Here is a 115343-nt window from a genome sequence, read left to right on the forward strand (position 1 = left end):
TGGAAGCCCTTTGGGGATCTTACCGTTTTTGGAGTTTCCCTGTTCGAAATTTCAGTAGGGGTGTTGCCCTATCCCATTACTTTTTTGATTACCGACTTGATATCCGAAATTTTTGGGCGAAAAAAGGCAAACCAGATCGTGACCGCCGGTATTTTCGCTTCATTTTTCTCCATGGGACTGGTGCTTTTGGCCGATGTGGCCCCTGCCATAGAATCGTCCCCATTGGATGATGCGATTTTTAGTCGGGTATTCGCGCTCTCGCCCATAGCGGTTTTGGCCTCAATGCTGGCGTATTTGGCGGCGCAGTACATTGATATTGCCATTTACCATTTCTGGAAAAAACTGACACGAGGAAAATACCTGTGGCTTCGGAACAATTTTTCCACTTTTCTGTCCCAATTTGTGGATACGTTCACGGTGGTAGGCTTGCTCTGCATATTTAAGGTCTTGCCATGGGACCTGTTTTTCGGCCTTGTGGTAAGCGGCTTCCTTTTTAAGATATTTATAGCATTGATCGACACCCCTTTCCTTTATTTCTTCGTATATATCATGCGGAAACGATTTAACCTCGCCATAGGTGAGGAAATCGACCTAGATGCATAATAATCGCGGTGGTTTTTGAGTTCTATCGGTAGCATCAATAATCGGTAGAAAAACGTCCATAATTCCCATGGATTTTCAATAAGTTGTTGAAAGAAATTGCTTTTTTAAATTAACATATGAAGAAGATATTAAAAATAGTGGGCATTATCCTTGTACTGATTATTGCCCTGTTGGTTTCCATACCTTTTTTTCTGGAAGCTAAAATTGGGGACATCATTAGGAACAATGTAAATAGTTCCGTTAACGCGACCTTGGATTTTTCCGATGCCAAATTGAGTCTCATCCGTAGTTTTCCCAATGCCGAGGTTAGCTTAAAGGACGTGAGCTTGGTGAACAAGGCTCCTTTTGAGGGCGACACTTTGTTTGCCTCCAAGGAAGTCTCATTGTCCATGGGCGTTATGCAATTGCTGAAATCCAGCGGGGAGCCCATATCCATTTCAAGGTTACAGGTGGACAAGGCGCTTTTACATATAAAGTTGGACGAAGCCGAAAATGCCAATTACGATATTGCCTTGGAGTCCGAAACAACGGGTGCCGAAACTGCATCGGATACTGAAGGTTTTTCCTTCAACATGGAATCCTACGAAATAAACGATTCCAAAATTTTGTATGATGATTTTTCCACGGGCATTCATTTGGAAATCGATGCAATGAACCATAAGGGAACCGGGGACCTTTCCCTGGCAACCTCGGAACTGGATACCCACACGGATGCCCTTGTTTCCTTTGAAATGGACAGCACCAATTATTTGAACAGTAACAAGGTGCGACTGGATGCCCTGATCGGAATCGATTTGAACGAAAACAAATATTCCTTTTTAAGGAACGAGGCACTGGTCAATCAACTTCCCTTGGTTTTCGAAGGTTTTGTGAAATTGAACGAGGACAACCAGGAAGTAGATATTAGTTTTAAGACACCGTCGTCCGATTTTAAAAATTTCTTGGCGGTCATTCCTGAAACGTATTCCAAGAATATTGAAAATGTGACGACCACGGGCGACTTTGTGGTGGAGGGCCGCTTTAACGGAATCGTGGACGAGGAGCATATTCCACAATTCAATATCAAGATCAATTCGAACAATGCTTCGTTCAAATACCCGGATTTGCCCAAAACGGTAAAAAATATATTCATCGATGTGGCGATAAACAATACTAGTGGCATTGTAGAGGAAACCTATGTAGATATCAACAGGGCATCTTTTATGATCGATGAAGATCAATTCAATATGACCTCAAAAATTTCCGAATTGATGGGAAATACCAAGGTCAATGCCCACCTGGACGGAAAAATGAACCTAGCCAATTTGGAGAAGGCATACCCCGTGCCTGCTGGACTCAGTTTAAAGGGACTTCTGAATGCCGATATCACCACGGCCTTTGACATGGAAACCATTGAAAGGAAGCAATATGAGAATACGAAAACGGAAGGGCAAATGACCCTGACCGATTTTGAATATAAATCTGAGGAAATCCCCAATCCGGTTGTGCTGAACGCCACATCGGTCGCATTCAACCCAAAGTCGGTTACGTTGCGCGAAATGAAGGGTTCCACGGGGCAAACGGATTTCCGGATTACAGGTACCATCAACAATTTTCTGGGCTATCTGTTCAATAATGAAAATGTGGAGGGCAACTTTGATCTGGTTTCAAACACCTTTGCCCTGAACGATTTTATGGTGGAGGATTCTGGGGAAACATCGGGAGAAACGGCCTCCCAAACTATGCCATCGGAAGAAAGAATCAAAATACCTTCCTTTTTGGATGCCAACTTTAATGCAAGGGCCAATACCGTTATCTATGATAATATTACACTCCGAGACGTTTCCGGAAACCTGAGGATAAAGGACGAAAAAGCGACCTTGAGCAATATGACATCCTCTTTGTTCGATGGTAAGGTCGCCTTTAACGGGGAGGTTTCCACAAAACAGGAAACCCCCACTTTTGCCATGCAGCTGGCTTTGGACCAATTGGAATTGCAAGAAAGCTTCCAGGCATTGGAATTGTTTCAGGCCTTGGCACCAGTGGCAAGAATTCTCAAGGGGAAATTCAGTTCCGATATTTCCCTTTCAGGTAATTTGACCGATGATTTTACGCCGGACCTACTTTCGTTGACCGGTAATATCCTCGCCGATGTAATCACAAGGGAAATCAGTACGGATAAGGCGCCGGTGCTATCCGCGTTGGATACCAAGTTGGATTTCATCGATTTGGAAAAACTGAGCTTGAAGGAATTGAAGACAAAACTGTCCTTTGAAAATGGGCTGGTCGCGGTAAAACCTTTCAGTATTCGATATCAGGACATAGAAATTAACGTGGACGGAAACCACACTTTTGACCAAAAAATGAATTACAAGGCCACTTTACAGGTTCCATCCAAATATTTGGGCAAGGACATAAATAACCTGATTGCGAGGATAGATGATCGTTCCCTGGATAGCCTAACCATTCCTGTTACGGCCAATATCGGTGGGGTTTACAATAGCCCGGAAATTACAACCGACTTGACATCGGGCATAAAAACATTGACCAACCAATTAATCGAGATAGAAAAGCAAAAATTGGTCAATAAAGGAAAGGATAAGGCCAAGGATTTGATAGGGGATATCTTATCCGGCTCAACCAAAAAGGATACCACCGGTCAGGATACCAAAACAGGAGCCAAGGAAGTATTGAGCGGTATCTTGGGTGGTTCCAAAAAAACGGATTCCACAAAAGTAAAAACGGATACGCTTTCTACACCACCTAAAAAGGAGGAAGCCGTGAAGGAGGCCGCCAAGGATGTGTTAAAAGGTCTTTTTGGAAAGAAAAAGACGGAAACGGAGGCTAAAAAGGATTCCGTTAACTAATGGTAAGGCCAATATAGTAGCCCTCACTTCCCCGGATATTGAACACGGTATTGTCCTCAAAAATGAGATACTGACCTTTAATTCCTTTAAGGATTCCTTGATATGTTGGGGTTTTGTCCAGGCTTAGGCTCTTGACCTTCTCCGGAAATCGTAATACGGGGAATTCCAAATTGGTTTCCGTATTGTTTTCAATGAAATAGGGCAGGGCCTCTGGTGGAATATAGGACCTAAGGGTATTGCGCCACGCTACCAAATCCTGATCTTCGATATCATTGGTGAGCATTTTGCGCCAGTTGGTTTTATCGGATACATGGTCTTTGAGTGCAACCTCCGTAATACCTGCCAAATACCTGTTGGGCACTTCCACGATTTCAATCGCTTCATGCGCCCCTTGATCGATCCATCGTGTGGGAATCTGGGTCTTTCTCGTAACTCCCACTTTTATATTGCTGGAATTCGCCAAATAAACAATGTGGGGCTGCAATTGCACTTTTTTCTCGTATTCCAGATCGCGGTCCTCTTGATTCAAATGCGCGGTGCTTAGTTCGGGTCGCATTATCCAATCGCCCGCAGCGGGAATGTCAAAAAAGCAGGATCTACAAAAGCCTTGGCGATAAATGGGTCGGTCATTACCGCAGTTGAGACATTGGTGTTTAATGAGGTTAATTTGCAATTGGCAGTCCAGTACTTGGTTCATATTCAGAAAGTCCGATTCAAATACCAAATAATACTGGATGGGACTTGCCATTTCCGTCTGCATTTTTTTTAGGACACCTTCGTATTGCATTGTTAACTCTATTAAAACTTCAATTTGAAAATGATGGGGATATACCCTAATTTTAGATGTTAAAGATACCCAAAAATGTCCATTCCACTTTTCAATTCCATCGCCTCTTGGTTACTTAAAAAGCGCTATCACCAGATAGAACTTTTCCTAAAGTATCCAGAGGAGGTACAGGAAGAGGTATTGTTGAACCTGTTGGAATTTGCAGAGGACACTGAAATTGGACGGCATTATGATTTTGGGTCCATAAACAATTATGAGAAATATAAGGAGCGACTTCCAGTGGTATCCTACGAGGAAGTGGAACCCATCATAGAGAGGACCAGAAAAGGGGAACAGAACTTGTTCTGGCCCACTACCGTAAAGCTGTTTGCAAAGAGCAGCGGAACCACCAATGCCAAAAGCAAATTTATACCAGTAAGTTCAGAGGCCTTGGAGGACTGTCATTATAAATCTGGAAAGGACTTGTTATGCCTGTATCTAAACAATAACGAGGATTCACAATTGTTTACAGGCAAGAGTCTACGTTTGGGGGGCAGTAAGGAGTTGTATGAGGACAATGGTTCTTTTTTTGGAGATTTGTCCGCCATCTTGATCGACAATATGCCTCTTTGGGCGGAATTTAGTAGTACCCCAAGCAATAAGGTTTCCTTGATGAGCGAGTGGGAGACCAAGCTTGGCGCCATTATTAAGGAAAGCGTTCAGGAAAATGTGACCAGTTTGGCCGGCGTTCCTTCCTGGATGTTGGTTTTGTTGAACAATGTTTTACAGGAAACGGGCAAGGAACACCTATTTCAGGTTTGGGAGAACCTTGAGGTCTATTTTCATGGGGGTGTAAGTTTTAGCCCGTATAGGGAACAGTATAAGAGTCTCTTGCCGCGAAAGAATTTTCGGTATTATGAGATATACAATGCATCGGAAGGGTTCTTTGCCATTCAGGACCGGAATAATGCTGAAGATCTTTTGTTGATGTTGGATTACGGGATTTTCTACGAGTTCATCCCTATGGATATCTATGGAACTGAACAGCAGGAATGCATTCCATTATGGGAAGTGGAAATTGGTAAGAACTACGCCATCGTGATTACTACCAATTCGGGTTTATGGCGTTATAAGATCGGGGATACTGTCCGTTTTACATCCAAGAGCCCCTATAGGATTCGGATAACAGGAAGGACCAAGCATCACATCAATGTTTTTGGCGAGGAATTGATAATTGAAAATGCCGAAGAAGCCCTAAAAATGGTATGTCTAAAAACCAGGACTGAAATAAAGGACTATACCGCAGGACCTATTTTCATGAACGGAAAGAAGAAGGGATCGCACGAATGGATAATCGAGTTTAGAAAGGCACCGGAAGATTTAAATTATTTTACGGAATTACTGGATAACGCTTTAAAGTCCCTGAACTCAGATTACGAGGCGAAGCGCTATAACAACATTACCCTTGAGATACCCAAGGTCCATGTGGCTCGGGAAAACCTGTTTTATGATTGGTTAAAAATCAATGATAAATTGGGAGGACAGCATAAAATTCCAAGGCTAAGTAATAGGAGGGACTATATTGAACAGTTACTACGAATGAGCAGTAGTTAGAAGAAAAATCCAAGTTTCTTATATGACCGGAATTTTTAATTTTTTAATGATTGCTGGTGCCATACAGGGATTCATATTTAACGTAGTGACTTTTATGTCTCGCAGGAAAATTGAAAAACCTGTACTGTTTCTGAACTTATTCGTTCTTTTTCTATCACTCAATAATGTACAGTCATGGTTTCTTGAAAAGTACTTTTTTATCTCAGAATCTGAATGGATACATTATACATTACCATGGTATGTTTTAATCGTTCCCATGTTTTATGCTTTTTTGGTAAACTACCTAAAAATTGAAGATAAGGTCAAATCTTATATAAGATTATCCATATTGCTTTTTTGTATACAGTTATTTGTTCGATTGTTGGTCATTTTTATGGCAAGTAACTCTGTCTGGTCCATACCTACTCTTGTTTTATATAATAACCTGGAGGATTCCGTAACGCTTTTGTACTCTTTATTTCTATTTGTTAAATCGGCTCATATTGTTTTTGGTAACAACCATGATATTTCACCTATTATTGATTTTGATGACCTAAATTGGTTAAAAGGATTCTTTTATCTGGGAATTGGTGTTTTTTTACTATGGTCATTGGCTATTTTATTCAATACTACCGAGCTCGTTCAAAAGCCCTATAGTTATTATCCCTTGAGGCTGGCATCTTCAATTTTGATTTACTGGGTAGGTTATCAAGCCTTTTTTAGGTATATGGTTCTAAAAGACAGGATTGTACTTAGAAAAGAAGTGCGTAAGAAGAGTAGTGGCGTAGGTCCAGATTTTGCAGAAACTAATAAGGGGGCATTGACATTTGCGGAAATTGAACATTATATTTTGAATGAACAGGAATATCTCGATCCTTATCTAAGTTTGGAAAGGCTATCTGGTAAAGTTGGGAAGAGTGTGAGTACTGTTTCCAAAATAATGAACACGTATACGGATAGTAATTTCACAGATTATATTAATAGGTATCGGGTAGAAGAGGCGAAGAAACAATTGTCAAATCCCAAATTTTTCAACTACACTATTGCCTCAATTGGATTGGAGTGCGGGTTTAATTCCAAATCAACCTTTTATGTGGCCTTTAAAAAGTTCACAGGTTTGACGCCTACTGAATATCGGTCAAAGATTGGGTCCTAGATTAGTTTGTCCTGTTTTTTCGCAAATGGGGGATTTCGGACATCCGAAATATCAGGTTTTCTAGTTTTGCTGAAACGTTAAATGTTAACTATGAAAACTTGGGTCACCATTTTTTTTGTTTTTGCTTTTACATTGGCTTTAGGGCAGAGCAATTTGGTTTATTTGGAACTGGGAGGAAACGCAGGTGTGGTATCCCTTAATTATGAGCGTAGTTTTCAAAGAGCAAATAATTTAGGTATTAGGGTAGGACTGGGGATTTCTTTTTTTGAATTTGAGGAGGAGATAAGTTCAAATTCTATGTCCGAATGTATAGGATGTGGTGTATTCAGCGGTTTGCCAAAAACTTCTCTTAGCATTCCTTTTTCCATTCAGTATCCTATCAACTTAGGAAATAACAATTATTTGGAAGCTGGTGTTGGCAGTACAGGGCAAATATCGAATAAGTCCATCCTTGTTCAGTATGGCTCCTTGTTTTTTAAAAGGCATTTTGGGGAAAATAGAAAGTGGATATGGAAAGTTGGACTAACTCCAATTCTAGGGGTAGTGGGTAATAATTTGGATAAAGATTCCGAATCCACCATTTGGTTTGGAGCTTCTTTAGGAAAAAGATTCTAAAGTTGAGAGGAAAACAACTAACAATTTTTAGGACCATCTTAATGTTAATTACTTCAATAACAATTCATTAAGATACTGAGAAGGCAATTTCAAGTTACTATTAGGTAGTACTAAGAATTGATGGTTAAGAATGGATTTGAAAATGCGTATGTCGAATAATTCGTCCATTAAACAAATAAATTGGAGAATCAATCGTTAATTAAGCAATTTGAGGTCAATGTTCCCAAAATTAATTTACAAAACTACTATTATGGCTGAAAAACTAGTTATTGTCTCGGATATGTGGGGCACCAAAAAGGGCCTTTGGATCACTTCATATTTAGGATATCTACAACAATATTTTGATATCACTTTTTATGATAGCCAACAACTTGCGAATATTGATTTGCCAGTACAGACCGAGCAGAACATCCATGATGCTTTTGTAAATGGAGGTATCGATACCGCGGTAGCCCATCTTCTGAAAAAGGAAACTTCACCTTGCTATTACCTAGCGTTCAGCACAGGAGGTACCATTGTTTGGAATGCCGCAAAAAAAGGTCTACCGGTAAAGTCGCTTTATGCGATTTCCCCAACAAGAATAAGGTTACAGGACGAAAAGCCTTTGGTTTCCCTAAATCTCATATATGGGGAAAGGGATACCAATAGGCCCGATGATATTTGGGCCAACAAGTTAGATGTGGACATGGATATCGTTCCAAATTACGGACACACACTTTATACCGATGAAAAAATAATTAGGAAAGTCTGTTTATCCTTGTTGAACGAAGTCACTTCGATAAACATCCCGGAAAAGATTGAAAAGAAAAAGGCGGTTTAAGAAACCGCCTTTAATTTTTTAACTGTTTCGTAGGACAGTTTTTGTTCTGCATAAGGCTTAGTAACCTTGAACTCCCTTTCGTCCGTACTGGGCATTTCAAACATGGCGTCCGTAAAGATAGCTTCGCAGAGAGATCTCAAACCTCTAGCGCCCAGTTTGTATTCAATCGCTTTGTCCACTATATAATCCAGGGCCTGCTCCGTTATGGTAAACGAGATGTTGTCCATAGCGAACAGTTTTTCATACTGCTTTATAATGGCATTTTTGGGTTCCGTTAATATGGCCCTCAATGTTTTTTTGTCCAGCGGATTCATATGCGTAAGCACGGGAAGCCTACCAATGATTTCCGGAATCAATCCAAATTCCTTAAGATCCTTTGGGATGATATATTGGAGGATATTGGATTCGTCCAGATTCTCCTCTGCCTTGGAAGCACTGTAACCAACCGCTTGTAGGTTCAAGCGTTTTGTGATGGCCCTTTCAATGCCATCAAAAGCACCTCCGGCGACGAACAAGATATTTTCCGTATTTACCTCGATAAATTTTTGGTCCGGATGTTTCCTTCCACCTTTGGGTGGAACGTTTACGGTAGTACCTTCCAACAATTTCAGCAGTCCTTGTTGAACACCCTCTCCAGATACGTCCCTCGTAATGGAAGGGTTGTCGCTTTTACGGGCAATTTTGTCAATTTCATCGATAAAAACGATGCCACGTTCTGCCTTTTCCAGATTGTAGTCCGCGGCCTGTAACAAGCGGGTCAGGATACTTTCTACATCTTCCCCAACATACCCTGCTTCGGTCAATACCGTAGCATCCACAATGGCCAGGGGAACATTGAGCATTTTTGCAATGGTTTTTGCCATAAGGGTTTTTCCGGTTCCCGTTTGGCCTACCATGATAATATTACTTTTCTGTATCTCTACATCGTCCTCCTTGGAAGCTGGTTGCAATAGTCTTTTGTAGTGATTGTAAACAGCGACCGACATGACCTTTTTTGTGCGTTCCTGACCGATAATGAAGGTGTCCAAAAAGTCCTTTATTTCCTGAGGCTTTTTGAGCGTAAGTTCAGATGATAGGTCGTTGGTTTTGGTTTGTCTTGTTTCCTCTGCAACGATTCCATGGGCCTGCTCGATACATCTATCACAAATATGGGCATCCAGGCCGGCTATCAATAAATTGGTTTCCGGCTTTTTCCTTCCACAAAACGAGCATTCTAAGTTTTCCTTTGCCATATAAAAGATAATCTGACCAAAAACTTAACGAATATTATTGGTTTTTGGTTCACTAAAAAAATAAAATTCTAGCTTGTTGGACGAAATTATTCTTTGTCCCTTACTAAAATCTCGTCAATCATACCATATTCAAGGGCAACATCGGCTTTCATCCAATAATCCCGATCACTGTCCTCATGGATTTTTTCTATGGGCTGACCTGAGTGTTTGGAAATTATTTGGTAGAGTTCCTCCTTCAATTTAAGGATTTCACGAGCGGTAATTTCAATGTCGCTTGCCTGCCCTTGTGCGCCACCCATGGGTTGGTGGATCATAACCCTTGAATGGGACAAACCACTGCGTTTTCCCTTTTGGCCCGCACACAATAATACGGCTCCCATGGAGGCCGCCATCCCTGTACAAATGGTGGCTACGTCCGGCTTTATGAATTGCATGGTGTCATAGATGCCAAGACCGGCATAGACACTGCCGCCGGGCGAATTGATATATATCTGTATGTCCTTGGAGGCGTCCGCACTTTCCAAAAACAATAGTTGTGCTTGAACTATGTTGGCCACTTGGTCATTGATACCTGTTCCCAAAAAGATGATTCTATCCATCATCAAACGGGAGAAAACATCCATGGCAATGGCATTGAGCTGTCTTTCCTCGATTATGTTGGGGGTCATGTTTACAGGGTACATGCTGCTCATTATCTTGTCATAATACATACTGCTGATACCCTGATCCTTTATGGCGTAATTCTTGAACTCTTTTCCGTAATCCATAAACTCTTAATCGATTATTAGTAGTAAAAAAAGGTGCCGAAAAATAATTTTCCGGCACCGTAAAGATACTCAATTTATTGTTCGGATATTACCCGTAAACCTCTTTCACAAAGTTTTCATAGGTAACTTCTTTTGTCTTTAGGTTTCCTTTCTCCTTGTACAAGTTCAATAATTTTTGGCTCATAAGCTGTTCTGACAAACGCTTTACTTCATCCTGATTGCCCAAAACCCTTACTGCAATGGCATCCAATTCTTCCTCCTTTGGGTTCATTTGTCCAAATTGCGCCATTTGAGATTTGATGAATCCCTTCGCAAACTCCTTCAATTCATCAAATTGGACCTGAAGGTTGTTGTCCTTGATTATTTTACCCTCGATCAATTGGTAACGTAATCCCTTTTCGGATTTCTCATATTCCTCGCTGGCCTCCTCAGGGGTCAATTCCTTATCCCCCGTCATTTGTATCCATTTCGTCAAAAACCCTGTAGGAAGCTCAAACTTGGTATTTTCTATAAAGTACTCAGTTACGTCGTTGAGTAACTTTTGATCCGCTTGCTGTTCAAATTGCTTTTCGGAATCCTCGGCGATACGCTCTCTTAGTTCCTTTTCGGACTTCACGTTGTCTTTTCCGAAAAGTTTATCAAAAAGCTCTTGGTTTAATTCCGCGGGCTGCCGTTCGTTTATTTCTGTAATGGTGAAGGAAACCTCTGTGTCAAAATTATCGGCCTTATCCCTACCGATGCCCAAAGCACTGGATAGAAAATAATCCTCTTTAAAGAGTCCCTTGGTCTTCAAGGAAACGGTATCACCAACTTTCTTCCCAACCAAGCTTTCGATGGCTTTTTTGCTTTTGAGCTTGTCCATTTCCAGAAGTGACTGGTTGTCTATGCCCTCGGCCTCGTTTTCGAACTTTCCTGAAACCTCGTCATTTTTACCAACTTCCTCTTTGCTCACAAGTTTTCCGTACTGTTTCTGGATACGCTCCACCTGTTCGGAAATCATTTTCTTATCGGCCACGATTTTATAATGGGTTATGGCCTTTTTCGTTTTTAAAGGAACTTCAAAATCCGGGGCCAAACCCAATTCAAACTCAAAATCCAATTCTTCCTGGTCCCAATCAAAATCGTCTTTTTGTTTTGGTAAAGGATTTCCAAGAACATCCAATTTTTCCTCCGTAAGGTATTTGTTCAAATTGTCTTGAAGCAATTTGTTCACCTCGTCTACCAATACGGCTTTTCCATATTGCTTCTTGATAAGGCCCATAGGTACCTGGCCCTTTCTAAAACCCGGAATATTGGCCTGTTTTTTATAATTTTTTAGGATAGTGTCCACCTTGTCTTGATAGTCCTCCTTGGTGATAGCGACTTTAACTACGGCGTTCAGGTCGTCTATCTGTTCTTTTGTAATGTTCATTCCTTCAGTATCTTCTTAATTACTTAAATAAAACGGGAGGCAAAATTAGGCTATTTTCTTCTGTTGACCAAGTTTTTAAAGTCTTGAATCTCAAATAATAACTACTCTTTGTCTTCTTTTAACAGGGAAAACAAAATGGATTGTAAAAAAGAAAGCAGGAGACTGAACAAAAGGGCCCACCAGATACCGTCCACATTGAATCCTGCTATTAAATTATCGGCCAAAAGAATTATCAGGGCGTTTATAATAAGTAGGAACAACCCGAAAGTAACTATGGTAACGGGTAGGGTAAGGATGACCAAAATGGGTTTGACCAAAAAGTTCAAAAGGCTCAGAACTATGGCAACGATTATGGCAGTACCATACGAATCTACCGATACATGGGGCAGGAAATTGGCCAATAGGATTACCGCCAAGGCACTTAACAAAATACGCAATACAAGTTTCATATCAATCGGGTTTAGGTTGTTATTAAAGATAAAAAAATAATGCGATAGGATCAGATATCCAAGCGACGGTTGGATTGCCCTTATTTTAGAAAGTTATATGATTTTTCAAAGAATTGATCCGGGTTTTCTGCATGTAGCCAATGTCCCGCATTGTCGATTACCGCAATTTGCGCTTTGGGAAAATGCCTTTTGATTTGTTCTGTATCGGCATTGGAGACGTATTCAGATTTGCTTCCTTTTAGGAAAAGTGCAGGTCCGTTATAACTTTCAGAACTGGAAATGTTCTCCCCGATCTCTTCCATCCGCTCGCTAAGTACGGCCAGGTTCATTCTAAACCCAAAGGTATTGTCCGCCGTTCTGTATAGGTTTTTCAGCAAAAACTGCCGCACACTAAAACTCTTCAGGTATTTTTTAAGTTGGTCGTCCGCATCGCTTCTTGTAGTTATGTTTTTTAAATCCAAATGGTTCAATGCATTGATAATATCCTGATGATGGGGCGGGTAAAACCTGGGCGCAATATCCGCAACCAATAATTTTTCCGTTTTCTTCGGATAGGTACAAGCGAATTGCATCACCGTTTTACCACCCATGGAATGTCCTATCAGGGCGGACTTTTCAATGTTTTTATCGTCTAGGTAGTGCAATAGGTCCTCGGCCAAGAGGTCATAGTTGAACTCTTGCGACCAAAAACTTCTACCATGGTTTCTCTGGTCTATCAAGTGGACCTCAAAACCATTTTCGGCATAGAGATTCCCAAGGGTCTTCCAATTATCGGACATGCCCAAAAACCCGTGCAGGATACAAAGTGGTTTGCCGGAACCTAGGATGTTGGAATGTAAAATTGGATTCATTTCAATTTGTTTATGTACATGTTCACCACGTTTTCCAATCCCAGGTAAATGGATTCGCAGATCAAGGCATGGCCAATGGAAACTTCCAACAAACTGGGAATGTTCTGTCCAAAATATTGAATGTTGTCCAAGCTGAGGTCATGGCCCGCATTGATGCCAAGTTCCAGTTCGTTGGCCTTTTTTGCGGCTTCCACAAACGGTAAGATGGCTCGCTCCCTATCCGTTGCATAGCCCGTTGCATAGCTTTCCGTATAAAGTTCTATTCGATCCGTGCCAGTTTCCTTCGCGCCTGCCACCAGGTTTGGGTCCGGGTCCACAAAGATGGAGGTTCGTATACCCGCATTTTTGAACTCCGCAATCACTTCTTTCAAAAAGGACCTATGTTTTAGAGTGTCCCAACCGGCATTGGAAGTTATGGCATCCTCCGCATCGGGTACTAAGGTTACCTGATCCGGTTTTATCGCTAGCACAAGATCTATGAATTTCGGGTTCGGGTTTCCTTCTATGTTAAACTCGGTAGTAACGATATCCTTCAAGTCCCTTGCATCCTGGTAACGAATATGGCGCTCGTCCGGTCTGGGATGGATGGTGATTCCATGGGCGCCGAATCGTTCAATATCCGCAGCAACTTTCAGCAAATTGGGCACATTTCCACCGCGGGCGTTTCGCAAGGTGGCAATTTTGTTCACATTGACACTTAGTTTCGTCATATTGTCGATAATATACTATAAGGAGCCCAAAAATACGAATAAGGCACGCCTTTTGATATTATTAATTGTTATTTTGCGTTATAATTTCGGCTATGCATATTCAACAACATATAATTTCCAACTTACCGGTTTTCGATGTCCAGACTACGTGTGGTGAACTTATGGAGTTCTTTAAGCAAAACACGTTTTCCCATATAGCGGTCATGGAAGAGGACCGATTTTTAGGTGTGTTTTCCGAAAATGACATGGATGTTGTTTCGGACGATTCCAAGATTGATGAATACCGCTATGATCTGGAAACGTTTTTTGTAAGGAACGAAACGAGCTGGTTGGATGTGCTGGAAGTATTTGCCCGAAACGAGGCGAATCTGGTCCCTATTTTGGACGAGGTGGAAAAAGTGGTGGGCTATTATGACCTTACCGATATCGTCACTGAATTTATAGACACGCCCTTCTTTACGGATCCGGGTAATATATTGGTGGTCGCCACCGGCATCAAGGACTACTCCTTCAGTGAGATTTCCCAGATAGTTGAGAGTAACAATGCCCGACTCATTGGCGGTTTTATTACGGATATGCAAAATGACGTGGTACAGGTAACCATCAAAATAAGCACTGCCAACTTTGACAAGGTCCTACAAACGTTTAGACGCTATAACTACCAAATAATCTTTGGCAATAGCGACGATCAATTTTTGGAAGATTTGAAAAACAGGTCGGACTATTTGGACAAGTACCTAAACGTCTAGTATGAAGGTTGCGGTTTATGGTCAAATATACCAGGACAATGCCATTGAATATTTGGAGGAGCTTTTGGACGAAATTGCAAAGGACGCTTCTTCAGAGGTCTACATAGAAGAAGAATTCTACCATTTATACAAATCGAAAAATGCGGAAGCATCCTTTTCCACCTTCACGGCCTTAAAAGGTCTGGACACTTCATTTGATATGTTCGTAAGTTTTGGCGGCGATGGTACCATCCTTCGCGCCACGACCTTTGTCAAGGATCTTGGAATTCCCATTGTTGGTGTCAATACGGGTCGGTTAGGGTTTTTGTCCACCTTTAAGAAGGAAGATGTACGAAAAGTGGTTCGGGAATTTTTAAAGGGCGACTACACGATCGTGGAAAGAAGCCTGGTTCAGATACATGCCGATGCTTTGGATGTTGAGTTTGGGGAATTGAATTTTGCATTGAACGAAATAACGGTAAGCAGAAAGGATACCACCTCCATGATTACCGTGGAGACCTTTCTGAACAATGAATATTTAACCTCCTATTGGGCGGACGGACTCATTATTTCCACCCCCACGGGTTCTACGGGTTACTCGCTGAGCTGTGGAGGTCCTGTCATGGTGCCAACCGCCAAATCCTTGGTCTTAACGCCCATTGCTCCCCATAACCTCAATGCAAGGCCTTTGGTGATTTCGGATGATACGGAAATTAGGTTGCGGGTTTCAGGTCGTGAGGAAAACCACTTGGTTTCCTTGGATTCCCGTATAGCCTCCCTTGAAAATGGCAACGAAATTACAATCACCAAGGCCCCTTTTACAATCCGAATGATAGAATACAATTCTGAAAGCTTCCTGAAGACCCTTCGGAACAAATTATTATGGGGCGAGGACCGGAGAAATTGAACTTTCCCTTGAACAATATTTACCGTTAAAATCTGTTTACCTTGTGAGAACGCCCTTTGGGCCAAAACTTCGATTATGTTAACTAAATACCCCTGTAAACGATTCTTTATATGATACGTAGCATGGTACTGTTTACTTTTTTAATGGCATCAATGGGTCTTAATGCCCAGATGTACGAAGTGGGTGTTTTTGCCGGAGGGGCCAATATGATCGGGGATGTTGGAAGGACCAATTATATTCTTCCGTCAGATTTGGCATTTGGGGGCGTGTTTAAATGGAATATTAGCAAAAGATATGCCTGGAGAGGCAGTCTTACTTATGGGAAATTCACTGCGGACGATACAAAGTCCAGCGATACTTCAAGGCAACAGAGGGGCTATGTGGTAGATAATGCCATTTTAGAAGGTTCCGCGGGGCTGGAATTTAATTTTGTGGATTATAATTTGCACAAGTTGGGGCCGGCTTTTACCCCTTACCTATATACGGGAGTGACCTATTTTAGGTACGATTACAGCTATTTCAACGGTGGGGTTTTACAGGATTTATCACAGTCCGATGGCTCTTTTGCAATACCAATGACCGTAGGTTTTAAGTATCGTATCAACCAGTTTCTTATTTTTGGTGCGGAAATTGGTGCCAGATATACTTTTACCGATAATCTGGACGCCAGTAATCCAGAAGGTTCCAATTTTGAGGAGTTCGCTTTTGGAAATATTTTCAGCGATGATTGGTACGTTTTCTCTGGGGTGACCTTGACCTACACCTTTGGAAGAAAACCCTGCCAGGATTGCTTTCAATAAATGACAATGGAAAGTAAAATAGACGATATTGATTCACATAATTTACCACGTCACATGGCCATCATCATGGATGGTAATGGTAGATGGGCCAAAGAGCGGGGAAAATTAAGAGTTTTTGGTCATGAAAACGGGGTAAAGACCGTTCGGTCTACGGTAGAAAATTGCGTAAAGCTTGGGATAGAGTTTCTTACTTTGTATACGTTTTCAACTGAAAATTGGAACAGGCCCAAAATTGAAGTGGATACGTTAATGCGCCTATTAGTTTCTTCCTTGCGTAAGGAGTTGACAACTTTTTCGGAAAACAATATTCGTTTGAATACCATCGGGAATATTTCGGCCTTGCCCGATAAGGCCCGTTTGGAACTTTTGGAGGTCATTAAAAAGACCGAGCACCACACTGGTATGACGCTGACATTGGCACTGAGTTATGGTTCCAGGGAAGAGCTACAATCCGCCATAAAATCGATAGCATCCAAAGTTAAAAATAATATAATTTCACCCGAAAATATTGACGAAACCATTATTAATGACCATCTTTACACGCAAAATTTGCCAGACGTAGACTTGCTAATCCGAACGAGTGGAGAACATCGGATCAGCAATTTTTTATTATGGCAGATCGCATACGCCGAATTATATTTTATTGATGTATTTTGGCCCGATTTTAATGAGCATCATTTGGTAGAGGCCATAAAAAATTACCAGAACAGAGAACGAAGATTTGGAAAAACTAGCGAACAACTCATTTAGAGATATGACCAGGTTCATATCCGTGAACCACTTACTGACCACCCTACTCCTTTTTATCTTAACAAACGTCTTCTCACAGGACCTCTCCTATGAAAATGGGCAAACATATATTTTAGGCGGTTTGGAGGTGACCGGATTAGAAAGTTACAACGAACAGACCGTAAAGACCTACACGGGGCTTCGGGTGGGTCAGCCAATTACGGTTCCAGGGGAGCAAATCAGTGAAGTTATCAATAAACTCTGGGGATTGGAGCTTTTTACATCCATAGATTTTTTCATAACCAATATTGAGGACAACAATATCTTCCTTGAACTTCAGATTATCGAGCGTCCCACTTTGACGGATGTGACCTTTAATGGCGTCAAACCTCGTAAAGTTGACGAACTCAGAAACGATACGGACCTAAAAAAAGGGAAAAAGATTACAGAGAGTTTGATTTCCAACACAAAAAACTATCTCACCAATAAATATAAAAAGCAGGGTTATCTTAATACCAGGGTCAACATCATTACCGCCGTAGATACGTCCGAAACGAATGCCCGAAAAATGGTGGTGAATGTCAACAAGGGCGATAAGGTAAAAATTAAGGAAATTGTTTTTGAAGGCAACGAGGAGCTCTCCGATAAAAAATTGAGAAAGGCCTTAAAAAGCACAAAACGTAAGCGATTTGGGAGGTTTTGGAAAAAATCGAAGTATATCAAAGATGATTATGAGGAAGATTTGGATTTGTTGGTGGATAAATATGCCGAAAATGGATTCCGTGATGCCAGGGTAATTTCCGATACGCTTGAAAAAGTAGATGAGAACAACATTCTTTTAAAAATCAAGGTAGAGGAAGGAAACAAGTATTATTTTGGGGATATCGACTTCGTAGGCAATACCGTATACACCGATCGTCAATTACATCAGGTGTTGGGAATCAAGAAAGGCGCAACCTACAATGGAGTGTTGTTACGGGAACGTATTGCGGACAATAGTAAACCGGAACCGTACGATGTAACTAGTTTGTACCAAAATAATGGATACTTGTTTTCCACGATAAATCCGGTAGAGGTTTCGGCAGCGAACGACACTATCAATTTTGAAATTAGGATTATTGAAGGAAAGGAGACCTTTCTGGACCATGTGACCGTATCAGGAAACGATAAGACGAATGATCATGTAATCTACAGGGAATTACGTACACGCCCAGGACAAAAATATAATAAGTCGGACATCATTAGAAGTATCCGTGAATTGGGCCAACTGGGCTTTTTTGATGCGGAACAGATCAAACCCGATGTCCTGAATGCTAACCCAAATGAAGGTACCGTAGATTTGGCGTGGAGCTTGGTGGAGTCCGGTTCCAGTCAAATTGAATTGCAAGGAGGCTATGGTGGAGGAGGTTTTATAGGAACCTTGGGATTGTCTTTCAATAATTTTTCGATTCAGAACTTGTTCAAAGGAGAGGCGTATAAGCCTGTTCCCATGGGCGACGGGCAAACGTTTGCCCTGCGATTACAGGCCAGCCGGACCTTTAGGGTGTATAGCTTGAACTTCGCAGAACCTTGGATGGGAGGAAAGAAGCCGGTTCGATTTAATTTGAACGTTTCAAGAACACAACAGTTTGCCGCCTCTTTTACAAATAGGGGAATCGATGTAAACAAAGATCAGCAATTCTCGATTACAGGTGTAAGTCTTGGTTTGGCCAAAAGGGTGCAATGGCCAGATGATTTCTTTACCATTTCACATTCCTTGGGATACCAGTTGTACGACTTTAGAAACTACAATATTGGTCTATTCAATTTTGGGAACGGGAAAGCCAATTCCATTGCCTATACCATAGGAATCAATCGAAACGCTATGGAAGGTGGCCGTATATTTCCAAGAGGGGGGTCCAATTTTGAGATTACAGCGAAATTCACACCACCCTATTCTCTTTTTAGTAACAAGGATTTTGGAGCTTTGAAACAACGGAGCACAGAACTTACTGAGAAACGATTTACGACCCAAGAAGGACTTACTGCTGCTGAGGCAACAGAATTGGAAGAAATAGATCAAGAGCGTTTCAGGTTATTGGAGTATTATAAAATCAAATTCAAAGGAGATTGGTATACTACCCTGTTGGGTAGTGCGGACAAATCCTTGGTGTTGCGTACCAATGCGGAATTCGGGTTTTTGGGAAATTACAACAGCGATACGGGAGATGTTCCTTTTGAACGTTTTTTCGTTGGTGGTGACGGTCTCAACAACTTCACATTGGATGGACGGGACATTGTTCAGCTTAGGGGGTACGAAAATCAATCCTTGACTCCGATTGATCCTGTCACAAGGCAACAGGAGGGTGGATTGATCTATAATAAGTTCTCCATGGAGTTACGATATCCGCTTACCTTAAAACCTTCGGCATCCATTTACGGACTTACCTTTTTGGAAGCAGGTAATTCCTTCAACAATTTTCAGCAGTTTAATCCGTTTCAATTAAAACGATCGGCCGGTGTGGGGCTTCGCATCTTTATGCCAGCGTTTGGTTTATTGGGGATTGATTTTGGCTATGGGTTCGATGAGGACTTAAGGCCGCAATCCATAGGCAATGGTCCAAGCGGATGGCAAACGCACTTCATAATTGGTCAGCAGTTCTAGATTTAAATTGGAATTATAGAATCGGTCTTTATGCTAATCCTTTCATTTTAAAAGTTTTAGTAATTTTGGCACGATATTTTCTATTAGATTAAACGATATCAATAATGAAGTCAAAAACAAAAGTTCTTTTATTTCTTGTGACCGTTCTTATGGGTTTGGTTTCCATGGCCCAAAGAGGTGTTCGAATCGCCTATGTGGACATGGAATACATACTTGAAAATGTGGAGGAATACCGTGATGCCAGTGCCCAGTTGGATACCAAAGTCCAAAAATGGAAAGTGGAAATCGAGCAAAAGCAAAGTGTGGTGGAACAAATGAAGAAGGATTTAATGGCCGAAAAGGTATTGCTGACTCCTGAACTCATTGAGGAACGCGAGGAAGAAATCCAGATCTTGGAGAAAGAGATGATCGAATACCAACAGGACCGCTTTGGTCCGCAAGGGGACTTGGTGCTCCAAAAACGCCGGTTGATACAGCCAATCCAAGATCAGGTCTTTAATGAGGTTCAAAAATTGGGTGCCAATAAAAAATATGATTTTATTTTTGATAAATCTGCGGATGTTGTAATGTTGTACTCCGAAAAAAGGCACGATATTAGCGATTTGGTTCTCAGGGGTATTGCAAGGACCAGAAAGATAAGCAAGCCGAAGGAAGGTACGGACAGTAGGAGTAGGTTGGAGGCTTTTGAAGGAGAGGATGAAATAGAGGCGGAAGAGGTGGTTTCGGAAGCTTTACAGGAACGAATAGACAGAGCTGCAGAGGCTCAGGCAGCCCGGGAGAAAACCGCTGCTGAAAAACGTGAGGAGCAGCTTAAATTGCGCGAGGAACGAAAGAAGGCCTATGAGGAACGACGAAAAAAATTGTTAGAGGAAAGAGAGGCCAAGAAAAAGGAAAAAGAAGCGGAAAGAAATAACGATAACTCGGGAAACGATCCCAATAATAACTAGAAATCAGAAACCATTAATTAATACTCAAATAAGAATTAAATTTTAACTCATGAAATGAGCCATAACAAGTCTTGATACGTACCGAGATGGTTATTGGCGAATTACATCTAACTTATGAAACACAATAAAAACAAACAGATGAAACAAGTAAAGAAAATTGCGGTTGCCTTAATGTTGTTCGTGGCGGCGACCAGTTTTGTAAATGCGCAGAGTAAAGTAGCTCATATAGATGTTACCCAGTTGCTTTCTGCCATGCCGGAGATGAAAGCTGCCGAGGCGGAACTAAAGAAGTTGCAGGAAACCTATGGTGCGGATATCCAGGCCTCTATGACCGAATTACGAAATAAGTACACCCAATATCAGAACGAAGCAGCTTCCAAATCAAAAGAGGAAAATGAAAAGAGGGCAGTGGAGCTTCAAGGCATGGAAAAAACGGTAGGTGAGTTCCAACAAAATGCACAACAGGAAATCCAAAAGAAACAGGCCGAATTGTTCGCCCCTATCTCTGAAAAGGCTAAAGCAGCCATAGAAAGGGTTGCCGCGGCCCAGGGTATTGATTATGTTATCGATGCACAGCCAGGTGGTGGATTGATCGTAGCTAGTGGTAAAGACCTATTGGCAGACGTGAAAAAGGAATTGGGGATTTAAGACCACCCCATAATAATTTAAAAAGCCATTCTTTACAGAATGGCTTTTTTAGTTGGTCAGCTTGGATTTTATATTCTTCCACCGCAAACGGCGAATGAATTCTCCTTCTTCCGGACTAACCAAAAATGTTTCGCCCCGACTGCTTGCCCGAAAATATCCTTGTAAATTGTCAAAAAGGACTTTTGGTCTTTTTGATTTGACTGCCATTTTAAGGGAGGCGATGAGTGTAATCAAGAGCCCGTAACGCATGATATACATTGCCTGTCCTTGTAACAACCTAGCTTTTCTGTTATAGGATGTTCCGGTGGGCCTGAGGTGTTTTACCTGAAGGCTCTCATCCGTAATTACTTGGAATCCGTGATATTGCGCCAATAATTCGTCCACCGTGTCCCAGCCCATAGCATTTTTTAGGCCGCCAATGGCCTCAAAACAGTTTTTGGAGTAGGACTTGAATGCACCTCTAACATGATTTTTGTCCATCGGGTGGTTCAAATGCCAATTTCCTTGACGGTCCTGTTCGTAGGCGAAACCGCCGGCAATACCTGCTTTTGGGAATTCGGTGAATATCTTGGAAATAGTTTGGAAATAGTGCTTCGGAAGAACGATATCGGCATCAAGTTTTACAATAAAATCAAAATTAGCATCCAACACTTCCATTCCTTTGTTGAAGGCATTGATAACCTTGCTGCCTGGCATATGGCTTTTGTCCGATGTGGTATTCAGCAATTCGATATAAGGTACACTTTGCGCGAAGGCCTCCACAATTTCCGGGGTACTATCGTTGGAATGGTCGTTGACGACCACAACTTTTTTAGGAGGAAGGGTCTGTAATATCACGGATTCCAAGGTCAAGGAAATACATGCTTCCTCATTGTGGGCCGGTATGATTATGTAATACTCCAAGTAAAGGTTTTAACGGCTTTTTTTCCTAGTGGCGTAAACAATATAGTAACGCGGTGTAAACATTCGTAAAATAGGTCTTACACCTAGTTTTTTAACGGGATGGGTCCATTTTTTGGAATCCTGGATTTCCCAGCCCGCTTTCTCCAAAAGCCAATCGAACTGCCAATCCTCAAATTCGTGATAATGCCGGTCCCATGGGTCGGTTTTACTTCGATAGGCCGGTGAGAACCAGAGTCGGAGTGGAATACTTGCCACCAATGTATCGGCCTTTATTTTTGAAAGCGCGTTCAAAGGGGCCAAAAGGTGTTCAAAAATTTCAAAAGCCGTCACTACCGATGCATCGGAATTGATTATCGACGAAAAATCCAGATCGAGATCTTCACCTTTCGTGTTTTCCACGGTATATCCTTCCCGTTGCATTATTTCCGAAAAAGGATTTTCCACGCCTAGGTCCAAAATGGCCTCATTGGGATCAATGTGCTTTTTCAGAAACTCCAAGGTGTATTGAAACCTTTTATTCGGAAAGGTGTTTTCGTACATATTAAATTTTATATACCAAGGCGTTTATGTTCATTCCGGCACCCACGCTTGCAAAGATAACAACATCGCCTTTTGTCAAGTTATGATTTGAAATTTTTCCTTTTAAGAGAAGATCTAACAGCGTTGGAATGGTTGCCACGGAACTGTTTCCCAATTTTGCAATTGTCATGGGCATACAGTTTTTGGGAACCTCCATGCTATATAGCGCATAAAACCTTGAAATTATCGCCTCGTCCATCTTTTCGTTGGCTTGGTGAATTAGGATTTTTTTTACTCCCTTGATGTCTATTCCACTTTTCTCCAAACAGTCTGCCATTGCTTTGGGAACATGAGTTACGGCAAATTCGTAAATCTTCCTCCCCAACATTTTAATGTACCTCGTTTCTTGTTCCGTCGTACGGTAGCTTTTTCCATAAAACAGGTAATAGGCTTCCTTATTGGTATACGATGCACTATTATGTGATAGGATGCCATTATCTTCATTTGTGGCCTCAATTATAGCGGCTCCGGCACCATCGGCATAGATCATGGAATCCCTGTCATACGGATCAACTATTCTGGAAAGGGTTTCCGCCCCTATGACCAAGCACCTTTTTGCGATTCCACTTTTTATAAATGCGTGTCCCTGAATAACACCCTCTAACCATCCAGGACAACCAAAGAGCATATCATAGGCCACACATTTAGGGTTCTTTATCTGTAATAGATGTTTTACGCGCGATGCCAGGCTGGGCAATGTATCCCCTTGAGAGGTTCCATAAGCAACATCGCCAAAATTATGGGCAAAAATGATGTAATCTAGCTCCTCTCGATTTACGTTTGCATCCAATAATGCATTTTCTGCAGCGAAATGGCCAATGTCTGAGGTGTTCAAACCATTAGTAACATACCTTCTTTCATTTATTCCCGTGATGTCCCTAAATTTTTCAATAATGACATCATTAGTTGCTTGGAAAGGACTTCCGTCACTGTTAAAAAATTCTTGCTGTGAGAATGATTCATTTTTTATTTGGATTTCAGGTATATAACTCCCTGTACCGATAATACTAACGCCCATACACCTTGTTGAATTAATTTTTACAAAAGGTACTTTAAAGCGTAAAGCTTATTATGCATGCATAATAAGCTTTACGATGTTCAGAGTATAATAATCGCTACATCCAGAGGGACAATAGTTTCCTTATACCCTAAAATAGTTCAATATTTACTGGTATTAAGGGGTGCTATTAGGCTTCCGCATATGCCTCTATAGGGGCACAGGTACATATTAAATTACGATCTCCATAGGCATCGTCCACCCTCCGCACCGATGGCCAGAACTTATTGTCGCCCACATAGGGCAAAGGAAATGCCGCTTGTTGTCGTGTGTACGGGAAGGCCCAAGTATCGCTCGTCACCATTTGCAGGGTATGTGGGGCGTTTTTCAAAACATTGTTCGGATTGTCCGCTTGGGCTGCATCGATTTCGGTGCGTATGGAAATCATAGCATCACAAAAACGGTCCAATTCCTCCAAACTCTCACTTTCCGTGGGTTCTATCATCAGGGTGCCGGCCACCGGAAACGAAACAGTAGGAGCGTGGAAACCATAGTCCATGAGTCTTTTCGCAATATCCGTCACCTCAATGCCATGCTGTTTAAAAGGCCTACAATCGATAATCATCTCATGGGCCGCCCTACCTTTTTCGCCGGTATAAAGGACCTCATATTTACCGCTCAACCGATGCTTGATATAGTTGGCATTGAGAATGGCGATTTTGGTGGAATTCGTAAGTCCTTCCTGTCCCAACATTTTGATATATCCGTAGGAAATAAGGCATACGAGAGAACTTCCCCATGGCGCTGCGGATATTGCCGAAATCGCTTTTTCACCGCCAGTTTTTATCACAGGGTTACCCGGCAGAAAAGGAACCAATTGTGGGGCGACACAGATGGGGCCTACTCCCGGACCACCGCCCCCGTGGGGTATGGCGAAAGTTTTGTGCAAATTGAGATGGCAAACATCCGCACCTATGGTAGCGGGATTTGTCAATCCCACCTGTGCGTTCATATTGGCACCGTCCATGTATACCTGGCCACCGTGGTCGTGGATCAGTTTCGTAATTTTTCGTATGGAGGATTCGAACACCCCATGCGTGGAAGGATAGGTAACCATTAAGGCCGAAAGATGATCAGCATGCATTTTTACCTTTTCTTCTAAATCGGCTACGTCGATATTCCCTTTATCGTCCGTTTTGGTCACTACCACCTTCATTCCCGCCATAACGGCCGAAGCGGGATTGGTGCCATGGGCCGAAGCAGGAATCAGGCAAATATTTCGATGTCCTTCACCATTGGCCTCGTGATAGGCCCTAATGACCATTAAACCTGCATATTCACCTTGCGCACCTGAATTCGGTTGTAGAGAAGTACCGGCAAAACCGGTAATAGTTGTTAAATCTTTTGCCAATTCCTTCAATACGATTTGATATCCTTCAGCTTGCTCCACAGGCGCAAAAGGATGGATATTTGCCCAATTGGCATTGCTCAATGGCAACATTTCAGAAGCGGCGTTCAACTTCATGGTGCAGCTGCCCAAGGAAATCATACTGTGGTTCAAGGAAAGGTCCTTACGTTCCAACTTTTTGATATAGCGCATGAGTTCCGTTTCCGAATGGTAACTGTTGAACACCTTATTCTCAAGAAAGGATGTAGTCCTTTGAATATTTTGGTGAATGGCCGATTTTTCCAGTAGCTGCGAAACTTCCTTAGTTTCTTTTTCTATGGCTTCGGAGAAGATACCAATGATTTGGTTCAGGTCATTGATGGAGGTGGCCTCGTTTACGGCGATTACCACCGTATCGGCATTCGGATATAAAAAGTTTACCTCTTCCCGCTCCGCGATGCCACGTATTTCGTTTGCATTCGCCTTTAATTGGATGGTGTCAAAATAGGCACTGTTACTTTGATAATACCCAAGTTTTTCCAAGGCATCCGTTAACGTAACCGCCGTGGTGTGTACTTTTTGAGCGATGTATTTCAAGCCTTTTGGACCGTGATAAACGGCATACATGCCCGCCATTACCGCCAAAAGCACTTGGGCGGTACAGATGTTTGACGTTGCCTTGTCCCTTTTAATATGCTGTTCCCTGGTCTGTAAGGCCATTCTCAAGGCGGGCCTATCGTCCCTGTCTTTGGTCACACCAATGATCCTTCCGGGAATGTTTCTTTTATATTCCTCCTTGGTCGCAAAAAAGGCGGCATGCGGACCACCATAACCCAGAGGAATCCCGAATCTTTGGGAGGTACCTACAATCACGTCCACCCCAAATTCACCGGGAGGGGTCAGAAGGACCAAACTAAGGATGTCCGCGGCAACCGCTATTTTGATATCCTTTTCCTTGGCTTTTAAAACGAATGCCTTATAATCATGTACCTGACCATATTTCCCAGGATACTGTAGCAAAGCACCGTAGAAGGAATCCTCAAACCCAAATTCCTCATGATTACCAAAGACCAATTCTATGCCCAGTGGATTGGCCCTGGTTTCCAATAAAGCCATTGTCTGGGGCAATACTTCCTCCGAAACAAAGAATTTTACAACCTCGTTCTTTTTCTGTTCCCTGGTCCTGACCTCAAAAAGCATGGTCATGGCCTCCGCGGCAGCGGTACTTTCATCCAGAAGGGAGGCATTTGCCAGTTCCATTCCGGTGAGATCGGAAATAACCGTTTGAAAATTCAAAAGGGCTTCCAACCGGCCTTGGGCAATTTCCGCTTGGTAGGGCGTATAGGCCGTATACCAACCCGGATTTTCCAAAATATTTCGTTTGATTACTGACGGAGTCAAGCTCTCGTGGTATCCCAAACCAATGTAGGAGCGAAATACCTTGTTCTTTTTGGAAAGTTCCTCCAAATGGGCCAAGAATTTATGTTCGCTCATTGGGGCTGCAAGATCCAATGGATTTTTTAGTCTGATATCATCGGGTATAGTTTCATATATCAGCTGATCTATACTCTCAACAGCGATCGTTTTAAGCATATGGTCCAAGTCTTCCTCTCGTATTCCAATATGGCGGGATGCAAACACGTCAGTCTTCATGATTTGAATAAATTAGTCGTGCAAAATTAGGCATTAATTACGTCAAAAAATACCCGTAGAATAGCTTCTTGGGGAAAGTTTTTAACCATAAACCAGGGTTATAAACAGTTTGGGTACATTTGTTTCATGGGGATGTTTAAGCGCCTGTTCAATTTCTATATAAATGCAAGTATCCATGTAGCTTTTGGGGTGTTTGCATTGACCCATGTTACAATAAAAACTTTCGGTTTTATAGGGGACGATCATTTGGCCTGGTTTCTATTTTTTGGCACCATCGTGTGTTACAACTTTATAAAATACGGGGTTGAGGCCAAAAAATATATCATAGTGGCAAATCCCTATCAAAAAAACATTCAGATCGTAAGTTTTTTGGCCGCACTAATTGGGAGTTACCACGCCTATTTTCTAAAGAGGGATATTTGGTTGGGCATACTTGTTCTGGTGCTATTAACCGGACTTTATGCCATCCCCGTATTGCCAAATGCAAGAAACCTCCGAAATTTAGGGGGTCTAAAATTATTTTTGGTAGCCTTGGTCTGGGCCGGGGCAACCGTTGTCCTTCCAACCTTAGGTTCGTTGCACACTGTTACTTGGGATATTTGGGTGGAAACTGCCCAGCGGTTTTTTTTCGTTTTGGCCTTGTTAATTCCCTTTGAAATCAGGGATCTTAGGTATGATGATCCAGCACTAAGGACACTTCCGCAGCGGTTTGGTGTTTGGCGGACAAAAATGATCGGGGTGCTTTTTGTGTTGTTGTTCTACGTGTTTACCTTTTTCAAGGACGATGTGTTGGAGGTGGAAATCATCGTCAAGACCTTACTTTTCTTTGGTCTTATTGTCTTGATGTTTTCGTTCGGTAAAAATCAGGGTAGGTATTTTGCTTCTTTTTGGGTAGAGGCAATCCCTATAGCGTGGTACTTTCTTTGGGTGCTTTGCCTTTGTTGGTGCTAGCCCTGTCTTCTGATAGTTTCCTTCATTTTTTCCTTTTCAGTCTCGGAAAGGGAACGAAGATTTGCCTTGCTGCAAAGGGAAGTCAGTTTGGTGTTCTGCTTTGCGTAAGCGGCACAGACCTTGCAATAGATAAGATGGAATTTTAATTTAAGCCTTTCCAAAAAGGTAGCCTCATTGTATTGAGCCTTTGTACAAATATCCGCCGCTTTTTCACACGAAATCATGCGTTGAACCATTTTTGATTTAAACATTGCATTAAGGCCGTTCTGGCTCTATGAATCATTACCCACAGGTTAGACGGGTTTATTCCCAATTCATTACAGATTTCTTCCGTAGAAATTCCTTGGATAGTCTTCATCGTAAATACCTGTAATTGTTTATGTGGCAACCTGTCTATACAAAGCTGAAGAGCAAGGCCCAGTTCCTCGTTTTCAATGGAGTCGCTTCCCAAGTTACCGTTTGGGTCCGCTACTTTTTCTTCCAGCCAATCCCCTTCGGTCTCATCAGGGTAACCCAAACTCATGCGCACTTCGGCCTTACCCTTTTTGGAATTGGATTTGCGGTAGTAGTCTATGACCTTCCGTTTTAGGATGGCTATTAACCATGTTCTTTCGGCGGCATCGCCCTTGTAGTTTTTTGCCGATTTCAATCCGGCCAAAAAAGTTTCGGAGACCAAATCCTTGGCGACTTCTACATCGCTCACTTTACCAATGGCATAGTTGAATAGGTAATCGGCATACTGGTCTACCCAGGAATTCGGATTTAGTTGGTTCTCTGCCATCGTTGATTCTTGTCGTAAAAATAAAGGAATTTTCCTTTTTGGTTTCACATTTTAGGTATGTCCTATTCAATATTTTCATTTAAAATGGAATTTAATGTATTTTCGAAGTACATAAATTAAGGTGTGTTACCAGTTGAAAAAATATAAAAATACCGTCATGAAGTATCCAGTAATTCTGTTGCTTTCCTTTCTTCTAAACCTATCCTGTGCCCAAACACAGACGCCTTCCTCAAAACCTATTAACAGTATAACTGCGGATGAAATGAAAAACGTGGTCCTGTTGGATGTACGCACTCCCGAGGAGTATGCCCAGGGCCATCTTGACAACTCCTTAAACATAAACTGGTTCGATGCCGATTTTGCCCAGCAAGTGGAAGGAATCGACAAGGACGAGACCATTTATGTGTATTGTAAAGTGGGGGGTAGGAGTGCCAAGGCACAAGAGAAATTAAAATCCTTGGGATACAAAAATGTAGTGAATCTTGAGGGTGGCTATGATGCTTGGTCCTTTAAACACCCCAGATAGGATTGGATTTTATACTTCCCGCCCAATTTGTTTCCATCAATTTATAGTTACTTGGAAACCGATAATTCATCAAATTATTTTGATAAATATATCAAATTTGCCAAATAATTTTGTATCTCATCCTCTGCCATTCCAGCTGGAAAATCTTTATCGTAGGCAAATTGAATAATTGACTTTTCATCTTCCAGAAAGTCGTTTTCCAAGGCGATACTGGAGCAAAGGAAACTTTTTTCCGTATCACATTTATCGGAATGTCCAAATCCTAGCACATGGCCCAATTCATGTTTGAAAAGGACTCCTGCGGGGTTGGAGATCCACAACCTGGCATTGCTCAAAACCCCAACATTGTTGGAGGTCATTGCATACCCTGAATAGGTGCCTCCATCAATGATGGCGAACATATCCGGCCAAAGGGCTTCCACTTCGGAGGTTTGTCCAAAAAAAAGGTGAGCATTGGACTCGTCCATGGTATCTACCAAGGAAACGCTAAAGTCACTATTCTCAAAGATTTCATTGTATTCTGCCAATGCGGCATCCACATTGTTCCGGAATTCATTGCTCAGTGTTCCGTCAAGATACAGATTGATGGGTTCGTTCCATCGGCTCGATACTTCCAGAGGAGCACCGTGGGTTGGGGCTTTCCATAGGGTGAGGTACTGAAAATAAGTGATAAATTCCTGTTCCTCCGTGGTCAATAATGCATATTCGTCAATATTGTTTATGGTGAGATCAAAGGACTGCTCCACGATGGAATTTCCATCAAAGACGGATATCGTAAATGGAAGACTCTGAAATTCTTCAAAATCCAACACCGTTCCATTTGATAGTGTTATCTCGCCCGTAGTTTCGTTGATTTCTAGGCCATTTTGGGATTCCATGGTGAAAGTTAGTGTATCCCCATCCGCGTCCGAAGCAGATACGGTCCCAATGGAAGTCCCGGCAGGGGCATGTTCGTCTATTCTGTAGGATTTTAATGTAATGGTAGGCGAACTGTTTCCGTTTTCTTCTGTATTTCCGGAAGAATCCTTGCTACAGGAAGCCAATAAAAATAAAGAAATAAAAAAACTAAGCTTTTTCATCTGTGACAGACGGTTTGTGGTTTAGGTCCACAAAGTAGTATCATCTTTCTGCACATAAAATTTTATGTGGTCAACCGTTTTGAAAATGTTGTGTGGAGTGACTTTTTAAAAATGTTACGAATTTCTCTTCCAAAAAATGGCTATAGTAATCCGGCCCTTTCCAAGAGCGCCTCCACTTTGGGTTCCGCACCTCTAAAACGTTTGTAAAGTACCATCGGGTTTTCCGTGCCACCTTTTGACAGCACATGTTCCTTGAACCTAGAGGCCACTTCCTTATTGAATATCCCTTGTTCCTTAAAGTAGGCGAAGGCATCGGCGTCCAGGACTTCGGCCCATTTATAACTATAATACCCGGAAGAGTATCCTCCTTGAAAAATATGTGAGAACGAGGTGCTCATGCAAGTTTCGGGGGTGTCAGGATATAATTTAGTGCCCTCAAAAGCTTCGTCCTCATGTTTTTTTATATTAATAATTTGGGAAGGGTCTATGCCGTGCCATGACATATCCAACAGTCCAAAACTTAATTGTCTAAGTGTTTGCATACCTTCCTGAAACGTGGCAGATTCCTTTATTTTGGTGATGAGTTCCATGGGGATTATCTCCCCGGTTTCATAATGCTTGGCAAATAGCTCGAGGGCTTCCTGCTCATAACACCAATTTTCCATCACCTGACTAGGCAGTTCCACAAAATCCCAATACACGGACGTTCCTGAAAGGCTTGGGTATTTGGTGTCCGCCAACATGCCGTGCAGCCCGTGTCCAAATTCATGGAACAGCGTCGTCACCTCATTGAATGTAAGCAGGGAGGGCTTGCTTTTGGTCGAAGGGGTAAAATTGCACACATTGCTTATATGTGGACGCACGTTTTCACCATTTCTTTTCCATTGGGATTTAAAGGATGTCATCCATGCACCTCCGCGTTTTCCGGGTCTTGGATGGAAGTCGGCATAAAAGAGCGATATAAAATTACCGTCCCCGTCATACACCCTGTATGTTTTTACGTCCTCATGATATTTGTCGATGTCCGTTACCTCTTCAAAATTAAGGTCGAACAGTTTTTCGGCCACCTTGAAAACCCCATCGATAACATTTTCCAGTTTGAAATAGGGTTTTAGTTTTTCATCGTCCAAATCGAACAACTTTTGTTTCAGCTTTTCGGAATAATAACTGCCATCCCATTTTTCAAGTACCTCAATGCCATCCAGATTTTTGGCAAAATCCGCCAATTGCTTGAACTCCCTTTCTGCGGCGGGTTTGGCCTTTTCTAGGATTTCGTTTAGAAAATCATATACTTTTTGGGGACTTTCCGCCATACGTTCCTCGAGCACAAAATGTGCATGGGTTTTATAGCCCAACAATTGAGCCCTTTCAAAACGCAGATTGGCAATTTTGAGCACGTTTTCCTGATTGTCCAACGCGTCATTATGAAACCCTTTGCTGCCAAAGGCTATGGAAAGTTCCTTTCGCAATTCCCTATTTTTGGCATATTTCATAAATGGGATGTAACTGGGATAATCCAGGGTGACCATCCAGCCGTTATCCTTTCCCTTGGCCATTGCCAATTGTGCGGCAGCTTCCTTTTCACCTTCGGGCAGCCCATCCAAGTCTTCCTCGTCCGTAAGATATAGTTGGTATTTGTTGGTTTCGGCAAGGACATTCTCACCAAATTTTAGCGTAAGCTTGGAAAGCTCGGCATCTATCTGTCGCAATCGCTTTTTCTTATCTTCTGGTAGATTGGCCCCGTTGCGGCTGAAATTTTTATATTTTTTTTCCAACAAGGTTTTTTGTTCCACATCCAGACCTAATATGTCCTTTTTTCCGTAGACCTCTTTAATTCTTTTGAACAAGGCTTCGTTGAGGGTAATGTCATTGCTGAACTCCGAAAGCAAGGGCGAAACCTCTTGGGCGATTTTTTGGATATCATCGTTCGTCTCAGCGGAATTGAGATTGAAAAAAACACTGGAAATCCGGTCCAATTGTTGACCCGCAAATTCCAAGGCCTCAATGGTGTTTTCAAACGTTGGCTCCTCTGTGTTGCCCGTAATCGCATCTATTTCGGCCTTTGCATCCTTAATTGCCTGTAAAAAGGCGGGTTTAAAATGTTCGGTCTTTATTTTGGAAAAAGGTGCGGTGTCAAATGGTTGGAGTAGGGGATTGTTTTTTTCTGTTTGGGATTGCGACATGATGGTAAGCTATTTTTTCTTGAGTTAAGAGTTAAGAGTTTGAATAAGTTATTTTATCATTTATCATTGTTCACTGTCCACTATCCACTGTTCACTTTTCATTGTTCACTTTTCACTTTTCATTGCGAACCGACTTAGCCCCCTCAATCACTTTTTGTTTCAAACCTTCTTTGTAAAAGATGATTTTGTCCAGAACACACTTATCCGAACTGCCTATAATTTGGGCGGCGAGTATTCCTGCATTTTTGGCCCCGTTCAGTGCTACGGTGGCCACAGGAACGCCTCCTGGCATCTGTAGAATGGACAAAACGGAATCCCACCCATCTATGGAGTTACTGCTTTTAACAGGCACTCCAATAACAGGTAACGGCGACATGGATGCTACCATACCCGGTAAATGTGCAGCCCCTCCGGCGCCAGCGATAATTACAGAATATCCGTTTTTATGGGCGTTTTTACTAAAGTCGAACAGTTTTTCAGGAGTTCTGTGGGCCGATACAATATCCACATCCACCTCTATGTCAAAACCTTTTAAAATGTCTATGGCATCCTGCATTACGGGTAGGTCGCTGGTGCTGCCCATTACTACGGCTACTTTACTCATAACTTATTTACTTATTACTTTGATTTTTTCCTTTACCTCCTGTGCTACATGTCTTGCTCGGGTCATATTTTCATCGACAATGGTCACATGGCCCATTTTTCTGAAAGGTCTTGTTTGTTTTTTTCCGTAAATGTGCGGTGTCACCCCTTCTAGCTTTAAAATTTCCTCCATGTTTTCGTATACCACATCGCCAGTATACCCTTCTGCACCCACTAGATTGACCATGATTCCAGCCACTTTACTTTCCGTAGCACCCAAGGGTAGGTCCAAGATACAGCGAATGTGCTGTTCAAACTGGTTGGTATAACTAGCTTCAATACTGTAATGCCCACTATTATGGGGCCTTGGGGCCACTTCGTTCACCAATATTTGATCGTCTTGGGTCTGGAACATCTCAACGGCCAATAGACCCGTCAAGCCAATTTTTTCAGCTACCTTTAAGGCAAGTTCCCTAGCCTTGGCGGCTACTTTATCGTCAATCCTGGCGGGACAGATAACATACTCCACTTGGTTCGCTTCCGGATGAAATTCCATTTCCACAACAGGGTATGTCTTTATGTCCCCGCTGTTATTCCGCGCCACGATGACCGCCAGTTCGTTCTTAAACGGAATCATGGTTTCTGCGATGCATTCGCCTTTGGGTAGGCCTTCCAAATCAGATAGTGTCCTGACCACTTTTACCCCTTGGCCGTCATAGCCAAATTGTGCTGCCTTCCATACAAAAGGCAGTTTCAATCCACCGTTTTGGACACTGTCCTCAATTTCGCTCAAATAGGCAAAGCGCTGAAATTCAGCCGTTGGGATTTCATGGTCCACATAAAAAAGTTTTTGCTTGGCTTTGTTTTGAATGATACGCAGGGCCCTTGGTTGTGGAAACACCTTTAGCCCCTCTTTTTCCAATCGCTCCAAAGCGTCCAGATTTACATTTTCAATTTCTATGGTAAGTACATCCAGACCTTGGCCAAAATCATAGACCGTGTCGTAATCAAGTAGATCGCCTTGTACAAATTGGTTGCAGGAAATATTGCAGGGAGCTTCGGGGGAAGCGTCCAATACCTTGGTCCAAACATCCCACTTGCGGGTTTCGTAGAGCATCATTTTGCCCAATTGGCCTCCGCCAAGAATACCTAGTTTAAAATCGGAAGAAAAATAGTTCATATCGAAGGCAAAAATACGGTTAAATCTTAGAATCCTGATTCCCATTATTCAAAAACACGGGGCAAAACCCTATATTTGCCAACCTTGATAATTTTTTAAAATTGATACGCTTACACGACAAATTTTTCAAACCTTTCCTCAGCGAATTACAGATCCAAGGAGCTGTAAGGCGTATGGCGGAGGAAATTGCCGTGGACTATAAGGATGGAAACCCTATCTTTGTTGGGGTGCTCAACGGAGCCTTTATGTTCGTTTCCGATTTTCTAAAGGCGTATCCGCATCCTTGCGAAGTGTCTTTTGTAAAACTAAGTTCCTACCAAGGGCTTACCTCAACCGGGATCGTGGAAACCCTGTTAGACGTTCCCGATAATATTGAAGGCCGCAGTATTATCATTTTGGAGGATATCATCGATACCGGACGCACTTTACAAAAACTGGTGCATTTGTTCAGCAACACCAAGGTGAAGGAATTTAAGATCGCCAGCCTTTTTTATAAAGCGGAAGTCTACAAAGGCGAATATGCCATAGATTATGTGGGGCTTGAAATCCCTGATAAATTCATAGTGGGCTATGGACTGGATTACAAGGAATTAGGAAGGAACCTTAAGGAAGTATACCAATTAAACCAAAAACATATGATCAATCTTGTACTCTTCGGCAAACCGGGAGCGGGCAAGGGCACACAAGCTCAATATTTAAAGGAAAAGTATAATTTAAAGCATATTTCTACGGGAGACGTTTTCCGGTTCAACATCAAAAACGGAACGGAATTGGGAACCTTGGCCAAATCCTACATTGATAAAGGCGATTTGGTACCCGATGAAGTGACCATAAAGATGTTGGAGGAAGAAGTGGATAAGAATCCCGATGCGGACGGGTTCATTTTCGATGGATTTCCACGTACTACCGCCCAAGCGGAAGCCTTGGATAACTTTTTGGAATCCAAGGATATGAAGATAGACGCCACCATTGCCCTGGAGGCCAACGATGACATTCTTATTGAACGGTTGTTGGAAAGAGGCAAGGTCAGTGGTAGATCAGATGATCAGGATGTAAGCAAAATCAAAAATCGGTTTAAGGAATACAATTCAAAAACGGCACCCTTAAAAGAGTATTACGAGGACCAGCATAAATTTCACAGTGTGAACGGTATCGGTTCTATAGATGAGATTACCCAACGCCTAACAGCGGTAATCGATTCCTTAAAAGCATAGTCACACATTGTTATAATTGCCGAAGTTTAATCGGCTTAAAATCGAATAGAACCCATGGCAGAGGAGGTGATAAGGCCCAAGGATGCCTTAAAGAGCTGTTTTATTATTGGATGCGGTTCCATGCTGGCGGTCGTTCTCATAGCTTTAGCCTATTTAATATACCTCCATTACTTTTATGACCCGTTGTCATAAACCCATTGCCCGTCGTTCATGCTTAATTGCGTAGCTTTGTAGGCGATTAAAACACCATATTCAACATGACCGATGGTAATTTCGTAGACTATGTAAAAGTGCATTTGGCTTCCGGAAACGGTGGCAAGGGATCTATGCACCTACACCGTGAGAAATATGTGGCAAAAGGAGGCCCGGATGGGGGAGACGGTGGTCGCGGCGGTCATGTAATCGTAAGGGGCAATCAAAATCTTTGGACTTTGGTCAATTTCAAGTTCAAGAAGCATTTCAAGGCAGGCCATGGCGAGCACGGGGGCAAGAGCAGAAGTACAGGGGCGGATGGTGCCGATGTTTTTCTGGACGTGCCCTTGGGAACCGTTGTCAAAAACCCGGATACGGACGAGGTGCTTTTTGAGATTACCGAACATGGTGAGGAAAAAATTGTCCTGGAAGGCGGTATGGGCGGCCTTGGAAACTGGCATTTTAAGACATCCACCAACCAAACCCCTAGGTATGCCCAGCCGGGGATTCCCGGGCAGGAGGGGTATTTTCTATTGGAATTAAAGATTTTGGCAGATGTAGGTTTGGTAGGCTTTCCAAATGCAGGAAAGTCCACACTACTTTCCGTAATAACTTCGGCAAAACCCAAAATCGCCGATTATGAGTTCACCACACTGAAGCCCAATTTGGGAATCGTGGAGTACCGTGACTTTCAGAGTTTCGTCATGGCCGATATTCCGGGAATCATAGAAGGTGCCGCGGAGGGAAAAGGTCTGGGACATTATTTCTTGCGACATATAGAACGCAATGCCACTTTGCTGTTTTTGATTCCTGCCGATAGCAAGGACATCAGTCAGGAGTATGCGATTATATTGGATGAATTACGACGGTACAATCCGGAATTGTTGCACAAGGAGCGTTTGATCGTTATTTCCAAATGTGATATGTTGGATGCCGAATTGATGGACGAAATGAAACAGGAGCTGGATGTGGATTTCAAGGGAATTCCCTACATGTTCATCTCGTCAGTAGCGCAAATAGGCATTACGGAACTAAAGGATAAACTTTGGCAAATGCTGAATGATTAATATTTATTATTGATGAAGCGGTATTTAAAAAATATTGTTGAGTTAAATGATAATCCCAAGAGCAGATTCTTTGCCTACTTTATCCAGATTTTAATTTTAGTATCCATTATTTCTTTTTCTTTTGAGACGGTACCTGATTTGGAACCACAAACCCTTATTCTACTCCGTGGCATTGAGGTTTTTTGTGTCACTGTCTTTACCCTGGAGTATTTGTTACGCATATACGTTGCCGATAAAAAGACCCAATTTATATTTAGTTTTTACGGTGTCATTGACTTTTTAGCAATTCTCCCTTTTTACCTTGCATTGGGTATCGATTTGCGATCCTTGAGGGCCTTGCGGTTCCTTCGCTTGTTCAGGATGCTCAAATTGATGCGCTACAATAGGGCGATTAAACACTTTACAAGGGCCATAGTCATGGCCAAGGAAGAGATTTTGCTATTTCTTTTTGTCACCCTTATTCTGATTTACTTTTCCGCAGTAGGAATCTACTATTTTGAGAACAAGGCTCAACCAGAGCATTTTTCATCGGTCTTTGATAGTCTTTGGTGGGCAATAATTACATTAACTACGGTTGGCTACGGCGATGTATATCCAATAACTGTGGGCGGTAGGATCTTTACTTTTTTTATTTTGATGATTGGTTTGGGTATTGTAGCAATTCCAACAGGAATAATTTCATCGGCGCTCACAAAAAGTGTGGACAGGAAAGAGGAGGACTGAATTTTTATTATCTTAAAGTAAAATATTCAGGATGAAATATATAACAACACTGCTGCTTGCCTTACTGTTGGTTTCCTGTGGAACGATAAAGGTACACTACGATTATGAGCGGGAAACCGATTTTTCAGGATACAACACCTATAATTATTTTGCAGATATGCAGACCGGAATTCCGGAACTGGACGAAAAACGTTTTTTCAAGGCCATGGATATTACCCTTCAGGCAAAGGGCCTAAAGTTTTCCGAAGAACCCGATATCCTTATCGATGTAAAAAGTATCATCTATGAAGCCCGATCAAGAAATACGGTGGGCGTTGGACTTGGTGGCGGTAATGCAGGTCTTGGTGGAGGTGTCTCCCTTGGGATTCCTGTTGGAGGTCCCAATCTTACCCGGGAGATTGAAATTAGCTTTATCGATGCTCGAAAGAATACCATGGTATGGCAAGCCATAGGTACGCAACCTTATAAGGAAGGTGCCCCACCGGCCGTAAAAGAGGAAAAGATGCAGGAATTGATTTCAAAGATATTTGACGAGTATCCCCCCAAAACAAAAAAATAAAGGCTTTCAAAAGACTTTTTTAAATACCCCGCATTTCTTCGCCAAGCCCTAGTTTATGGGGTTTTTGAGGTATGGTAGCGTCATTTGTAAGGGTTTAAAGTATTGTATTTCAGTTTATTACATTTTGGTAAGATAAAACTTCCGTTCGGTGACGACTTTCTACCGTTCGTCATAAACCTTTTAGTTTCTCCCCCAAGGACCTGTAGTTTTACATCGTAGTATTAATCAATTAAAAAACAACATCATGAAAACTATCGACAAAACAAAAGCAACAGTATTGGTAATTGGGGTTCTTACCGTAATGGTATCCCTGATAGGAGCCTTGAAAGATTTAAACCTTATGAATTACTTTTTCCCATTGTATGCGGGATTGACCTTGGTGGGCGTATCCCTCTTGAACAAGGAAAACACAGTGGAAATTCCAAATAAGGAAGCCAACGTGTAAGGAAGGAAAGATATTCATGAACCGAATCCATTAATCGAAAAAACAAATAGCATGATTGCAATTGTAAAATTTATTATGGTATTGGTAATTCAAATCTTATTTTAGTTTCAGCCAAATAGGCTGAAACTATTTTTGTTCCCCCTATAGTTACCTTTTAATACCCTTATGGCTTCCTTTATTAAAAAACACAGATGGGCGATTTCATTTTGGTTGGTCCAGCTCCTTTCCTGGGGAGGTTTGGTCTTTATTGCCTATGCCTTTACCCCGGATACTGATGGTTACAAAGCCACCAACCTTTTCAAATACGGTCTTTTGTCCACCTTTTTGATAGGTGTCTTTTCCACAAGTTTATTGCGATATTATCTAAAAAGCATCATCAATTTTGATGCCTTTGGAACAGGACAGATTATAAAAATACTGATTGGGATATCAGTGGTGTCGCTAATTTATTTTGGACTTTCCTACGGTACGGGCTACTATATGGGTAAATATGGGGAAGAGGATGTTAAGGTGCCGGAAATGTACAAGGATTTTGGAATCGGTTTGTTGATGATCAATTCCTTCATTACCATTTTCGGTTGGACTATTTTTTACTTATCGGTAAAAATTGCGGCAAAATTGAATGCAAACAGGGTGGAGCGTGCCGAGCTCAATGCGACCTTGAGACAGGCACAGTTGAATACCTTAAAAGGACAAATAAACCCGCATTTTATGTTCAACAGCCTGAACAATATTCGCGGACTTATGTTGGAGGATGTAGAAAAATCGAGGGATATGCTCACCAAGCTTTCGGAGATGCTCCGGTACTCCCTTACCAAAAACAATGTCAATGCCATAAATTTAGCGGAAGAGCTGGAAATGGTGGAGAACTATATTGCACTTTCCAAAATCCAGTTCGAGGATCGTTTGGAATTCATAAAGGAAGTCCAGGAAAAGACTTTGGAGCAAAAGATACCTCCAATGATCATTCAATTGTTGGTGGAGAACGCGGCAAAACATGGGATTTCCAACCTTAAGTCCGGAGGTACCATAAAACTGCTAACCAGTATGGAGAATGGGAATTTGATGATCAAAGTTGCGAATACAGGAACATTACAAATAGCCGAGGGTTCCACGCAGCTAGGTCTTCAGAACATCAAGCAACGAATACGTCTCCTATATGGGGATCAGGCCAATTTCTCCATTGAGGAAATACATGGCGAAGTTGTTGCGACCATAAAAATACCCTTCTCATGAGCCAAATTAAAGCAGTCATCGTAGAGGATTCAAGGCTTGCCCGAAACGAGTTGAAAGAACTCATTAAGGGCTATCCACAAATTGAGGTTATCGGCGAGGCCGAAAATGTAGATGATGGTTTCGCCCTCATCAATGATGAGCATCCCGATCTCCTTTTTTTGGATATCAATATGCCGGAAAAGGACGGATTTGAACTGTTGGAGATGCTGGATGAGGTTCCAATTACCATCTTCACGACCGCTTTTGATGAATATGCCATAAAATCCTTCGAATACAACGCATTGGACTATTTGTTAAAACCTATCAATGAAAAACGTTTTGCACAGGCCATAGAAAAGGTGGAGGAAAAACTCAGTAAAAATAGGGAAGCCACCACAAAGGAAAATACGGAACGATTGACGGGTAACAATCAAATTTTCATCAAGGACGGGGAAAAATGCTGGCTTATAAAGGTGGGTGATATTTCCCATTTTGAAATCGTGGGCAATTATACCCGGGTGTTTTTTCAGGATGAAAAACCAATGTTGTACAAATCCTTGAACCAAGTAGAAGATAAGCTCCCGGAAAAATATTTTTTTAGGGCCAATCGGCAGCAGATTATCAATACCAATTTTATCACCAATGTGGTGCCTTGGTTCAATGGAAAACTAAAACTGACCATGGCCAATGGTGAGGAAATTGAAGTTTCACGAAGACAATCCTACCTTTTCAAGGACAAAATGAGCCTTTAATTTCTACGGACCTTTACGACGTACGTGGCTATTTTGTCACCATTAAATACAATATGGGTGTCATATAACCCGGTCCGATTAAAGGTATAATCCATTTGAATTTTTCCAGGTTCCAAAAAGGTGATCTTTGGCTGAACTTCTACATCCTTTCCGCCATTATTGAGGGCAAGCCTAAATTGTTTCACATCCAAACCCTCAGGTATTTTGAATTCAAAAGAAGTGTTTACATCCCGTAAAACCTCCAAATACATTTTTTTGGGTAGGTTTGGTGCAATGCCGAATTTAAAAGCCTCTTTATAAATCACCGGTGCTTCCATAAAATCACTTAGGGTTGGTAACTCTTCCAATAGGGACAATTCCGGTTCCAACGGGTAGTGGTTCTTAGCAAACAATTCAGGATTCGGTAGGAAGTAGACATCATCATAATCGGGTTCGAAATGAGGTCCTTCGGCATCGAGCATGATTCTTCCTGCAGCCCATGTGGCATCGCACAAATACCATTGACCGTTCAGCTGTACCGTATTCCATGAATGATTGGGCGGGTCGTTTTCACTCAAAAGCAAGGTGGGTGTCCGCCCATAACCGTTTACGATTTCGCTCTCAAATCCTACCAAGTTGGCCATTTCCTTGATGAGGTAGGCATATCCCGTACAGGCGGTTCTTTTTTCGGTAACCAATTTCTCAAATACTTTGGGGGTAAAGCTTTGGTTCCATTCCAAAAAACCTGCTCTGTCCTTTTGTATTTTCTTCCTTTTTTTCCGGGTTTTCAGATAGGATTGGTAATCGTTCTCAATGTTGGTGCAGACCCATGTAAAAATAGCCCTGAATTTTTCTTCGTCTGTGGTTAGGTCTTTCGTTAGTTGATGGGTCAAAACCGGTAGGTTCTTCAGGCTATGTCCTTTATATGAAAAAGCGATGCTATCGGCCTTGGAAAAATCGGCTTCATCTAAATTGACAAATTGTCCAAAACCGATAGCATGGTAAAAAAGCAGCAATAGGAATACCAATCGCATTACTTAAAGAGTGCGATGAATTTTTGGAAAATGTTTCTCTTGGATTTGTAAGCGCCACCTACCACTACATCGCCCATGAGCTCGATATCAGTGGCATCGAAAACGATGGTAATATCGATGGTATCGTTTTGACCGGGTACTACTTTATACTCTTTGGTGTCGTACCCAATATAGCTAAAGACCAAGACGTCGTTGGCTTCCAGTTTTTGCGGAAACTCGAATTTCCCATCATAGTCGGTAGTCGTGCCTATGGAAGTTCCTTTGAGTATGACATTAACGCCCGGCAAGGGCAAATCGGTCTCATCCAAAACGGTTCCACGTACGGTGTAGTTTTCGGCCACAACCCTTGTGTTGCCTACTTTTTGGGAAATTACCATTTCCATTTTTGGAGAGGCTTCGACGACTTCCTGGGATTGTACAGGAGCGGTCGTGCACAGCGCCAAAAGCGAAAAACTGGCAATGCCAAAACTTTTTGGAAAGATATTCATGTTCATGATGCCAACGGATTCAAATTCATAGTTCTTGAGTTGGGAGGTCCTGAAGCGGCCACAGGTTCTGCCATTGTACTTATTAAAATGCTGTACGATTTCCAAATCCGATAGTCCGGTAAAATCGATAACTTCTTTTTGACAGCTGTTGCAAAAACCTCCCTGCTCGGTCTTTTTAAAAGTAGCAAAATTTTCTGAACAAGGTTGTTTGACGGAGATTTGTAATGACTTTTTCATGTTAAATACGTTTAAAGGTTTGTCCCTAAACTATATTCATTACAAAACATGTAAAACCACCCTTTAGGCAAATACGCCTTTGGATGAGGGAAATGTCAAAATTATTCTACATTAACCCGAATTCCTTCACTATGACTGGTAAATTCCGGGGCGTACATGCTCTGGATAGAGGTGATTCCATTACTGAAATTCCCCGAATTGTTGACCCTAAGGTCGTATTCAAAAACATATACGCCTTTGGGCATGAAGTCAAAGAAAAAGTTCGTACTGGCATCTTTGGTGCTTTCGTAATACCCAAGTCCGTCCTGCCATTTGTATCGGGAGAGCACATTGATCGGCTCAAAACCGGCGGCCCGCATATCCTTTAGGTGGATGAACTCCATATCCCGGTCCGATTTCAGCTCGATCCGCACCCGAACCAGATCTCCCACATTCAGTTGGGTACTTTCCTTGATTTCGGTCAGGAGTTCCCCATGGTTCGTATTCCTTTTCAGGAAGAGCTTTTTCTTTACTTCCAAGGCCTTGCCGGCCTCTTTTCCCGCTGGGGTGATGTGGTCTAAATCCTCAAAATACTGCCAGTAAAGCGCGCCCCAAGCAATTCCTTCCCCTTTCTTCTGAATACGGACCGTTGCCATTTCAGGACTTATTTCCTGGGAATTCCAGGAGGTTTTAAAATACCCGGTACCGGATTCTATCTTGACGTTCTCTAGTTTTTTTGGGTCAATTTCTATGGAGCCTACTTTTACATCAACGGCATCGGTGACGGACAGCCAATCGCTCCCTTGTAATAAAAGTGCATAGACCGCATTGCTTGTGGCCTTTGTCGTCTCCCATTGATTGGTCTGTTTATTTTTCAATAGCCAGACTTTTAGCTCGTCAATGGTCTTGGTGTCGTTCCCAATTTCCGAAAAGGCTTCAATTAATAGGGAATGCGTTTCAATGGGTGCCTGATGCCAATACCAAGAAGGCGTGTTTTCTTTCCAGTACATACCCAATTCCTTGGATTGTACACTGTTTTCCTCCAAGGCACGCAGGATTTTCTGGGCCGATGCTTCATCTCCGGCCCGATATAATATCAAAGCTATAAGTCCTTTTGAGTACAAATTTCTATCGGTCCAATAGCTCCGCGCCTGGCCCAAATAGTATTCCATAATGTCCTGCACTTTTTTCGAGGTTTTTACATCCTTAAAAAAGCTGCGCATGTACAGGAAATGGAGTTGGTTGGGACTCAAATGGTCCTTGGAAAGATCTTTGGAATACCTTTTCATACGCTCGTATTCGGATACAAATTCGGCATCCAAATAGGAAATAGCGGATTCCAGCATTGAACTTGCCTCTGAACTTGCACTTCCACTTGAATTTGAGTTTGCACTTGAACTTGTATTTGAATTTGAGTTTGTACTTGAACTTGTATTTGAGTTTGAGCTTGAACCGGTAAGTTTCTCCAAATGCCCAAAACCGATGGCAATGTGTTGGGTTATGAACCTATTTTCACGGCCCCCATTGAACCAGGGCCATCCACCCGAAGGCAATTGGGCCTCTTGCAATTTTCGTAAGGCCATTTCCTGTTCGTTCCTCATTTTGTTCAGGTTGAACAAAAGTCCGAAACGTTTCTTCTGCTCGGTTTCCGACTGCGCATCCCGCAACCACGGTGTTTCCTGGATCAAAAGGGACTTGAGTTCCTGATTTTTCTCCAAGTTGCTCAAAAGCGCATCTGAGTTGGCCCATTGGTCGAACACCTGTTTAATCCGTGGATTGGAATTCGCGATATGGCTCGCCAAGGTATTCGCATAGTATTTGGAAAAAGTCTGTTCATTGCATTCATACGGATATTCCATAAGGTAGGGCAGGGCCTGTACGGCATACCAAGCTGGGTTGGAAGTAATTTCCAAGGTCAATTTCTGATGGTCGAGCGTTTTCGAGGAAACGTTCTTCAGCTTATCCAAAACAAAGGTCTTGTCCTCATTGCTGCGCACCCACATGGGCAGGGTTTCCGTAACCAACATTCGGTTAGTAAGCACAGGCAAGGCACCTTGCTCACCGTCACTATAAGTATCCGACTTTGCAACGATTTTGTATTGAACCCCTTGAACGCCTTTGGGTATGGTCAATGTCCAGGAAATTTGCGTGTTTCCCTTGGCCACAACACGAAAGGGCTTTTGTTTTTCAATGTTTTCAAGTTCCGCATCTATGGATTTTCCCGTGAGGATATCGGTGAGTTCCAATTGTCCCATCCCTTCCAAGGGATTCTCAGAAAGGTTCGCGATTTTAGTACTTAGGGTAATCGTATCGCCCTCCCGCAAGAATCTTGGAGGATTGGGGAGTACCATCAAGTCCTTTTGGGTGACGGTGGATAGGGTTTTGGTCACCGATTTTAAATCCTTTGTATAGGCCAATAATTGGAGGTTCCAGCGGGTCAAGGCCTCGGGCGTGGTAAAATTGAAGGAAACATTCCCCTCGTCATCCGTGGTCAACTGCGGAAAGAAAAAGGCCGTTTCCTGGAGGTTTTCGCGGATTATGACATCCTCAAAGTCCAGCTCTCCGTCGTTTTCCTCACTAGGTTTTGAGTTTTCCCCGTTACTACTTGTCATAACGACACTTTCCTCGAGTGCTTCCCTCTCAAAACTCACATCGGCATCCATAGCATCGCTCATGGACATCGGGGCTTCCATTTTACTTTTCCGCATCACTCCAGAAGCATAACCTAGGAATCTCCTATTGTCCCAAAAATTTAACCCAAACCACTCCAATTTGTCGAATTGTATATCCGGAAATTCCTTATAAAACCTGGTTGGATTGAAATAATCCCTAAAATTTTCGGTACCAAAGCTCAGATAGGCATTTACGTACGAACGCGAATAATATGTTGGTCTGTAAAAGGGATTGAAATACCAATTATGGGACACGAACTGATCCAAGGAAGCGTCGTACATACTGGCCAACAATTCCGCGGAAACCTTTTCGCCTTTGGGGCCTTTTATTTTGAAACTCCAGGTTTCATCGGTTCCTGGGGCGATTTTATCCCGAAACGTACCAGTCTCTATTTGTAAATCGGTATTAGGATAAGGTACAGGTATCAGAACGGTTCCCGAATGGAAGGAATTGTAGGCCGTAAAACTGTAGCCCACGGCAAAACCTCCCAAATCCTCCTCCCTTACCGGAACGCTGATGGATTCACACTCTTTTTTCACGGTTAGGATATCGGTCTTGATGCGCTCACCGTCCTTTTCCACCCAATAGGTAATGTTCAAATCCTTTGCATTGCTAAAAAAGGTGATTTCTGCCGCGTCGCCGGTTTGATAGCTCTGATTATCGGTTTCTACGTGGAATAGTTGATTGTCAGGTAGGGTTTTTTCCTTGGGATCTATCAGTTTTGTAGTCGTTTTGGCGGTGACTTCCTGACCAAAGACATCGGTACTTTCCACTTCAATGAGGTAACTTCCGGTTTCCCATTTTTTAAGGTTCGGTAGTTCGATGGATTCACTTTTTCCGGTATCAAATTCGGTTTCAAAGACCAAGGTGCCTTTCTCCCAAGATTCGACCGAATGTTCCTGCCCATAGGCTTCATGTGGAAAAAGTTTCTTAAAATCAGATTTACTCCAATATTGATAATCCGGCGCTTCCCATGGCCTGGGCCTGAGCACATGTTCGGGGGCCTGTAATTTGTACATTTTCAGCAATCCCTTGGCGGATACTTTTTGTCCGTTGAGGTTTTGAATAGTGACTGTGATCGTATTTTCTTTGTTTGCCTTGTTCAGGGGCTCGTTCAAAAGAATATTGGCCGTCATGGCATGGTAGCCCACGTTGACCGTGGTGGTTGCCGTTCTCGTTTCGCCGTTGATATCGGTTACATCGGCAGTGATTACATAGGAAAATACGGGAAGATTTTCTTTGGATGCCTTGAGGTCCGGTAGGGCCTTAAAATCAATACTGAAATTTCCTGCGTTATCCGTTTGTAGCTCCCCATGGGCTATTTCCTGACTTTCTCCCCAATAACTAGGGCCACGTCGCCACGAAAACCAAATGGGGTAATTGACGCTTCGCGTTACCCGATAACTGACCTTGGCATCGGTGATGTTGCTACCCGCAAAGGATTTGGCATTGCCCTTTACGGTGACGGAGTCGTTTACTTTGAATACCTCGGTGACGGGTTCAAAACCGACCTCAAATTTGGGTCTTTTGTATTCTTCGACCGAAAAGTAACTGTATTCCCGTACCAGGCCTGTAGGTCCGATAACGGATAAATAATACTGTCCGGTAAGTCCCGTATTTGGTATGGTGAAATTGCCTTGAAAGGAGCCGAATTCATTCGTCTGCACTTCCAATTCAGTTGCCTTTTCGCCATTGGCGTCGTATAGTTCAACCGTTACCTTTTGATTGGTTACCAGAGTAGATTTATTTTCGTTTTGCTTGATCAGTACCCCTTTGAAATAGAGCGGTTGGCCCGGTCTATAGATGCTTCGGTCCGTGAACAAAAAGCTTTTAAGAACCACATCCGGCCCGTTGTTTTTCCTATTTTTTTCACGGATGTAGGTGTTTCCGAAATTCGCCCGGTCGTCCTTGTAACCCACTTTTATTTGCTCAACGGACAGACTTTTTCCTCCCAACGGGATACGTACAAATCCATTTTTATCGGTAGTAAAATTTTTGCTGTTGGACAAAATCAGGTTGCCGCGGTGGTATAGGGTCACTTTGGCCCCGGGTTTGGCGGCACCGTTGTTTCGGTCCACCACCTGAAAAAGATGTTGGTTTTCACTCGTTGTTTGTAGCAGTGCCAAATTGGTAACCTGAACCTCGCTGTAGGCAAAACTGTCAAGGTCATTCTCTTTAGAAAGGGCTAAAATCAAATACTGGCCATTTGGAAGTTCCGGCATGGGAATTTCGATGCTGTGAAGTTGATAATCGCCCTCATCTATCAAGTTGACGGACCATTCCTTGGATGGTTTTAGTTTTTGAATGAATTCCAGTTTTTCGGATTCAGGATACAGGTTGTTCAGGTCTTCCCACTGTTTGTTCGAAATTGGGTAGGCTCGCAAATCCAAGGACGCTCTATTTTTGTAATTGACCAAAAGCTTGGCGGGCTTCGCAATGGGAATGTATTTCTCAGTTTGCAGCTGCAGGGATGGTGCCAGGATCTGTGATTTGAGATATTCACATAGTTGGGCGCCTCTTGTATCTGGATATCGGCTTATGACCTGATCACAAAGTTCAATGGCCTCTTTTAACTTCCATCGGTGTTGGGGTTCATCCGGCGTAAACCTATCGCCTTGGTTTTTGTACAGTTTGGCCAATTCGTAGGTGTATAGTCCCGATGTCTCATGGTGCCTAATATTTTCGGCACTTTCTAATAGTACTTTCTCCAGAACATCATCCTTATCGGAGAAAACTGCATTGGCATGTATAAAATTTAACCGTTCGATATCCACCAAGGTCAGGGCTTCCAACGTGGCGTCCGAAAAGTGAAAGGAAACCAGTTCCTGATACAGTTGAAGGGCCTTTGACTGCAAGGAAGTGGCATCCTGAGTGGGGATATTCAGTTGTGTGAAAGAATAGGCATCACACAGGTAATCCGGAGCATCGATTTCAAATGTCTCGGTAGGTCTGGTTATGCTGTTTTCATCGGATTTGTAAAAATTCAGCGCGTCATAGGCCAGGAGGTCGTACAATGTCGGTCTATACATTTCAGAACCTTCCTCGGTCTCGATCAATTCCTTAAATTCTTGGAGGTCGGTTTTTTGGAGTGCTTTTGAATCCGACAAAGCCTTTTGAAAACGGACATCGATTTCCTTGAACAGGGTGTTTAGGTCCCACGTCCTAAAATCGACCGAATCGACCTTGGTTTCGGTGGCCGTTCTATTGTAGAATTGATAGCGATTTTGCTGAAAATACTGCCAGTAGAGATTGGCGAGATAGCTTTCCAAGATGTTTTTTTTGGGAAAGGACGCCTTTTTAATTTCGGTTTTAAACTTGTTTATAACGGAAAGTTGGGCATCTTCTTCCAGAATCAATAGGTACTTGGAAGTGAACAACAGGGCCTTTATTCGTTGGACTTCGTTTTTCTCACCATCGGCTTTTTGATAGATTTTTTGGACCAGATCATAGGCACTACGGGTAAGTTGGTCTTTTTCAAGTTTCAGTACCTGGTTCCAGAGTTCATTATAGGACATATTGGCTTCTTGACCGTTCATTAGTTGTGAGAACAGAAGTATACTTAGGATTATAGAAATCTTTTTCATGCGTTTAGGATTGGATCAAAGACTTGATTTTAAAATATTTCCTTTTGTATAGGTATATAACTTGCCAAAACAAATCCCTCGATGAGGGTTTCATCATGCTAAATTTACACAACAAAAGTGTGCCAAACCGATTGAGCTATCAATGATAAATGAGTAAACAGGCCTTTTGGGTTAGTCAGTGATCGATGTGTCCTCTTTAATCGATACTACTATAATGTTTTTAGGAGTCCGCCATCGATGGGGATGTTCGTTCCGGTAATGAATGCGGCTTTGTCCGACGCTAGAAATGCAGCCAAATAGCCGTATTCCTTTGGGTCGCCAATGCGCTGTAGGGGAACTTTTTGTTCCATTTCGCTGCGCACATGACTTTCTGGAACGCCCATTTGTTCCGCTTTTTTGGCGTTGAGCTGGGCGATACGGTCCGTATCAAAATACCCCGTAAGTACATTGTTAACGGTAATTTGGTACTTGCCCACATCTGTGGCCAGGGACTTGGCCCAAGTGACTACGGCTGCGCGAATAGAGTTGGACAATGCCAAATAGGAAAGTGGTTCCTTCACTGAAACGGACGCCACATTGATGATCCGTCCCCAATTTTTTTCCATCATCCCTTTCAGGGCCAATTCCGTGGTGAGAACGACGGTTTTAAAGAGCAGGTCAAAGGCTTCCTGGTAATCCGGCACCTTCTTTTCCAAGGCACCACCCGCAGGAGGTCCTTGGGTATTGTTTACGAGGATATCCACGGAATAAGTACTATAATAATTTGTGATGATTTTTTGGAACGATTGAAAATCGGAGAAATCCACTGTCAGATATTGATGTACCTGACCATGGTCGGTTGGTAATTGTGATACGATATTTTTTAATTTTTCCTCGCTTCGGGACATCAGGGTCACACTGGCGCCGCTTTCCGCCAACTGCATGGCGATGGCCTTCCCTATTCCGCCGCTACTACCGCCAACCAGGGCTTTTTTTCCTATGAGAGATATGTTCATTCTTAGTTAATAGTTATGAGTTAAAAGTCTATAGTTATAAGGAAAATCAATTTGAACATCACGTCCTACATTCTATATCAGTAAATTATATCATTTTTGAACATGATATTTGAATTTGAACTTGAATTTAGTTCTCCCTTTGGGAGCAAGGGGGCCTATCGATATTCCTCCCTTACCGGACAAAATACATCCATGAGCTTGCAGTGTGTCAATGCCTTTCCGCTGTGTTTTTTATGTGGTGCTATAATTACGATGTCACCCGGTTTGTAAACCTTGGTTGTGCCATCCAAGGTAAACTCAAAAGTGCCTTCCAGCACGTGCATGACCTGTTCGTGCCTATGCGAGTGTTCCGGGACTTCGGCGTTTTTATCGACCGTCCAATAGGCGATACTCATGGTTTCCGCGTGCACCAATTTCCCGTGATATCCGGGCATGATTTCTTTTGACGCGATGGTTTCCAGGTTCAAGTCCATTTTTTTGATTTTAGTCCTAAGGTAAAAAGAATATCACAGGCCTTAAAATGGTTTGCGCTGCTAACGTCAATCTGTATCTTTACCCCATAATTTAGAATCATGCGAATACATTTTATTGCCATAGGTGGCAGTGCCATGCACAACCTGGCCTTGGCCTTGGCACACAAAGGTTACCAAATTACCGGAAGCGACGACGTTATTTTTGAACCGTCAAAATCCAGATTGGAAGCCAAGGATTTATTACCGGAACAGTTTGGATGGTTTCCTGAAAAAATCCAAAAGGAATTGGACGCTGTGGTACTTGGAATGCATGCCAAGGCCGACAATCCGGAATTGTTAAGGGCCCAGGAGCTTGGACTGACCATTTATTCCTATCCCGAATTTCTATACGAACAATCCAAAAACAAAACCCGGGTTGTAATAGGCGGTAGCCACGGCAAAACGACTATTACTTCTATGATCTTGCATGTGATCAAGTACCATCAGATACCCGTGGACTATATGGTGGGAGCGCAATTGGAAGGTTTTGACAGAATGGTACATTTGACTGAGGAGAACGATTTCATTGTTTTGGAAGGGGACGAATATTTATCCTCGCCCATAGATAGGAGGCCTAAGTTTCATTTATATCGACCGAATATTGCCCTGTTGAGCGGAATCGCATGGGACCACATCAATGTATTTCCAACGTTTGAAAATTATGTGGAGCAGTTTCGGATTTTTGTAGATAGCATCGTTGAAGGTGGCAGTATCACCTTCAATGAGGAGGACCCGGTAGTTAAGAAAGTTGTGGAAGCTTCTGAAAACCAAATCAGAAAACTCCCGTATAGCACACCCGATTATGAGGTGGTGAATGGGGAAACTTTGTTGTCAACGCCTGAAGGACCTATGCCTATTTCGGTATTTGGCAAGCACAACCTGAGCAATTTGGCGGGAGCCAAATGGATCTGTCAGAACATGGGCGTGGACGAGGCTGATTTTTATGAAGCGATAGCTACTTTTAAAGGTGCTTCCAAGCGGTTGGAGAAAATAGCAGAGGGCAAGAATTGTATTGCTTTTAAGGATTTCGCCCACGCGCCCAGTAAGGTCATGGCCACCACCACGGCCGTGAAGGAACAATATTCAGATAGAAGGTTGGTGGCCTGTTTGGAACTGCATACATATAGTAGTTTCAATCCAGATTTTTTGAAGGAATACAAGGGGGCTTTGAATCTGGCGGACGAGGCCGTTATTTTCTTTTTGCCGGAATCCGTGGCCATTAAAAAGTTGAAGGAAGTAACCCCGGAACAGATTATGGAGGCTTTTGCTCGCAAGGACCTGAAAGTGTTTACGGATGCGGAATCTTTTCATGCGTTCATCCAACATATGGATTATTCCAATACGACACTTTTATTGATGAGTTCAGGTAATTACGGCGGATTGGATTTGGGCGAACTGACCCGATCCATTGAAAATGTTTAGGTGCGCATTTCTTTCCGGGAAGAATCATGTTCAATAATAAAGAGCATCTTTATACATCCGTGATTACGATATTGCCAACCTGAAAAAATTAGTTCAGTATATTTGGAATATGGAAGCTAAGCCCGTTTCTTTTTCAATCAAAAATTGGTCCGACGACGATAAACCTAGGGAGAAACTACTCCATAAAGGACGTTCCGCCCTTTCCGATGCGGAACTAATCGCCATCTTGATAGGGTCCGGAAACAGAGAGGAAAGCGCCGTGGAACTTTCCAAACGGATATTGGCTTCCGTGGATAACAACCTGAACGAATTGGGAAAGCTCTCCATCCAGCAATTGATGAAATTCAAGGGTATTGGTGAGGCCAAGGCCATTAGCATTTCAGCAGCTTTGGAAGTGGGCAGGCGGAGACGAGGGGAGGGTTTCCTAAAAATCGAGAAAATAGGCAGTAGTCAGGATGCCTTTGAAGTCCTGCAGCCCATCATGGGTGAACTGCAGCACGAGGAATTCTGGATTTTGTATTTGAACAATTCCAACAAGATATTGCACAAGGCCCAGTTGAGCAAGGGCGGGATTACAGGAACTTTGGTAGACGTTCGTTTGCTTATGAGACAGTCGTTAGAATTAGGGGCCGTGGCCCTGATTTTGGCGCACAACCATCCTTCGGGAACCTTAAAACCGAGTCAGGCCGATACCGAAATTACCCAAAAAATCAAAAATGCATCGGAGTCTTTGGACATTCGTGTTCTGGACCACCTGATCATCACACAAAAGGAATATTTTAGTTTTGCCGATAATCAATTGTTGTAAATGTTATTGATCTATACCCATAAAATCACACCTCGCCTAACGTACACCATGAAGCAGGTATTTACCAGGATTTTGGGTATAGAAATAGGTTTTACTACCAAGGTGGAGGATTTCATAAAACATAAGAATGAAAAGATAACCTATACCAAACAGCCATTACAGAACGAGTTCTTCGTGCGCAGTCACGACCTTTTGTTCGAACAAGGTATTAACGATGTGGATATCAATGTAATGAGTTGGGACAATGTTCCCTGTTTTTTCTTTGCGGGGGAACGCAGTAGTCTGCCTTTCGACATTTTCGCGGCTTCATTTTACCTGATCAGTCGGTATGAGGAGTATTTACCTCACTTTAAGGATGCCCACGGGCGTTTTCCGTCCAAGGGAAGTCTGGCCTATGAACATAAGTTCTTGGAACGCCCGGTGGTGGATATTTGGGCGATGAAACTCTTCGTGATACTAAAGGAACGGTTTCCAGTTTTGGTCCAGGGGCCTAGAAAATATAAATTCTTGTCCTTGATAGACGTAACCACTTCCCATTGCTATGCGAATAGGGGAGTTATACGGGGGGCTGCCGGATTTTTACTGGATCTGGGAACGTTCAGGATAAAAAGGCTGATAGAAAGAATTGCGGTGGGACTGAACATTAAAAAAGATCCGTATGACAATTTCGCCACCTTAATAGAGTGGCACAAAAAGTTGAAAATCAATAGTATTTTCTTTTTTCAGTTTGCCAACTACTCCAAATACGATAAAAACGTATCCACAAATAGCATCAATTTTAGGTCGTTGATTAAGTATATTGGTGATTATTCCACTGTGGCCTTGGCGGCTTCCTATAGTTCTTTCAACGATGTGGAACTTTTGAAAAACGAAAAACATAATTTGGAGGACGTCGTCAACAGACCGGTAAACTATTCCAGAATGCGCTACAATCGGGTGGACGTTCCGGAAACCTATAGAAATTTGATTGCCGCGGAATTCACGGATGATTTTACCATGGGCTATAGCTATCAAATAGGGTTTAGGGCGGGCACCTGTACGCCCTTTCAGTTTTATGATATTCCTTTGGAAGTACAGCAACCCATAAAGGTCTTTCCTTTTGTACTTCATGATTATGCCCTGAGGGAAATCCATAAGAAAAAGGAATTGGAACGCAGAATGGACGCTATTTACAATGAAATAAAATTGGTAAAGGGTACTTTTATATCCGTATTCTCGAACGAATTGTTGGGTTCTGACCATACCTTCGATTGGAAGGATGTGTACCATCAGTTAATTACAAAGTACCATGTTTAAAAATCTCGTCACGGACGTATTTTTTGATTTGGACCATACCCTTTGGGATTTTGAGCGGAACTCGTCCCTAACCTTTGAAAGAATATTGGCAGAACACGGTATCCAAATCCCACTTGAGGATTTTTTAAGGGTGTACGTACCCACAAATTTGGCTTTCTGGAAATTGTATCGGGAGAAGAAAATAACCAAGGAAGCTCTTAGATATCAACGCTTAAAAACGGTTTTCGACCAACTAAGACACCCCGTTTCAGATGAGGTAATACATAGTTTGTCCAGCGAGTACATCAATCATTTATCGTCCTACACCCATTTGTTTCCGGATACCGTTGCCGTGCTCAACTATCTAAGGCCTAGGTATCGGCTACATATCATTACCAACGGGTTTCAGGAAATTCAGGAAAAAAAGTTGAAGAATTCCGGTATACACCATTTTTTTGAACACATCGTGGATTCCGAAATGGCGGGGGTGAAGAAACCCAACCCCATCATTTTTGAACTTGCCTTGGATAGAGCAAAAGTCCATCCGCAGAAATCCTTGATGATCGGGGATAGTTTGGAAGCGGATATCCTTGGAGCCAAATCTGTTGGTCTGCATACCTTACATTTCAATGCCCATGGAGATCCCTTTCATGACCATGCCCCCATTATCACGCAGCTTCGGGAAATAAAAACCTATTTATAGAGTTATATCTCTTAAATGGGATAGGACGTTCCTATCCGGTAATTGTTTCCAAAGGATGAATGTGTTACGAAAAATAGGTCTTCTGTTCGTTGGGCTTGTATTGTTGGTTTCCTGTTCCGATAAACAGGACTTTGGTCAATATGACGACCTGACCATAACCCCCACTTTCGAAACCAGTATTTTCTACGTAAAGACCCAGGAATCGATAATAAATAGGGTTACGGGCATCAGTTTCTTTACCCAGGATTTCAATTTTGACGCCTTTGAAGAGGATATTTTTGCCGAAAGGGTGTTGGAAGGTTCCATAACCTATGAATTGGAAAATACTACAAGTAAGGAAATTGAGATAACCATAGAGTTTTTGAACGAGAATGGGGATGTTCTGGACACCGAGTTCTTCCAAATGGATGCCGCACCAACGGCCCTGTTGACCCGGGTTGTGGCGTATGGCGGTGCGGACAAAAGTCTTGATATTCTTAGGAATACCTCCCAGATACGGCTGAGCGCCAGAAACCTTGGGGACAATACCAGTACCTCCAGTTTGCCGGATCCGGCCATCGAACTTCGTTCCAGTGCAAAATTTACGGTCAGGGTAAAATGAAGCGAATCCTTTCCATAAGCATTCTAGCGGTCTTGTCATGCAATTTTCTACGGGCCCAGAACAAGCAGATTCTTTACGATTTTAATGAAATTCCCCAATCCTTGATGGTGAATCCAGGTGTGGAGAGCGATTTTAAATGGTATACGGGCATTCCAATGATTTCAGGGATTTCTGGCTATGTGGGTTCCAATGGGGTTTCCGTTAATGATATTTTTGCCGAGGACGGACTGGACATCAACGATAAGATTAGGGATAGAATGGTATTCGGCATGGGGCGCAGGGATGAATTTAGTGGCAATGTCCAAGTTGAAATACTCAACATTGGGTTTAGAAGTGGCAATCCCAATCTTTTTTATTCCGGTGGGGCCTATTTGGAGTTTGATAATATTACCTATTGGCCAAGGGATTATGCCCAGTTGATATTTGACGGTAATGCCGATCAGCTGAACAGAAGGTTTGACTTGGGGGATTTGAAAACGCGGGGTTCCTTGGTGGCGGTCTATCATTTGGGGGTGAACAAGAAGGTGGACAAAAACCTGACAATTGGCGCGAGGGGGAAACTATATTCGGGTATCGTGGATTATAATTCCACCAGAAACAGTGGCTATTTGGTCAACACGGAAGGGCAGAATAACATTCTCAATACTACCTTAAATGCCGATCTGCAATTAAGAACATCCGGTTTCGGGCAATTGGATGAAGCATCGGACAATGAAACAACCGGGAATACAATAATGAAACGGGCCCTTTTTGGAGGAGATTTGGGTCTGGGTGTAGATTTGGGATTTTCATATCGGCTTAATGAACAAACGGTATTTACTGCCAGTGTATTGGATCTGGGGTTTATTTATCATAGTGGGGATACCCAAAATTATTCGCTGAATGGAATTGCCAGTTCAGAGGGAATCCAGATAAATGTATTGCGTGAACTATCGAATTTGAATCGGGATTATTGGCAGGACCTCGTAGATGAAATCGAGGAACTGGTACCTTTTGAAGAGAATAATTCGGCCTATTTGACCTTTAGGCCTACCAAAGTAAATGCTTCATTACGGTATGATTTTGGACTGCCCAAAGGGTCAGCTGAAGACTGCGATTGTACCATTGATCCTTCCGGAGGGAATTCACCTAGAATCGCATATAGGAATTCCGTTGGGGGCCACCTTTTTTTGATCAACAGACCAAGGGGTCCACAAGCGGCGATTACAGGTTTTTACATACGGAGGCTAGGCAATATCTTGGCGGTGAAGGCAACCTATACGGCCGATAAGTTCAGCTATACGAATCTTGGTTTTGGACTCAATCTTCAGGCGGGGCCCATAAACCTCTATGCCTTGGCAGATAACCTGTTATCCTATGGGAACATCGCGGCAAGTAATTATGCATCTTTTCAGTTAGGTTTAAATATTATATCTTGGGGCCGAAAGTAAGTGGACGGATTTTTGGCATGCTTTTTTCATTTACTTTGTATGAACAAAAACACCCTTGACTTTGAGAACCTTGTTAATAGTACTTACCGTTTCATTTAGTAATTTCTTGTCCGCACAGACAGACTTGAACAATTACAAATATTTTGTAGTTCCCAAACGATTTGAGGCGTTCAGGAAAACCAACCAATATCAAACCAGTACTTTGATTAAATACCTGCTTTCTGAAAAGGGATTTAATGCAGTTTATGATGATGCGCTTCCTCCGGACCTCGCATCCGATAGATGTTTGGGGGTTTGGGTTGATCTATCGGATGATTCTTCCATGTTCACGACAAAAACCACTTTGGTACTAAAGGACTGCAATGGTGCCGATGTTTTTGAAACACAACAAGGGAAAAGCAAGATTAAGGAATACAAATCGGCCTATAATGAGGCCATTGGAGAGGCCATGCAGAGTTTGGATGGTGTTGATTACGAGTACACGGCTATGGAGGCTCCCAAAGAGACACTAACGTTAAGTTTTAAGAACGATGTTAGAAGCCTAAAATATAAGGAAATAGCTGAAAGAATGGAACCAAAGGGTATCAATACCGATAAGGTACAGCGAAAAGCTCCCAAAAACCAGAATCCAATGGTGGTACAGGAAGCTACTACAGAGAACCAGTCCTATAAAAGTTTGGAGCCCGTACCGTCCAATATCGGTTCAAAAAATGAATCACAAGTTGCGGAAAACGGGGAAATTTGGTACGCCCAAGAAATCGCCAATGGCTATCAATTGGTGGACAGTACCCCAAAGGTTCGAATGAAATTGTTCAAGAGTTCCAATGAAAATATGTTCATGGCCCAATCCGGTGAAAAAAGTGGCATGGTCTACCAAAAGGAGGGCCAATGGATTTTTGAATATTATGAGGGCGAAAACCTGGTTCAAGAACCTTTGAACATCAAATTCTAAAAGTCATACTTGTCCTTCCAACGTTTTTTTAGAAAGTCGCTCAGGGCATTTTCCCGTTGATTTTTTCCCGGTTGGTAAAACGATGTTCCAGATAGTTCATCTGGCAGGAACTCTTCGTTTACAAAATTGTTCTCGTAATCATGGGCATACTTATAATCGGCGCCATAACCTAGGTCTTTCATCAATTTTGTGGGTGCATTTCTCAAATGTAAGGGTACGGAAAGGTTTCCTGTTTGTCGTACCGTTTGTTGCGCTTTGCCAATAGCCATGTAACTGGCGTTGCTTTTTGGCGAGGTTGCCAAGTAGACCGCACATTGGCTTAGAATAATTCGGGCTTCGGGATAACCAATGGTGGTTACGGCCTGGAAAGTTGTATTTGCCATGATCAATGCGGTGGGGTTGGCAAGACCGATGTCTTCCGAAGCGGAAATCAACATCCTTCTGGCAATGAATTTTACGTCCTCACCACCTTCAATCATGCGGGCCAGCCAATAGACCGCGCCGTTTGGGTCGCTGCCTCGTATCGATTTAATGAAGGCCGATACAATGTCATAATGCTGCTCCCCGGTCTTATCGTATAAAACGGTATTTTTTTGGGCCTTGGAAAGGACTAGGTCGTCCGTAATTATAATTTCTTCAGAGGGTTCCGAGTTGATGACCAGCTCAAAGACGTTCAACAGTTTTCGGCCGTCCCCACCGGATAGTCGCAGTAGGGCCTCGGTTTCCTTCAGGGTGATTTTTTTCTTTTTAAGAATCGTGTCGTTTTTCATCGCCCTCTCTAAAAGCAGTTCCAGGTCTTTTTTTCCGAAGGGGTTCAGAATGTAGACCTGACATCTAGATAATAGGGCCGGAATGACTTCAAAACTTGGATTTTCGGTCGTGGCACCAATCAACGTTACCCAACCTTTCTCAACGGCCGCTAACAGGGAATCCTGTTGCGATTTGCTAAACCGATGGATTTCGTCTATGAACAAGATCGGGTTTTTGGCTGTGAACAGGCCTCCGACTTGTTTAGCCTTATCAATAACTTCTCGAATGTCCTTGACTCCACTATTAATGGCACTCAACACATAGAACGGTCTCTCACTTTCTTTGGCAATGATGTTGGCCAATGTCGTTTTTCCCGTACCCGGCGGACCCCATAAAATAAGGGATGGAATAACACCTTTTTTTATTTGATGGGTCAAGGAACCGTTTTCACCAACTAGATGGTTCTGGCTGATATATTCTTCCAGGTTCTTTGGGCGTACCCGTTCCGCTAATGGCTCGTTCATGATGTAAAAATAGGCTAAAGTTGAGGAAGTTCCTTAGTCGAGATACGATTGGGTAGACCTAACAGGTTTTTAAAACCTGTCAGGTCTGGCAAAGAAAATCATCAAGACCTTTAATAAATTTAAATGACATTTTTACCGATTCCCAATTTTGGCCGATTAATTGTTAAATTGTTTCCATGTCCGATTCAGAACATTTTAAATTTTCCAACTCCGTGCTGTTCGCCCCACTTATAGGGGTGTTAACTGTTTGGTCCGTATATTGGATAGAATTGTTGAACGGGACCAATTTTAACGAATTCGGCATTTATCCTAGAAGTTTGGCCGGATTAAAAGGAATCGTGCTCAGTCCTTTCATACATGGTTCTTTGGAACATTTGTACAATAATACCATTCCATTGGCAATATTTTTGGCCGCACTTTTCTATTTCTACAAAAGTATAGCCTTGCGGGTCGTTCTTTTGGGTATTGTTTTATCAGGGGTTATTACGTGGGGCATTGGTAGACCTTCCTTTCATATAGGTGCAAGCGGACTTATTTATGTCTTGGCCAGTTTTATATTTTTCAAGGGAATTATAACCAAACATTTTCGGCTGGTAGCACTATCCTTGATAGTCGTTTTTATCTATGGAAGCTTGTTGTGGTATATTTTTCCGGTCAAGGAAGGAATTTCTTGGGAGGGTCATTTGGGAGGCTTTTTGACGGGATTGATATTCGCACTTGTTTTCGACGCTAAAGTCCCAAAACCAAAAAAGTATGATTGGGAACGGGAGGATTATAATGAAGCAGATGACCCCTTTTTAAAACATTTTGATGCCGATGGTAATTTTATAGAAACTCCTCATTTTTCAAATCAAGAATCGGAATCGGAAGATGGTCTCCAAATACGATATATCTATAAATCTTCCGAAAAAACAGACGATACTGAGAAAACTTAGTTTCTAGTTCTTTGCCTTAATGCCTCGTATAGGAAGACACCACAGGCAACGGAAACGTTCAGCGATCCTATTTCCCCCAATAAGGGTAGTTTGGCGCAATAATCAGAAGCTTTTAGAATCGAGGGGGAGATACCTTGGTCCTCCGCCCCCATGACGATGGCTATGGGTACCTTAAAGGAAATATCGTAAAGGGAATCATTCGATTTTTCCGTAGCGGAAACAATTTGTATACCTGAAGCTTGTAAGAAGAAAATAGCATCCTTGATATGGTCTACTTTGGCAATTGGCACTTTAAAAGCCGCACCTGCCGATGTTTTAATGGTGTCCGCTGTAACCGGTGCGGCACCTTTTTTTTGAATGATGATTCCGTCTACTCCGGTACATTCCGCCGTTCTTATAATCGCACCAAAATTCCGTACGTCAGAGAGTTGGTCCAAAAGTAAGAATAGGGCAGGGGTGTCTTTGTTATTGGCTCTTTCGACCAATTCCTCCAATGAATAGAATCTAACGGGAGAAATATTGGCAACGGCCCCCTGATGGTTATTTTTTGTGAGTCTGTTTAGCTTTTCAGCGGGAACATACACAATATTGATTTCATTCCTTCTCAAAAGGCTTTCTAGTTCTTTTTTTAAATCCCCTTTAAGCCCTTTTTGAAGAAATACCTTATCAATTTCCTCTTTTGAGTTTACAGCTTCAATAATGGCCCTTATGCCATAGATTTGGGTGGTTTTTTCCATGGGCTAAAGATAGGTATTATACCGTGATGCTTTTTGCCTTTTTTAACAACTATTATTTAGTGTAATACAATATTTTCAGGAATCACAACAAATTAAACAAATCGAAAAGGAAGGTGTTTCGTTGGAACAGTTCATCTTTTGAATGTGTTATTGTGGTACTCCTAGGGAAATCAGCATAGGGAATACATGACTCATCATATTATATTTATTCTATGATTTCAGTCTGTCATTCACCCTATCCGGGGTTTTGATATAGGTTTTGCCTTTCAATTCTTCCATTTTTTTGAGTTGTTCATTTCCAAACTGAGATTTGTCTCCCTTAAACTCGATTTTCCAAATTCTTCCTTCCTTGGATTCCGAAATATAGAGTGCCCCATCTTTGTCCTGTGCAAGACCCATTGGTCTATATTTTGCATCTGGCATTGTAGCAATTGTGTCCGTTTTGGCAAAACCATCGGCAAAGACTTCCCAACTACCTGTAGGTCTTCCATTTTCAAAAGGAATAAAAGCAATAATATATCCTGCTTGTGGATAGGGTGTTCTATTTGTGGATCCATGAAAGGCAACAAATGCGCCGTTCTGATATCGTTCTGGAAATTGATTCCCTGTATAGAAAAGGAGGTCATTTGGAGCCCAGTGCGCAGGTAGCCCCATCAAAGGTTTTGTGTATTCTTTTGCCTCCAATTTTCCGTCACCACCATATTCAGGGGCGACCAACTTCTTACCTTGAAAATGGTCATAGTAACTATAGGGCCAACCATAATTATCCCCTTTTTTAATTTTCATGAACTCCTCTGCAGGAAGTACCGCTTGGTCCCATTCTGTATAGTCCTCAGGGGCGTGGTTGTGAAGGTAGTCCCGTCCGTGCTGGACCGCATATAGTGCATTGTCCTCGTTATTCCAAGAAAATGCAACGATGCTACGTATTCCCGTGGCATAAAGTTCGCCATCCGTTTGAATTTGGTTGGGTTTGTTTTTGTCAAAACGCCAAATACTTCCTAGATATTCTAACATTGGGCAGGGCATATGGCCTTTTATCTTACCTTGGGAATTAGCGTCCTCACAAGCATTGGTAGGGGCTGAAAAAGTCACATACATAAAACCATCATTGTCAAAAGCCAATGATTTGGCATTGTGCCATCTTAGGGGGAAACGATCGGTAAGAATGACCTCTGGATTTGACTCGGGTATTAATTTATCGGGAGATAGTTTTTGTCTGTAAATTACCTGTTCAGAGCTAAAATATAAATAACCTTGGTGTATACGCATTTCCGTGGCAAACTTGCCGTCATTTGGATAACCGCCAAAACTTTGCACAATATCCGCCCTGCCATCGCCCGTCGTGTCCCTAAGTGCAATATTTCCCAGGGTGCCTTCTGTCTCCCTTAATTTCACATAAATATCTCCGTTATCGTTTACTGCCAAATGTCTGGAGGGGCCTATACTGTCTACTACAGTTATTGCTGAAAATGAACCGGGTAATAGCAAACCTCCGTTTTTCTCCTTTTCTTCTGGATTTGTTTTTTTCCAGAAAATAACTTGTTTGGTTGGTTCCTTTTTTTGAATTGGTTTTTTCTGCTCTTTGCAACCAGTTAGGATTAAAACAGTTGCTATGAAGATTAACGGGATTCTCATTTGCATTTGCGGGAAGTTGAATTTATCCAAAGGCCATGTAATATTTTCATTTTGATGCTCAATCAAAACTATGCTATAATGACCTTTAAAAATACATAGTCTTTGGCTAAATCAATAGCTTAAATTATGGACTCTGCTTTAGACTGTGAAATTCCGGTGAGAAAATGGGAGTTTAAATCTAAATGCGGAATTTTTATTGCTTCATAGCTCGGCTCTGGAGGGGAAAAAGATAAAGTATAGATTCACTACTGCAATTTTTTAGTGAATATGAAAAGGTTTAAACTAATTCAATATTAGAGTTGTTTAAAGTCCCAACCAATAATGTGGTGTAAATCCCAAATTACTATATGAATATTTATATTACTCGTTGGAATCTTAAATTGTTTCACTACAATGTATTGAGAAAACCAAAGACATTTAATAAATCTGCTTCTTCCTTTATTTTGATTTTGTTTTCCTTTAAGTACTTTTTTAAGGCTTCTTTATCGCTTCCTTCCAAATGTTTTAATAATTTACTGTTTGAAAGCGCAATTTCATCAATTCGGTTTACTCCATCCTTTTGAAAATAGTATTCCGTAAATTGAGAGAATCTTGCGGGGACTGCTTTTACAAAGGAGTTGGGGGCAGGCTTGCCCTCTGTAAATTTAACACGTATCCTTCTATAAAGATCATAGGTATTACCATCATTTAAGAGCAGCAAATAGCCATTCAATGTTTGGTTTTTTGAGGTGACAAATGTTTTGAAAGATAGTTTTTTCCCATCGACTAAAAGAGAGATGTTTTTGTCTCTTGATAGGCCTTTAACAGCTTCCTCTTCTAAAAGCGTGTTCTTAATTTCTATTTCTTCGTTCAAGGCATTGTATCGATAGAACATTCTTCCCATGTTTTCTTCATTATACCAAATATCCGTTTGTTTGAAGGTGTTGGATACGTAGGGAGAGCCTTGAAATTCGTCATAATTTTTGGTTCGTTTGGCATCCCTACTGGCCATATCTCCTAATAAGGTATTTATAACTGCCGCACTTCCATCCATAGACCCTCCTGAGGAAGCATTGCTTAGTGCTTGACCAGAGTATTGAGCTGTTAAAAAGGAGGTTGAAAGTGCAAGTGTGGCTAAAAGAAATAATTTTTTCATGTTTATTTTAATTTTACTCTTATCTAAAGGTACTAAACTTTTTTTTGAAGGTTTTGGGTTTGAAGTTTAAATATTTTTATTTTAACAATGTATCAGATTTTGTGTTTAGTTTGATTAAAGTTTCAATTTTAACCCCTGTTTTTCATGGTATCTACATATTGTATTAAATTTGAATAATAAAAAAAAGCGGTTCCAATATTGGAACCGCTTTTTTTATCTATGTACGATTTGGAATTACAACTCCAAATCCAAACAATAATCGATAAGTCCTGTAGATGTTGCAGGTTCCGGACCTAAATCCAGAATAGTATTGCCATTTGCGGAGATTACTTGGAAGGTGACCTCTTCGTCAAAAGACCCTCCATTGTAAACAATTTGGATAGCCTGTGCGCCCGCTGGCACCTCAAAGGTCAATTCCTCTGTGGTTTCATCAGGATATGGTCCTCCGTTATCCAAGCTGTTTGTCAATGTGATTGGATCGTTGTCGTCGATAGTAATACTCAAATTACCGCCGTTCCAACCATCTCCATAGGAGTCGACGGTGATTACGGTCCAAGTACCTGCAGTAGGCACGATTGGGGCACAGATTACATTGGCCGTAAATCTAAACGGTGAGCTAAAAAAGCCACCGGTAAGCGTACCAGTATTCTGTCCGGAGGAAAACCTTCTCCCATCCTCGGCAACTAGTTCGAACCGCACCCTGTACTGATCTCCCGGTTCTACTGCATCCAAGGATACGCCTGCCGCACCCAAAATTTCAGTGACACCTGTACTGTAAGTAAATCCTTGAAGACCAAATTCGGTATCGTCAAAAGTACTTATGTTGGTAATAAGCCCTGATGCATCACCTGGTGTATCGCCGGTATTGTCGATGAATTCTCCGAAAACATCAACGCTAACAATTGTGGCGGATTCATCGGACTGTATTTCAAAGTTCCCTGTGAACGTACTGGCGGTGGAACCTTCTGCTACATCCGGGAAGGACGAGGACAGTGTTCGTAGCACAGCTCCCCTTGTAGTATCCGCGAGGACATCCGTGATGACACTCTCGTCTTCGGTACAACCCTGAAAAACAAGGGCCAAGGCTGCCAAAACTGTATAACTTATATTTTTGATTCTCATTGTCATAATGTTTTAAAATTAATTGGCTTGTGGAAACGCTGGACTGGCAGGATTGGTATCCCAAAATACCTGATTGGTCAAGTCCGCACGTTGTTGCAAGTTAGGATTGGTGATTACCTCGTCCTGTGGGTAGAAGAAAGATCTTGGGAAGGGTCCCGGATCTGGTTCCCAACTTGGGGACAAGGTGGTAGGATATCCAGTTTTCCTGTAGTAGTTCCAGGCCTCCTGTGCACCTCCCCATTGGGCGATCCAATACTGTTCCGCAAAGATATCTTCCTGCGCGTCTCCTGAAGCCGCCAAGAATGCTGCTACGGTATCATCAATGTAATCGGAAACTTCAGTTTCCGTAGGCTCAAAAGATTTGTCGGCATTTCCGTCAACTGCGCCGAATGATTGAACCTTCGCAATGGATTTTTCCATGGCGCTTCGTAAAAATTCAGCCTTTGCAGCAGGAGTTGTTGCCATGGCACCTCTCCAAAAATCTACGTATGAAGCAAGAACGATTGGCCTGATACCGGCCCCGCCACCACCTTGGCCAAGGCCAATGGGTTCGAAACTGTTATCATCAAAACGTCCCGCAGCTGGATATACCCCGTAAGCAGTCTTAAAGAAGCCATCTGGGGGAGTTCCTTCATCGTTACCATGAGTTCTTCCCCAGTAACCATTAGGTACACTACAGAAAGTAAATCCGCCATCAACAAAGTGCTGAGGAACTGAGAATAGACTACAGCTAAGAAACTGTTCGTCCGGATCGGCGTCCGCTCCTGGAGTGGCTTCTACCTGACGGTAAAAATAGTACCGAATCCGCGGATCGTCCTTAACCAACATTGTTTCCATCAACCAGTTGCTCAAATAACCTCCAGCACCAGTTGGGCTATAGTCATTGGCGTATTCTGGATGTCTTGTGTCTGGCTGTAATACCCTTGTGCCGTATTGGAACTGGAAGTCATCTTCTACGTCTGATATGAAGTTATCATCAGCAATAACCGCATTGAAGGCAGCAGTATTTCCCGTCAAGAAATAAGTTCTTAAACGAATGGAGTTGATCAATTTGATCCATTTGCTGCTATCGCCTCCATAATAGAAATCATCCGCTCCCTGTGTTGGAGGGTTTGTGGCGAATAATGCCTCTGCCTCGTCCAAAAGGGATAATGCGCCATCATAAACCACTGGACCGTCATCCAACACTGGCGCAGGGAATTCATCAGGATTTCCGGCTTGAGTAAACGCAGCTTGTCCAATGAAGTCCGTAAGTAACAATAAGGAGTACGCTTTAATTGTTTGTCCAACTGCCACATGAAAATCGTAGTTGATGTCACTTGCTGCATTGATTTGTTGTAATGCATCTACGTTCGTGAAAAGACCTACATCAACTGCTGATCCCGCCAAGTTGAACTCACTACTGTAGGTACGCGCCCATACGCTGTTCATAACACCACCTTGGAAGTTGTTGAAGTAGATACGCCCTGTCATATATTCTATTCTGGTGAGCTGGGCGCTTAAATCACTGAATCGTTCCATATTTGATACTGCAGCTAATTGAATCGAGTTCAATATCAGATTAGGGTCCGCCTGACTGATCGCCAGGTCGTTTGGACTGACTCTAAGGTCCAAATCCGTGGTTTCACAGGCATTGAATACAAGCCCTGTAAAAGCAACTGTTAAAACTGTTTTTAATATTTTTTTCATTTTAGCAAATTTTATAATTAAAAGGATGCAGTCACTGTCAATCCATACCTGCGGCTACTTGGCCCGTTCAAGAAATCGAAGCCCCTTGCATTTCCGATACCTGCACCAGCTACGTTGGGGTCAAAATTGGCACCATCTGGCATGTTATAGGCATCGTACCAAAGGTTGAACCCTTGTACGGTAAAGCCCAGCTTGCTGAACGGTGTCCTATCTAGGTACTTGCTAGGTAGGTTATATGTTAGGGAAACCTCTTGCAATCTAATTACAGAAGCATCGTATACTTGTAATTCGGTAGGACCGAACAAGACGTTGCTAAAGAAATACTGCGAGTTGTTGATCTGCAAATCATTGGGTTGTCCCGTGGCCTGTCTGATGCCCGGTAAGATATAGGTATTCTCCCTATTTACGGTTTCCTTTATCAATCCCCGGCCTTGCAATAAGGCTACGGTATTGGCAACCATGTCACCTCCTGCGGTATGGCTTATCTGGAAGCCCAACCTCCAGTTTTTATAACTTAGAGTATTTATAAAGTTCATCACGTAATCCGGTACCGCATCCCCGATAATTGGCACGTTTCCATCAGCATCTACCTGAGTGGTAATATAGTTACCGGCCTCATCTATAAGTAAGTTTCCACTGGCATCACGAGCAACGGCATTACCTACGATACTTCCAAGAGACTCTCCCTTAATTGCGGCGTTACCCCCAATATCCAAATCCGTGGAACCGGCATAGATGATGATATCCTGCTCTTGTTCCTCAACTGTCTCTTTGTTAGAGAAGAAATTCACGTTGGATTTCCAGCTAAAACCATCAGGGTTTCTAAAGATATCCACACCCAAATCCGCTTCGTATCCGATGTTGCTGATCTGGCCTATGTTACTTTGTGTAAAGGTGAAGCCAGTTGAGGGAGAAAGTGGCTCACGCACAATTAGGTCATCCGTAGTCCTGTTATAATAGGTGAAGTCCAAGGATACCCTGTTTTGGAATAAACGTGTTTCTAAACCAAGCTCGAATTCCTTCAACAACTCGGGCTTTAAATTTGGATTTGCCTTAAAGTTCGCGATTTGGTTGGTCGTTACACCACCATCCTCACCGTACACCAAGGTATTCTGTTCTGCAATACTCAAGGTAGGGTATCCAGTTGGGAAATTAGCGGAAGTACCGTAACCAGCCCGTAACTTCATGTAGTTGATTCCTTTTTCAGAACGTAGGCCTGTAAAAGCTGCCGTTGGGATAAAGGATAAACTCGCCCCTGGATAGGTTAAACTTCTATTTTCGGTAATCAAGTTACTTACCCAGTCCGTTCTACTACTTACGTTTAGGAACAGGAAGTTGTCATAATCAAAGCTCACATCCCCAAAGACACCTACGATATTTCTTTTTTGGCTTCTTTGGATCGGTTGCTGGTTCAAGTAGTTATAGTGGCGCTTGATACCGTACACGATCTGTCCTATACTGGAAACACCCTGTCTGTCAAAGAAATCGGAACGAGCGTTGGCACCTACGTTGAACGTCATGCCTATTTTTTCACTTAAGTCGTAATTACCGCTTAATGAGGCAAAGTGGTCCCAGATGGTGTTGTTGTTGTCATAGGTATCCAAGAATCCAAAAATATCACTCTGCTGGTCCACACCACCTTTATTTGAGGCGTTTTCGTTGCGTTCGTTATAGAAATCTAGACCGGTACGCCATGTAGCGGCCAAATTGTCATTGATGTCATAAGTCAATGAAGCATTCCAAAATACCCTGTTGGTCAATTGGCGGTTGGTCACGTTCTTGGCCAACCATCTCGGGTTCACAATATCGTTCCCGTTACGGTAGTAGACACTTCCACCGGTAATTGGGTTTTCGAAAGGTAAGCCCATCAAATCAACACTGATCGGGGTGAACATTACGTGTCCATAAACAGATACGCCACTTACACCACCGTTACCCAAACTAGCGGCAATCGGAGGAGATTTGTAATCAGTGCGCGCATAGTTCATGGTGGCCGCAATCGTAAATTTATTGGATAGTTTTGACCTACCACCAACCGAGAAGTTCATCCTATTTGTAGAGTTCCCAGGAGTAAAGCCAATATCGTTCAAATATCCAAGGTTTGCGTTGTAGGTGGTATTCCCATCCTCTGAGGCCCCCTGGAAGTTTACCGAGGTATTGGTGGCATATCCGGGTTTGAAGAAATTCTTGACAGATTCGTATGGCTGCCAAGCATATCTTGCCCCCTGTAACTCTGGGAATGCGGCCCTAGTAGCGGCTACGGCAGTCGTGGAATAGGGATGTTCCAAGGTTCCGTTCTCGTCTATCAAGGCCTGTCTCCCCCATCCGGAAACACCGTCTTCATCAAAACTGGGTCCCCAGTTACTGAAGAACCAACCAAATTGCTGGTCAAATCCATTTCCATATTGGAACTGATAATCCGGTAAGGACGCGAACTCGTTAACAAAATAAGACTGGTTGACAGTAATTTCATTTTTTTTAGATCCTCCAGTACCCGCACCAGCTTTCGTGGTAATCAATATAACCCCGTTCTTACCAAGTGTACCGTATAAAGTGGTAGCGGCAAGACCTTTCAACACTTCTACATTGGCAATGTTGTTTGGGTCTATGTCCAAAAACCTTGAAGAACCCGTGTTTCCACTAAGGAACGCTGGATTAGATGGGTCATTGGCATCGGCACTGGTTCCTACGTTGGTGTCATTACTAAAGGGGACACCGTCCACGATAAAAAGTGCTTGGTTACTCCCGCTAAATGAACTTAGACCACGAATGGTTACGTTCGTAGCGGAGCCAGACATACCACCTGCAGCGGTGATATTGACCCCGGCAGCTTTACCCGCCAAGATACGGGCAACGTCACCTTCGGTCCTGTTTTCAATGGATTCCGCCCCAACAGAGGTCACGGCATAACCCAAAGCTTTTTTCTCCCTTTTGATCCCTTGACCTGTCACTACAACCTCTTCTAGGGCTTGGGCATCCTCCTGCATCTGTACATTAAGGGTGTTAGATGCGCCAACGGTCTGCTTTATCTCGCGCATACCTATGTAGGTAAAGGCAAGGGTTTGTCCAGCACTCGCAGTGATACTGTAATTTCCATCAAAATCAGTTTGGGTACCCGTAGTTGTGCCTTCAACCACAATGTTTACACCAGGGAGAGGTAAGCCATCCTGGTCTGTAACCGTACCGGAAACTGTTTTTTCTTGTGCATAGGATATATGCACAATCAACGCTAATAATAGCGTCAACAATCCATTTAGTTTTGTTCTCATTTTTTAATTATTTGAATTAGCTAGCAGCAAAAATCACAAAATGGCGTTAATAATCCAAGTGAATTTTAATAAAACTTTAAGAAGTAGAAGGATTCTTAGGAGTTATAGATTAAACACTATTGGGATTTTATATAATGTAATATAACAGCTCGAATTATGAGAATTCCATAATTCTTTTGAACTCACCGTGTGATAAATAGTCGAAATAATTTTAGGATTTTTAGTAATCTTCTAATTGTTTTGTTTTTCTTCTTAAGTGTTGGGCTCGGCAAGGAGGTCATGATTTTTAAGGGGTTTAAAAAAGTTTCCAAAATTATTGGCTTGTGGTTTGTTTTAAAGTTAAATATCACTACATTTGCCGACCCTTAAATAAAGGGTAGTTTTTTATACATATTTATATAGTATGCCAACAATTTCACAATTAGTACGAACAGGAAGGGCCACAATTACCAAGAAGAGTAAATCGGCTGCTTTGGATTCGTGTCCTCAAAGAAGGGGGGTATGTACTCGAGTATATACTACAACTCCTAAAAAGCCAAACTCGGCAATGCGTAAAGTTGCAAGGGTGAGGTTGACAAACGGGAAAGAGGTGAACGCCTACATTCCTGGTGAGGGTCACAATTTGCAAGAGCACTCGATAGTATTGGTAAGAGGCGGAAGAGTTAAGGATTTGCCAGGGGTTAGATATCATATCGTTCGTGGAGCATTGGACACAGCAGGTGTGGCCGGTAGAACACAACGTAGATCTAAATATGGTGCTAAACGTCCTAAAAAGTAAATAACACTTTTTAATAAGAAGTAATGAGAAAAAGACAGGCAAAGAAAAGACCACTTTTACCAGATCCAAGGTTTAACGACCAGTTGGTGACCAGATTTGTCAACATGATGATGTGGGACGGTAAGAAATCTGTGGCGTTCAGTGTTTTTTACGATGCTATCGATATCGTTGAGGCCAAGAAAACAGATGACGAAAAATCAGCTTTAGAGCTGTGGAAGGATGCTTTGAGCAATGTGATGCCCCATGTGGAGGTAAGAAGTAGAAGGGTAGGAGGTGCAACTTTTCAAATACCGATGCAAATTCGTCCAGACAGAAAGATTTCAACAGCTATGAAGTGGTTGATAAGCTATGCGCGAAAACGAAACGAGAAAGGGATGTCCCAGAAACTGGCCGCCGAAATTTTAGCAGCTGCGAAGGAAGAAGGTGCAGCTGTTAAGAAAAGGGTGGATACCCATAAAATGGCGGAAGCGAATAAAGCATTTTCCCACTTTAGATTTTAATCAGAGAAATGGCAAGAGATTTAAAATTAACGAGAAACATAGGAATTGCTGCGCATATAGATGCGGGTAAAACAACAACTACGGAACGTATCCTTTTTTATACAGGCGTTAGCCATAAGATTGGTGAAGTTCATGACGGTGCCGCTACGATGGACTGGATGGAGCAGGAGCAGGAGCGTGGTATAACTATTACTTCTGCTGCTACTACGTGTGAATGGGTTTTTCCTCGAGTTAATGGAGAGCCAACTGAGGACTCAAATAGTTATCATTTTAATATAATAGATACTCCGGGCCACGTGGATTTCACTGTGGAGGTTAACAGGTCTTTGCGTGTATTGGATGGTTTGGTTTTCTTGTTTAGTGCAGTTGATGGTGTTGAGCCCCAATCTGAAACTAACTGGAGGCTAGCTGATAATTACAAGGTTCCTAGAATTGGATTTGTGAATAAAATGGACCGTCAAGGTTCGAATTTCCTTGCAGTGTGTAACCAAGTGAAAGAAATGTTAGGTTCAAATGCTGTTCCTATTGTTCTGCCAATTGGTGAGGAAGCAGATTTTAAAGGAATTGTCGACTTGGCCAAAAACCGTGCAATCGTTTGGCATGAGGATAACTTTGGATCAACTTTCGATGTCATCGATATTCCTGAGGATATGCAGGCCGAAGTCAAAGAATATAGGGCCGCCTTGATCGAAGCCGTTGCGGAATATGATGAAGAGTTGATGGAGAAGTTCTTCGAGGATGAGGAATCAATCACGGAGGAGGAAGTTCACGCTGCTTTAAGGGCTGCCGTAATGGATAGGGCCATTATTCCCATGATTTGTGGTTCTTCCTTTAAAAATAAAGGTGTCCAATTCTTGTTGGATGCAGTATGTAGGTATTTACCATCTCCTTTAGATAAGGATGCCATTGAAGGTACGAATCCTGATACTGGCGCTATAATTACCCGTAAGCCGGATGTAAAGGAGCCTTTTGCCGCTTTGGCATTTAAAATAGCTACCGACCCTTTTGTAGGTCGCTTAGCTTTCTTCAGAACATATTCAGGTAGATTGGAGGCAGGTTCTTATATATTGAACAATAGATCGGGAAAGAAAGAACGTATATCCCGTATCTATCAGATGCATTCCAATAAGCAAAATGCAATCGATTTTATCGAGGCTGGGGATATCGGGGCAGCGGTTGGTTTTAAAGATATTAAGACTGGTGATACAATGTCAGATGAAAAGCATCCGATTGTTCTTGAAAGTATGAACTTTCCGGATCCTGTAATCGGTATTGCTGTGGAGCCTAAAACAAAGGCAGATGTTGATAAATTGGGTATGGCCTTGGCAAAACTTGCCGAGGAAGATCCAACGTTCCAGGTGAAAACGGATGAAGCTTCAGGACAAACCATTATCTCAGGTATGGGTGAGCTTCACTTAGATATTATCGTTGACCGTCTGAGAAGGGAGTTTAAAGTAGAGGTGAACCAAGGTCAGCCACAAGTTGAGTACAAGGAGGCTATTACGAAAGCTGCAGATCATAGGGAGGTTTACAAGAAGCAATCCGGTGGTCGTGGTAAGTTTGCTGATATCGTCTTCACGATGGAGCCAGCTTCCGATGAGGAAAAAACAGGCTTGGAGTTCGTGAACGAAGTTAAAGGAGGTAATGTGCCTAAAGAATACATCCCAGCGGTTGAGAAAGGATTTAGGGAAGCCATGAAGAATGGTCCTTTGGCCGGATTTGAAATGGATAGTATGAAAGTGACTCTTAAGGATGGGTCGTTCCACCCTGTGGATTCTGATTCCCTATCCTTCGAGTTGGCAGCTAAAATGGGCTATAAGGCCGCCGCGAAAGCTGCAAGAGCTGTGTTGATGGAGCCAATTATGAAGCTGGAAGTTATTACTCCTGAAGAGAATATGGGTGATATCGTGGGTGATTTGAACCGACGAAGAGGTCAGGTAAGCAATATGTCAGACCGTGCAGGAGCCAAGGTTGTTAAGGCAACCGTACCGTTGTCTGAAATGTTTGGTTATGTTACTTCTTTAAGAACTCTTTCTTCTGGTAGGGCGACATCGACCATGGAGTTTTCACACTACGCCGAAACACCTTCCAATATATCCGAGGAGGTTATCAAGGCGGCAAAAGGTATAACAGCATAATTAAAGGTAATGAGTCAGAAAATTAGAATAAAGCTTAAGTCTTACGATCACAACTTGGTGGATAAGTCTGCTGAAAAAATCGTAAAAACGGTAAAGACTACCGGTGCTGTTGTAACGGGGCCAATTCCTTTACCAACCCATAAGAAAATATTCACAGTATTGCGTTCGCCGCACGTGAATAAAAAGTCAAGAGAGCAGTTCCAATTGAGTTCGTACAAAAGACTATTGGATATTTATAGCTCTTCATCCAAAACTATTGATGCCCTGATGAAGTTGGAACTTCCTAGCGGTGTTGAGGTAGAGATTAAGGTTTAGTAAGACTCGATTCTCTTTGTTTAAGAAGTGAATCGCTAGTCAAACAAACACTGAGTGCATACGAAGTGTCTGTGACAAAGTCAAGAGGGTTCCGAAACATTCGGAATATACATGTCCTGAGCTGCGAGCGAGGGAAAAACGGAGATAAAATAATTTCAGGGTTGAATTATTTTTGACCCTATTTTTTTGAATAGTTTTTAATAAATAGTAATTAATAAATAAAGTATGTCTGGGTTAATAGGAAAAAAAGTAGGCATGACCAGCATTTTTGACGAGAATGGAAAAAACGTTCCATGTACCGTTATTGAGGCTGGGCCATGTGTAGTTACCCAAGTCAGAACCGAAGAGGTGGACGGGTATAATGCCCTTCAACTTGGTTTCGATGACAAGGCAGAAAAGCGTGCTAACAAGGCCGAAACCGGTCACTTTAAAAAAGCAGGTGCTTCTCCCAAGAAAAAGGTCATTGAGTTCCAAGGATTTGAAGGAGAGTACAAATTAGGGGACACTCTAAGTGTTGATTTGTTTGTAGAAGGAGAATTTGTGGATGTTATTGGTACATCTAAAGGTAAAGGATTTCAAGGTGTTGTAAAAAGACACGGTTTTGGCGGTGTTGGTCAGTCAACACATGGTCAACACAACAGATTAAGGGCTCCTGGGTCCATTGGTGCAGCTTCTTATCCGGCTAGGGTTTTCAAAGGAATGAAAATGGCTGGTAGAATGGGTGGTGAAAGGGTGACCGTTCAAAACCTTAGAGTTTTAAAAGTGGTTCCGGAGAAAAACCTTTTGGTGGTAAAAGGATGTGTTCCTGGTCACAAAAATGGGTACGTAACTATTCAAAGATGGCAATAATGAAGGTAGCAGTATTAGATATTAAAGGAAAAGATACGGGTAGAAAGGCTGAGCTTTCTGACAGCGTATTCGGAATAGAGCCAAATGAACATGCCGTCTACTTGGATGTTAAGCAATTTTTGGCCCATCAAAGACAGGGTACCCATAAAGCTAAGGAACGTGGTGAAATAGCTGGGAGTACCAGAAAGATAAAGAAGCAAAAAGGAACAGGAACCGCTAGGGCAGGTAGTATCAAATCTCCTGTTTTTAGAGGCGGGGGTAGAATTTTTGGACCTAGACCTAAGGACTATTCTCAAAAACTGAATAAGAATCTTAAGCGTTTGGCAAGAAAATCTGCTTTAAGTATTAAGTCAAAGGAGAATGCAATCATAGTAGTGGAGGACTTTGATTTTGACACACCAAAGACTAAGGATTTTGTAAATGTTTTAAAGTCGTTAGGGCTAGAGAACAAAAAGTCCTTAATAGTGTTGGGCGATTCAAATAAAGGCGTATATTTGTCATCTCGTAATTTCAAGGGTTCTGATGTTGTAACCAATTCAGGGTTAAGTACTTACAAAATATTAAATGCATCAAGCGTTGTATTGTTGGAGGGCTCACTAGAAGGAATCGAATCAAATTTAAATAATAAGTAGAATCATGAGCGTGTTGATAAAACCAATTATAACGGAAAAGATGACCGCTGAAGGCGAGTTGAACAACCGTTATGGTTTCCTAGTTGATCCGAAGGCCAACAAGATTCAGATTAAGGATGCGGTGGAAGCTACTTATGGTGTTTCGGTGAAGAAAGTTAGAACGATGAATTATGGGCCATCTAGAAAGACCAGATATACAAAAACTGGTGTGCAGCATGGAAAGACAAACGCTACAAAGAAGGCAATTGTCGATGTTGTGGAAGGTGATATAATTGATTTTTACAGTAATCTATAAAGACAAGGAATGTCAGTTAGAAAATTAAAACCAATCACTCCTGGACAGCGTTTTAGAGTAGTAAATGGGTTTGACGCCATTACTGCTGATAAGCCGGAGAAGAGCTTACTTGCTCCGTTAAAAAAGTCGGGAGGTAGAAACAGTCAAGGAAAGATGACCATTCGCCAAAAGGGAGGTGGTCATAAAAGAAGGTACCGTGTAATCGATTTCAAAAGGGATAAGCAAGATGTGACGGCTATCGTAAAGTCGATTGAGTATGATCCAAATAGAACGGCATTTATTGCATTGTTGGAGTATGCTGATGGTGAGAAGAGATATGTTATTGCCCAAAATGGTTTGAAGGTTGACCAGCAGGTTTCTGCCGGTACAGGTTCTGCCCCAGAAATTGGAAATGCTTTGCCTCTCGGTGAAATTCCTTTGGGTACCATTATTTCCTGTATCGAGTTACGTCCTGGACAAGGTGCTGTGATGGCTAGGAGTGCCGGTACTTTTGCTCAGTTGATGGCAAAGGATGGGAAATTTGTAACCGTAAAAATGCCTTCTGGTGAAACAAGATTGGTTTTATCTGCTTGTATGGCTACCGTTGGTGCTGTTTCAAACTCTGATCATCAGTTGTTGGTGTCTGGTAAAGCCGGTAGAAGTAGATGGTTGGGTAGAAGGCCTAGAACAAGGCCAGTTGCTATGAACCCTGTTGATCATCCAATGGGAGGTGGTGAAGGTAGGGCTTCAGGAGGTCACCCAAGATCAAGAAATGGTGTACCTGCTAAAGGTTATAGAACTCGTTCTAAGACCAAGAGTACCAATAAGTATATAATAGAACGTAGAAAGAAATAAAAAGTAGAAAGAAATGGCACGTTCACTAAAAAAAGGACCTTACGTTCATTACAGTTTAGAAAAGAAGATTCAGGAAAGTGTTTCTTCCGGTAAGAAGTCCGTAATAAAAACATGGTCCAGGGCATCAATGATAACTCCGGATTTTGTAGGACTTACAATTGCTGTGCATAATGGGAAACAATTTGTACCTGTTTTCGTAACCGAGAACATGGTTGGACATAAATTAGGAGAATTTTCACCAACAAGGTCTTTTAGAGGTCATGCAGGTGCAAAGAATAAAGGTAAGAAGTAAGCTATGGGAGTTCGTAAAAAACAAATGGCCGAAAGAATTAAGGCTGAAAAGCAGAAAGTAGCTTTCGCTAAATTGAACAACTGTCCAACATCACCACGGAAAATGAGATTGGTTGCCGATTTAGTTCGTGGCGAGAAGGTAGAAAGGGCTTTGGCTATATTGAGATTCAATCCTAAGGAAGCTTCGAGAAAGTTGGAAAAATTGTTGTTATCCGCTTTGGCCAATTGGCAAGCCAAGAACGAGGATGCCAGTTTAGAAGACGCTGATTTGGTTGTTTCCGAAATTCGTGTGGACAGTGGGGCAATGCTCAAAAGGTTGCGTCCTGCTCCTCAAGGAAGGGCACATAGGATAAGAAAACGTTCAAACCACGTAACCTTGGTTTTAGGGTCTAATACAAATACAGAAAGCTAGAATGGGACAGAAAACAAATCCAATAGGAAATCGTCTAGGAATTATCAGGGGATGGGAGTCCAACTGGTACGGTGGAAATGATTACGGCGATAAGTTGGCAGAGGATGATAAGATTAGAAAGTATATCCATGCTAGGCTTTCTAAGGCAAGCGTTTCCAGGGTTATTATCGAAAGAACCCTTAAACTTATAACGGTTACCGTAACTACGGCAAGACCTGGAATTATAATAGGTAAAGGCGGGCAAGAGGTAGATAAGTTGAAGGAAGAGCTTAAAAAGATTACCAATAAGGAAGTCCAGATAAATATCTACGAAATTAAGAGACCTGAGTTGGATGCCAATCTTGTTGCTGCCAGTATTGCACGTCAAATCGAGAGCCGAATTTCTTTTAGGAGAGCAATTAAAATGGCGATTGCCGCTGCTATGAGGATGAATGCGGAAGGTATTAAAGTACAGATATCCGGTCGTTTGAATGGTGCGGAAATGGCACGTTCAGAATCTTACAAAGAAGGTAGAATTCCATTGTCCACTTTCAGGGCTGATATAGACTATGCTTTACAAGAAGCTCAAACCACTTATGGAAAATTGGGTATTAAGGTTTGGATTATGAAAGGTGAAGTTTATGGAAAAAGGGAACTTTCTCCATTAACTGGAATGCAAAAAGGACAGGCCTCCAAACCCGGTAAACAAGAAGGTGCAAGAAAGCCACGTCGTAGAAAGTAATAACTAAAGAAGTAGAGAAAAATGTTACAACCAAAAAGAACTAAGTTCCGAAAAATGCAGAAAGGCCGGATGAAAGGTATTGCCGGCAGAGGACATCAACTTTCTAATGGTATGTTCGGAATAAAATCTATGGACTCTTCTTTTTTGACTTCCCGTCAAATTGAAGCCGCTCGTATTGCAGCTACAAGATATATGAAAAGGGAAGGTCAACTATGGATAAAAATTTTTCCAGACAAGCCTATTACCAAAAAACCTTTGGAGGTGCGTATGGGTAAAGGAAAGGGTGCGCCTGAATACTTTGTGGCCGTTGTAAAGCCAGGTAGAGTAATGTTCGAAATTGCCGGTGTGTCAATTGACATAGCCAAAGAGGCACTTAGACTTGCGGCTCAGAAGCTACCGGTACGAACAAAATTCATTGTTGCAAGAGATTATACAGTTGACAATTAATCGTAGGAAATCATGAAAAATCAAGAAATAAAGGAGTTGTCTGTTGAAGGGCTTACGGAAAAACTTGCAGAGTATAAGAAGCAACATGCAGATTTAAAAATGGCTCATTTTGTGACTCCATTGGAAAACCCTCTTCAAATTAGAAAAGTAAGAAGAACGGTTGCAAGATTGGCTACTGAATTAACTAAAAGGGAAAACCAATAATTGGTTCTGCTTTATGGAAAAAAGAAACTTAAGAAAAGAGAGAATTGGGGTAGTAACCAGCGACAAGATGGAAAAGTCCATTGTTGTTTCTGAGGTTAAGAGAGTTAAACACCCTATGTACGGTAAGTTCGTTTTGAAAACAAAGAAATATGTTGCCCATGACGAAAAGAACGATTGCAATATCGGCGATACCGTAAAGATTATGGAGACACGTCCTATGAGCAAGACCAAGTGTTGGAGGTTAGTAGAAATCTTAGAAAGAGCCAAATAAGTTATGTTACAGCAAGAATCTAGATTAAAGGTAGCGGATAATACCGGAGCTAAGGAAGTTTTAACTATCCGTGTTCTAGGTGGTACAAAAAGAAGATACGCTTCCATTGGGGATAAAATCGTAGTTACCGTAAAGGAAGCTACTCCAAACGGAGGTATAAAAAAGGGTGCGGTTTCTACAGCCGTGGTTGTTAGGACCAAAAAGGAGGTAAGAAGACCGGATGGTTCTTATATCCGATTTGATGACAATGCATGTGTATTGTTGAATCCAGCAGGTGAAATGCGAGGTACGCGTGTTTTCGGCCCCGTAGCAAGAGAGCTAAGGGACAAGCAGTTCATGAAAATTGTTTCATTGGCCCCCGAGGTACTATAATTAGACTAGTAAAATGAAGAAGTTAAAGATAAAAACAGGAGATACGGTAAGGGTCGTTGCCGGAGACCATAAAGGTTCTGAAGGTAAGGTTATGTCCGTAAATCTTGAAAAAAATAAAGCGATTGTAGAGGGAGTGAATATGGTTTCCAAACATGAAAAACCAAGTGCACAAAACCCCCAAGGTGGTATCGTTAAAAAAGAAGCCTTGATCCATATTTCCAATTTATCGTTGATCGACTCAAAATCTGGTGAAACTACGAGAGTAGGTTACGAGGTGAGAGACGGAAAAAAGGTTAGAGTTGCCAAGAAATCAAATGAAGTAATTTAGTTATGGCTTACGTTGCAAGATTAAAGAAAGAATATAAAGACCGTATCGTAGCGGCCTTGACCGAAGAATTTGGTTACAAGAACGTAATGCAGGTTCCAAAACTCAAGAAGATTGTTGTGAGTAGGGGTGTTGGTGCTGCTGTGGCCGATAAAAAACTCATTGATCATGCTGTGGATGAGATGACAATGATTACGGGTCAAAAGGCAGTGGCTACCATGTCTAAAAAGGACGTTGCGGCTTTCAAACTAAGAAAAGGTATGCCGATAGGTGCTAAGGTGACACTGAGAGGAGACCGGATGTATGAATTTTTGGATAGATTGGTTACTTCGGCCCTTCCTAGGGTTAGGGATTTTCAAGGAATTAAGGCCACTGGTTTTGATGGACGTGGTAACTATAACCTTGGAATCACGGAGCAAATCATTTTCCCAGAGATCAATATTGATAAGATTAACAGAATCAATGGGATGGATGTGACATTTGTAACCTCTGCCGAAACGGATAAGGAAGCAAAATCATTATTAACGGAATTAGGATTACCTTTTAAAAAGAACTAGGATGGCTAAAGAATCAATGAAAGCCCGTGAGAGAAAAAGGGCAAAGGCTGTAGCTAAATATGCTGAAAAACGTAAAGCTTTAAAGGAAGCTGGAGATTATGAGGCGCTACAGAGATTGCCAAGAAATGCCTCTCCGGTACGTATGCACAACAGGTGTAAACTTACCGGAAGACCTAAAGGTTACATGAGGACTTTTGGTATCTCTAGGGTAATGTTCAGGGAAATGGCAAACCAAGGTTTGATACCTGGGGTTAAAAAAGCCAGCTGGTAAAATAAATTGAATAACTGGTTTCAGGTTTAGCAAAAGGCTAAAAACCGTCACCGAATTATATATAAATGGTAACAGATACTATAGCAGATTATCTAACAAGGATTAGAAATGCGAGTAGGGCAGGACACAGAGTTGTTGAAATCCCTGCGTCGAATTTGAAAAAGGAAATTACTAAAATATTATTCGATCAAGGATATATTTTAAGTTATAAGTTCGAGGATGACAAAGTTCAAGGTACTATAAAAATTGCCTTGAAATACGATAAATTAACCAAAGAACCTGTAATTAAGAAAATAGAGCGTATTAGTAAGCCAGGTTTGAGAAAGTATGCTTCCAACGCTAACTTGCCTAGGGTCCTCAATGGATTGGGTATTGCGATTGTTTCAACGTCACACGGTGTTATGACGAGTAAGCAAGCCAAGGCGGAGAACGTTGGTGGGGAGGTTTTATGCTACGTATATTAATAGAAAAAGAGTTAGAAGATGTCTAGAATAGGAAATAATCCGATAGCAATTCCAGAAGGCGTAACCATAGAGGTCAAGGATAAAGAAATTACCGTTAAAGGGAAATTAGGTGAATTGACTCAAGAGTTCTCTGGTGTAGATATAAAAATAGAAGACGGGCAGGCATTTGTAACAAGGCCGTCTGACTCTAAAGAGCATAAAGCAAAGCATGGTCTGTACAGAGCATTGGTATTGAATATGGTGAAGGGTGTGTCACAAGGATGGACCAAGGAATTGGAATTGGTAGGTGTAGGTTATAGAGCAAGTAACCAAGGTCAAAAACTTGATTTGGCTTTAGGTTTTTCCCACAATATTATTTTCGACTTGGCACCAGAGGTAAAAGTTGAGACCATATCAGAAAAAGGTAAGAACCCTATTGTAAAACTAACTTCACACGATAAGCAGTTGGTTGGGCACATTGCGGCGAAGATTAGATCCTTCCGTAAGCCAGAGCCTTACAAAGGAAAAGGTGTCAAATTTGTTGGTGAACAATTAAGAAGAAAAGCAGGTAAATCGGCTTAATAAAAGTATTATGGGATTATCAAAAACACAAAGAAAGTATAGAATTCGAAGGAGAATCCGCAAGGTTTCCAATGGAACTGCCGAAAGGCCAAGATTATCCGTCTTTAGAAGCAACAGCGAAATCTATGCACAATTGATAGATGATGTGAAAGGTGTTACTTTGGCGGCTGCTTCCTCCAGAGACAAGGATATCGCATCGGCAAAAGGAAACAAAACGGAAATTGCTGCTCTTGTAGGTAAGGCGATTGCCGAAAAATCTAAGGCTGCCGGTATAGAAAAGGTAGCTTTTGATAGGGGCGGAAACCTTTACCATGGAAGGGTTAAGTCCTTGGCAGAGGGTGCAAGGGAAGCAGGTTTAAAATTCTAAATAAGAGGTATGTTCCAGAAGTACAAAAATGTAGAAACAGTTAAACCAGGAGGTTTAGATTTAAAGGATAGATTGGTGGGCGTTCAGCGTGTTACCAAAGTTACGAAAGGTGGTAGGGCATTTGGTTTTTCTGCTATCGTAGTTGTTGGCGATGAAAATGGAGTGGTAGGACACGGTCTTGGTAAATCAAAAGAGGTGGCTACCGCAATCGCAAAGGCTATTGAGGACGGAAAAAAGAATTTGATTCGTATTCCTTTGAACAAAGGTACTTTGCCTCATGAGCAAAAAGGTAAATATGGTGGTGCTCGAGTTTACATTCAACCTGCATCGCATGGTACAGGTGTGATTGCCGGTGGAGCAGTTAGGGCGGTATTAGAGGCCGTGGGTGTTCACGATGTATTATCTAAATCTCAAGGATCTTCGAATCCTCACAATGTAGTAAAGGCAACTTTTGACGCTTTATTACAATTAAGGAATGCCAAAACAATTTCACAACAGAGGGGAGTTTCCTTGGAGAAGGTTTTTAAAGGTTAAGACAGTTAATTATGGCAAAAATTAAAGTAAAACAAGTAAAGAGCGGTATTAAGAAGCCACAGAACCAAAAAAGGACGTTGCAAGCTCTTGGATTAAAAGGAATAGGTCAGGTTGTTGAACATGATGCAACACCTAATATTCTTGGAATGATAAATAAAGTTAAACATTTGGTTTCTACCGAAGAAGCTTAAACATAAATCTAATGAACTTAAGTAATCTAAAACCTGCAGAAGGTTCCGTTAATAGAGAGGGTAAACGTTTAGGTAGAGGACAAGGCTCAGGTAAAGGTGGTACCGCTGCAAGAGGGCATAAAGGTGCTAAATCTAGATCTGGTTACTCAAAAAAAATTGGGTTCGAAGGTGGTCAGATGCCATTGCAGAGACGAGTTCCCAAGTTTGGTTTTACCAACATAAATAGAAAGGACTACAAAGGAATAAACCTTGGAAAATTACAGGAGTTAGTAGATAACAAAGTAATTGAGAGTTCAGTTTCCTTCGAAACTTTGGTCGAAAACGGCATTGTAGGAAAAAATGACTTAGTTAAAATATTAGGAGGCGGTGAACTAAAGACCGCTCTAAAGGTATCGGTACATAAATTTACTGCTTCCGCAAAAGCTGCTATCGAGGCTGCGGGTGGTGAAGCAATAAGTTTATAAGTATATACGGGAACATGAAGAAATTTATAGATACAATATCCAATATTTGGAAAATAGAGGAGCTAAGGAGTAGGATACTAATTACTCTTGGGCTTCTTTTGGTGTATAGGTTTGGTTGTCAAATCGTTCTTCCAGGTATTGATTCTACCCAATTAGGTGGTTTGGCCGATGGTACTGACCAAGGTATTTTTGGTCTTCTTAACGCTTTTACAGGAGGGGCATTTGCGAATGCGTCTATTTTTGCTTTGGGTATCATGCCTTATATATCGGCCTCTATCGTAGTCCAATTAATGGGTATTGCCATACCGTATCTTCAGAAATTACAAAAGGAAGGGGAAAGTGGTAGAAAGACTATTAATCAGATTACACGTTGGTTGACCATTGGTATTTGTATTGTTCAAGCTCCTGCTTATTTATATGGTCTAGGTGCATTTGGTGTTCCTGATAGTGCCTTTGTATTGGGTAAAGGTTTGGATTTTATGATTCCGGCAGTTATTATATTGGTTTCGGGCTGTGTTTTTGCAATGTGGTTGGGTGAGAAAATCACCGATAAGGGCATTGGAAACGGTATTTCTTTATTGATTATGATTGGTATCATAGCCACGATGCCGCAATCTTTTGTACAGGAGTTTGTTTCCAGGACAACCAATAATAACGGTGGACTCATGTTCATTCTGATTGAAGTTATTGTTTGGTTCTTGGTGATTTTGGCAAGTGTATTGTTGGTAATGGCCACCAGGCAGATACCCGTTCAGTATGCTAGAAGGACCGCTTCCGGAGGATATGAAAAGAACGTAATGGGATCTAGACAATATATTCCTTTAAAGCTTAATGCTTCTGGAGTAATGCCCATAATTTTTGCACAGGCAATTATGTTCGTTCCTGGTATGATCGGTGGTGCTTTTGATGATACAACTTTTGGACAGTGGATGCAGGTACAATTCAGTGATATTTTTGGTTGGGCCTACAACTTGTTATTTGCTTTCCTTATTATAATTTTTACCTACTTCTACACCGCTATTACCGTACCTACCAATAAAATGGCGGATGACTTGAAACGTAGTGGAGGTTTTATTCCAGGAATTAGACCTGGAAAGGAAACTGGCGATTATTTGGATAAAATAATGTCATTAATTACGTTACCTGGATCAATATTTTTAGCTTTGCTGGCCGTTTTACCAGCCATCGTCGTAAAATTATTGGATGTACAGGCCGGATGGGCACTATTTTATGGTGGAACTTCCCTTTTAATTATGGTAGGGGTTGCAATCGACACTGTGCAACAGGTGAATTCATATCTATTGAATAGACATTACGATGGATTGATGAAAACCGGAAAAAATAGAAAAGTAGCATAATTTATGGCCAAACAAGCAGCGATAGAACAAGATGGATCCATTATAGAGGCATTGTCTAACGCAATGTTCCGAGTTGAATTGGAAAATGGACATGTAGTTACAGCGCATATTTCAGGTAAGATGCGTATGCATTATATCAAATTATTACCTGGAGATAAGGTCAAATTGGAAATGAGTCCTTATGACCTTACAAAAGCAAGAATTACTTATAGATACTAAGATAGCATGAAAGTAAGAGCATCAGTAAAAAAGAGAAGTGCCGACTGTAAGATTGTTCGCAGGAAAGGCAGATTGTACGTAATCAACAAAAAGAATCCTAGATTTAAACAAAGACAAGGGTAATTATGGCAAGAATCGCGGGTATTGATATACCAAAACAAAAAAGAGGCGTAATCGCCTTGACCTATATTTACGGGATAGGAAAGAGCAGGGCCAAGGAGATTTTAAGTAAAGCCCAAGTTAGTGAGGATACTAAAGTTTCTGATTGGAACGATGATGAGATTGGTCGTATCAGGGATGCAGTTTCTTCATTTACTATAGAAGGTGAGTTACGCTCCGAGATTCAATTGAACATTAAGCGATTAATGGATATTGGATGTTACAGAGGTATTCGTCATAGAGCCGGTTTGCCATTACGGGGTCAGCGTACAAAGAACAACTCTAGGACCAGAAAAGGAAAGAGAAAAACAGTTGCTAACAAGAAGAAAGCAACTAAATAATAAACAATAGAAGTCATTAGTATTTAGACGTTAGAAGAATCTGTTTGAAATGTAAAAGTCTAGGATTCCAATAACTTAAAACTAACACTAGAAACTAAAAATTTATATGGCAAAGGCAAATACAAAAGTAGTTAAGAAGCGTAAGGTTATTGTTGATTCTGTTGGAGAGGCACATATAAATGCCTCGTTCAATAACATTATCATTTCTTTGACTAATAAAAAAGGTGATGTTATTTCTTGGTCTTCGGCAGGGAAATTAGGATTCAGGGGATCTAAGAAGAACACACCTTATGCTGCGCAAGTAGCGGCGGAGGATTGTTCAAAAGTTGCCCATGAAGCGGGTTTGAGAAAAGTGAAGGTTTATGTGAAGGGACCTGGAAATGGTCGTGAATCCGCTATCCGCTCCATACACAATTCTGGAATTGAGGTAACTGAAATCATAGATGTTACACCAATGCCTCACAATGGGTGCAGACCTCCAAAAAGAAGACGAGTTTAATTAAGTATTAATATTTCACCGAAGGTGTAATTACGATTATCGAAGGATAAGCCTTAATTCATAATCCCACCTTCATAATTTTAGAAAATGGCAAGATATACAGGACCTAAATCAAAAATCGCCCGAAAATTTGGTGAGGCGATATTCGGGGACGATAAATCCTTTGAGAAAAAAAATTACCCTCCAGGACAACATGGAAGCAACAGGCGTAGAGGAAAGCAGTCTGAGTATTCCGTACAGTTGATGGAAAAACAAAAAGCTAAATATACCTACGGTATTCTTGAAAAGCAGTTTAGAAACCTTTTCGCCACTGCCAAAAGAAAAGAAGGTGTTACGGGTGAGATTCTTTTGCAATTATGTGAGAGCCGCTTGGATAACGTGGTGTTCAGAATGGGAATTTCCCCTTCAAGAAGCGGTGCCAGACAATTGGTTTCCCATAGACATATTACAGTGAACGGCGATATCGTAAATATTCCTTCCTATACATTAAAGGCAGGAGACGTTGTAGGTGTTAGGGAAAAATCCAAGTCTTTACAAAGTATTCAGGATTCACTTTCGGCAAACAGTAGTGTTTACGAATGGATTACTTGGAATAGCGAAAAAAAGGAGGGGACATTCGTTTCCGTTCCGGAGAGACTTCAGATTCCTGAAAACATCAAAGAACAATTAATCGTCGAGCTTTACTCAAAATAAAAACAACACTGATCCAATTATGGCATTATTTAATTTTCAGAAACCCGATAAAGTAATAATGATCGATTCCTCAGACTTCGAAGGAAAGTTCGAATTTCGTCCTTTGGAGCCTGGTTATGGATTAACTGTTGGGAATGCACTTAGAAGGGTGTTGCTTTCTTCCTTGGAAGGCCATGCCATTACATCCGTAAGGATTGATAAAGTAGAACATGAGTTCTCAGTGATTTCGGGTGTTGTAGAAGATGTGACCGAAATTATCCTAAACTTAAAACAAGTTCGTTTCAAGAAGCAGATCGAAGATTCTGAGGCTGAAGTCGTTTCCATTTCAGTTAGTGGTAAGGAGCAATTGACTGCCGGGGATTTCCAAAAGTTCATCTCTGGTTACCAAGTGCTTAATCCAGACTTGGTCATTTGTAACATGGACCCCAAGATCAGTATCAATATGGAAATTACCATAGATAAGGGTAGGGGATATGTTCCTGCTGAAGAAAACAAGAAGTCAGGTGCTCCAATTGGAACAATAGCTGTCGACTCTATCTTTACGCCGATCAAGAACGTAAAGTATAGCATAGAGAACTATCGTGTTGAGCAAAAGACCGACTATGAAAAATTGGTTTTTGAGATTGTATCCGATGGTTCCATACATCCTAAGGATGCCCTAACGGAAGCTGCCAAGGTATTGATCCATCATTTCATGTTGTTCTCTGATGAGCGTATTACGCTTGAAGCCGATGAAATCGCGCAAACGGAAACCTACGATGAGGAATCCCTGCACATGAGACAGTTGTTGAAGACCAAATTGGTTGATATGGACCTTTCCGTACGTGCCTTGAACTGTCTAAAGGCAGCGGAGGTAGATACCTTGGGAGATTTGGTTTCTTTCAACAAAAACGATTTGATGAAGTTTAGAAACTTCGGAAAAAAATCCCTTACAGAGCTTGAGGAGTTGGTAATCAACAAAGGACTGAGCTTTGGAATGGATCTTTCAAAATACAAATTAGATAAGGATTAATTAATCATATTTTGCTCCTCGTTCGACCGAGTTTGGTAGCAAGATGATAATACTATAATAATGAGACACGGTAAAAAAGTTAACCATTTAGGAAGAAAATCGGCGCATAGAAAGGCTATGTTGGCCAACATGGCATGTTCTTTAATTGAGCATAAAAGAATCAATACAACGGTTGCAAAGGCTAAAGCTTTAAAGCAATTTATTGAGCCATTGATTACAAAATCCAAAGCTGAGAATAATCAATCCGCAGAAAAAGGTACGCACAACAGACGTATCGCTTTTAAAAACCTTCGTGATAAATATGCAGTAACTGAATTGTTCAGCGTTGTTGCTGAAAAGGTCGCCGATAGACCTGGTGGTTATACTAGAATCATCAAATTGGGAAATAGATTGGGTGATAACGCGGATATGGCCATGATAGAGTTGGTTGATTTCAACGAACTATACAATGCCGGTAAGCCTAAGAAAAAATCTACTAGAAGAAGTAGAAGAGGTGGAAAGAGTTCAGGTGCCGATGCTCCAAAAGCAGAGGAGACAGAAGTGAAGGAAGTAGTTGCAGAGGAAGCGGCTCCGGAAGTCGAGACTGCCCCAGAAGCTGAATCACAGCCTGAAAACGAGGTAAAAAAAGAGGATGACTCAAAAGAGTAACATGTCAATAAATATTGATAATTATAAAAGGATAGGTCTTACAGCCTATCCTTTTTTTATGTTTTTTTGTGAACGGATAAATAGAAAAGGAACATCATGAAGTATCAAGCCAAAAAGAAAGCTTTAATATTATTGGCCGATGGAACCATTTTTTATGGTAAGTCGGTAGGGGACAAAGATGGGACCGCCTTCGGGGAGGTCTGTTTTAATACCGGTATGACGGGCTATCAGGAAATATTTACGGACCCTTCCTATTTTGGTCAATTGATGGTGACTACCAATGCCCACATAGGGAATTATGGTACGAACGTTGACGAAGTGGAATCCGAGACCATTAAGATAGCCGGGCTCATATGCCGAAATTTTAGTTACGAATATTCCCGTCCCTTGGCGGATGCCAGCTTAAAGGAATTTTTGGACAAGAACGATCTTTTTGCCATTTCAGATGTGGATACAAGGGCTTTGGTCAGTTACATTAGGGACAATGGGGCTATGAATGCGGTCATTTCCACGGAGGTTGACAATATTCCAGAGTTGAAAAAACAACTTGAGAAAGTTCCCAGTATGGAAGGATTGGAACTCGCCTCAAAGGTATCTACCAAAGAACCCTATTTTTATGGGGATGCATCAGCGCCCGTGAAAATAGCGGCCCTGGATATCGGAATAAAGAAAAATATACTTCGTAACCTGAAAAAGCGTGGTGCGTATATTAAAGTATTCCCTTACAACGCAACCTTCGCAGAAATGTCTGACTGGAATCCGGATGCCTATTTCATTTCAAACGGTCCTGGTGATCCGGAACCTTTAAGTGAAGCGATTCAAGTTGCCAAGGAGATTATAAAAACCGACAAACCTCTGTTTGGAATCTGTTTGGGCCACCAGGTCATCGCATTGGCCAATGGCGTTTCTACGTATAAGATGCATAATGGTCATAGGGGTATCAACCATCCCATCTTGAATTTACTTACCGGGAAGGGGGAAATTACCTCGCAAAACCATGGATTTGCAATCAATCGTGAAGAAACGGAGGCCAATCAGGATTTGGAAATTACCCATGTGCATTTAAATGACCAAACCGTGGCGGGAATCCGAATGAAAAACAAGGACGTCTTTTCGGTGCAATACCACCCGGAAGCAAGTCCTGGACCCCATGATGCGGACTATCTTTTTGATGATTTTTTCAAGTTGATCGAGAAAACGTCAATGCAATCCACAGAAGTTTAAAAAATCGTTATATTCCTTTGAAATGGAACAATCGTTTTAACAACGTGGGTTTAACGTTCGTATCTTTACAAATCACATTTTAATTCAGTTACTAAAGAAAATAACAAATGAGTATCATATTAAGCGTTCACGCAAGACAAATTTTAGATTCAAGAGGAAATCCCACTGTTGAAGTAGATGTTATCACTGAAAACGGTGTCATGGGAAGGGCTGCTGTACCATCTGGGGCTTCTACGGGAGAACACGAGGCAGTTGAACTCAGGGACGGAGGAAAAACTTTTATGGGCAAAGGGGTCATGAAGGCAGTTGAAAACGTAAATACTGTCATCGCTGAGGAAATACTTGGAATGTCCGTTTTTGAGCAAAACCTTTTGGACCAGACAATGATCGATTTGGACGGTACTCCTAACAAATCCAAATTAGGTGCAAACGCTATTTTGGGCGTTTCCTTGGCTGCAGCTAAGGCCGCTGCCAATGAGTTGGGCATGTCCTTATACAGATATGTAGGAGGGGTTAGTGCCAATACCCTACCTGTTCCCATGATGAACATTATTAATGGGGGGTCGCATTCAGATGCCCCCATCGCTTTTCAAGAGTTTATGATCATGCCCGTAAAGGCGAAGAGTTTTTCGCATGCCATGCAAATGGGTACTGAGATCTTTCATAACCTAAAAAAAGTATTGCATGATAGGGGTTTGAGTACAGCCGTAGGTGATGAAGGTGGATTTGCTCCAAATCTTGCCGGTGGAACTGAGGACGCTTTGGATACCATTGCAAAAGCTGTTGATAAGGCAGGCTATAAATTGGGGGACGATGTAATGATCGCTTTGGATTGTGCATCCGCAGAATTTTATGTGGATGGTAAATATGATTATACCAAATTTGAAGGAGATAAGGGAGTGGTGAGGACTTCTGAGGAACAGGCCCAGTATTTGGCGGACTTGACTGCCAAATATCCAATTATTTCCATTGAGGACGGAATGGACGAGAACGATTGGGATGGTTGGAAGGCCCTTACCGATAAAATTGGCGATAAAGTTCAATTGGTAGGTGATGATTTGTTCGTTACCAATGTAGAACGATTGTCAACAGGAATCGAGAAAGGCATTGCCAATTCCATTTTGATCAAGGTAAATCAAATTGGTACTTTGACCGAAACGATTGCAGCGGTGAACATGGCCAAGAATGCAGGATATACTTCGGTAATGTCCCATAGGTCCGGTGAGACGGAAGATAATACGATTGCCGATTTGGCCGTAGCGTTGAATACAGGACAGATCAAAACAGGTTCCGCATCCAGATCTGATCGTATGGCTAAATACAACCAATTGTTGAGAATAGAGGAGGAATTGGGAAGTATGGCCTACTATCCTCAGGAAAAGGCCTTTAAGGTCAAATAATAATAGTTTTGCAAAAAAGGCTTTCTTTTAGAAAGCCTTTTTTTTTGGAACAGTCTAAAACTTTAATTACCTTTTCTAGGTTATAAATTCCCCTATTTAAAAGTGTATGAATAATTTTTTATTTGTTTCAGCGGAAAACGATGCGATTCCAAATTGCAAGGCCGGAGGAATGGGCGATGTGGTGAGGGACGTTCCCAGGGAAATCGCCAATCGTGGGGATTTTGCACATGTAGTAGTGCCATCTTACGGGAGGTTGCATCAAAACGGGATTTTCAAGACGGATTTGGAGTTCAATTTAAGGGGAACGGTCTATAAGGCGGAGTTGTACGAAGTTGTTCCCAAAAAGATCATAAAGAATATTACACATTATGCCATTCATCACCCTGAAATCAAAGAGGGTGGTATTGCCCACATTTACCATGATGACCCAACGGAACCATTTTTTAACGATTTCGTCAAGTTCATGATATTCTGCACCGCTGTGGCAGAAGCTATTAAGGTGGGTGCCTTTGGAAAATTGGACGTAGTCCATATGCACGACTGGCATTCCAGCGCGGTTCTTTTTTTGAAGACCTATCATCCCGCTTATCGCGATTTAAAAAAAATGCGATATGTCTACAGTATCCATAATTTGGCAATACAGGGCATCCGACCCTTTTACAACAACTATGCCTCTGTAAATAATTGGTTTCCCGAGGTTCAATTGGACCATAAGGGTTTAATGGACCCTAGATACCTGGATTGTATCAATCTTATGGCCGTGGGAATTCGATTGGCGGATGCCGTACACACGGTTTCCCCATCCTACAAGGAAGACGTCATGTTGCCGAGCAGGCCGCCCGAATTTATTGGGGGTGAGGGCCTGGAAAAGGATCTTCAAAAAGCGAATAATGAAGGAAGGCTCTTTGGGATATTAAATGCTTCCAATTATAATAACATTAGAACGGCCGAAAAAGGCAATCTGTATCGGAATACCGTTAAGGCACTGTTTAGATGGTTGCAGGACGAATCCAAAAAGTACAAGGCCGATTTTCTCGCCCATACAGGGGAAAAGATTATGCAATATGTTGGGAACCGGCCCAAGTTCATTGTATCAAGTGTTGCCCGGCTGACGGAACAGAAATTTTATTTCCTAAAACGTTCGCCCGAAGCTTTTGAGGAAATTTTAAAAAGATTGGACAAAGCAGAGGGTATTTTCATGCTTTTGGGAACCGGAAATCCGGATTATGAAGATCTGTTCAGGAAGATGAGCTACAAGCATAAAAATTTTATTTTCACCAATGGCCAATCTGAAGACCTTATTGATTCCATGTATTTGGAAACAGATCTTTATTTTATGCCAAGTTTGTTCGAGCCATGCGGTATAAGTCAGATGTTGGCCATGAGAAACGGGAACCCTTGCCTGGTACACCATACAGGGGGTCTTAAGGATACTGTAACCCACATGAAAACGGGGTTTGCCTTTGAAGGAAAGACCTATGACCAGCAGATAAGGAACATGGTGAAGGTTTTTGACGAGGCCCTGAACGTTTGGGAAAACGATAAACCCACTTGGAAAAGAATTAAAGCGAACGCAAAAAAAATGCGATTCACCTGGGAAGATTCCGTGGATGCTTATTACAAAGACCTCTATTTGTTATAGGTTTTTCCGTACGACTAACTTATTGTTAATTTTAGCCCAAAGAAGTGGGCGGAATTGTTAAAATACCCCTGTTTTATTAAATTTACAGCTAATCGATTAACACGTAAAATTCAGAGATGTCAGATAAAGCTACTTTAGAATATAATGGTAAAAAATATGAATTTCCGGTAGTTAAAGGAACGGAAAATGAACTTGCCATTGATATAAAATCTTTAAGGTCCTCAACAGGAGGTATAATTACAATAGATCCAGGATATAAGAACACGGGTTCATGTGAAAGTGCCATTACTTTTTTGGATGGTGAAAAGGGTATTTTAAGATATCGGGGATATTCTATAGAGGAGCTAGCCGAGAAAGCCGATTTTTTGGAAGTGGCGTACTTACTAATATTTGGTGAATTGCCAAATGAGGATGAATTGGCCAAGTTCCATAAGGATATCACCGATGAATCCCATGTTGACGAAGAGATGAAGAAAATTTTGGACGGTTTTCCAAAGTCGGCCCATCCTATGGGCGTACTTTCTTCTCTAACAAGTGCCCTTATCGCTTTTAATCCGTCTACCGTAGATGTAAGTTCGGAAAAGGATATGTATCGCTCTATTGTTAGAATTTTGGCCAAGTTCCCTGTTTTGGTCGCATGGACGTTACGTAAGAAAAAGGGCTTGCCCTTGGATTATGGTGACGATACCTTGGGTTATGTGGAGAACATTCATAAAATGATGTTCAAAAGACCAAATCAGGAATACAAAAAGAACAAGGTCGTTATCGATGCCTTGGATAAATTATTGATTCTCCATGCAGACCACGAACAAAACTGTTCTACTTCAACCGTACGTATTGTAGGTTCATCCCATGCCGGATTGTTCGCGTCATTGTCGGCCGGAATTTCCGCACTTTGGGGGCCCTTGCATGGCGGAGCCAATCAGGCAGTACTGGAGATGTTGGAGGCTATTGAGGCTGATGGCGGTGACACAAAAAAATATATGGCGAAAGCCAAGGATAAGGATGATCCTTTTAGGCTGATGGGCTTCGGTCACAGGGTTTATAAAAACTTTGATCCTCGCGCCAAGATTATCAAAAAGGCTGCGGACGAAGTACTGGGAGATTTGGGAATTCAAGATCCCATTTTGGATATCGCCAAAGGATTGGAAAAAGAAGCCTTGGAAGATTCCTACTTTGTAGATAGAAAACTGTATCCCAACGTGGATTTCTATTCGGGTATTATTTACCGCGCTTTGGGTATACCTACTGAGATGTTTACCGTAATGTTCGCTTTGGGAAGGCTTCCCGGATGGATTGCCCAATGGAGGGAAATGAGATTACGGGGAGAGCCCATAGGAAGGCCACGTCAGGTGTATATCGGTGAAAATCTACGACCATTTGTAGATTTAAAATCTCGTTGATCAAATAATCGATTTTAAAATTTAGAACGCCCTTTTAAAGTTTAAAGAGGGCGTTTTTAATAGTACCTTAGCGCTCAAAATTGATAGTATGCTTAGGCTAAGTGTAAATGATGAAATATCAAGGTTAAGGGCCGTGGTTTTGGGTACGGCAAAAAGTCCCGGACCAATTCCCAAACCGGAAGAGGCCTATGACCCAAAATCCTTGGAACATATCCTGGCGGGTACCTACCCAAAGGAAGAGGATATGATTAGGGAGATGGAGGCTTTTTCCAAGGTATTAAAGAAATACGATGTGGCCGTCTTTAGACCTGAGGTCTTGGAGGATTGTAACCAGATATTTTCAAGGGATATCGCGTTCGTAATCGAGGACAAGCTTATCATTTCAAATATTTTGCCCGATAGGGAAAAAGAAGTGGATGCCATACTTCATGTACTCGATAAAATTGAGGAAGACCATATTTTACATCCACCGGAAAAAGTGCATGTGGAGGGAGGTGACGTTATGCCTTGGAACGATTATATTTTTGTGGGAACCTATACGGGTGCCGATTATGCAGACCACATTACCGCCAGGACCAATGTGCATGCGGTCGAATATTTGCGCGAGCAATTTCCCAAGAAAAAGGTTCTGTCCTTTGAGTTGAGAAAATCCAAAAATGCCAAGGAAAACGCCCTACATTTGGACTGCTGTTTTCAGCCTTTGGGAAAAGGGAAGGCCATCATTCATAAGAATGGATTTTTGGTGGAGAAGGAGTACCAATGGTTGGTCGATTTCTTTGGCAAGGAAAACGTTTTTGAAATAACGGCAGACGAAATGTACCATATGTTCAGTAATGTATTCTCGATAACCCCAGAGGTGGTGGTATCGGAAAAGAGTTTTACCCGATTAAACAGTTGGCTTAGGGTACAGGGTTTTACCGTTGAGGAGATTCCATACGCGGAGATTTCCAAACAAGAAGGACTTTTAAGATGTAGTACGTTACCATTAATACGGGAATAATTTATGATGCAGATTACCAATACCATTTTGATGATTCGGCCAGTGAACTTTCGTATGAACGAACAAACGGCCGTGAACAATTATTTTATGGAAGATTTGGATGAGAAGAACAACCAGATCAACCAAAAGGCACAGGATGAATTTGATGCCTTTGTGAGTACTTTGAGGTCTGCCGGTGTGAATGTCATTGTAGTAGATGATACTATTGATCCAGATACGCCCGATAGTATTTTTCCCAACAACTGGATTTCTTTTCATGAAAATGGTACGGTTGGGGTATACCCCATGTTCGCCGAAAACAGAAGAAACGAACGGCGCGAGGATATTCTGGAAATTATGGAGCAACACGGTTTTCTTATCGATAACGTCATGGATTATACCGCCGCAGAAGCGGAAGGGGTGTTTTTGGAAGGTACCGGGAGCATTATTTTGGACCGTGTAAACCAAAAGGCCTATTGTGCCCTATCGGAAAGGGCAGATGAAGATTTGTTCATCGAATTTTGCGAGGATTTCGATTGTATGCCCGTCATTTTTACGGCCAATCAATCCGTAGATGGAAAACGATTGCCAATTTACCATACGAATGTCATGATGGCCCTTGGCGAGGACTTTGCCATTATTTGTTTGGACAGTATCGACGATAAAAAGGAACGCAAAAATGTGATGGACCACCTAAGAAACGATGGCAAGGAAATCATCGCCATAAGCGAACGGCAGATGCATCATTTTGCCGGGAACATGTTGGAAGTTCTTGGAAAGGACGGCCAGCGATTTTTGGTCATGAGTTCCGCTGCGTTTGCTAGTTTGGACGAATCCCAAATCGAGGCAATAGAAAAACGATGCAAAATAATCCACAGTCCCCTGGATACGATTGAAGCCTGTGGGGGTGGAAGCGCCCGCTGTATGATGGCCGAAGTATTTTTACCAAAAAAGTAATAGAATTTATTGGCACCGCCAAGGGGGGTTAATACTCCAAGGCTTGCTTCGAAATTAAAAGTTAGCTTTCAAAGAATGCCTCGTGAGCTTGCCCTCTAGGTAGTTTACTTAGTAACAGGTCATTTAAAAAGGAACTTTAGTTTCTTCGCCAGTTTTTCCGGTAATTTATATGGTGGATATCGAAGCGGAATTTCCGGCCAAAAACTTTTTTTGATGATGGCCTTTTGGTGTGAAAAAGTATCGAAGGAATATTTTCCATGATAGCGGCCAATACCGGAAGCACCTACGCCTCCAAACGGTAGTGTGCTATTTGTAATATGGAGCAGGGTATCGTTCATGACCCCTCCACCAAAACTGTAGGCATGAATAATTTTCTCCCTAAATTTTTTCCTTTTACTAAAAACATATAGGGCAAGAGGCTTTTCATAGTTTGAAATATAACTATCTATGTCCTCTTCCGTTTCATAGGAAATTATGGGAAGCAAGGGGCCAAATATTTCATCTTGCATTATTTTACTATCCAGTTTGGGTTCGTCCACCAATGTTGGGGCCATATATTGGGTCTGGTCATTAAAATCCCCACCCAGTAATATGCGTTGTCCGGTCAACATTTCCTTTAGATTGTCATAATGCGATGTATGGGCGATTCGGGCCAAATCGGGAGAGTCTTCTACGGAAGGGCCGTATAACTCTGAAATGCTCTTGCCAAGTTCCGTCACCAAATCTTTCTTTACCTTTTTGTGCACCAGAATATAATCGGGTGCAATACAGGTCTGACCGCAGTTTAGGAATTTACCCCATACGATGCGTTTGGCACTAACGGCAATGGAGGCCGATTCGTCCACTATGCAGGGGTTTTTGCCTCCAAGTTCCAAGGTGACGGGCGTTAGGTGTTCCGCGGCCTTTTGATAGATTATTTTGCCCACTTTCGTGCTTCCCGTAAAGAAAATATAGTCCCATTTCAGGGATAATAATTCTTGGGAAGTTTCGATACCGCCCTCCGCGACGGCTACATAGTCCTCGGGAAATACTTCCGTAATAATTTCACTGATGATTTTGGACGTGCTGGACGTAAATTCAGAGGGTTTTAATACGGCCGTATTGCCAGCGGCCAAGGCTCCTATAAGGGGTGATATGGTCAGTAGGAAGGGATAGTTCCAAGGTGCAATGATGAGTGTGTTACCATAGGGTTGCGGGTAGAGCCAATCCGAAGAGGGAAAATTGACCCACGTGGAATTCACCCGTTTTGGTTTGCTCCAATAGTTTATATTTTTCAGGGTCTCGTCCAATTCATAGAGTACGAACTGGGTTTCCGTGGCAAGGGATTCGAACTTCGGCTTTTTAAAATCGGAATACAGGGCATCACAAATTCGGTCTTCATAAGTAATTACGGCCGCTCGTAGCTTTTTAAGGTAGGATTTTCTAAACTTCAGGTCCTTTGTAGCCCCAGAACCAAAAAATTCCCGTTGTTTTTTCACAAAGGATGCAATCATAGGTCATTTTGTTTTTGCAATGTTTCGAATCATACCACCAAAAATAAAATAATGAAAGGGAACGAGACTGTACCAATACAAGCGCCCCTTTAGGCCACGTGGGCGAAAAGTGGCGGTCTGATGCAATACATTGTCCCTGTCGATTTTAAATTCCAGCCATGCCTCACCAGGCAATCGCATTTCGGCAAAGAGCAACAGTCTTTTTTTCTTTTTATCCGCCAAGAGTACCCGCCAAAAATCCAGGGAGTCCCCCGGATAAATTTTATCAGGATGGGTCCGTCCCCTTCTCAATCCCACACCCCCCATCAGTTTGTCCAAAAATCCACGTAATCTCCATAGGCTATTGCCGTAATACCAACCCTGTTCCCCACCAATCTTCCAGATATTTTCAAGTACTTTTTTGGAATCCGAAATTTGGAGGGTCTGTTCGTCCTTGAGCACTCCAAATTTTGGCACCTGAATGTATTTTTCCAGACTCTTGTTGAAACGGCCGCTAACCATACTGTCCTTCCAGCTACTAATGACCAAGTTTTGCTCTATTTTCTTAAAGGCCATTTCAATGGCTTCCTTATAGCTATGGGTTTTAATTTGAAGTAGTTCCGCCAGTCTCTGATCCTTTGCCACCACCTCAATTTTCATACTGTCCACAAGGTTCAATGCCAATTTATAGGAAGTGGAGGTTACAAAATACAGCCAATAGGAAGACAGTTTTGGCGTCATGACGGGCACCGTAAAAATCCAGTTTTTAAAGCCTCTTACCTGTGCATATTGATGTAGCATTTCTTTATAGGTAAGTACATTGGGGCCCGCTATATCGAAGGAATCGTCGAAGGTTTTTTCGTTGCCCAGTACACCTATCAAGAAGGAAATAACGTCCCGTATGGCGATGGGGTGCGTTTTGGTCAAGACCCATTTTGGGGTAATCATGATAGGTAATTTTTCGCAGAGATCTCTAATAATCTCAAAAGAGGAACTTCCGGAGCCCACGATAATCCCTGCCCGAAGCACTGTGAGCGAAAAGGGACCTTTTGAGAGGATATCTTCCACATTTTTACGGGAACTTAGATGCTTGGATAGTTTTTCATCGTTCACGATACCGCTTAGGTAAATGACCTGACGAATGTTGGTGGACTCCACGTAGGTAATGAAATTTTTGGCCATTGTGGCTTCCTTTTCGTCAAAATTGGTGGTGGAAGAACTCATGGAATGTATCAAGAAATAGGCTGCGTCCAAATCCTTGGGCAGAAGATTCGGCCGTACCGCTTCCAAAAAGTCGATTTCTATAATTTCAACTTGCGCCCTTGTTTCCTCATCAATGGAAAACCGTTCAGTGTCCCTTACGGCACATACCACTTTATGTCCATCGGCAATCAATTGCGGTAATAACCGCATTCCTATGTAACCATTCGCACCGGTAAGAAGGATTTTCATGTTTTAAAATTGAATTAAGATGGAATATTTGGATTTCAGGACTTATAGATCCTCCAAAGAGGTGGGCGAACTATCGGCCTTGAATTCCAATATTTTTTTAAAGAATTTTTGTACCGCCTTGGTATCGGATGCCACTTTGATAAAGTAGTGATCTCGATACAGGGAATATACGGAGGACTCCCCCTTGTACAATGTCAGTTTGTAATAGGGAACAATAAGCGCAAAGGTCTCCAAAAGCGATCGGAACCTCACAATGATACCTTTGGGCCTAAGCTCAATATTACAGGTGTCCCTATTATTGTCCAAAATGAGCAAATTCCTTATTTCAATACTGGCATCCGTAATGATGAGTCTTGGGGAGCCAATACCGCCTAGGGTCCAACGTTCCTTGAGGGTAAAGGGTTTCCCCACTTCGGTGTCGATTTTCTGCGTAATGGAGGGGTTTGAATAAGATACGTTCAATAGCATGCAATTCTTTTTTTTGACTTTACACAAGCGTTTTTAAAGTTACAGAAAAGAAGGGTCAAAGACCATAGTTTCGCTTTAAAAGGGCAAAAAATGCTTAGTTTTGCAGCCTTAAATCCTTGCAGATGACCATTGAAATAATTCTTGAAGCAAAAGTGAAGGAAGCCGTACAGGCTACCTACGGTGTTGAACTCATATCTGTGGAATTTCAGCCTACAAGAAAGGATTTTGAAGGGGATATTACGGTAGTGGTTTTCCCCATGCTCCGGCAAGTAAAGGGCAACCCCGTACAAATTGGGGAGCAAATTGGTGCCTATCTTGAAAAGGAAGTGGATGCTGTGGCCGGATATAATGTTGTCAAGGGTTTTTTGAACATCGTTATTTCGGATGGGTATTACCTGGACTTTTTCAATGCGGTCAAGGATAAGACCGATTTCGGTCTGGTACCTACCTCCAACGAAGCCGTTATGGTCGAATATTCTTCCCCCAATACCAACAAGCCCCTGCATTTGGGCCATATTCGAAACAATCTCTTGGGCTATTCCGTGGCCGAAATCCTGAAAGCATCCGGTAAGAAGGTCTATAAGACCCAGATTATCAATGATCGAGGCATCCACATCTGTAAGAGCATGCTGGCATGGCAACGCTTCGGTAACGGCGAAACTCCGGAAAGCTCGGGCTTAAAGGGCGATAAATTGGTGGGCAATTATTATGTGGCTTTTGATAAGGCTTACAAGGCGGAGATTGGGCAACTCGTTGAAAAGGGAGTGGATAAAAAAATGGCCGAAAAGGAAGCGCCTATCTTGTTGGAAGCCCAAAAAATGCTCCAAAAATGGGAGGCCGGCGACGAGGAAGTTGTTTCGCTTTGGAAACAAATGAACGGTTGGGTGTACGATGGTTTTGAGATCACCTATAAAAATTTAGGCGTGGACTTTGACACCTACTATTACGAGAGCGACACCTATCTGTTGGGAAAGGACGTAGTTGCGGAAGGTCTGGAAAAAGGTGTTTTTTATGGAAAGGAAGATGGAAGTGTTTGGATAGATTTGACCGACGAAGGCCTTGACGAAAAAATTGTACTGCGTTCCGATGGTACCGCGGTATATATGACCCAGGATATAGGGACGGCCATACAAAGGGTAAAGGATTACCCAGATGTCAACGGTATGGTCTATACCGTAGGCAACGAGCAGGACTATCATTTCAAGGTACTGTTTTTGATCCTGAAAAAACTCGGGTTTTCATGGGCCGAAAAACTCTATCATCTAAGTTACGGGATGGTGGACCTTCCCAGTGGAAAAATGAAGAGTAGGGAAGGTACGGTGGTAGATGCCGATGACCTAATGGAAGACATGACCCGAACCGCGGAAGCAATCTCCAAGGAATTGGGCAAGTTGGAGGGATATTCGGAGCCTGAGCGCGCTGCCCTTTACAAAATGATCGGCCTGGGGGCCCTTAAGTATTATATTCTCAAGGTAGACCCCAAAAAGCGGATTTTGTTCGATCCGGAGGAGTCGGTCGATTTTCAAGGAAACACCGGCCCCTTCATTCAATATACCTACGCGCGTATCCAGTCCATTTTAAGAAAGGCCCAGGAGACCAAGGTAGAGAGCAACCTACCCGCCCAAATTTCCGGACTCCATCCCAAGGAAAAAGAGTTGTTGAAACAAGTGCAGTTGTTTCCCGAAACCATACAATTGGCGGCCGAAAATTATAGTCCGGCGTTGATCGCAAATTACACGTACGATTTGGTCAAGGAATTCAATTCCTTCTATCAGCAGGTTTCCATATTGGGGGAATCTGATGAACAAAAGAAGGTTTTTAGGGTGCAATTGTCCAAAAAAGTGGGCGACACCATTAAAACGGCTTTCAGTTTGCTGGGAATAGAAGTTCCGGAGCGGATGTAAATGAGAAAGACCTTTGATTTTAAGCAAAGGTCTTTCAGAACAATCAGAGTTAGTAAAAACAAATTATTTGTTTTCAGTGGATTGTGCAGCTACTGCGGCACCATAGACTACCAAACCAAATCCAATTTTATTGACCGCGTCACCTATGTTGTAGATAACATCCATATTTAACCCAAGACCTCCTAGTCCATCATACCATCCTGGCGTTCCTGCCATATAGCCTAGAGGATAAATAGCCCATCCAACAAGTACGAACCAGCAGAGCATCTTATGTGCTTCCAACGTTGCTCCCCCAGCTTGTACGGCCAATTTTTTCGCACTTCCCAGCCATATCTCGTACACGATATAGAAATAGGCCAAACCAGATAACAATCCCCAGAACGCAGCATTGTCCCTGTAAACAGCTTCACCAAAATAACCGGTTATAAGCATGATTACCGAGGCGGCGATAAGCTTCCACATGAGTGATTTTTTCGCACCAGCTACCTTTAAGATGAGGTAAAATTCCACGCACATAAGAGGTACTGTCAATACCCAGTCAACATATCTGAAAAAAGTAGGTGATTCCCCTACACCAGACCAATAATCGCGCATGTACCAATAGTGAACGGCGGCGATAAATGTAATCAATCCTGAAACGAGGATAGAAGTTCTCCACTTTCTGTCAAAGTTGTTCATTGACAAAAAGAAAAAGGCTGACGCTGCCATCATGGCCATGCAACCTACAAAAAAGGTGAACCCAACGTAATCGTTATTTGCGATTTTAGTTACGTCGGCAAACATTGGAAAAATTTGTAATAATGTTTTCATAACATAGCATTTTTTTGTTTAAATAAATGTAATAAAAGTTAAACAATAAAATGATAAAAATTGTTTAAATTTTTTGTCATAACTTTAAACAAATTCAAAATTATTTTGGATAATGAAAAACTGGCTACTGTTGACAACATTTTTCGGATTATGGCTTTCCACACAACTCTCCTCTGGTCTCCAAGACTATCTAGCCTATTCCTTTATTCTTACTTTTGGTGTTTTGCACGGTGCAAATGACATTGTCCTAATTAGAAAGCAATATCAAAATTTGAATACAACTGGGGCAATCATTCCTTATATATTGGTAATATCCTTGGTTACCTTATTGTTTTTGTATTCCAAAGCCTTGGTGTTAGCGGTATTTATAGTTATCAGCGGATATCATTTTGGAGAACAACATCTTAGGGAAAGATTGACTAATTCACATTGGTTTCATAGATTCTTTTTCACTTTCTATGGTTTGACCATATTATTTATGATTTTTTATGCCAATATCGTAGAGGTTCAGCAAATAATTTATGATGTAACTGGGTATTTATTTCTTAGTGGTTATATTAAAATAGGGCTATACATAAACCTGATCGGGTTGTCCATTTCAGTGGCCTTTTTAAAATTTAAAAAAGTATTGCGGATAAATTTGGTCAAAGAATTATTTATGTTCTTTGTCTTCTATATTGTATTTAATGTCGCCTCTTTACTTTGGGCATTTTCAATATATTTTATCCTATGGCATAGCATTCCTTCCTTGAAAGACCAAATGGAAGTTTTATATGGTAGTTCAAAGCCTAGTTACCTTATGGACTACGTAAAGTCCTCTTGGATTTATTGGGTTGTTTCTATACTAGGTCTTTTTATTTTATACCTTCTACTACAAAAGCATATAGACTATTTCATTTCCGTAGTCCTTTATTTGCTTGCGGCCATAACTTTCCCACACGTCATTGTGATGTCAAAACTGGAAAAAAATAAGGGAATTTGACAGTTGGGTAAATTAAATCATACTGTTGTCAAATAATTTAGAATATTGTTTGTTTTCCAAATTATTCCTTTGTCGCCAAAAACTATCTTCAATTAAAGAAGTTTAAAGGTAATCAGAGCTCAACTCAAAACTAGTTAAAATCGAATCCTAAAACTTGCATTGGGAGTCACACCTAGGGATACCCGTTGCACCGTTTCAATTTCGTTGCTGTCGTTCAGCCTGTAGTAGGTATTCAAGATGTTTTTTCTGTTCGTAAAGTTTAATACCGATGCGCCTACAGATGCCCTTATGGTTTCGCTGAGGTTGAAATCATAGGTTGCGGATGCATCGGCCCTAAAATATTCAGGTAAGCTACTGCTGTTTGGGGCCTCATAGTTTATCTCACTTGGAAATATAGAGGTATCGAGCGGATTGGTAACGTCTGGCCTGGTATACGGTTTTCCGGACCTATAGTTAAAACCGACACCAATTTTAAAATCATTGTAATTATAATTTCCGGCCAAGGTAAAGGAATGTTCCAATTCCAGATTGTTCGGAAAAATGGGCGGGTCAACGGTGTTAAACGTATAGTTATTGTCATTATAGGCATAACTGAACCAAACGCTATAGTCGTTCGTTTTTTTGTTGATCAAGAACTCCAGACCCTTTACTAGATACTCGCCAATCTCACCGTCAAACTGATCTTCATTCTGGAAACCTTGGGTCCTCACATTGATGCCCGTAACATTTTTATAGAAGGCCTCAACACCAACGTACAACCTGTCTTCGTCGTAGTTGAAGCCCAGCGACCCCTGTTTGCTTTGCACTATTGGCAACTCATTTTCGTCTGCCAAGGTCCATCTTCTTTTTTCCAGACCAAGAAAATTTTGTTCCAGGTCAATGATCTGGTTGGTGTATTGGCTCTTGAATTCGCCCAAGGCCTCCACCTTAAAATTACGTGCGAATTCATAGGAGATACTTAGCCTAGGTTCTATAAGGACTTTCTCAAAGGTATTGATGTTGCTAATGTAATTTAACCTTCCTCCAACTTGGGCGAAGAGTTTTCTGTTCTCCGTTTCAAAGCAGAATTCTGAATAAACGCTATGCGACCTGATTACGCCCTTTACACTACTTTCAAAAAAGGGGAGGTTGATTCGTGTAATATTTTCAATGCCCGTTTCCGTGAATTGGTATCCGTTCCTCCATTGCAAGTTGGGCGTTAGTTTGTAAACAGTATTTAGTTTTATGCCGGATTCCTTAACCAGATTGTTTTGGTACAATTGCCGTGACGCACTTTCCGTAATACTGAAGGCCGTGAGCCTGTATTGGGTGTAATAGACGTTTGCCTGAGTGAAAAAGTTATCCGTCCATTCGCTTTCAAGGCTTCCGCCAAAGGATATGTTGATTTGGTCCAAGGAACTTTCGGTAGCATCGGTACCATCGGGCCTTAGCGTAAAATTGTCAAGATCATTATTGATATGAATGAGGCTCAGCCTTATTTTGTGATATCGGTCTACATCGTATAACAACTTGCCCGTAAAATCGTAAAAATAAAAGTCGTTGTCCGTTCGTACCTCACTATCCTGAAAGGCCTTTTCCGAAAATGTAGTGTAGGTGGGTGTCTCAAGAAAATCGGTTACGGACCTTCTTCCGGAGAACTGAATGGCCATGTTTTCGGCAAGGGGTATCTGTCCGTAAACATCTCCATTGATTAGGTTGAACCCAGCGCCACCATAGACGGAATTTTGGATGTCATTTTTGGTGCGAAGGTCCATGACCCCACTTACACCATCCCCGTATATGGAACTCGTTCCATTTTTTATCACTGTGATTTTATCGGTCAGATATGGGTTAAAAGCCGATATTAGCCCAAAAAAATGGCCGGACTGGTACATCTTTATGCCATCCCATAAAATCAGGTTTTGGTCATTGGTGCCACCACGGATGTTTATGTCCGATACGGTCTCGTCCACACTTTTGATTCCCGGAAATGCTTGGGCCGATTGTAGGATGTCCGGCTCGATCAAACCCGGTAGGATCCCGAATTCCGCGGTATTCATTTGAATGCTACCATCGGAAAACTTGGCAAGGCCATCCGTAAGAAATTTATAGACGACGACCTCTTCCAGTTCCTGATAGCTAAGTGCCAAGGCTATGGACGTACAAGGAGCCTTGTTGCTCAGTTTTTTCGCCGAAATAAAATAGGGTTTGAACCCCAAATGACTGATTTGGATGATTGCTGTACGGGGCACCTCCTCAAAAGCGAAGGTCCCGTCCATATTGGTGACCATGGCGATGTCAGTATCCAATACCCGTACCGTGGCGCCCGGTATCGTATTGTTCTCATAATTGTCCAGTACCGTGCCGCAAATGGAAAGTGTATCCGTAAGAATGACGGAATAATATCGGTCACTAAGTCTTTCAATTTCTAAGGGCGTTTGGGAAATTATTTGGACAATGGCGGATTCAAGGTTCTCCGTCTCCGGCCGATGGAGTTGAATACCCTCCAAATCCGCATCGGCAAAGGAAAATTTTACATTGAATTCGGTTTCCAATTCCTGAAGCAAACCAATGACGGAAATTTTTGGTTTGGATGTTTGCTGTGCCCGTCCGCCGTTCACAAGGAACAACAGAAGCACTATGAAAAGATGGACACTAAGCGTTTTAAGGGGCGCTTTCCTCATAGAACAGCACTTTGTTGCCCTCTAATTTAAAACTAATTTTAAGAGGTGTGCTTATACTTTTTAATGCCAAATCCAAATTGGAATTGCTAAACGTGCCTGTAAAAAGTTGATTTTCATCAATGTTTTCAAGAGTAATTTTCAAATTATGTTGGCGTTGCAATTCTGCAAGAACATATTTAAGCGGTATGCTTTTAAAGGTACTCTCGTTGTTTACCCAAGAGGGTTTTCCGTTTACATCCACCTTTGATTTTTTCATTGTACCCTCAATGGCAAGAGCGGAATTTCCCGCCGGCAGTTGAAACTCCTCGCCGTTAAAAGTTACACGTACCAAACCTTCATAGCAGGTAACCTCAAAATAACTGTCCCTGTCCTCCACATTGAACTGGGTACCCAAAACGGTGACAGTTCCCTGTGAGGTGGAAACCGTAAACTTTTTTCCTTTGGCCACTTTAAAATACGCCTCACCGTCTAATTTGATGGCTCTTTTGGAATCCCAATTTTTTTCGTTGTAAGAAAGAGTGGATTCCGCATTTAGGAGTATTTCAGAATTATCCGGCAGGGTAATTTCCCTGTTTTGGGCCAGCTTGGTAGTAATTGTTTCATCAAGCGTGTTAAAATAGAAATAAGCCCCTGTAAGCAACACGGCGATGACCGCTGCCACTCGTAGGAAGGCTTTAAAAGGGGATAAGGTAATGACCTTTGCTGATTCCTGGCTTTCTTTGGAAGCCTGAAGCCGCTCCCATGCCTTTTCACGATCAAATTCAGGAGCCCGTAATTCTTTGGAAGTCTCCGCTATTCTTTGATAGGTAGCATACTCTTCGGACTTCTTGAACGCTTCAAGTTCTGCCTCCGTAAGCTCATTAGTAAGCCATTTTGCCAAGTAATTTTCTTGCATATCTTTTAGCTTTATACCTCTTTAACAACTATCCAATCAAAAACCCTACTACAAGTTTCAAGTTCAAACACAAATATCAAATTCAAATACAAGAATCAAGTTCAAAAACAGGAGTCAAGTTCAAAAATGAAATTTTTAACTTCACTATCACACTATCACACTATCACACTATCACACTATCACACTATCACACTATCACACTATCACACTATCACACTAACTCGTAGCCCCAAATTCTAAATCCCCTCAATCTTTTCCCGAAGCGTTTTCAGGGCCAAGTGCATTCTTTTTTCAATGGCCTTGACGCTTACGCCCTCCATTTCCGCGATTTCCGCATATTTTTTTCCATCAATGCGATTTAACAGGAAAGTGGATCGCTGATTATCGGGAAGGTCGTTAAGGGCCCGCTCCAATTTCGTCTTGAATTCATTCTCCTCCATTAGAAACTCTGGGGACTCATGGGTGGTCTTAAGAGATTTATCGGCATATTTAAGACGCACCTTTTCCGCCTTGAGAACATTTAAGTAAAGATTGTTGGCTACCGTATATAAAAACGACTTTGCTTTCTCTGGGGCGACCTTGGCACAGTTCTCCCATAATTTTACAAAAGCTTCCTGCACGGCATCGTGTGCCTTCTCCTCATTTCCAAACTTATAATATATATAGTTGAATATCGTTTTGGAGCTAGCATTGAACAAAGCACTGTACGTACTTTCATTACACACATTTTGAGGGTCTTCTGCTTTCAAGGTCCTTTTTTTTCAAAGATATTTTAAAAAAAATTAAAAAAGCGGGTAGGGTTTTTTTTCAATGCGTTGTTTCAGTGGTAAATAATAAACAATACCAAATCGTTATGAAAAAGTTTTTAAGTTTTGCTTACCTGAGCATTTTAGCGGTGGCACTGAGTTTTACCTCATGCCAGGATGAGTTTGAAGAAATCAATACGGGCGAGGAAGCGGAAGCCATTACGGCAAGTTCTGCCGCCGGTATATTGATACAGAATACTACCGCTAGGGACGGTTCTTTTGATAACATTGTAGACGGCACTAGCTGTTACGATGTAAAGTTTCCCTATACGGTTGAGGTAAATGGCCTGGAATTGACCATCAATTCTAGGGAAGATCTAAAATTGATAGAGGAGATTTTTGATGAAGTGGATGACGATGAGGACTTTTTGGAGATTCTTTTCCCTATCACCGTTACTTCGGGTGATTATACCGAGCTAACCATAAATGGTTTTGAGGATTTACGGGAGTTGGCCCAGCAGTGTAAGGAGGGCGGTGAAGATGACGATATCGAATGTATAGATTTTGTATATCCCATGACCCTGTACACCTTTGATATCAACCTAGAGCAGACTGGGGAGGTGACCGTGGAGAGTGACAGGCAATTGAGGCTTTTCTTCAAAGGGCTGGAGGATAACGAGCTCGTAAGTTTCGATTTCCCCGTTACTTTGGAGTTGTACGATAGTTCAAAGATCGAGGTGAACAGCAATGAGGAATTGGTCATGCAGATTAGAAACGCCAAGGATGCATGTGACGAGGACGATGATAATGACTACAACGACGATGATTTTGATGACGAAGATTTGGAGGAGTTTTTGGTTTCCTGTCCTTGGTACGTACTTGAAGTGATAAGGGACGACGTTAGTGAGATCGCACAATATGTAAATTACTATTTCGACTTCAAGGCAGATGGAACCGTAAACGTTAGTAACCGATTAGGTTTTGAAGCCAACGGTACTTGGTCTTCCATCATGGGAGATAATGGTCCCAAAGTGACCTTGAATATAGAAACCTTATCGGGCTTCAATATGGAGTGGACCATCTATAAAACTGAGGAAGGTGTCATCAAGTTCTATAATGGGGAAAGAAACCGAATCTGGATGCGTAGGGATTGTGAAGGAGACGGTATTGGATTTGATCCAGAGAATTTAAGGAACATTCTAAGGGAATGCGAGTGGGTCATAAAAAAAGTGGAGAATCAGGGTGAGGAGATCGACCGTCTATTAGGGTACGAGTTCAAGTTTATGGCTGAAGGCGTTGTCACCTTGAGCAATGGGGTAAATACCTCAGAAGGTACTTGGGAGATCGGATTCAACCTACAACAAAAATTGATCATTGCCATTACAATGGGGGATGAGCCCGGTGTAAGTTTTGAATGGCCCGTGCGTGAATTGACCCAAAGTAGGTTGAAGTTTGAAGTGGAGGAAATTGACTACGAATTGATACTCCAAAGAGTTTGTAATGATAATTCCGATGATGCCGATGTCTTGGAAATTAGAAACTTCATGATGGGTGGCGACTGGATAGTGGCTTCCTATATAGATGGTGAAATTGATGAGACCATTGATTTTGGAGGGTATAGTACAGCCTTTATGCCAAATCTACAAATGGAACTGAAAGAAGGAGGGGAGGTATATGCCACAGGACTTTGGAGAGTTTTGAGAAACAGGGATGGTAAACTTAAGGTCTACCTAAATTATGGAGACAATATGCCTATGAACGAATTAACGGATGACTGGGACTTTGTTTCCGTTGCCCAAGGTAGATTGGAGTTGAAGGATATTAATGATGATGGTACCATTACCACACTTGTTTTGGAAAAATAAATAAGTAGGGTCTACGGAGCCTTGCGCTTCGTAGGCCTTTTTAATCAATAATCAATTGTAAAAATGAACAAACTAAAAAAAATAAGCTTGCTTTTGATGGCCGTTACGGGCTTCCTTTTCCTATCCTGTGAATCTTCGGATGATTCAGACGGTGTAAATGGTATGGTAAACGTGGAGCAGGTTAAGTCTACTGTAACTTCAGGTACTTGGCGAGTAACACTTTACGAAGAGGAAGGGGTCGATGAGACTAATTATTTTTCGGATCATACATTTGTCTTTGAGTCGGACGGTCGTTTAATTGCCGATAACGGTGAAACCTCCGTTTCCGGGGCATGGTCCATTACTTCGGATTCCAGTAGCAGTGACGACGACAGTAGTTCTGATGACGATGTAGATTTTAACATATTTTTTGCCTCACCGGCCAATTTCGCGGAGATTTCAGAAGATTGGGACATCGTTTCCTTTTCCAGTGCGCGAATCGAACTGAAGGACGAAAGTGGTGATGGAAGTATCGACCGCTTGGTTTTTGAAAAAATATAGTCCATAAAAATAAAACATCCAAAAATACACCACCAGCAGTAAAGAGTTGGGCCTCGTTGGTGGTGTTGATGGAGGTTTTCTGGGAAAACGATTAAATGGGAACTTAACTCAAGTTGATATACTTCCCGCTATGTTACTATTGAAAATGTAATACCTTTTTTGCCCCACATCCCAGCGTTAAGAGCATCCCAAAACGGATGCTCTTTTTGTTTACAGATTTTGGTAGCGTTTATGCCCGTTTAGCAATGATATTCTTAAATTTGCATTCCCCTTAAAACGGAAAAGGATGTTTGATAATTTAAGCGAAAAGTTGGATAAAGCCCTGCATGTTCTTAAAGGACATGGGCAAATAACGGAAATCAACGTTGCGGAGACGACCAAAGAGGTACGTAGGGCCCTTTTGGATGCGGATGTCAATTTTAAGATCGCGAAGGAATTTACCAATCGGGTGAAGGAAAAGGCGCTGGGCCAAAACGTTTTGTCTTCGTTGCAGCCAGGGCAGTTGATGGTGAAGATTGTAAAGGACGAGCTTACGGCATTAATGGGCGGCGATTCTGAAGGTATCAACCTATCCGGTAATCCATCGGTTATATTAATGTCCGGTTTACAAGGTTCCGGTAAGACGACCTTTTCGGGGAAATTGGCGAATTTTCTAAAGAAGAAAAAATCCAAAAACCCTTTGTTGGTGGCATGTGACGTGTATAGACCCGCGGCCATTGACCAATTGCACGTAGTTGGGGAACAGATCGGTGTGCCTGTGTATTCGGATAGGGACAATAACGACCCCGTGGCGATTGCCAAGGCCGGTATTGCCAAGGCAAAGGCGGAAAGTCATAATGTGGTCATCATAGATACCGCCGGTCGTTTGGCGGTGGACGAGAAGATGATGAACGAGATATCGGATATCCATAAGGCCATCAATCCGCAAGAAACCTTGTTCGTAGTGGATTCCATGACCGGACAGGATGCCGTCAACACGGCCAAGGCCTTTAACGATGTATTGAATTTTGACGGTGTTATCCTTACCAAGTTGGACGGTGATACCCGTGGCGGTGCTGCCATTTCCATAAAATCGGTCGTAAACAAGCCCATCAAGTTTATCGGTACAGGTGAAAAAATGGAGGCTATCGACATTTTCTATCCTTCCCGTATGGCCGATCGTATTTTGGGCATGGGTGATGTGGTTTCCTTGGTGGAAAGGGCCCAGGAGCAGTTTGATGAGGAGGAGGCCCGGAAGATTCAGAAGAAAATCGCCAAGAACAAATTCGGTTTTGACGATTTCCTAGGCCAGATCCAACAAATCAAAAAAATGGGGAACATGAAGGACCTTATGGGGATGATTCCCGGCGCCGGTAAGGCCCTTAAAGGTTTGGATATTGACGATGACGCCTTTAAGCATATCGAGGCCATCATATACTCCATGACCCCGGATGAACGTTCAAATCCTTCCAAACTGGATGCCAGCAGAAAAAGGAGAATCGCCAAGGGTAGCGGCAGGGAGGTGCAGGAAGTAAACCAATTGCTGAAACAATTTGACCAAATGAGCAAGATGATGAAGATGATGCAAGGGGGTGGCGGTAAAAAGATGATGCAGATGATGAGCGGTCTTGGACGTTAACATCGGATAACCAATAATAAAAACAGCGCATTGGCCGTAAACCGACGCAATTTAAAACGAAGAACCCGGGTAAATTTGTAGTGTAATGTACTGCCTACTTAAATTGCCTATTGAATACGTACTACATGGAAATTCTTGACGGTAAAAAAATTTCAAATCAGATAAAGGATGAAATAGCCGCTGAAGTGGCAAAGATGCGTGAAAGAGGGGAAAAGGTCCCGCACTTGGCCGCGGTCATTGTAGGGAGCGATGGTGCCAGTCTAACGTATGTGGGTAGCAAAGTAAGGGCTTGCGAACGTGTAGGTTTTGAATCTACCATGGTACGAATGCCCAGCACCACATCTGAACAGGAATTATTGAAGAAGATCCATGAACTGAACGAGGATAAAAATATAGACGGATTCATTGTCCAGTTACCTTTGCCGGAACAAATCGACACACAAAAGGTCATTATGGCCGTGCATCCAGATAAGGATGTGGATGGTTTCCACCCCATGAACTTTGGTAAAATGGCCTTGGATATGAGTACGTTCATTCCGGCAACCCCATTCGGGATTTTGGAACTGTTGGAACGCTATCAGGTAGATACAAAAGGCAAGCATACGGTCGTAATAGGCCGAAGCCACATCGTAGGAAGGCCCATGAGCATTTTAATGGGGCGAAAAGGGTGGCCGGGAAACTCCACCGTAACCTTGACCCATAGCCACACAAAAAATATTACCCAGATAATTTCCCAGGCAGACATTGTCATTTCGGCCCTTGGTGTGCCAAATTTCCTAAAGGCAGAGATGGTCAAGGACGATGCGGTGGTCATCGATGTGGGAATCACCAGGGTTCCGGACGATACCAAGGAAAAGGGCTATTACATTACCGGTGACGTAGACTTTGAAAATGTGAGCAAAAAGGCCTCGTTCATAACCCCCGTTCCGGGAGGTGTTGGCCCCATGACTATTGCCATGTTGCTTAAAAACACCCTATTGGCTCGAGAAAGGCATAGGAGCAGGGAATAGAAAAAACCACTTTAAATACAAGAACCCTACAATTAAAATTGTGGGGTTTTTCGTTTTGTAAACCTTCGCTAAACGCTAAACGCTAAACGCTAAACGCTAAACGCTATTGACCTGCCCAGTTTGTGTGGTGTCATTCGGTCTTAAGATATCCAAGTCGTTGCTGTCGTCATATTCGCAACTACTAACGGTAAGGATTCCCAAAAAAATAATAACAATGGCAGATAGTTTTTTCATTCGTCTAAATTTAGGTTAACAGCTTGTTTTTTAAACATTTACTTTTATAGGGATATTTAACCCCGGATTATGTTTTAAAAAAGCTGTTACAGCAAAAAATCGCTTCAAAATAAAACGCTAGGCTGTATTTTCAATTTCACCATAGCGGTGCTATGCCAAAATTTCCAAACCACTTTATTTTATTGCGCTTTTTACCTTCACGACGCTCTCCTAATGCATATTCCGGGTTAACTTATCTTAATAAATCCCTCGATTAGGGTTTCATAACGTTCAGGATTTGGGTGTGCTTTTTAATAGGATTCCATTGCTAAAATCCTATGCTAGTATAAAACGAATGGTTTTGATAAATGGTATGTTCGTATATACTTGGAAACAGCTTTTTTGACATCATTTTTGGTGGTCCTTTACAAAAGCAATGCAGACTTTTGCAATCTTGTGGAAATGAAGTACCTTTTTATCAAAAACCGACCTAAAATGATTAGAAGTTTTTGTCTCGCCTGTATTGCCCTTTTACTATTGGGTTCTTGCCAAAAAGTCAAGGAAACTACCTATAGCGTCAACGTACGTTTTTCCGAAGCCGCCAGCCCAGAAGCAAAGGATGGTAGGCTTTTGCTGATGTTTTCTTCCGATGACAGTAAGGAACCCCGTTTTCAAATCAACGATGGCCTTAACACGCAATTGATCTTTGGAATGAACGTGGATAGCATGGATCCAGGTAAGCCCATTACCTTTGACGAAACTGTTTTTGGATATCCGTATCCAAGCATGGCAGATATTCCGCCAGGCGAATACAATGTGCAGGCCTTGCTACATGTTTATGAAACGTTTAACCTAGCTACCGGCCATACCGTAAAATTGCCCATGGACAATGGCGAAGGGCAGCAATGGAACAGTTCTCCCGGTAATTTGTATAGTAAGCCCTTTAAGATTCGGGTGGGCAGCAATGGTATCGCAAATGTGAGCGTGGAGATGGATCAGGTAATACCACCGATTGAAGAACCTGAGGATACGGAATGGATAAAGCACATTAAGATGAAGTCCGAAAAACTATCGGAATTCTATGGTCGGGATATCTATCTAGGCGCTCATGTTTTGTTACCGAAGGGTTTTGACGAACATCCCGAAGCAAAGTATCCCCTGATGGTCTTTCACGGACATTTTCCTTCGGATTTTAGTGGCTTTAGGACCACACCTCCGGACCCGAATCTCGAACCCGATTATTCCGCTAGGTTCGATATGAAGGGTTACAACATCATCCAGCAGCAGGAGGCGTACGACTTTTATAAGAGATGGAACGAGCCCGATTTCCCTAGGTTTTTGATTATCGAAATTCAGCATCCAACACCTTATTATGATGATTCCTACGCCGTAAATTCGGCCAGTCAGGGACCCTATGGCGATGCCATTACCTATGAACTGATACCCTACATAGAAAAGGAGTTCAGGGGTATGGGCAAGGGATGGTCCCGCTTTTTGTATGGAGGTTCCACGGGTGGATGGGAGGCCTTGGCCGTTCAGGTGAAATATCCGGAGGAATACAACGGATGTTTTGCGGCTTGCCCGGATCCCATCGATTTTCGGGCGTATTGCCTTACCAATATCTATGAGGATGAGAACGCCTATTACTATGACGCCGCCCATAAAAAGTTGGAAGTACCTTCCCATCGGGATTATTTGGGGAATATCCAATCCACGTTAAGGCAGGGAAACCATCTGGAATTGGTGTTGGGTGATAAGTCCAGATCTGGGCAACAATGGGATATTTGGGAAGCCACTTACTCTCCCCAAGGCGATGACGGCTATCCAGTTAGAATTTGGGATAAAATGACGGGGGAGATTGACCACGAGGTAGCCGAATATTGGAAGGAAAATTACGATCTTCGATATATTATGGAGCGCGACTGGGATAAATTGGGGGAGAATCTCAAGGGGAAAATTCACATTTATTGTGGGGATATGGACAATTATTACCTAAACAATGCCGTGTATTTAATGGAGGATTTTCTGGAGAGCACCACGGATCCCTATTATGAAGGGGAAGTATTGTACGGAGACCGGGCCGAGCATTGCTGGAACGGAGATCCAGAGCTGCCCAATGCCATCAGTAGGTTGCGATACAACTCCATGTACGTGCCAAAGATCATGAAACGAATTGCGGAAAGTGCTCCCAAAGGAGCCGATTTGACAAGTTGGCGCTATGAATAGGACGAATAAGGTAGCATGGTTTGTATTTGGGTTTTTGGCCATAGGTGTGGGGCTATATCCATTAATGTATGTATTTGCCCAAGAGGAAATAGGATTGTTGCTGTCCAAAAGTCAGGAATTGCTGGCCAATGTAATTTGGAATATTGGATTCTTCGGTCATATCCTTTTTGGAGGAGTGGCCCTTATGGTTGGTTGGGTACAGTTTAGTAAACGCTTCAGGAATGCCAACCTTGCCAGGCATAGGCTTGTTGGAAAAATATATGTCGTATCCGTACTTATAAGTGGAATTTGTGGTGGTTTTATTGCCTTTTATGCAACTGGCGGCCCTATAGCAATGACAGGCTTCTTTCTGCTTGCCGTTTTTTGGTTGTATTTTACCATTACGGCTTATAGGGCGGCTAGGGAACGGGATTTTGAAAAGCACAAGGTCTTTATGATTTATAGTTTTGCTGCTTGTTTTGGTGCGGTCACGCTGCGCATTTGGCTTCCTTTATTAACAATGCTTATAGGTTCCTTTGAGCTCGCTTATCGCATTGTGGCATGGTTGGCATGGGTGCCTAACCTTGTTTTTGCCTATTACTGGGTGCGTCGCAAAGGGCTTTCAATAGGCTAAAAATTCTTGAATTTTATGAACGGTGTTCCGGGCTTGATTGGTAATTGAATATCTTACCGCAAAATCTAAATGAAACCCTCATCGAGGGATTTGTTATGGTACGTTAAATATCGCTACCAAAGGAAATGTTTAAGAATCAAGCTATTGACCTAATTTTAAAAGTATGAAGCTATGGCCAAAATAAAATTCCTGATGATGATCTGTAAATTGTTCCCTCGGTTTGTTTCAGTTCTCTTGTTGTTAGGGGGAACCTTGGTCAACGGTCAAAACGAAAAATCAGGTCAAATGTCCGGCAACCCCATTTTTGAGGGATGGTACGCCGACCCAGAAGGTGCGGTTTTTGAGGATGAATATTGGATCTATCCTACTTTTTCGGACGATTATGACAAACAATTGCATTTTGATGCCTTTTCCTCCCAAGATCTTATCGAATGGAAAAAGCATGAAAATATATTGGATACTACAAAGATTAAATGGTTGCGGCAGGCCCTATGGGCCCCTTCCATTATTGAAAAGGACAAAAAATATTACCTGTTCTTTGGTGCCAATGATATACAAAGACCTGGCAGGTCATCTTATGACCCCAATAATGATATCAACCATTATGGTGGCATCGGCGTAGCTGTGGCCGATACGCCAGGAGGTCCCTTCGAAGATTATTTAGGGGAACCGTTGATATCCGATTTTTATAACGATGCCCAACCAATCGACCAATTCGTTTTTAAGGATGTGGACGGGACCCATTATTTTTTCTATGGAGGTTGGAGCCATTGCAACCTTGGTAGATTAAATGATGATTTTACAGGTTTTGTGCCTTGGGAAGATGGTAGTATCTTTAAGGAGATTACGCCGGAAGGTTATGTGGAAGGTCCTTTTATGTTTTTACGTAGGGACATCTACTATTTTATGTGGTCTGAAGGTAACTGGACGGATGGTAGCTATCGCGTGGTGTATGCGATGGCAGATAAGGCTACAGGACCCTATAAACGAATCGGGACGGTATTAGAATCCGATGAATCTGTTGCTACGGGAGCCGGCCATCATTCAGTAATCAATGTGCCCGGAACGGATGAATGGATCATGGTGTACCATCGAAGACCCATTCCCAATGAGGATAGGGACCATCGGGTGACCTGTTTGGATAATATGGAATTCAACAAAGATGGAACCATCAAGCCCGTAAAAATTACCTTTGGAGGCGTTGAAAAAAGAACAATCGGAAGTAAATAAAAAATAGTAAGAATGAAGTACAGAAGGTTTGGAAAAACGGATTGGCAAGTAAGTGAAATAGGATACGGTATGTGGGGCATGGCGGGTTGGAAAGCTTCGGATGATGAACAATCTGCCAAGTCCCTTGATTTGGCCGTAGACAACGGCGTTAATTTTTTTGATACGGCATGGGGTTATGGCGAGGGACATAGCGAGGAACTTTTGGGCGACCTCGTAAAAAGACATCCCACCAAAAAACTTTATACGGCAAGTAAGATACCCCCAAAGAATTTTCGATGGCCCGCCAAACCGGAATATGCTTTTGAGGACTCCTATCCTACGGACCATATCATGGAATACACCCATAAAACGCTTAAAAACCTCGGACTCGAACAAATAGATTTGATGCAGTTTCACACGTGGGACGATACCTGGAGCGAGCGGGAAGAGTGGCAGCGGACTGTTGAGGATTTGAAAAAGTCCGGTAAGGTTGCGGCTATGGGAATCAGTATGAACCGTTGGGAACCTGAAAATGGCATTTTGGCACTCGAAACGGGATTGTTGGATGCCGTACAGGTTATCTACAATATTTTTGATCAGGCACCGGAGGACAAACTTTTCCCGCTTTGCGAGAAACTGGATATTGGGGTCATAGCGAGGGTTCCTTTTGAC

115 protein-coding genes (2 of these 115 running past the window's edge) are annotated in these 115343 nt (G+C 42.1%); 78 read left to right on the forward strand and 37 right to left on the reverse strand.

All coding sequences use genetic code 11. The features are described 5' to 3' along the window. On the forward strand, positions 1-603 hold the 3' portion of the coding sequence (locus ACZ41C_RS10875; RefSeq protein ID WP_272636321.1) for a queuosine precursor transporter. The gene continues 108 nt to the left of window position 1, outside the view; only the last 603 of its 711 coding nucleotides appear in the window; its start codon lies beyond the left edge, outside the window; the stop codon is at positions 601-603. Between the two features lie 116 nt (positions 604-719). Continuing rightward, positions 720-3449, forward strand: coding sequence for an AsmA family protein (locus tag ACZ41C_RS10880; RefSeq protein WP_464561369.1), 2730 nt, complete (start codon positions 720-722; stop codon positions 3447-3449). Here ACZ41C_RS10880 and ACZ41C_RS10885 read toward each other — a convergent pair. After that, complete coding sequence (locus ACZ41C_RS10885) at positions 3442-4236, reverse strand: DUF2797 domain-containing protein (protein ID WP_464561371.1); 795 nt, start codon at positions 4234-4236, stop codon at positions 3442-3444. The genes ACZ41C_RS10880 and ACZ41C_RS10885 overlap by 8 nt on opposite strands. Positions 4237-4311: 75 nt before the next feature. Here ACZ41C_RS10885 and ACZ41C_RS10890 point away from each other — a divergent pair, with 75 nt between their 5' ends. The 4 genes from ACZ41C_RS10890 to ACZ41C_RS10905 all read left to right on the forward strand — a co-directional run bounded on the left by ACZ41C_RS10890 (position 4312) and on the right by ACZ41C_RS10905 (position 8399). Then, positions 4312-5829, forward strand: a complete 1518-nt coding sequence (locus ACZ41C_RS10890) for a GH3 auxin-responsive promoter family protein (RefSeq protein ID WP_138259055.1) — start codon at positions 4312-4314, stop codon at positions 5827-5829. A gap of 373 nt (positions 5830-6202) precedes the next feature. Next, positions 6203-6964 carry a helix-turn-helix domain-containing protein gene (locus ACZ41C_RS10895; RefSeq protein WP_464561373.1) on the forward strand — a complete coding sequence of 254 codons (762 nt, stop codon included), beginning with the start codon at positions 6203-6205 and terminating at the stop codon, positions 6962-6964. A 90-nt stretch (positions 6965-7054) separates the two neighbouring features. Continuing rightward, entirely contained in the window at positions 7055-7579 is a 525-nt protein-coding gene (locus ACZ41C_RS10900; protein ID WP_464561375.1) for a hypothetical protein, read from the forward strand. 250 nt (positions 7580-7829) lie between these two features. Continuing rightward, on the forward strand, positions 7830-8399 hold the full coding sequence (locus ACZ41C_RS10905) for a hypothetical protein (RefSeq protein ID WP_464561377.1): 570 nt from the start codon (positions 7830-7832) through the stop codon (positions 8397-8399). Here the strand turns inward: ACZ41C_RS10905 and clpX are convergent. The 6 genes from clpX to ACZ41C_RS10935 all read right to left on the reverse strand — a co-directional run bounded on the left by clpX (position 8396) and on the right by ACZ41C_RS10935 (position 13819). Continuing rightward, entirely contained in the window at positions 8396-9631 is a 1236-nt protein-coding gene (gene clpX / locus ACZ41C_RS10910) for an ATP-dependent Clp protease ATP-binding subunit ClpX (protein ID WP_138259059.1), read from the reverse strand. The genes ACZ41C_RS10905 and clpX overlap by 4 nt on opposite strands. Positions 9632-9717: 86 nt before the next feature. Beyond that, the gene (gene clpP / locus ACZ41C_RS10915; RefSeq protein ID WP_138259060.1) at positions 9718-10398 is read right to left on the reverse strand and encodes an ATP-dependent Clp endopeptidase proteolytic subunit ClpP; all 681 of its coding nucleotides are present in this window, start codon (positions 10396-10398) and stop codon (positions 9718-9720) included. Between the two features lie 88 nt (positions 10399-10486). Beyond that, entirely contained in the window at positions 10487-11809 is a 1323-nt protein-coding gene (gene tig, locus ACZ41C_RS10920) for a trigger factor (protein ID WP_464561379.1), read from the reverse strand. Between the two features lie 101 nt (positions 11810-11910). Next, positions 11911-12258: a phage holin family protein gene (locus ACZ41C_RS10925; protein WP_138259062.1), complete on the reverse strand. Its 348-nt coding sequence runs from the start codon at positions 12256-12258 to the stop codon at positions 11911-11913. 80 nt (positions 12259-12338) lie between these two features. Next, positions 12339-13109: an alpha/beta fold hydrolase gene (locus tag ACZ41C_RS10930; RefSeq protein WP_464561381.1), complete on the reverse strand. Its 771-nt coding sequence runs from the start codon at positions 13107-13109 to the stop codon at positions 12339-12341. Further along, complete coding sequence (locus ACZ41C_RS10935) at positions 13106-13819, reverse strand: pyridoxine 5'-phosphate synthase (RefSeq protein WP_154917067.1); 714 nt, start codon at positions 13817-13819, stop codon at positions 13106-13108. The genes ACZ41C_RS10930 and ACZ41C_RS10935 overlap by 4 nt, the downstream gene beginning before the upstream one ends. 92 nt (positions 13820-13911) lie before the next feature. Between ACZ41C_RS10935 and ACZ41C_RS10940 the strand changes: the two genes are divergently transcribed. From ACZ41C_RS10940 to ACZ41C_RS10970, 7 genes are all read left to right on the forward strand, one after another. Continuing rightward, positions 13912-14568 carry a CBS domain-containing protein gene (locus ACZ41C_RS10940; protein ID WP_464561383.1) on the forward strand — a complete coding sequence of 219 codons (657 nt, stop codon included), beginning with the start codon at positions 13912-13914 and terminating at the stop codon, positions 14566-14568. Position 14569: 1 nt separating this feature from the next. Continuing rightward, on the forward strand, positions 14570-15454 hold the full coding sequence (locus ACZ41C_RS10945; protein WP_464561385.1) for an NAD kinase: 885 nt from the start codon (positions 14570-14572) through the stop codon (positions 15452-15454). 110 nt (positions 15455-15564) lie between these two features. Beyond that, positions 15565-16254, forward strand: a complete 690-nt coding sequence (porG, locus tag ACZ41C_RS10950; protein ID WP_464561387.1) for a type IX secretion system protein PorG — start codon at positions 15565-15567, stop codon at positions 16252-16254. Between the two features lie 6 nt (positions 16255-16260). Further along, complete coding sequence (locus tag ACZ41C_RS10955) at positions 16261-17004, forward strand: isoprenyl transferase (RefSeq protein WP_464561389.1); 744 nt, start codon at positions 16261-16263, stop codon at positions 17002-17004. A 4-nt stretch (positions 17005-17008) separates the two neighbouring features. After that, entirely contained in the window at positions 17009-19627 is a 2619-nt protein-coding gene (gene bamA / locus ACZ41C_RS10960; RefSeq protein ID WP_464561391.1) for an outer membrane protein assembly factor BamA, read from the forward strand. A gap of 104 nt (positions 19628-19731) precedes the next feature. Next, a complete protein-coding gene (locus ACZ41C_RS10965; protein WP_138259070.1) occupies positions 19732-20574 on the forward strand; it encodes an OmpH/Skp family outer membrane protein in 843 nt (280 codons plus the stop codon). 138 nt (positions 20575-20712) lie between these two features. Continuing rightward, positions 20713-21222: an OmpH/Skp family outer membrane protein gene (locus ACZ41C_RS10970; protein ID WP_125221169.1), complete on the forward strand. Its 510-nt coding sequence runs from the start codon at positions 20713-20715 to the stop codon at positions 21220-21222. A gap of 48 nt (positions 21223-21270) precedes the next feature. Here ACZ41C_RS10970 and ACZ41C_RS10975 read toward each other — a convergent pair whose 3' ends face one another. The 4 genes from ACZ41C_RS10975 to gcvP form a co-directional block, all read right to left on the reverse strand. After that, positions 21271-22125 carry a glycosyltransferase family 2 protein gene (locus ACZ41C_RS10975; protein ID WP_464561393.1) on the reverse strand — a complete coding sequence of 285 codons (855 nt, stop codon included), beginning with the start codon at positions 22123-22125 and terminating at the stop codon, positions 21271-21273. Between the two features lie 9 nt (positions 22126-22134). Next, positions 22135-22665 (reverse strand): methyltransferase, encoded by a 531-nt coding sequence (locus ACZ41C_RS10980; protein ID WP_464561395.1) that lies wholly within the window; start codon positions 22663-22665, stop codon positions 22135-22137. Between the two features lies 1 nt (position 22666). Next, positions 22667-23722 (reverse strand): 3-oxoacyl-ACP synthase III family protein, encoded by a 1056-nt coding sequence (locus tag ACZ41C_RS10985; protein WP_464561397.1) that lies wholly within the window; start codon positions 23720-23722, stop codon positions 22667-22669. 169 nt (positions 23723-23891) lie between these two features. Continuing rightward, positions 23892-26741, reverse strand: a complete 2850-nt coding sequence (gene gcvP, locus ACZ41C_RS10990) for an aminomethyl-transferring glycine dehydrogenase (protein WP_464561399.1) — start codon at positions 26739-26741, stop codon at positions 23892-23894. A gap of 126 nt (positions 26742-26867) precedes the next feature. Here gcvP and ACZ41C_RS10995 point away from each other — a divergent pair, with 126 nt between their 5' ends. Beyond that, positions 26868-27692 (forward strand): UbiA prenyltransferase family protein, encoded by an 825-nt coding sequence (locus ACZ41C_RS10995; protein ID WP_464561401.1) that lies wholly within the window; start codon positions 26868-26870, stop codon positions 27690-27692. On the opposite strand, the gene ACZ41C_RS11000 is transcribed toward ACZ41C_RS10995, so the two are convergent. Both ACZ41C_RS11000 and ACZ41C_RS11005 read right to left on the reverse strand, forming a co-directional pair. Further along, entirely contained in the window at positions 27689-27916 is a 228-nt protein-coding gene (locus ACZ41C_RS11000; protein ID WP_154917055.1) for a hypothetical protein, read from the reverse strand. The genes ACZ41C_RS10995 and ACZ41C_RS11000 overlap by 4 nt on opposite strands. Continuing rightward, the gene (locus ACZ41C_RS11005) at positions 27913-28473 is read right to left on the reverse strand and encodes a sigma-70 family RNA polymerase sigma factor (protein ID WP_464561403.1); all 561 of its coding nucleotides are present in this window, start codon (positions 28471-28473) and stop codon (positions 27913-27915) included. Before ACZ41C_RS11005 ends, ACZ41C_RS11000 begins: the two co-directional genes overlap by 4 nt. A 157-nt stretch (positions 28474-28630) precedes the next feature. Here ACZ41C_RS11005 and ACZ41C_RS11010 point away from each other — a divergent pair, with 157 nt between their 5' ends. After that, entirely contained in the window at positions 28631-28999 is a 369-nt protein-coding gene (locus ACZ41C_RS11010) for a rhodanese-like domain-containing protein (protein ID WP_154917053.1), read from the forward strand. 74 nt (positions 29000-29073) lie between these two features. Here ACZ41C_RS11010 and ACZ41C_RS11015 read toward each other — a convergent pair whose 3' ends face one another. The 4 genes from ACZ41C_RS11015 to ACZ41C_RS11030 form a co-directional block, all read right to left on the reverse strand. After that, positions 29074-30078 carry a hypothetical protein gene (locus tag ACZ41C_RS11015; RefSeq protein WP_464561405.1) on the reverse strand — a complete coding sequence of 335 codons (1005 nt, stop codon included), beginning with the start codon at positions 30076-30078 and terminating at the stop codon, positions 29074-29076. Between the two features lie 140 nt (positions 30079-30218). After that, positions 30219-32261 (reverse strand): M3 family metallopeptidase, encoded by a 2043-nt coding sequence (locus ACZ41C_RS11020; protein ID WP_464561407.1) that lies wholly within the window; start codon positions 32259-32261, stop codon positions 30219-30221. A gap of 112 nt (positions 32262-32373) precedes the next feature. Beyond that, positions 32374-32865, reverse strand: coding sequence for a 5-(carboxyamino)imidazole ribonucleotide mutase (purE, locus tag ACZ41C_RS11025; RefSeq protein ID WP_138259080.1), 492 nt, complete (start codon positions 32863-32865; stop codon positions 32374-32376). A 3-nt stretch (positions 32866-32868) separates the two neighbouring features. Beyond that, positions 32869-34023, reverse strand: coding sequence for a 5-(carboxyamino)imidazole ribonucleotide synthase (locus ACZ41C_RS11030; protein WP_154918473.1), 1155 nt, complete (start codon positions 34021-34023; stop codon positions 32869-32871). A gap of 101 nt (positions 34024-34124) precedes the next feature. On the opposite strand from ACZ41C_RS11030, the gene ACZ41C_RS11035 reads away from it, so the two are divergent. The 7 genes from ACZ41C_RS11035 (at position 34125) to ACZ41C_RS11065 (ending at position 40190) form a co-directional block, all read left to right on the forward strand. Beyond that, a complete protein-coding gene (locus ACZ41C_RS11035) occupies positions 34125-35237 on the forward strand; it encodes an adenylate kinase (protein ID WP_464561409.1) in 1113 nt (370 codons plus the stop codon). 257 nt (positions 35238-35494) lie between these two features. After that, on the forward strand, positions 35495-36496 hold the full coding sequence (obgE, locus tag ACZ41C_RS11040) for a GTPase ObgE (RefSeq protein ID WP_464561411.1): 1002 nt from the start codon (positions 35495-35497) through the stop codon (positions 36494-36496). A gap of 12 nt (positions 36497-36508) precedes the next feature. Continuing rightward, positions 36509-37219, forward strand: a complete 711-nt coding sequence (locus ACZ41C_RS11045; RefSeq protein ID WP_464561413.1) for an ion transporter — start codon at positions 36509-36511, stop codon at positions 37217-37219. Positions 37220-37250: 31 nt separating this feature from the next. Then, positions 37251-37778 (forward strand): DUF4136 domain-containing protein, encoded by a 528-nt coding sequence (locus ACZ41C_RS11050; RefSeq protein WP_464561415.1) that lies wholly within the window; start codon positions 37251-37253, stop codon positions 37776-37778. A gap of 244 nt (positions 37779-38022) precedes the next feature. Next, entirely contained in the window at positions 38023-38223 is a 201-nt protein-coding gene (locus ACZ41C_RS11055) for a hypothetical protein (RefSeq protein ID WP_464561417.1), read from the forward strand. 165 nt (positions 38224-38388) lie between these two features. Beyond that, positions 38389-39459 (forward strand): sensor histidine kinase, encoded by a 1071-nt coding sequence (locus ACZ41C_RS11060; protein ID WP_464561419.1) that lies wholly within the window; start codon positions 38389-38391, stop codon positions 39457-39459. Then, on the forward strand, positions 39456-40190 hold the full coding sequence (locus ACZ41C_RS11065) for a LytR/AlgR family response regulator transcription factor (protein ID WP_464561421.1): 735 nt from the start codon (positions 39456-39458) through the stop codon (positions 40188-40190). Before ACZ41C_RS11060 ends, ACZ41C_RS11065 begins: the two co-directional genes overlap by 4 nt. Here ACZ41C_RS11065 and ACZ41C_RS11070 read toward each other — a convergent pair. The 5 genes from ACZ41C_RS11070 to ACZ41C_RS11090 all read right to left on the reverse strand — a co-directional run bounded on the left by ACZ41C_RS11070 (position 40187) and on the right by ACZ41C_RS11090 (position 49632). Then, positions 40187-41203: a transglutaminase domain-containing protein gene (locus ACZ41C_RS11070; protein WP_464561423.1), complete on the reverse strand. Its 1017-nt coding sequence runs from the start codon at positions 41201-41203 to the stop codon at positions 40187-40189. The two genes, ACZ41C_RS11065 and ACZ41C_RS11070, sit on opposite strands and share 4 nt — an antisense overlap. Continuing rightward, entirely contained in the window at positions 41203-41928 is a 726-nt protein-coding gene (locus ACZ41C_RS11075) for a carboxypeptidase-like regulatory domain-containing protein (RefSeq protein ID WP_464561425.1), read from the reverse strand. The genes ACZ41C_RS11070 and ACZ41C_RS11075 overlap by 1 nt, the downstream gene beginning before the upstream one ends. Before the next feature lie 101 nt (positions 41929-42029). After that, positions 42030-48164, reverse strand: a complete 6135-nt coding sequence (locus ACZ41C_RS11080; RefSeq protein WP_464561427.1) for an alpha-2-macroglobulin family protein — start codon at positions 48162-48164, stop codon at positions 42030-42032. A gap of 209 nt (positions 48165-48373) precedes the next feature. Next, positions 48374-49159, reverse strand: a complete 786-nt coding sequence (locus ACZ41C_RS11085; protein ID WP_464561429.1) for an SDR family oxidoreductase — start codon at positions 49157-49159, stop codon at positions 48374-48376. A 155-nt stretch (positions 49160-49314) separates the two neighbouring features. Beyond that, the gene (locus tag ACZ41C_RS11090) at positions 49315-49632 is read right to left on the reverse strand and encodes a cupin domain-containing protein (protein WP_138259092.1); all 318 of its coding nucleotides are present in this window, start codon (positions 49630-49632) and stop codon (positions 49315-49317) included. Between the two features lie 99 nt (positions 49633-49731). Between ACZ41C_RS11090 and ACZ41C_RS11095 the strand changes: the two genes are divergently transcribed. From ACZ41C_RS11095 to ACZ41C_RS11125, 7 genes are all read left to right on the forward strand, one after another. Next, entirely contained in the window at positions 49732-51093 is a 1362-nt protein-coding gene (locus ACZ41C_RS11095; RefSeq protein WP_464561431.1) for a UDP-N-acetylmuramate--L-alanine ligase, read from the forward strand. Positions 51094-51202: 109 nt separating this feature from the next. After that, positions 51203-51901 carry a RadC family protein gene (gene radC, locus ACZ41C_RS11100; protein ID WP_464561433.1) on the forward strand — a complete coding sequence of 233 codons (699 nt, stop codon included), beginning with the start codon at positions 51203-51205 and terminating at the stop codon, positions 51899-51901. Continuing rightward, positions 51902-53197 carry a polysaccharide deacetylase family protein gene (locus ACZ41C_RS11105; RefSeq protein WP_464561435.1) on the forward strand — a complete coding sequence of 432 codons (1296 nt, stop codon included), beginning with the start codon at positions 51902-51904 and terminating at the stop codon, positions 53195-53197. Then, positions 53190-53879, forward strand: coding sequence for a YjjG family noncanonical pyrimidine nucleotidase (locus ACZ41C_RS11110; protein WP_464561437.1), 690 nt, complete (start codon positions 53190-53192; stop codon positions 53877-53879). The genes ACZ41C_RS11105 and ACZ41C_RS11110 overlap by 8 nt, the downstream gene beginning before the upstream one ends. Before the next feature lie 61 nt (positions 53880-53940). Continuing rightward, positions 53941-54480, forward strand: coding sequence for a hypothetical protein (locus tag ACZ41C_RS11115; protein ID WP_464561439.1), 540 nt, complete (start codon positions 53941-53943; stop codon positions 54478-54480). Next, a complete protein-coding gene (locus ACZ41C_RS11120) occupies positions 54477-55910 on the forward strand; it encodes a DUF5723 family protein (RefSeq protein ID WP_464561441.1) in 1434 nt (477 codons plus the stop codon). The genes ACZ41C_RS11115 and ACZ41C_RS11120 overlap by 4 nt, the downstream gene beginning before the upstream one ends. Positions 55911-55971: 61 nt before the next feature. After that, complete coding sequence (locus tag ACZ41C_RS11125; protein ID WP_464561443.1) at positions 55972-56862, forward strand: hypothetical protein; 891 nt, start codon at positions 55972-55974, stop codon at positions 56860-56862. Here the strand turns inward: ACZ41C_RS11125 and ACZ41C_RS11130 are convergent. Continuing rightward, positions 56859-58136, reverse strand: a complete 1278-nt coding sequence (locus tag ACZ41C_RS11130) for a replication-associated recombination protein A (RefSeq protein WP_464561445.1) — start codon at positions 58134-58136, stop codon at positions 56859-56861. The genes ACZ41C_RS11125 and ACZ41C_RS11130 overlap by 4 nt on opposite strands. Before the next feature lie 176 nt (positions 58137-58312). Between ACZ41C_RS11130 and ACZ41C_RS11135 the strand changes: the two genes are divergently transcribed. Then, the gene (locus ACZ41C_RS11135) at positions 58313-59071 is read left to right on the forward strand and encodes a rhomboid family intramembrane serine protease (protein WP_464561447.1); all 759 of its coding nucleotides are present in this window, start codon (positions 58313-58315) and stop codon (positions 59069-59071) included. Here ACZ41C_RS11135 and rlmB read toward each other — a convergent pair. From rlmB to ACZ41C_RS11165, 6 genes are all read right to left on the reverse strand, one after another. Further along, positions 59068-59808: a 23S rRNA (guanosine(2251)-2'-O)-methyltransferase RlmB gene (gene rlmB, locus ACZ41C_RS11140; protein WP_464561449.1), complete on the reverse strand. Its 741-nt coding sequence runs from the start codon at positions 59806-59808 to the stop codon at positions 59068-59070. The genes ACZ41C_RS11135 and rlmB overlap by 4 nt on opposite strands. Positions 59809-60018: 210 nt before the next feature. After that, the gene (locus tag ACZ41C_RS11145; RefSeq protein WP_464561451.1) at positions 60019-61443 is read right to left on the reverse strand and encodes a PQQ-dependent sugar dehydrogenase; all 1425 of its coding nucleotides are present in this window, start codon (positions 61441-61443) and stop codon (positions 60019-60021) included. 388 nt (positions 61444-61831) lie between these two features. Continuing rightward, positions 61832-62578 (reverse strand): hypothetical protein, encoded by a 747-nt coding sequence (locus ACZ41C_RS11150; RefSeq protein WP_464561453.1) that lies wholly within the window; start codon positions 62576-62578, stop codon positions 61832-61834. 234 nt (positions 62579-62812) lie between these two features. After that, on the reverse strand, positions 62813-63700 hold the full coding sequence (locus ACZ41C_RS11155; RefSeq protein ID WP_138259105.1) for a hypothetical protein: 888 nt from the start codon (positions 63698-63700) through the stop codon (positions 62813-62815). Between the two features lie 18 nt (positions 63701-63718). Then, a complete protein-coding gene (locus tag ACZ41C_RS11160) occupies positions 63719-65389 on the reverse strand; it encodes a SusD/RagB family nutrient-binding outer membrane lipoprotein (protein WP_464561455.1) in 1671 nt (556 codons plus the stop codon). A 17-nt stretch (positions 65390-65406) separates the two neighbouring features. Continuing rightward, complete coding sequence (locus tag ACZ41C_RS11165) at positions 65407-68658, reverse strand: SusC/RagA family TonB-linked outer membrane protein (RefSeq protein WP_464561457.1); 3252 nt, start codon at positions 68656-68658, stop codon at positions 65407-65409. A 403-nt stretch (positions 68659-69061) separates the two neighbouring features. On the opposite strand from ACZ41C_RS11165, the gene rpsL reads away from it, so the two are divergent. From rpsL to ctlX, 38 genes are all read left to right on the forward strand, one after another. Further along, positions 69062-69436, forward strand: a complete 375-nt coding sequence (gene rpsL / locus ACZ41C_RS11170; protein ID WP_027078345.1) for a 30S ribosomal protein S12 — start codon at positions 69062-69064, stop codon at positions 69434-69436. Between the two features lie 23 nt (positions 69437-69459). After that, positions 69460-69936: a 30S ribosomal protein S7 gene (gene rpsG, locus ACZ41C_RS11175; protein WP_138259108.1), complete on the forward strand. Its 477-nt coding sequence runs from the start codon at positions 69460-69462 to the stop codon at positions 69934-69936. Positions 69937-69944: 8 nt separating this feature from the next. After that, the gene (fusA, locus tag ACZ41C_RS11180; protein ID WP_138259109.1) at positions 69945-72074 is read left to right on the forward strand and encodes an elongation factor G; all 2130 of its coding nucleotides are present in this window, start codon (positions 69945-69947) and stop codon (positions 72072-72074) included. A gap of 9 nt (positions 72075-72083) precedes the next feature. After that, positions 72084-72389 (forward strand): 30S ribosomal protein S10, encoded by a 306-nt coding sequence (gene rpsJ, locus ACZ41C_RS11185; protein WP_007094989.1) that lies wholly within the window; start codon positions 72084-72086, stop codon positions 72387-72389. Between the two features lie 225 nt (positions 72390-72614). Beyond that, positions 72615-73238 (forward strand): 50S ribosomal protein L3, encoded by a 624-nt coding sequence (rplC, locus tag ACZ41C_RS11190; RefSeq protein WP_138259110.1) that lies wholly within the window; start codon positions 72615-72617, stop codon positions 73236-73238. Then, positions 73238-73870, forward strand: coding sequence for a 50S ribosomal protein L4 (rplD, locus tag ACZ41C_RS11195; protein WP_138259111.1), 633 nt, complete (start codon positions 73238-73240; stop codon positions 73868-73870). Before rplC ends, rplD begins: the two co-directional genes overlap by 1 nt. A 4-nt stretch (positions 73871-73874) precedes the next feature. Beyond that, complete coding sequence (gene rplW / locus ACZ41C_RS11200) at positions 73875-74165, forward strand: 50S ribosomal protein L23 (RefSeq protein WP_138259112.1); 291 nt, start codon at positions 73875-73877, stop codon at positions 74163-74165. A 9-nt stretch (positions 74166-74174) separates the two neighbouring features. Next, the gene (rplB, locus tag ACZ41C_RS11205; RefSeq protein WP_138259113.1) at positions 74175-74999 is read left to right on the forward strand and encodes a 50S ribosomal protein L2; all 825 of its coding nucleotides are present in this window, start codon (positions 74175-74177) and stop codon (positions 74997-74999) included. A 13-nt stretch (positions 75000-75012) separates the two neighbouring features. Beyond that, positions 75013-75291, forward strand: coding sequence for a 30S ribosomal protein S19 (gene rpsS / locus ACZ41C_RS11210; RefSeq protein WP_138259114.1), 279 nt, complete (start codon positions 75013-75015; stop codon positions 75289-75291). A gap of 3 nt (positions 75292-75294) precedes the next feature. Beyond that, a complete protein-coding gene (gene rplV / locus ACZ41C_RS11215) occupies positions 75295-75702 on the forward strand; it encodes a 50S ribosomal protein L22 (protein ID WP_138259115.1) in 408 nt (135 codons plus the stop codon). Position 75703: 1 nt separating this feature from the next. Next, positions 75704-76423, forward strand: coding sequence for a 30S ribosomal protein S3 (gene rpsC / locus ACZ41C_RS11220; protein WP_138259116.1), 720 nt, complete (start codon positions 75704-75706; stop codon positions 76421-76423). 21 nt (positions 76424-76444) lie between these two features. Continuing rightward, positions 76445-76870 carry a 50S ribosomal protein L16 gene (gene rplP / locus ACZ41C_RS11225; protein ID WP_138259117.1) on the forward strand — a complete coding sequence of 142 codons (426 nt, stop codon included), beginning with the start codon at positions 76445-76447 and terminating at the stop codon, positions 76868-76870. 12 nt (positions 76871-76882) lie between these two features. Next, positions 76883-77074, forward strand: coding sequence for a 50S ribosomal protein L29 (gene rpmC, locus ACZ41C_RS11230; RefSeq protein ID WP_094996004.1), 192 nt, complete (start codon positions 76883-76885; stop codon positions 77072-77074). A gap of 13 nt (positions 77075-77087) precedes the next feature. Further along, positions 77088-77345 (forward strand): 30S ribosomal protein S17, encoded by a 258-nt coding sequence (gene rpsQ / locus ACZ41C_RS11235; RefSeq protein ID WP_094996003.1) that lies wholly within the window; start codon positions 77088-77090, stop codon positions 77343-77345. Positions 77346-77348: 3 nt separating this feature from the next. Next, a complete protein-coding gene (gene rplN, locus ACZ41C_RS11240) occupies positions 77349-77717 on the forward strand; it encodes a 50S ribosomal protein L14 (protein ID WP_027064819.1) in 369 nt (122 codons plus the stop codon). Between the two features lie 13 nt (positions 77718-77730). Then, the gene (gene rplX, locus ACZ41C_RS11245) at positions 77731-78045 is read left to right on the forward strand and encodes a 50S ribosomal protein L24 (RefSeq protein ID WP_138259118.1); all 315 of its coding nucleotides are present in this window, start codon (positions 77731-77733) and stop codon (positions 78043-78045) included. Between the two features lie 2 nt (positions 78046-78047). Further along, positions 78048-78599: a 50S ribosomal protein L5 gene (gene rplE / locus ACZ41C_RS11250; protein ID WP_094996001.1), complete on the forward strand. Its 552-nt coding sequence runs from the start codon at positions 78048-78050 to the stop codon at positions 78597-78599. Position 78600: 1 nt separating this feature from the next. Beyond that, entirely contained in the window at positions 78601-78870 is a 270-nt protein-coding gene (gene rpsN / locus ACZ41C_RS11255; protein ID WP_464561468.1) for a 30S ribosomal protein S14, read from the forward strand. 65 nt (positions 78871-78935) lie between these two features. Continuing rightward, positions 78936-79334, forward strand: a complete 399-nt coding sequence (gene rpsH, locus ACZ41C_RS11260; protein ID WP_138259120.1) for a 30S ribosomal protein S8 — start codon at positions 78936-78938, stop codon at positions 79332-79334. An 18-nt stretch (positions 79335-79352) separates the two neighbouring features. Then, entirely contained in the window at positions 79353-79895 is a 543-nt protein-coding gene (rplF, locus tag ACZ41C_RS11265) for a 50S ribosomal protein L6 (RefSeq protein WP_138259121.1), read from the forward strand. 10 nt (positions 79896-79905) lie between these two features. Next, positions 79906-80262: a 50S ribosomal protein L18 gene (gene rplR / locus ACZ41C_RS11270; RefSeq protein WP_138259122.1), complete on the forward strand. Its 357-nt coding sequence runs from the start codon at positions 79906-79908 to the stop codon at positions 80260-80262. Between the two features lie 9 nt (positions 80263-80271). Further along, positions 80272-80796: a 30S ribosomal protein S5 gene (gene rpsE, locus ACZ41C_RS11275; RefSeq protein WP_138259123.1), complete on the forward strand. Its 525-nt coding sequence runs from the start codon at positions 80272-80274 to the stop codon at positions 80794-80796. A gap of 11 nt (positions 80797-80807) precedes the next feature. Continuing rightward, positions 80808-80987 carry a 50S ribosomal protein L30 gene (rpmD, locus tag ACZ41C_RS11280; protein ID WP_138259124.1) on the forward strand — a complete coding sequence of 60 codons (180 nt, stop codon included), beginning with the start codon at positions 80808-80810 and terminating at the stop codon, positions 80985-80987. Positions 80988-80998: 11 nt separating this feature from the next. Continuing rightward, entirely contained in the window at positions 80999-81451 is a 453-nt protein-coding gene (rplO, locus tag ACZ41C_RS11285; RefSeq protein ID WP_138259125.1) for a 50S ribosomal protein L15, read from the forward strand. Between the two features lie 14 nt (positions 81452-81465). Next, the gene (gene secY, locus ACZ41C_RS11290; protein WP_154917022.1) at positions 81466-82809 is read left to right on the forward strand and encodes a preprotein translocase subunit SecY; all 1344 of its coding nucleotides are present in this window, start codon (positions 81466-81468) and stop codon (positions 82807-82809) included. A 3-nt stretch (positions 82810-82812) separates the two neighbouring features. Then, entirely contained in the window at positions 82813-83028 is a 216-nt protein-coding gene (gene infA, locus ACZ41C_RS11295) for a translation initiation factor IF-1 (protein ID WP_013305172.1), read from the forward strand. Positions 83029-83034: 6 nt separating this feature from the next. Then, positions 83035-83151 (forward strand): type B 50S ribosomal protein L36, encoded by a 117-nt coding sequence (gene ykgO, locus ACZ41C_RS11300; RefSeq protein ID WP_013305171.1) that lies wholly within the window; start codon positions 83035-83037, stop codon positions 83149-83151. A 2-nt stretch (positions 83152-83153) separates the two neighbouring features. Then, complete coding sequence (gene rpsM / locus ACZ41C_RS11305; protein WP_138259127.1) at positions 83154-83528, forward strand: 30S ribosomal protein S13; 375 nt, start codon at positions 83154-83156, stop codon at positions 83526-83528. 106 nt (positions 83529-83634) lie between these two features. Continuing rightward, positions 83635-84027: a 30S ribosomal protein S11 gene (gene rpsK / locus ACZ41C_RS11310; protein ID WP_099546252.1), complete on the forward strand. Its 393-nt coding sequence runs from the start codon at positions 83635-83637 to the stop codon at positions 84025-84027. Between the two features lie 87 nt (positions 84028-84114). Next, the gene (gene rpsD, locus ACZ41C_RS11315) at positions 84115-84720 is read left to right on the forward strand and encodes a 30S ribosomal protein S4 (RefSeq protein ID WP_099546251.1); all 606 of its coding nucleotides are present in this window, start codon (positions 84115-84117) and stop codon (positions 84718-84720) included. Between the two features lie 19 nt (positions 84721-84739). Continuing rightward, a complete protein-coding gene (locus tag ACZ41C_RS11320) occupies positions 84740-85732 on the forward strand; it encodes a DNA-directed RNA polymerase subunit alpha (RefSeq protein ID WP_125221120.1) in 993 nt (330 codons plus the stop codon). A gap of 60 nt (positions 85733-85792) precedes the next feature. Beyond that, a complete protein-coding gene (rplQ, locus tag ACZ41C_RS11325) occupies positions 85793-86380 on the forward strand; it encodes a 50S ribosomal protein L17 (RefSeq protein ID WP_154917021.1) in 588 nt (195 codons plus the stop codon). 96 nt (positions 86381-86476) lie between these two features. Then, positions 86477-87604, forward strand: a complete 1128-nt coding sequence (gene carA, locus ACZ41C_RS11330) for a glutamine-hydrolyzing carbamoyl-phosphate synthase small subunit (RefSeq protein WP_464561477.1) — start codon at positions 86477-86479, stop codon at positions 87602-87604. A 107-nt stretch (positions 87605-87711) separates the two neighbouring features. Then, positions 87712-89004, forward strand: coding sequence for a phosphopyruvate hydratase (gene eno / locus ACZ41C_RS11335; protein WP_138259131.1), 1293 nt, complete (start codon positions 87712-87714; stop codon positions 89002-89004). A 106-nt stretch (positions 89005-89110) separates the two neighbouring features. Further along, positions 89111-90646 carry a glycogen synthase gene (locus ACZ41C_RS11340; RefSeq protein WP_464561479.1) on the forward strand — a complete coding sequence of 512 codons (1536 nt, stop codon included), beginning with the start codon at positions 89111-89113 and terminating at the stop codon, positions 90644-90646. A 116-nt stretch (positions 90647-90762) separates the two neighbouring features. Further along, positions 90763-92049 carry a citrate synthase gene (locus tag ACZ41C_RS11345; protein ID WP_138259133.1) on the forward strand — a complete coding sequence of 429 codons (1287 nt, stop codon included), beginning with the start codon at positions 90763-90765 and terminating at the stop codon, positions 92047-92049. An 88-nt stretch (positions 92050-92137) separates the two neighbouring features. After that, positions 92138-93049 (forward strand): dimethylarginine dimethylaminohydrolase family protein, encoded by a 912-nt coding sequence (locus tag ACZ41C_RS11350; protein ID WP_138259134.1) that lies wholly within the window; start codon positions 92138-92140, stop codon positions 93047-93049. A 3-nt stretch (positions 93050-93052) separates the two neighbouring features. Then, on the forward strand, positions 93053-93985 hold the full coding sequence (ctlX, locus tag ACZ41C_RS11355) for a citrulline utilization hydrolase CtlX (protein ID WP_170257970.1): 933 nt from the start codon (positions 93053-93055) through the stop codon (positions 93983-93985). Positions 93986-94104: 119 nt separating this feature from the next. Here the strand turns inward: ctlX and ACZ41C_RS11360 are convergent, their stop codons facing one another. Genes ACZ41C_RS11360 through ACZ41C_RS11370 form a run of 3 tightly spaced genes read right to left on the reverse strand, consistent with a single transcriptional unit; the run spans position 94105 to position 97377 of the window. Then, positions 94105-95478, reverse strand: a complete 1374-nt coding sequence (locus ACZ41C_RS11360) for an aldehyde dehydrogenase (protein ID WP_464561483.1) — start codon at positions 95476-95478, stop codon at positions 94105-94107. Between the two features lie 3 nt (positions 95479-95481). Then, the gene (locus ACZ41C_RS11365; RefSeq protein ID WP_464561485.1) at positions 95482-96909 is read right to left on the reverse strand and encodes an SDR family oxidoreductase; all 1428 of its coding nucleotides are present in this window, start codon (positions 96907-96909) and stop codon (positions 95482-95484) included. A 42-nt stretch (positions 96910-96951) separates the two neighbouring features. Next, positions 96952-97377 carry a hypothetical protein gene (locus tag ACZ41C_RS11370; protein WP_138259137.1) on the reverse strand — a complete coding sequence of 142 codons (426 nt, stop codon included), beginning with the start codon at positions 97375-97377 and terminating at the stop codon, positions 96952-96954. Between the two features lie 122 nt (positions 97378-97499). On the opposite strand from ACZ41C_RS11370, the gene argS reads away from it, so the two are divergent. Further along, positions 97500-99281, forward strand: coding sequence for an arginine--tRNA ligase (gene argS, locus ACZ41C_RS11375; protein ID WP_464561488.1), 1782 nt, complete (start codon positions 97500-97502; stop codon positions 99279-99281). Positions 99282-99344: 63 nt separating this feature from the next. On the opposite strand, the gene ACZ41C_RS11380 is transcribed toward argS, so the two are convergent. After that, on the reverse strand, positions 99345-100064 hold the full coding sequence (locus ACZ41C_RS11380) for a bacteriorhodopsin-like (protein ID WP_464561491.1): 720 nt from the start codon (positions 100062-100064) through the stop codon (positions 99345-99347). Positions 100065-100203: 139 nt separating this feature from the next. Here ACZ41C_RS11380 and ACZ41C_RS11385 point away from each other — a divergent pair, with 139 nt between their 5' ends. Next, positions 100204-101073, forward strand: coding sequence for a Brp/Blh family beta-carotene 15,15'-dioxygenase (locus ACZ41C_RS11385; protein WP_464561493.1), 870 nt, complete (start codon positions 100204-100206; stop codon positions 101071-101073). A 134-nt stretch (positions 101074-101207) separates the two neighbouring features. On the opposite strand, the gene ACZ41C_RS11390 is transcribed toward ACZ41C_RS11385, so the two are convergent. From ACZ41C_RS11390 to ACZ41C_RS11400, 3 genes are all read right to left on the reverse strand, one after another. Further along, positions 101208-103736 carry a TonB-dependent receptor gene (locus tag ACZ41C_RS11390; RefSeq protein ID WP_464561495.1) on the reverse strand — a complete coding sequence of 843 codons (2529 nt, stop codon included), beginning with the start codon at positions 103734-103736 and terminating at the stop codon, positions 101208-101210. Further along, entirely contained in the window at positions 103717-104631 is a 915-nt protein-coding gene (locus tag ACZ41C_RS11395) for a FecR family protein (RefSeq protein ID WP_464561497.1), read from the reverse strand. Before ACZ41C_RS11395 ends, ACZ41C_RS11390 begins: the two co-directional genes overlap by 20 nt. 236 nt (positions 104632-104867) lie before the next feature. After that, the gene (locus ACZ41C_RS11400) at positions 104868-105380 is read right to left on the reverse strand and encodes an RNA polymerase sigma factor (protein ID WP_464561499.1); all 513 of its coding nucleotides are present in this window, start codon (positions 105378-105380) and stop codon (positions 104868-104870) included. Positions 105381-105484: 104 nt separating this feature from the next. Between ACZ41C_RS11400 and ACZ41C_RS11405 the strand changes: the two genes are divergently transcribed. The 4 genes from ACZ41C_RS11405 (at position 105485) to ACZ41C_RS11420 (ending at position 110410) form a co-directional block, all read left to right on the forward strand. Further along, positions 105485-107242, forward strand: a complete 1758-nt coding sequence (locus ACZ41C_RS11405; RefSeq protein WP_464561501.1) for a hypothetical protein — start codon at positions 105485-105487, stop codon at positions 107240-107242. 63 nt (positions 107243-107305) lie between these two features. Then, positions 107306-107782: a hypothetical protein gene (locus tag ACZ41C_RS11410; protein WP_464561503.1), complete on the forward strand. Its 477-nt coding sequence runs from the start codon at positions 107306-107308 to the stop codon at positions 107780-107782. Between the two features lie 286 nt (positions 107783-108068). Continuing rightward, entirely contained in the window at positions 108069-109400 is a 1332-nt protein-coding gene (gene ffh / locus ACZ41C_RS11415; RefSeq protein ID WP_464561505.1) for a signal recognition particle protein, read from the forward strand. A 125-nt stretch (positions 109401-109525) separates the two neighbouring features. Beyond that, the gene (locus ACZ41C_RS11420) at positions 109526-110410 is read left to right on the forward strand and encodes a bifunctional 5,10-methylenetetrahydrofolate dehydrogenase/5,10-methenyltetrahydrofolate cyclohydrolase (RefSeq protein ID WP_138257370.1); all 885 of its coding nucleotides are present in this window, start codon (positions 109526-109528) and stop codon (positions 110408-110410) included. A gap of 96 nt (positions 110411-110506) precedes the next feature. On the opposite strand, the gene ACZ41C_RS11425 is transcribed toward ACZ41C_RS11420, so the two are convergent. Then, positions 110507-110644, reverse strand: a complete 138-nt coding sequence (locus ACZ41C_RS11425) for a hypothetical protein (RefSeq protein WP_161595318.1) — start codon at positions 110642-110644, stop codon at positions 110507-110509. A 474-nt stretch (positions 110645-111118) separates the two neighbouring features. Here ACZ41C_RS11425 and ACZ41C_RS11430 point away from each other — a divergent pair, with 474 nt between their 5' ends. The 4 genes from ACZ41C_RS11430 to ACZ41C_RS11445 all read left to right on the forward strand — a co-directional run. Beyond that, a complete protein-coding gene (locus ACZ41C_RS11430; RefSeq protein WP_464561508.1) occupies positions 111119-112849 on the forward strand; it encodes an alpha/beta hydrolase-fold protein in 1731 nt (576 codons plus the stop codon). Then, positions 112842-113462: a DUF2306 domain-containing protein gene (locus ACZ41C_RS11435; RefSeq protein ID WP_464561510.1), complete on the forward strand. Its 621-nt coding sequence runs from the start codon at positions 112842-112844 to the stop codon at positions 113460-113462. The genes ACZ41C_RS11430 and ACZ41C_RS11435 overlap by 8 nt, the downstream gene beginning before the upstream one ends. A gap of 171 nt (positions 113463-113633) precedes the next feature. After that, positions 113634-114692, forward strand: a complete 1059-nt coding sequence (locus tag ACZ41C_RS11440; protein ID WP_464561512.1) for a glycoside hydrolase family 43 protein — start codon at positions 113634-113636, stop codon at positions 114690-114692. Between the two features lie 12 nt (positions 114693-114704). Further along, positions 114705-115343: the 5' portion of an aldo/keto reductase gene (locus ACZ41C_RS11445; RefSeq protein WP_464561514.1), read on the forward strand. 333 nt of this gene lie beyond the right edge of the window; the window shows 639 of its 972 coding nt (coding positions 1-639); the start codon lies at positions 114705-114707; its stop codon lies beyond the right edge, outside the window.

Source organism: Maribacter sp. C-4077 (assembly GCF_055378385.1).

Bases quoted from the DNA above. Each gene is read 5' to 3' on its own strand.
- ACZ41C_RS10880 (WP_464561369.1), top strand. From the start codon at position 720: ATGAAGAAGATATTAAAAATAGTGGGCATTATCCTTGTACTGATTATT.
- ACZ41C_RS10885 (WP_464561371.1), bottom strand. From the start codon at position 4,236: ATGCAATACGAAGGTGTCCTAAAAAAAATGCAGACGGAAATGGCAAGT.
- ACZ41C_RS10890 (WP_138259055.1), top strand. From the start codon at position 4,312: ATGTCCATTCCACTTTTCAATTCCATCGCCTCTTGGTTACTTAAAAAG.
- ACZ41C_RS10895 (WP_464561373.1), top strand. From the start codon at position 6,203: ATGGCAAGTAACTCTGTCTGGTCCATACCTACTCTTGTTTTATATAAT.
- ACZ41C_RS10900 (WP_464561375.1), top strand. From the start codon at position 7,055: ATGAAAACTTGGGTCACCATTTTTTTTGTTTTTGCTTTTACATTGGCT.
- ACZ41C_RS10905 (WP_464561377.1), top strand. From the start codon at position 7,830: ATGGCTGAAAAACTAGTTATTGTCTCGGATATGTGGGGCACCAAAAAG.
- clpX (WP_138259059.1), bottom strand. From the start codon at position 9,631: ATGGCAAAGGAAAACTTAGAATGCTCGTTTTGTGGAAGGAAAAAGCCG.
- clpP (WP_138259060.1), bottom strand. From the start codon at position 10,398: ATGGATTACGGAAAAGAGTTCAAGAATTACGCCATAAAGGATCAGGGT.
- tig (WP_464561379.1), bottom strand. From the start codon at position 11,809: ATGAACATTACAAAAGAACAGATAGACGACCTGAACGCCGTAGTTAAA.
- ACZ41C_RS10925 (WP_138259062.1), bottom strand. From the start codon at position 12,258: ATGAAACTTGTATTGCGTATTTTGTTAAGTGCCTTGGCGGTAATCCTA.
- ACZ41C_RS10930 (WP_464561381.1), bottom strand. From the start codon at position 13,109: ATGAATCCAATTTTACATTCCAACATCCTAGGTTCCGGCAAACCACTT.
- ACZ41C_RS10935 (WP_154917067.1), bottom strand. From the start codon at position 13,819: ATGACGAAACTAAGTGTCAATGTGAACAAAATTGCCACCTTGCGAAAC.
- ACZ41C_RS10940 (WP_464561383.1), top strand. From the start codon at position 13,912: ATGCATATTCAACAACATATAATTTCCAACTTACCGGTTTTCGATGTC.
- ACZ41C_RS10945 (WP_464561385.1), top strand. From the start codon at position 14,570: ATGAAGGTTGCGGTTTATGGTCAAATATACCAGGACAATGCCATTGAA.
- porG (WP_464561387.1), top strand. From the start codon at position 15,565: ATGATACGTAGCATGGTACTGTTTACTTTTTTAATGGCATCAATGGGT.
- ACZ41C_RS10955 (WP_464561389.1), top strand. From the start codon at position 16,261: ATGGAAAGTAAAATAGACGATATTGATTCACATAATTTACCACGTCAC.
- bamA (WP_464561391.1), top strand. From the start codon at position 17,009: ATGACCAGGTTCATATCCGTGAACCACTTACTGACCACCCTACTCCTT.
- ACZ41C_RS10965 (WP_138259070.1), top strand. From the start codon at position 19,732: ATGAAGTCAAAAACAAAAGTTCTTTTATTTCTTGTGACCGTTCTTATG.
- ACZ41C_RS10970 (WP_125221169.1), top strand. From the start codon at position 20,713: ATGAAACAAGTAAAGAAAATTGCGGTTGCCTTAATGTTGTTCGTGGCG.
- ACZ41C_RS10980 (WP_464561395.1), bottom strand. From the start codon at position 22,665: ATGTACGAAAACACCTTTCCGAATAAAAGGTTTCAATACACCTTGGAG.
- ACZ41C_RS10985 (WP_464561397.1), bottom strand. From the start codon at position 23,722: ATGGGCGTTAGTATTATCGGTACAGGGAGTTATATACCTGAAATCCAA.
- gcvP (WP_464561399.1), bottom strand. From the start codon at position 26,741: ATGAAGACTGACGTGTTTGCATCCCGCCATATTGGAATACGAGAGGAA.
- ACZ41C_RS10995 (WP_464561401.1), top strand. From the start codon at position 26,868: ATGGGGATGTTTAAGCGCCTGTTCAATTTCTATATAAATGCAAGTATC.
- ACZ41C_RS11000 (WP_154917055.1), bottom strand. From the start codon at position 27,916: ATGATTTCGTGTGAAAAAGCGGCGGATATTTGTACAAAGGCTCAATAC.
- ACZ41C_RS11005 (WP_464561403.1), bottom strand. From the start codon at position 28,473: ATGGCAGAGAACCAACTAAATCCGAATTCCTGGGTAGACCAGTATGCC.
- ACZ41C_RS11010 (WP_154917053.1), top strand. From the start codon at position 28,631: ATGAAGTATCCAGTAATTCTGTTGCTTTCCTTTCTTCTAAACCTATCC.
- ACZ41C_RS11015 (WP_464561405.1), bottom strand. From the start codon at position 30,078: ATGAAAAAGCTTAGTTTTTTTATTTCTTTATTTTTATTGGCTTCCTGT.
- ACZ41C_RS11020 (WP_464561407.1), bottom strand. From the start codon at position 32,261: ATGTCGCAATCCCAAACAGAAAAAAACAATCCCCTACTCCAACCATTT.
- purE (WP_138259080.1), bottom strand. From the start codon at position 32,865: ATGAGTAAAGTAGCCGTAGTAATGGGCAGCACCAGCGACCTACCCGTA.
- ACZ41C_RS11030 (WP_154918473.1), bottom strand. From the start codon at position 34,023: ATGAACTATTTTTCTTCCGATTTTAAACTAGGTATTCTTGGCGGAGGC.
- obgE (WP_464561411.1), top strand. From the start codon at position 35,495: ATGACCGATGGTAATTTCGTAGACTATGTAAAAGTGCATTTGGCTTCC.
- ACZ41C_RS11045 (WP_464561413.1), top strand. From the start codon at position 36,509: ATGAAGCGGTATTTAAAAAATATTGTTGAGTTAAATGATAATCCCAAG.
- ACZ41C_RS11050 (WP_464561415.1), top strand. From the start codon at position 37,251: ATGAAATATATAACAACACTGCTGCTTGCCTTACTGTTGGTTTCCTGT.
- ACZ41C_RS11055 (WP_464561417.1), top strand. From the start codon at position 38,023: ATGAAAACTATCGACAAAACAAAAGCAACAGTATTGGTAATTGGGGTT.
- ACZ41C_RS11060 (WP_464561419.1), top strand. From the start codon at position 38,389: ATGGCTTCCTTTATTAAAAAACACAGATGGGCGATTTCATTTTGGTTG.
- ACZ41C_RS11065 (WP_464561421.1), top strand. From the start codon at position 39,456: ATGAGCCAAATTAAAGCAGTCATCGTAGAGGATTCAAGGCTTGCCCGA.
- ACZ41C_RS11070 (WP_464561423.1), bottom strand. From the start codon at position 41,203: ATGCGATTGGTATTCCTATTGCTGCTTTTTTACCATGCTATCGGTTTT.
- ACZ41C_RS11075 (WP_464561425.1), bottom strand. From the start codon at position 41,928: ATGAAAAAGTCATTACAAATCTCCGTCAAACAACCTTGTTCAGAAAAT.
- ACZ41C_RS11080 (WP_464561427.1), bottom strand. From the start codon at position 48,164: ATGAAAAAGATTTCTATAATCCTAAGTATACTTCTGTTCTCACAACTA.
- ACZ41C_RS11085 (WP_464561429.1), bottom strand. From the start codon at position 49,159: ATGAACATATCTCTCATAGGAAAAAAAGCCCTGGTTGGCGGTAGTAGC.
- ACZ41C_RS11090 (WP_138259092.1), bottom strand. From the start codon at position 49,632: ATGGACTTGAACCTGGAAACCATCGCGTCAAAAGAAATCATGCCCGGA.
- ACZ41C_RS11095 (WP_464561431.1), top strand. From the start codon at position 49,732: ATGCGAATACATTTTATTGCCATAGGTGGCAGTGCCATGCACAACCTG.
- radC (WP_464561433.1), top strand. From the start codon at position 51,203: ATGGAAGCTAAGCCCGTTTCTTTTTCAATCAAAAATTGGTCCGACGAC.
- ACZ41C_RS11105 (WP_464561435.1), top strand. From the start codon at position 51,902: ATGTTATTGATCTATACCCATAAAATCACACCTCGCCTAACGTACACC.
- ACZ41C_RS11110 (WP_464561437.1), top strand. From the start codon at position 53,190: ATGTTTAAAAATCTCGTCACGGACGTATTTTTTGATTTGGACCATACC.
- ACZ41C_RS11120 (WP_464561441.1), top strand. From the start codon at position 54,477: ATGAAGCGAATCCTTTCCATAAGCATTCTAGCGGTCTTGTCATGCAAT.
- ACZ41C_RS11130 (WP_464561445.1), bottom strand. From the start codon at position 58,136: ATGAACGAGCCATTAGCGGAACGGGTACGCCCAAAGAACCTGGAAGAA.
- ACZ41C_RS11135 (WP_464561447.1), top strand. From the start codon at position 58,313: ATGTCCGATTCAGAACATTTTAAATTTTCCAACTCCGTGCTGTTCGCC.
- rlmB (WP_464561449.1), bottom strand. From the start codon at position 59,808: ATGGAAAAAACCACCCAAATCTATGGCATAAGGGCCATTATTGAAGCT.
- ACZ41C_RS11145 (WP_464561451.1), bottom strand. From the start codon at position 61,443: ATGAGAATCCCGTTAATCTTCATAGCAACTGTTTTAATCCTAACTGGT.
- ACZ41C_RS11150 (WP_464561453.1), bottom strand. From the start codon at position 62,578: ATGAAAAAATTATTTCTTTTAGCCACACTTGCACTTTCAACCTCCTTT.
- ACZ41C_RS11155 (WP_138259105.1), bottom strand. From the start codon at position 63,700: ATGAGAATCAAAAATATAAGTTATACAGTTTTGGCAGCCTTGGCCCTT.
- ACZ41C_RS11160 (WP_464561455.1), bottom strand. From the start codon at position 65,389: ATGAAAAAAATATTAAAAACAGTTTTAACAGTTGCTTTTACAGGGCTT.
- ACZ41C_RS11165 (WP_464561457.1), bottom strand. From the start codon at position 68,658: ATGAGAACAAAACTAAATGGATTGTTGACGCTATTATTAGCGTTGATT.
- rpsL (WP_027078345.1), top strand. From the start codon at position 69,062: ATGCCAACAATTTCACAATTAGTACGAACAGGAAGGGCCACAATTACC.
- rpsG (WP_138259108.1), top strand. From the start codon at position 69,460: ATGAGAAAAAGACAGGCAAAGAAAAGACCACTTTTACCAGATCCAAGG.
- fusA (WP_138259109.1), top strand. From the start codon at position 69,945: ATGGCAAGAGATTTAAAATTAACGAGAAACATAGGAATTGCTGCGCAT.
- rpsJ (WP_007094989.1), top strand. From the start codon at position 72,084: ATGAGTCAGAAAATTAGAATAAAGCTTAAGTCTTACGATCACAACTTG.
- rplC (WP_138259110.1), top strand. From the start codon at position 72,615: ATGTCTGGGTTAATAGGAAAAAAAGTAGGCATGACCAGCATTTTTGAC.
- rplD (WP_138259111.1), top strand. From the start codon at position 73,238: ATGAAGGTAGCAGTATTAGATATTAAAGGAAAAGATACGGGTAGAAAG.
- rplW (WP_138259112.1), top strand. From the start codon at position 73,875: ATGAGCGTGTTGATAAAACCAATTATAACGGAAAAGATGACCGCTGAA.
- rplB (WP_138259113.1), top strand. From the start codon at position 74,175: ATGTCAGTTAGAAAATTAAAACCAATCACTCCTGGACAGCGTTTTAGA.
- rpsS (WP_138259114.1), top strand. From the start codon at position 75,013: ATGGCACGTTCACTAAAAAAAGGACCTTACGTTCATTACAGTTTAGAA.
- rplV (WP_138259115.1), top strand. From the start codon at position 75,295: ATGGGAGTTCGTAAAAAACAAATGGCCGAAAGAATTAAGGCTGAAAAG.
- rpsC (WP_138259116.1), top strand. From the start codon at position 75,704: ATGGGACAGAAAACAAATCCAATAGGAAATCGTCTAGGAATTATCAGG.
- rplP (WP_138259117.1), top strand. From the start codon at position 76,445: ATGTTACAACCAAAAAGAACTAAGTTCCGAAAAATGCAGAAAGGCCGG.
- rpmC (WP_094996004.1), top strand. From the start codon at position 76,883: ATGAAAAATCAAGAAATAAAGGAGTTGTCTGTTGAAGGGCTTACGGAA.
- rpsQ (WP_094996003.1), top strand. From the start codon at position 77,088: ATGGAAAAAAGAAACTTAAGAAAAGAGAGAATTGGGGTAGTAACCAGC.
- rplN (WP_027064819.1), top strand. From the start codon at position 77,349: ATGTTACAGCAAGAATCTAGATTAAAGGTAGCGGATAATACCGGAGCT.
- rplX (WP_138259118.1), top strand. From the start codon at position 77,731: ATGAAGAAGTTAAAGATAAAAACAGGAGATACGGTAAGGGTCGTTGCC.
- rplE (WP_094996001.1), top strand. From the start codon at position 78,048: ATGGCTTACGTTGCAAGATTAAAGAAAGAATATAAAGACCGTATCGTA.
- rpsN (WP_464561468.1), top strand. From the start codon at position 78,601: ATGGCTAAAGAATCAATGAAAGCCCGTGAGAGAAAAAGGGCAAAGGCT.
- rpsH (WP_138259120.1), top strand. From the start codon at position 78,936: ATGGTAACAGATACTATAGCAGATTATCTAACAAGGATTAGAAATGCG.
- rplF (WP_138259121.1), top strand. From the start codon at position 79,353: ATGTCTAGAATAGGAAATAATCCGATAGCAATTCCAGAAGGCGTAACC.
- rplR (WP_138259122.1), top strand. From the start codon at position 79,906: ATGGGATTATCAAAAACACAAAGAAAGTATAGAATTCGAAGGAGAATC.
- rpsE (WP_138259123.1), top strand. From the start codon at position 80,272: ATGTTCCAGAAGTACAAAAATGTAGAAACAGTTAAACCAGGAGGTTTA.
- rpmD (WP_138259124.1), top strand. From the start codon at position 80,808: ATGGCAAAAATTAAAGTAAAACAAGTAAAGAGCGGTATTAAGAAGCCA.
- rplO (WP_138259125.1), top strand. From the start codon at position 80,999: ATGAACTTAAGTAATCTAAAACCTGCAGAAGGTTCCGTTAATAGAGAG.
- secY (WP_154917022.1), top strand. From the start codon at position 81,466: ATGAAGAAATTTATAGATACAATATCCAATATTTGGAAAATAGAGGAG.
- infA (WP_013305172.1), top strand. From the start codon at position 82,813: ATGGCCAAACAAGCAGCGATAGAACAAGATGGATCCATTATAGAGGCA.
- ykgO (WP_013305171.1), top strand. From the start codon at position 83,035: ATGAAAGTAAGAGCATCAGTAAAAAAGAGAAGTGCCGACTGTAAGATT.
- rpsM (WP_138259127.1), top strand. From the start codon at position 83,154: ATGGCAAGAATCGCGGGTATTGATATACCAAAACAAAAAAGAGGCGTA.
- rpsK (WP_099546252.1), top strand. From the start codon at position 83,635: ATGGCAAAGGCAAATACAAAAGTAGTTAAGAAGCGTAAGGTTATTGTT.
- rpsD (WP_099546251.1), top strand. From the start codon at position 84,115: ATGGCAAGATATACAGGACCTAAATCAAAAATCGCCCGAAAATTTGGT.
- ACZ41C_RS11320 (WP_125221120.1), top strand. From the start codon at position 84,740: ATGGCATTATTTAATTTTCAGAAACCCGATAAAGTAATAATGATCGAT.
- rplQ (WP_154917021.1), top strand. From the start codon at position 85,793: ATGAGACACGGTAAAAAAGTTAACCATTTAGGAAGAAAATCGGCGCAT.
- carA (WP_464561477.1), top strand. From the start codon at position 86,477: ATGAAGTATCAAGCCAAAAAGAAAGCTTTAATATTATTGGCCGATGGA.
- eno (WP_138259131.1), top strand. From the start codon at position 87,712: ATGAGTATCATATTAAGCGTTCACGCAAGACAAATTTTAGATTCAAGA.
- ACZ41C_RS11340 (WP_464561479.1), top strand. From the start codon at position 89,111: ATGAATAATTTTTTATTTGTTTCAGCGGAAAACGATGCGATTCCAAAT.
- ACZ41C_RS11345 (WP_138259133.1), top strand. From the start codon at position 90,763: ATGTCAGATAAAGCTACTTTAGAATATAATGGTAAAAAATATGAATTT.
- ACZ41C_RS11350 (WP_138259134.1), top strand. From the start codon at position 92,138: ATGCTTAGGCTAAGTGTAAATGATGAAATATCAAGGTTAAGGGCCGTG.
- ctlX (WP_170257970.1), top strand. From the start codon at position 93,053: ATGATGCAGATTACCAATACCATTTTGATGATTCGGCCAGTGAACTTT.
- ACZ41C_RS11360 (WP_464561483.1), bottom strand. From the start codon at position 95,478: ATGATTGCATCCTTTGTGAAAAAACAACGGGAATTTTTTGGTTCTGGG.
- ACZ41C_RS11365 (WP_464561485.1), bottom strand. From the start codon at position 96,909: ATGAAAATCCTTCTTACCGGTGCGAATGGTTACATAGGAATGCGGTTA.
- ACZ41C_RS11370 (WP_138259137.1), bottom strand. From the start codon at position 97,377: ATGCTATTGAACGTATCTTATTCAAACCCCTCCATTACGCAGAAAATC.
- argS (WP_464561488.1), top strand. From the start codon at position 97,500: ATGACCATTGAAATAATTCTTGAAGCAAAAGTGAAGGAAGCCGTACAG.
- ACZ41C_RS11380 (WP_464561491.1), bottom strand. From the start codon at position 100,064: ATGTTTGCCGACGTAACTAAAATCGCAAATAACGATTACGTTGGGTTC.
- ACZ41C_RS11385 (WP_464561493.1), top strand. From the start codon at position 100,204: ATGAAAAACTGGCTACTGTTGACAACATTTTTCGGATTATGGCTTTCC.
- ACZ41C_RS11390 (WP_464561495.1), bottom strand. From the start codon at position 103,736: ATGAGGAAAGCGCCCCTTAAAACGCTTAGTGTCCATCTTTTCATAGTG.
- ACZ41C_RS11395 (WP_464561497.1), bottom strand. From the start codon at position 104,631: ATGCAAGAAAATTACTTGGCAAAATGGCTTACTAATGAGCTTACGGAG.
- ACZ41C_RS11405 (WP_464561501.1), top strand. From the start codon at position 105,485: ATGAAAAAGTTTTTAAGTTTTGCTTACCTGAGCATTTTAGCGGTGGCA.
- ACZ41C_RS11410 (WP_464561503.1), top strand. From the start codon at position 107,306: ATGAACAAACTAAAAAAAATAAGCTTGCTTTTGATGGCCGTTACGGGC.
- ffh (WP_464561505.1), top strand. From the start codon at position 108,069: ATGTTTGATAATTTAAGCGAAAAGTTGGATAAAGCCCTGCATGTTCTT.
- ACZ41C_RS11420 (WP_138257370.1), top strand. From the start codon at position 109,526: ATGGAAATTCTTGACGGTAAAAAAATTTCAAATCAGATAAAGGATGAA.
- ACZ41C_RS11425 (WP_161595318.1), bottom strand. From the start codon at position 110,644: ATGAAAAAACTATCTGCCATTGTTATTATTTTTTTGGGAATCCTTACC.
- ACZ41C_RS11430 (WP_464561508.1), top strand. From the start codon at position 111,119: ATGATTAGAAGTTTTTGTCTCGCCTGTATTGCCCTTTTACTATTGGGT.
- ACZ41C_RS11435 (WP_464561510.1), top strand. From the start codon at position 112,842: ATGAATAGGACGAATAAGGTAGCATGGTTTGTATTTGGGTTTTTGGCC.
- ACZ41C_RS11440 (WP_464561512.1), top strand. From the start codon at position 113,634: ATGGCCAAAATAAAATTCCTGATGATGATCTGTAAATTGTTCCCTCGG.